Below are 115,343 nucleotides of genomic sequence, written 5' to 3'. Positions count from 1 at the left end.
CATACGATTGTAAAGTAGATGCCAAGGGTAGGTTAATGATGCCAGCTGCTATTAAAAAACAGCTGTCTTCAGTTTTACCCGAAGGATTTGTGTTACGTCGTTCTGTGTTTCAAAAGTGTTTAGAGTTGTATCCAATGAGCGAATGGCAGGTTTTAATGCAGAAGATGAACAAGCTTAATAAGTTTAAAAAGAAAAACAACGATTTTATACGACGGTTTACGGCGGGTGCAAAAATAGTAGAAGTTGACGTTAATGGGCGCTTATTAATCCCAAAAGATTTAACTGTGTTTGCAAATATTTCGAAAAACATTGTTGTAGCCTCGGCTATAAACATTATCGAGATTTGGGATAAAGATTTGTATGAGCAAGCTATTGATGATGCGGCTATTGATTTTGCCGATTTAGCCGAAGAAGTAATGGGACAAGACGATGACGATCATGGAATATCATAACCCAGTATTGTTAAAGGAAACCGTTGATGGTTTAAATGTTAAGGCGGACGGTGTTTATGTAGATGTAACATTTGGAGGCGGAGGTCATAGTAAGGAAATATTAAGCAGGTTGGGAGAAAATGGAAGGTTGTTTGCTTTTGATCAGGATGAAGATGCTCTTGAGAATACAATAGACGATCCGCGATTTACTTTGATTCATGAGAATTTTAGATATCTAAAGCGCTTTTTACGCTTTCATGGAGTAAAGCAGGTTGATGGTGTTTTGGCAGATTTTGGAGTGTCGTCCCATCAATTTGATGTAGCAGAGCGTGGATTCTCAACACGTTTTGAGGCGGATTTGGATATGCGTATGAACCAGCAAAATGAATTGTCTGCTTTTCATGTGGTGAATGAATATGAAGAAGAACGATTAAAGCAAGTGTTTTTGCAATATGGGGAGCTGCGTGCTGCACCAGCTATGGCACGCTTAATTGTTGAGCATAGACAAGCGGAACCGATTGTGACAAGCGAGCAATTGAAAAATGTGTTGAAAAAGTTTTTGCCGCCACGGCATGAAAATAAAGTGTTGGCTCAAATTTATCAGGCTATTCGAATAGAGGTGAATCAGGAGATTGAGGTTTTAAAAGAATTTTTAGAACAAACGCCAGGAGTTCTGGTTAAAGGAGGGCGCTTAAGCTTTATATCCTATCACTCGTTGGAGGATAGGCTGGTGAAGCGTTTTATAAGAAATGGGATGTTTGAAGGGGAGCCGGAACGGGATATGTTTGGAAATTTTGAGGTGCCATTGAAAAAAGTAACAGGTTTAATTGTGCCGTCTAAAGAAGAAATAGCAATTAATAGTAGGGCTAGAAGTGCCAAGCTGCGAATAGCAGAAAAACTTTAAAATTATAATGGTTAAATATCCTCCTTTTGGAGGTGTGTCTCAAAGAGGCAGAGGGAAATGAAAAAAAGCATTTATAACATATTAAAAGGAACTTTTTTAGTTAGTGATGACTCCTTTAAAAATTGGAGGTTCATCATTTTTATTTCTGTTTTGGCTATTGTAATGATAGCGAGTTCGCATAGCGCAGATAAAAAAGTATATGAAATTGCTCGATTAAAAAATGAGGTTAAGGAAATGCGTTCGGCATTTGTAGATGGTCGTTCCCGGCTCATGAAACTTAAAATGGAATCGAGGGTTATCCGAAAAATGAAAGAAAAAGGGATGGCGCCTTCGGTGATTCCGCCCAAAAAGATAAAAGTAAAATCTAAAAAATAAAGTGAGCCCTTGGCAGTAAACGAAAAAGGCATATTAAACCGATTGTATTTTATAGCAGGATGTATGTTCGTCTTCGGGCTTGCTGTAATGTTTAAGTTGCTAAGCATACAGTTTTTGCAAGGTGATCAATATCGCGCTTTAGTAGATAAGAGGGATATTAAAAACGTAACCATACCAGCTAACAGAGGTAATGTGTATGCTGATGATGGGAGTTTATTGGCGACTTCTATTCCAAAATATAATATTGCTATAGATGCAGTAACGTCAGGTAATAAAACATTTGAAGAATTTATAAAACCATTATGCGATTCGCTTTCTGGATATTTGGGTAAGCCATCAAGCTATTACGAAAGAGAGCTGAGGAAAGCAAGGAAGAATAGAAATCAATACTACTTATTAGTCAAAAATATCACTTACACAGATTATGTTCGGTTTAGAAATTTCCCGCTTTTAAAGCTTGGGGCTATTTCTGGTGGATTGATTGTTGAACAAACTACAAAGCGTGAGTTTCCTATGGGAGAGATTGCAAGACGTACGATTGGGTATGAGCGATTCGATGACCAGGGCAATGTAACCAGACCAGGTATTGATGGTGCTTTTGGCGTGAAATACTTAAGAGGTACAGATGGGTTAAGAAAAAAACAAAAAATTGGGAATGGTAAGTGGAAACCCATGACCGATTTTAATCATGTAGAGCCAAAAGATGGTTATGATGTGTACACTACGATAGATGTAAATATACAAGATATTGCGCACCACGCATTAAAAGAGCAGTTAGATAAATATAAGGCAGATCATGGTTGTGTAGTTGTTATGGAAACTAAAACAGGAGAGATTAAAGCCATTTCTAATTTAGGTAGAAACAAAAAAGGGGTGTACTACGAGCGATTAAATTATGCTGTAGGAGAAAGCCATGAGTCGGGTTCTACTTTTAAATTAATGGCGTTAGCTGCTGCTTTAGAAGATAAGGTAGTTGATACCAGTGATGTTGTGGATACAGAAAAAGGGGTGCTTACTTTTTATGGAAAAAAAGTGCGCGATTCTAAATATGGGGGCTATGGGAAAATATCAGTTTCCGAAGCTTTTGAAGTATCATCGAATACAGGAATAGTTAAAGCGATACATCAGGCTTATAAGAAAAAACCAAGCGAATTTGTCGATAGACTCTATGATATGAGTTTAAATCGAAAACTAGGCTTATCTATTATAGGTGAGCCAGAGCCTATAATTCCAGATCCGAGAATTAAAAACGGACGCTGGAGTGGTATTGCGCTGCAGTGGATGGCTTACGGTTATGGCGTGTCGTTTACACCGTTACAAACACTAACATTTTATAATGCAGTCGCCAATAATGGTGAAATGGTAAAGCCTAAATTTTTAAAAGAAGTTAAAGAGTTTGATAATGTGATTGTGCCTTATAAAAAGGAGGTCATTAATAGAAGCATTTGTTCCAAAGAAACAATTACTAAGCTGCAACAATTATTAAAAAATGTAGTAGAGAAAAAACACGGAACGGGTCATAGACTGTATTCTAAGAATTTTTCTATGGCAGGAAAAACAGGTACGTGTCAAAAAGATTATAAAAACAAAGAAAAACTGAATTATATCTCGTCGTTTGCAGGGTATTTTCCCGCAGACAACCCAAAGTATTCATGTATTGTGGTTATACATGAGCCTGATAGAGAGGTAGGGTATTATGGGGCGGATGTGTCTGGTCCGGTTTTTAAAAAAATTGCACAAAAAATATTTATAGATACGCCGCTAATAAATGAGATTAACTCACTTGACGTGAAAATTGCGGCAGTAGAAAAAGAATATGAAACCTTTTACGATACAGCAGGAACCTACAGAACAATCATGCCGAACGTAGTGGGCTTACCTGTTATGGATGCCTTGGCGCTTTTGGAGAATATGGAGGTAGATGTAAAGGTTGAGCTTGATGGTAGCGGTATTGTAGAAGCGCAGTCTGTTAGTAAAAATGTAAAGTTAAAAAAGAATCAAACCATAGTGTTAAAAGCCTCATGATAGCATTAAAAGACATATTGTACAAGGTAACTCTCGATACTGTAGTAGGTAGTACAGGTATCAATATTGGTGCTATCGATTTCGATTCTCGAAACATTGAGAATGGTGATTTATTTGTTGCTATTCGAGGAAGTGTGGTCGATGGTCATGATTTTATTGATAAGGCGATTAAGAACGGAGCTGTGGGAGTTGTTTGTGAAGCCTTGCCAGAAAATTTAGTTGATGGTATTACTTATGTAGAGGTAGATAACTCCAGTAAAGCTTTGGCTTTTATGGGGGCTAATTATTATAATGCGCCTTCCGAAAATTTAAAACTAGTTGGTGTAACAGGTACTAATGGAAAGACTACGGTTGCCAGTTTATTGTATCAATTGTTTAAAAAAGCTGGTTACAAAGTTGGGTTATTATCAACAGTGAGAATAATGGTTGATAATACGGAATATAAAGCTACGCATACAACTCCGGATTCATTAACTATAAACAAGTATTTAAAGGACATGAATGATGTGGGGGTTGAGTTTTGCTTTATGGAGGTAAGCTCTCATGGGATTCACCAGTATAGAACAGAAGGATTGCATTTTGAAGGCGGGATATTTACCAATCTGTCTCACGATCATTTAGACTACCATAAAACATTTGCAGAATACAGAGATGTTAAGAAAAAGTTTTTTGATGGACTTTCAAAAAAAGCTTTTGCGCTGGTCAATATAGATGATAAGAATGGGCTTGTAATGTTGCAAAATACGAAGGCTCGAAAACTTACCTATGCTTTAAAAGACTATGCTGATTATAAAGCTCAGATTCTAGAAAATCAGTTTAGTGGTTTGCTGCTTAAGGTGAATGATAGTGAGGTTTGGACGAGGCTTATTGGGAGTTTTAATGCATATAACGTATTGGCAATTTACGCTACCGCAGAATTGTTAGGCTTAGAAAGAGTTGAAATATTACGCTTAGTAAGCGAACTGGATAATGTAAGCGGCCGATTCCAGTATTTTGTATCAGATGGAGTTACAACGATAATAGATTATGCGCATACCCCGGATGCATTGAAGAATGTGCTTGAGACCATTAATAGTATTCGAACCAAAAACGAAGAATTAATAACGGTAGTAGGTTGTGGAGGTGATAGGGATAAAACCAAGCGGCCAAAAATGGGACATATAGCTTCGGCTTTAAGTACGAAGGTCATTTTTACAAGCGATAACCCGCGTAGTGAAGTTCCAGAAGAGATTCTTAAAGATATTGAGAAAGGCGTTGAGCCTCAAAATTATAAAAAAACACTAACCATTGTCGACAGAAAGCAGGCTATAAAAGCAGCCTGTCAGTTGGCAGAACCTAATGATATCATTCTAATAGCAGGAAAGGGTCATGAAACATATCAGGAGATTAAAGGCGAACGCTTTGATTTTGATGATTATAAAATAGCACAAGAACTTTTAAAGCAAATACAAAAATAGGAGCATGTTGTATTATCTATTCGATTATTTAGAAAAACAGTTTCAGTTTCCTGGGGCAACACTTTTTGGTTTTTTAACCTTTAGGGCTGCTTTGGCGATGATTTTGTCGCTGCTTATTTCGACAATATATGGAAAACGGATTATACGTTTTTTACAAAAACAACAAGTAGGCGAAACTATCAGGGATTTAGGATTAGAAGGACAGCAAGAAAAAGCAGGAACACCAACCATGGGAGGAATTATCATTATCCTCTCTACGTTAATACCGGTGCTGTTATTGGCTGAATTGGAAAATATTTACATCATTTTACTAATAATAACCACGCTTTGGATGGGGACTATTGGTTTTGTTGACGATTATATTAAAAAGTTTAAAAATGATAAAGAAGGATTAAAAGGAAAATTCAAGATTCTAGGGCAAGTAGGGCTTGGTATTATAGTAGGCGCGACTTTGTTTTTTCATTCAGACGTTACCATAAAAGAAAAGCTTCCAGTTGAAGTTCAGCAGGAAATACTGGCAGAAGATGCAAATGCTACACCCTCCAAGCTTTTTAAGGAAGAAGCGAAATCTACCAAAACAACCATTCCTTTTGTAAAAGGAAATGAGTTTGATTATGCTAAACTGGTTACCTGGATAAGTCCAGGTTTAGAGAAATATGCCTGGATCGTTTTCATTATAATAACCATTTTTATTATAACAGCAGTTTCAAATGGAGCAAACCTAACAGATGGTATAGATGGGTTGGCAGCAGGAACTTCGGCAATAATAGCGCTCACTTTAGGCATATTTGCATGGGTTTCTGGTAACATCATTTTTTCAGACTATCTCAATATCATGTATATACCCGATGTAGAAGAAATAACCATATATATCACTGCTTTTGTTGGAGCGTTAATAGGGTTTTTGTGGTACAATACATTTCCGGCACAAGTTTTTATGGGGGATACCGGTAGTTTAACCATTGGAGGTATTATTGCGGTTATAGCTATAGCGGTACGTAAAGAGTGGTTAATTCCAGTGCTATGTGGCATCTTTCTAGCCGAAAATTTGTCGGTGGTTATGCAGGTGAGCTGGTTTAAGTATACTAAGAAAAAATATGGAGAAGGACGTCGCATTTTTAGAATGTCGCCGTTGCATCATCACTATCAAAAAAAAGGATATCACGAAAGTAAAATCGTAACCCGATTTTGGATTATAGGCATTCTGTTAGCGATTCTTTCAATAGTAACATTGAAAATAAGATAGTATGTGATTCCTGCGAAGGCGGGAATCTCATAATTGTGAAAAAAGAAATAGAGCTGAGAAAAGTGATAAAAGAAATTTATATAAAAACAATTGATAAAAACAGAGTGGTAAGTCCTTACCCTTTGGGGAAGGATTTAGGATGGGGCGTTTAGTCATATTAGGAGGAGGAGAAAGTGGCATAGGTACAGCGCTTTTGGGGAAAGAAAAAGGGTATGACGTTTTTGTTTCCGATAAAGGAAAAATAAAAGAGAAATATAAACAAGTTCTTATACATAATGAGATTGAATGGGAAGAAGAAAAGCATTCTGAAGGAAAAATTCTGAATGCCGATGTCGTTATGAAAAGCCCGGGAATTCCAGATAAAGTGCCTTTGGTAAAACAAATTCGTGACAAAGGCATATTAGTAGTGTCAGAAATTGAATTTGCATCAAAGTTTACTCAAGCTACTATAGTAGGAATAACAGGAAGTAATGGAAAAACCACAACCGCCTCCTTAGCGCACCATATTTTAAAACAAGAATTAAATGTGGGCTTAGCGGGTAACATAGGGGATAGTTTTGCCAAACAGGTTTTGGAAGAAGGCTTTGAAAATTACGTGTTGGAGATTAGCAGTTTTCAGTTAGATGATATTGTCGATTTTAAGCCGCATATAGGTGTAATTACAAATATAACGCCCGATCATTTAGATCGGTACGACTATCAATTTGAAAAGTATATCGCTTCAAAATTTAGAATAGCTATGAATCAAACTAAAGATGATTATTTGATTTATGACGCAGATGATGAAGTTATAGTGAATTACCTGGAAAACAACCCAGTTCAATCAACATTACTGCCATTTTCTTTAACAAAACAAGTAGAAAATGGCGCGTATTTAGACGACAATAAAATAATAATAACAATAAACACCAACCAAATAATTATGCCAACAACAAACTTAACACTAGAAGGAAAACACAATGTGAAAAATGCTATGGCTGCTTCAACAGTCTCACATTTGTTAAGGATTAGAAAACAAACTATAAGAGAAAGCTTAGAGAGCTTTCAAGGTGTTGAGCACCGCTTGGAACAGGTTTTAAAGATTAATAAAGTACAATATATAAACGATTCCAAAGCTACTAATGTAAATGCTACATATTACGCTTTAGAAAGTATGGATGCGCCAACGGTTTGGATTGTTGGGGGAGAAGACAAAGGCAATAATTACGAAGAGTTATTCTCTTTTGTAAACGAAAAAGTAAAAGCGATTATTTGCTTGGGAGTCGATAATGATAAGCTCATGAAAACATTTGGTGGTATGGTCGATTTCATTATAGAAACACAGTTTATGAGTGAAGCAGTAAAAATTGCTTATAAGCTTACAGAGGCAGGAGATAATGTATTGTTGTCGCCGGCATGTGCAAGTTTTGATTTATTTGAAAGCTATGAAGATAGAGGGCGTCAATTTAAAGACGCCGTTAGAAACTTATAATAAACTAAAAACTCATTCCCTTGGTTGCTGAGCGTAGTCGAAGGAAAGGCAGGAATTCAATATTAATAAAAAATATAACTAAAAAACTCCTTCCTTTTTTAAAGGAAGGTGGGTTTATTCCGATTGTTATCGGAATAAAGTCGGAAGGATAAATAGAATGCAAACAGTATTTAAAAACATAAAAGGAGATAGGTTGATCTGGGCAATAGTAACGTTGTTGGCCATAGCTTCATTTTTGCCTGTTTATAGCGCTGCTAGCGATTTAGCATACGATAAATACGACGGAAATACATTTATCTCATTTGTAAAGCATTTTGTGCATTTGTTTTTAGGTTTTGCAATAATGTATGGGGTTCATAAAATCCCTTATAGATATTTTAGAGGGTTGTCTTTAGTGGCGATTCCTATAGTTTTAATGTTACTGGTAATTACCATGTTGCAAGGCACTGTAGTAGGAGGAGCCAGTGCTAGTAGATGGATTAAAATACCTATTGTGGGTATGTCTTTTCAAACATCAGCCTTGGCTTCAGTAGTACTCATGGTTTATGTAGCGCGATATATGTCTAAAATTAAGGATGTTAATATCACATTAAAGAAATCTGTTTTGCCGCTTTGGATGCCTGTTTTCTTTGTATTGGCACTAATACTACCATCAAATTTTTCAACAGCAGCCATTATTTTTCTAATGGTAATATTCTTGGTTTTTCTAGGTGGATACCCTGTACGCTATTTGGGCGTTATTTTAGGCTCTGGTTTTTTGGCTTTAATGCTTTTTGTAATGTTCGCCAAATTAACCTCTGGACCAATACATGTTAAGGTAAATACCTGGGAAAATAGAATTAAAAATTACTCGAATAATAAAGATACAGAGGCAGATTATCAAATAGAAAAAGCAAAAATAGCCATAGCATCTGGTAAAGTATTTGGTGTTGGACCAGGTAAGAGTATTCAAAAACATGCTTTGCCACAATCGTCATCAGATTTCATTTTTGCTATTATAATAGAAGAATATGGGTTGATAGGAGGTTTTACAATACTCATTCTTTACTTATGGTTATTGTTTAGAATTGTTATCGTGTCCCAAAAATCCGATACCATATTTGGTAAGCTTTTGGTGCTTGGTGTTGGTATTCCAATAGTGTTTCAAGCACTAATAAATATGGCTGTGGCTGTAGAACTGTTTCCGGTAACAGGACAAACATTACCGTTGATAAGTAGTGGAGGTACATCTATATGGATGACATGTTTAGCACTAGGAATTATTTTGAGTGTAAGCGCCAAACGAGAAGAAATTAAAAATCAAGAAATAAAAGAAAATAATCCGCTGGAAATTCTATCGGAAACCATTTGATTTTGGATGTGAAATTTTTGAATCACAATTTAAGAAGTGAAACAGGTATTAAAAAATATAACAAATAAATATATAGAAGGTAATGAGGCGTCAATAATAGTAGTGGCATCCGTAAAAGTAATGCTTAATCGTAAATCGTAATTAAAAATCGTGAATCAAAAATACAGAATCATATTATCTGGAGGAGGAACAGGAGGACATATCTACCCGGCCATTGCTATTGCGAATGAGCTAAAGTCTCGTTTTCCTGATGCTGAGTTTTTGTTTGTAGGGGCAAAGGATAGAATGGAGATGGAAAAAGTGCCGCAAGCAGGATATGATATTAAAGGGCTCTGGATTTCTGGAATTCAGCGTAAGTTAACTTTAAGAAATCTGGCATTTCCTTTTAAGTTAATAAGTAGTATTTGGAAAGCGAGAAGTATCATACGGTCATTTAAACCAGACGTTGCCATAGGAACCGGTGGATTTGCCAGTGGTCCATTGTTATATGTAGCGGCATCAAAGAGAATTCCAAGTTTAATACAAGAACAAAATTCGTATCCTGGAATTACTAATAAGCTGTTATCTAAAAAAACACAAAAAATATGTGTGGCATATGATGGTTTGGAACGGTTTTTTCCAAAAGAAAAAATTATAAAAACAGGAAACCCGGTGCGTCAGGATTTATTGGATATAGATAGCAAAGCGGTAGATGCTAAAAACTTCTTTAATCTTAAACACGGAAAGTATACACTTTTGGTGTTGGGTGGTAGCCTGGGGGCAAGAAGAATAAACGAGCTGATTGAGGAAGAATTGGATTTTCTAGATACGCAAAACGTTCAGGTGATATGGCAGTGTGGGAAGTTGTATTATCAGCAGTACAAAATATACAATAACACAAATAACGTACAGGTTTACGAGTTTTTAAATAATATGGATTTTGCCTACGCGGCGGCAGATATAATCATATCAAGAGCTGGTGCGAGCTCAGTTTCGGAGTTATGTATTGTAGGTAAGCCAGTTATTTTTATACCATCTCCCAATGTGGCAGAGAACCATCAAACAAAAAATGCGATGGCGATTGTAGATAATGATGCGGCTATGATAATTAAAGAAGCCGATTTAGATGTCGATTTCAAAAATAAGTTCTCTCAGCTTATAGCATCAACCGAAAAACAAAAGGAGTTGGGGACTAACATTAAAAAAATGGCATTGGTAAATGCCACAACAGAAATAGTAGATGAAGTTGAAAAGCTTCTAAAAAAGAAATAAATATAAAGGATTCCTGTATGTACAGGAACAATTAAATGAATTTAAAAAGCATACATAACATTTATTTTATAGGCATCGGCGGTATTGGGATGAGTGCTTTGGCGCGCTATTTTCATGCCAACAATAAATGTGTGGCGGGGTATGATAAAACCCAAACTGAAATAACCGATGGTTTGATGGCTTTGGGTATGGAAGTTCATTTTGAAGATTTGGTGGATAATATTCCTAAATCATTTTTAAATAAAGAAAACACCTTGGTTGTGTATACACCAGCAATCCCCAAAGAACATCAGGAATTAAAGTATTTTAATACTAATGGATATCGGGTGTTAAAACGTTCTCAGATGTTAGGCTTGATAACAGAAAACACATTTTGTTTAGCTGTTGCAGGTACGCATGGAAAAACGACAACAACAAGCATTTTGGGGCACTTAATGTATGAAAGCGGAGTGCCTTTAACAGCTTTTCTGGGAGGAATTAGTGAAAATTACGATTCTAATTTAATACTTAAGGGTACAGAGGTTTCGGTAGTAGAAGCAGATGAATTTGATCGTTCTTTTTTAACATTGTCTCCAGATATGGCTTGCATTACATCAATGGATGCCGACCATTTAGATATTTATGGAGAAGCTTCAGAATTAAAGAAAACGTTTGAAGATTTTTCAAAAAGACTTAAGCCTAACGGAACATTGTTTGTTAGAAATGGATTGCCTTTACAAGGTGTAACTTATGGTATAGAGGACGATTCGGATTATGTTATTCAAAATATAACAATAGAAAATGGTACTTATGTTTTTGACGTAAAAACACCAAAAACGGTGCTAGAAGGTTTACGATTCAATCTACCGGGCAGACACAATTTGTTAAACGCCCTAATAGCTTTAACGATGGCTATTGAGTATGGTTGTTCTCACCAACAATTGGCTAAAGGGTTAGAGTCTTATAAAGGGGTTAAACGCAGATTTACATATCATATAAAAACAAATGATTTGGTTTTTATTGACGATTATGCGCATCACCCAGAAGAAATTAATGCTGTGCATCAGGCTGTTAGGGAGATGTATCCCAAAGAAACCGTGTTGGCCATTTTTCAGCCTCATTTATACAGTAGAACCCGCGATTTTGCAAACGATTTTGCTAAAAGTCTATCGCAGTTCGATGAATTGTTATTGCTAGATATTTACCCAGCGAGAGAGCTGCCAATAGAAGGGGTGACGTCTGCATGGTTGTTAAATAAGATAGAACATGAGAATAAACAGTTGGTAAGTAAAAAAGAGCTACTGCCAGCTATACACCGTAGTAATGCGAAAATAGTATTAACTATTGGAGCAGGAGATATAGGAGAACAAGTAAAATATATTAAAAAAGAATTAACCATTGCGAATTAATTGGAATTACATAAAGATGACCGTTTTATTAGGGTTAGTGATTTTTTTGTTCGCTTTTGCGTCTCAAAGAAATGCTCTTAGAAAGATTTCGGATCCCAAGGTTAAATTTATAGGAGAAAATAGCCTTTACGTTACTAACGAAGCTGTTAGTAAATTGTTAATACAAAATTATGGCGGTGTTAAAAATGTACCTAAAGAAACTTTAGATTTGAATAACCTAGAAAATGCTCTAAAATCTAATCCGATGATAAAAAAGGCAGAAGTGTATCTTGCTGTAAATGGTACACTTAATGCTGAAATAGAACAAAGAACCCCTATTGCGCGCGTGAGTACAAATGCCTCTTATTATATTGATGGCGAAGGTTTATATATGCCTTTGTCTACTAATTATTCAGCTAGAGTACCATTGGTAACTGGGTATGTAGAAAAGAATAAATTAAAAAGTATCTATAAGGTTGCAAAAAAAATTAGAAACGATGAATTCTTAAAAAAGCATGTCATAGAAATTCATCAAAGTAGGAACAAAAGTCTTTATTTAAAATTAAGACAATGCCCTTTTATAGTACAATTAGGCGATGTGAGTTTTTTAGATAAGAAGATTAATAATTTAAAGGCGTTTTATCAAAAAAATCTAAAAGAGAAAACATTTAATAATTATAGCAAAATCAATTTGCAGTTTGACAACCAAGTAATATGTACCAAAAGATAAGCCATGGAGCATAATTTAGCAGTAGGATTAGATATAGGAACCACAAAGATTGTGGCCATGATTGGTCGTAAAAATGAATACGGCAAAGTTGAAATTTTAGGAATAGGCAAATCTAAAAGCTTAGGTGTGCACCGTGGTGTCGTAAATAATATTACACAAACAATTCAGTCTATACAACAAGCCGTTCAAGAAGCAGAAGCATCTGCCGAAATGAAAATAAAAGGTGTAACCGTTGGTATAGCAGGACAGCACATAAGAAGTTTACAACACAGCGATTATATAACAAGACCCAACTCTGAGCATGTTATAGATGATGAGGATATAGATAGATTAATAAATCAGGTACATAAGCTAGTTATGTTGCCTGGTGAAGAAATTATTCATGTATTGCCTCAAGAATATAAAGTAGATGGGCAAGCAGAAATAAAAGAACCTATAGGCATGTATGGCGGCCGTTTAGAGGCCAATTTTCATGTTGTTGTGGGACAGGTATCTTCTATTCGGAATATTGGGCGTTGTGTACAAAGTGCGGGTTTAAACTTAGAAGGTATTACGTTAGAGCCGTTGGCTTCTGCCAATGCAGTTTTAAGTCAAGAAGAAAAAGAAGCAGGTGTAGCGCTTATCGACATAGGAGGTGGTACAACAGACTTGGCCATTTTTAGAGACGGTATTATTCGTCATACCGCTGTAATTCCTTTTGGAGGTAACGTGATTACAGAAGATATAAAAGAAGGCTGTTCCATTATTGAAAAACAAGCCGAATTATTAAAAATAAAATTTGGTTCTGCATGGCCGGGGGAAAATAAGGATAACGAAATAGTGTCCATACCAGGTTTGCGAGGTAGAGAACCAAAAGAAATTACATTAAAAAATCTCTCAAAAATAATTCATGCGCGTGTTGTTGAAATTATTGAACAGGTATATGTTGAAATTAAGAATTACGGACACGAAGAACAAAAGAAAAAATTAATAGCCGGTATTGTATTAACTGGTGGAGGTAGTCAGTTAAAACATTTAAAACAATTAGTAGAATATATAACCGGAATGGATACCAGAATAGGGTATCCAAATGAGCATTTAGCGGGAGATAGTGATGGCGATATAACAAGTCCGTTGTATGCCACTGCTGTAGGATTGGTTTTAGACGGCCTAAAACGACAAGACAGGAAAAAGCTAGAAGAAATCGAGATTGAGAATGAAAAAGAAGAGGATCAATCTGCAGAAGAAGTTCAAGAAAAACCTATAAAAGAACGACGTTCTTTTCTAGATAAATTAACAGAGCGCGTTAAAGATTTTTTAGATAACGCAGAATAAGTAGCTAAAGCATTAAAACTGTTTGCTAACCAGTTTTAATGACCTAGCGAGATAGTATAATAAATCCATTGAATAAAAAAATAAAGTATAAAACCTCAGTAAAATAGAATTTATGAGCAGCAAAGAAGAATTCGAAAGTATTTCATTTGATTTGCCTAAAAATCAATCAAATGTTATTAAAGTTATTGGCGTTGGAGGAGGTGGCAGCAATGCCATTAATCATATGTTCCAACAAGGTATTAAGGGTGTTGATTTTTACATATGTAATACCGATGCGCAAGCACTACAAAATAGTGGTGTTCCTAACAAGATTCAATTAGGGGTTAACCTTACTGAAGGGTTAGGAGCAGGAGCAAATCCAGATATTGGAGAGCAATCTGCAGTTGAAAGTTTTGATGATATTTCGCAAATGTTGGATTGCAATACCAAGATGGTATTTATTACCGCAGGAATGGGCGGTGGTACTGGTACCGGAGCTGCACCGATTATTGCCAAAATGGCTAGAGAAAAAGAAATCCTAACCGTAGGTATTGTAACTATGCCATTTCAGTTTGAAGGTAGAATGCGTATTGAGCAATCCCAAAAAGGGATTGAAAAGTTAAGAGATGTTGTAGATTCTTTAATTGTAATAAATAACAATAAACTTCGTGAGGTTTATGGTAATCTTGGTTTTAAAGCAGGATTCTCTAAAGCCGACGAAGTATTATCAACCGCTGCTCGTGGTATAGCCGAAGTTATTACACATCACTACACACAAAATATTGATTTACGTGACGCTAAAACCGTATTGAGTAATAGTGGAACTGCCATTATGGGATCTGCCCTAGCATCAGGTCAAAACCGTGCTCAAGATGCGATTCGTAAAGCGCTAGATTCTCCGTTACTAAACGATAATAAAATTACTGGGGCAAAGAATGTTTTATTATTAATTGTTTCTGGATCTCATGAAATTACTATTGATGAGATAGGAGAAATTAATGACCATATTCAAACAGAAGCTGGACATGGTGCGAACATTATTATGGGAGTTGGAGAAGATGAAGCCTTAGAAGAATCTATAGCAGTAACTATTATCGCTACGGGTTTTAATCTTGAACAGCAAAACGAGATTTCTAATACAGAAACTAAAAAAGTGGTGCATTCGCTTAGTGAGGAACAAGATGTGAATACTAAAGAAAAAGAGCCAGTAATTATTGCTCCCACAATTGAACTGGAAGAGAAAAAGGAGGAGCCTATTGTACGTCATACTTTAGATTTAGAAACAGAAGAAGCTGAGGAGCCTCAATTTGAAAAGCGACCAATAAATAAACAAAAACCAGTTGAGTCAATTAATGAGAATATAGACTTAATACCAACCACAGAAATTATTAAAAATATTAATGTGGTATATGATGAGGTAGCTGCTAAAATTGAAGAAGATGACGACGATTTTATCATAAAACCAGTTACACGAATGTCTGATGATGTTGAAGATATAACTGATGTGGAGATTATTTCAGATTATATAGAAGAAGAGCAACAAATTACCTTAACCTTCGATTTACCGCTTTCATCGGGTAACAAAGAAAAGGAGGCGGAAGAAGAAAAGAACAAGGAAGATGTCATATCGCATCAATTAATTGACGATGATATAAAAAAGATACCGGTAAATGATTATGTAGAGCTTATTCCTGTTACAGAAACTAATGAAGACGGAGACATTCGTTATGCGCTGGATGACTATGTTGAGGTTGAATCTTCAATGAACAAAAAACAACCAGAGTCTAATGAGGTTTTAGAGGAAATAGACAATGATATTGTATTTGAAAAGAAGGTAACGGAAGAAGAACCTGCTGTAAAAGAAGAAATAACAGAAGAAGTAGATCCATTGAACAGCCCGATTTCGGAGCTGCTTAAAGAACGCGCAGAAGAGCGCAGACGTAAAATGAAGGACTTTAATTATAAATTCAACAATGCTAAAATTGATGATATAGAAAAAGTGCCTGCATACAAACGTCAAGGTGTTAATTTAGATGAGGCTAAACACTCTTCCGAAACTGATATGTCGAGAACCAGTATTGGTTTGGATGATAACGACGACATACAACTAAGAAGTAATAATTCGTTTTTACACGATAACGTGGACTAAAAAGTATACTGGCCTTACTTAGTTATGAACCCGAAAAGCTTCCCTCAAGTTTTCGGGTTTTCTTTTGAAGTATTAGGTCTGTTTTTTTCATTGTAAAATATGTTTTTTTACTGAAAACCTATTACTGAAGACTGCCCACTTTTTCATATCTTCGCATTCAAATAAAATTTACCATGAGTTTACAACAAGATGTTATGTCTGCTTTAAAAGAAGCAATGAAGGCAAAAGATCAAACAGCTTTAACAGCTCTACGTGCCGTAAAGTCTGCTATTTTGTTAGCACAAACAGAAAGTGGTGCTAAAGAAGATTTAACTGAAGAACAAGAGCTTAAAATACTTCAAAAACAAGTAAAACAACGACGAGATAGTGCTGCTGTTTATACGGAACAAGGTCGTGAAGATTTAGCTGCTCCGGAATTAGCAGAAGCAGATATTATTGCTCAGTTTTTACCTGAAGCCCTAAGCGAAGAGGATATTGAGAAAGTTGTTGTTGCAACCATAGATAAAGTAGGAGCAGAAGGTATGAAGGATATGGGTAAGGTTATGGGTATTGTTAGCAAGGAATTAGCTGGTAAAGCAGATGGTAAAACCATTTCTAATATTGTAAAGGCTAAATTGTCTTAAGTTTTATGTAATTGCTTGTTATTCCTGCGGCATGTGCCGAACTTGTTTCGGTAAAAGGCAAGAATTCACTAGATAAAGCAATGTTTTATAATTTAAAATGACAATTTAAAATATAGAGATCCCTGCTTTTGCAGGGATTTATGGCTGCGTAGTTCAATTGGATAGAATATCAGATTTCGGCTCTGAGGGTTGGGGGTTCGAATCCCTCCGCGGTCACAAATAAACAAAAAAGTGTACGTCAAATCAAGCTTGCTTGAATTTGTAAGTATGCTTTTTTTGTTTTCAGTTGAATTCGAAACAATTCACTAGAAATCACTTTTTATTGCGTTATAATTTCGTCAAAAGAAAGAAGTACTGTAGGAAGGATACTAAAGTTTATAGATCACACATTGTAAAAATTCTAGTAAGATGGTCACTATATTCTAATCCCCATAATAGAATACAAAGATATATATTGAGGTAGTTTTAATTCTTAATTGGTTTAAAAGGGTTTCCTGTTAAATCTACATCAACATCTCCATTAGTGAATTTATCTAACTCTTTAGGAAAACTAGTAAACTGATTAAAGCTTAAATTGATAGTTAATAGCGATGATAATTGCTCTATTTCTTGAGGCAGTGTATGTAATTGGTTTCGAGATAAATCTAATGTTTTTAATTGCTTAAGCCGTCCAATTTCTTTTGGTAGTTCAGTAATTTGGTTTCCTGACAATTCCAAAACTTTTAGTGTTTCAATTTCTCCTATTCCTTTTGGTAATTTAGTAATTTGATTTCCTGAAAACTCCAAAACGTCTAGCATTTTAATTTCTCCTATTCCTTCTGGCAGTTCCTTTAATTGATTGTTATTTATACTTACTCTAAAAAGGTTTGAAAAAGGATTAGAAAAAAAAGATTCAGGTATATTGCTCAACTGGTTATTATCCATGCTTAGTAAGTTTAAGTTGACTAGTTTTGATATCGATTCAGGCATACTGCTCAATAGGTTGTTGTCCAAGTCTAGTGATTCCAAATTAACTAATTTTGATATCGATTCGGGTATACTACGCAACTGGTTGTTCTCCAAGTCCAGTGATTCCAAATCAACTAATTTTGATATCGATTCAGGTATACTACTCAATAGGTTATTATCTAAGTATAGTCCTCTTAAATATTTTAGGTTTCCTATAGACTTGGGAATTTCGTTTAACTGATTATTTTCTAAAGAAAGATACTCTAGCTGTGTAAGTTTTCCAATAGTTACAGGGATTTTGTTTAGCTCATTAGCCTCTAAAAATAAATATTTAAGCTTACTTAAGTTACCTATGCCAGGGTCTATTGATTTAATTTTGGTATTTAATAAACTTAAGTTTTCTAAGTTACTTAAACTATAAATAAATTTTGGTATCTCAGTAATTTTAGTGCCTTCTATTTCTAGGCTTTTTAAATTTTGCAGGCTCTTTATTGTTTCTGGAAGCCCTTTTATGTCTATATATGAAAAATGAACCCACTCTAAATTGGTTAAGGAACCTATTTCTTCAGGAATATTACTTATTGAAATTTCTGATAAATCAGATGGCTCAGAAGTACTTGATATAGGATTATTATCTATGATAATAGGAAGACTAAAATCAGGATTTTTTCCAGCTAAAGATAACCCTACCACTTTGCCATCTCTAACTTGTACACCTTGCCAGGAGGAAATACTTTTGGTAATATCCCAATTTAAATTGTTATCAGGATTTGCATTGTATATGGCAATCAGGACTTCTTTATCTGAAAGAGGTATGTTAGCACCAGCATCAATAATTTGATCATCATTATTACAAGCAGTAAAACAAACACAAATTAAAAAAAAGATACTTTTTATGATAATATGTTTTTTGTACATGGCAAATAAACTTTTAATTGAGGCTAATTAATAGGCTTTATTAAATGCAAAAGTAACTTTAAAAAGTTTTTGACAACCGATTTAGTTTATTTTTTTGTATAAACGTATGTGGCACCCTATAAACATTATTACAAAATTAATATTGTGCTTACGTAGGAAAAGTTTTTTGTTTTAAGAGGAGGTACAACAGGTTCTGACCACGCAGCTAGTTAAGGGACACGATCCACCAACGGGTACATGAAAATTAGAAATGGAGAATTAAATACAAATTTTTAATAAATATTGTCATCATTAAGAAGTATATAAGTGAAAATGATGATAATCAATAATTCTTATCTCTTAATTACTATCTTGAAGAAAAGGGTTTCCTGTTAAATCTATATTAATACCTCCATTAGTTAGTTTTACTAACTCTTTAGGAAAACTAGTAAACTGATTGAAGCTTAAATTGATAGTTTCTAGCGATGTTAATAGCTCTATTTCTTGAGGCAGTGTATGTAATCTGTTATAAGATAAATCTAATGTTTCCAATTGCTTAAGCTGTCCGATTCCTTTTGGTAGTTCAGTAATTTTGTTTACTGACAATTCCAAAACTCTTAGTGTTTCAATCTGTCCTATTCCTTCTGGCAGTTCCTTTAATTGATTATAATTTATGCTTACTTTACCAAGGTTTAAAAAAGGAGCAGAAAAAAAAGATTCAGGTATATTACTCAACTGGTTATAATCCAAACTTAGTAAGTTTAAGTTAACTAATTTTGAAATCGATTCAGGCATATTACTTAACTGGTTATAATCCAAGTATAGTAATTCCAAATTAACTAATTTAGATATCGATTCAGGCATACTACGTAACCGGTTGTTTTCCAAGTTTAGTGATTTCAAATTAACTAATCCTGATATCGATTCAGGTATACTACGCAACAGATTATTATCTAAGTATAGTCCTCTTAAATGTTTTAGGTTTTCAATAGACTTGGGAATTTCGCTTAACTGATTATTTCTTAAAAAAAGATATTCTAGCTGTGTAAGTTTTCCAATACTTATTGGGATTTTGCTTAACCCATTAGCCTCTAAAAATAAACCTTTAAGCTTACTTAAATTGCCTATGCCAGGGTCTATTGATTTAATTTTGGTATTTCTTAAACTTAAAAATTCTAAGTTACTTAAACTATAAATAGATTCTGGTATCTCAGTGATTTTAGTGCCCACAATATCTAGACTCTCTAAATTTTGCAGGTCTTTTATTGTTTCTGGAAGCCCTTTTATGTCTATATGTGAAAAACTAAGCCGCTCTAAATTGGTTAAGCAACCTATTTCTTCAGGAATATGACTTATTGAAATTTCAGATGAATCAGAGGTCTCAGAAGTATTATTATCTATGATGATAATAGGAGAACTAAAACGATCTAAATGTAACTCTACTACTCTACCATCTCTAACTTGTACACCTTGCCAGGAGGAAATACTTTTAGTAATATCCCAATTTAAATTGTTATCAGGATTTGCATTATATATGGCAATAAGAACCTCTTTATCTGAAAGAGGTGTCTTAGCACCAGCATCAATAATTTGATCATCATTATTGCAAGCAGTAAAACAAACACAAATTAAAACAAAGATGTTTTTTATGATAACATGCTTTTTTTGCATAGCGAATAATCTTTTAATTGAGGCGAATTAATGGGCTTTATTAAATGTAAAAGTAGCTTTAAAAAAGTTTTTGACAATCGATTTAGTTTGTTTTCTGTATAAACGTATGTGACACTAATCAATAATTTTTATTATCTCTTGATTAAGAATTATTATCTTGAAGAAAAAGGATTTCCTGTTAAATCTACGGGTAACCCTATTGTTTCTTCAGGGAAACTGGTAAATTGATTATGGCTTAAATCAAGTATACGAAGCTTTTCAAGCAATCTGATTTCTACAGGTAACTGAGAAAGCTGATTTCTTGATAATGATAGGATTTGTAAATTTTGAATGCTTCCAATTTCTTTAGGAAGTTCTTTTAATTGATTTTTATCCAAATTAAAAGATCTGATGACGAAATTTTCAATTGAAGCGGGTAATGTAGTCAAACCATTATTTTCTAAATTTAAATCAAAAAATATATTATCTGGTGAAATAGAAGGAAAGCTTGTTAAGCTATTATTACTTAAATCTAAAGAAGATAAATGGTCTAATTTAGAAATAGATTCAGGCATGTTGGTTAAAAGATTGTTTTTCAATAGCAAACTTTCTAATTGACTTAAGTTTTCTAAAGACTCTGGAATTTCAGTTAATAAATTATTATTTAGAGATAAATGACGAAGTTTTTTAATATTAGTTATAGGTTTAGGGAAGTTACTGAAGTTGTTATTTGATAGCCAGAGTACTTTGAGTTCGGTAAGTTTATCCATAGATTCGGGGATATCACTTAATTGATTTTCATCCAAATGTAAAATTTCTAATTTTTTCAAGTTACTTATAGTAGGTTTAATAGATTTAATCTGATTTTTAGAAACGTTAAGGATGTTTAAGTTGCTTAAGTTATAAACTGCTACGGGCAAACTTGTAATTTCACAACCTATTATACTTAATACCTCTAGTTGTTCAAGTTTTCCCATTGCCCCTGGGAAGTTTTTAATTTTTAAATTATTAAATTTAAGGCTTCTAAGGTGTATTAAGCCTTTTATTTCTTCAGGAATATGATTTATTGAAACTGGCTCAGGAGCGTCAATTCTTGGATCGGATTCATTTTCATCTATAATTTGAATACCGGTATCCGAGCCCGATTGCTCATTATCTATACCATCATCAAGTTTTCCCGTGAAAGAAAGACCTACTACTTTTCCATTTTCAATATCTACTCCTTGCCAATTGGATATATCTTTTGTAATATCCCAATTTAAATTGTTATCAGGATTTGCATTGTATATGGCAATCAGGGCTTCTTTTTCTGAAGTTAAATTATTAGTCTCAGATGTTATATCATCATTGCTGCAAGCAACAATATAAAGGCTAATTAAAAAGAAAATAACTTTAAAATGATTTTTTTTTTGAGGCATGGCATATCAAATTATAAGTGTAAGGCACTTTTTATTTTTTAAATAAAAAATGAATACCCTAATTCTTAGTTATATGGCCGCAAGTTAATTTTTTTAATTGGAATATGGAAAAGGGATTCTCAAAGGGTTAAATAAAATATTAAATAGTTATCTTAAGCAAAAAGCCTCATATTTTGTGCAACCAACACAACTACTCCCTAGTTACCATAACCTTTATAAGTATGCTAAATCACTTATATTAACGTATTCGATGTAAGTTATACAGAAAAAAAACTAAATTAAAACATTGAAATACAGTTTTTTGTAATGTCTACACCTACTCGGCTGCTACGGTGTACCCACATCTTTTTAATCAAGCCACGAATTACACAGATTTACACGAATAAAACCTCAATATAATGGATAACTCTCTATACTATTCATAATCACGAATCAGACTTTCGGTCTGTTTTTACAATCCAAACCCGATTTAATTCTATTATATTTTTCGCACTTTAATTTATTAATAAATAAACTTAAATTACTTATTTGTAAATAATTTATATTTAGAGCCATTTGTGATAATTCGTGGAATTAGTGTCTATCTTTCTAAAATTATTGTTTAATATAAAGCCGTATTTGTGGGGACACCGTAGCTGTCGGCTGGCAGGGAGCGAAGCATGAGCGACGAGACATCCCATTATGATGAGATTTCTCCTCGTTCCTCGTCGAAATTGTAAAGGTTTCATCTTTAAAATCTCTCAAAAAACTGATTATCAGTATTCAATATATCGACCTTGACGTTATATTAATGAAAAACAGAAGCAGTTGCGGATGTAAATTATTTATAACTAATTTTTAGTTGTGTAAGTAAAATTATCTTATAATCATAACTGTTATAAAGCATATTGGCTAGGTGAGATTCCATATGTTTTTTTAAAGAGTTTACTAAAAGTCGATAAATTAGGAAAACTTAGCATTATGGCAATATCCGTTAATGTATGTTTTTTTTCTCTTAAATAAGTTTTTGCCATTTGCATTTTTAGAGTTAAAATGTACTGGTGTGGTGTTCTTTTAAAAATAAGCTTAAATGAATTGTACAAATGAAATTCAGAAAGAGAAGAAACTTTCGAAAGCTCATCTATAGAAATGTTTTTATCGTAATTGTCATTAATGTATTCATAAGCCAAAAGCAACCTTTTAAAGGTTTCTATTTTAGCCGTTTTTTTTTGTAACTGAATTTTACTCGCAGACAAATAAGCATAATATTGATCTCTATATAGGCTTTGTAACATTTCAATAGTTAACTCTTTAGCATCTAAAATATTAAAACCTCCCATATTTGTACATTCATATATCGATTTTAATAACTTTCCGGTAGGATATAAATCTGTATTATAGGACCTCTCTATGAATAAAAAATCTTTTAGGTCTTTTTGTAAAGGCGGATCTAATAAACTTTTTGTTTTAGTGTTACAGCAAAATGAAAATTCATTCAAGAAGTTTTCAGATATTACAAAGCACAGTAAATCTAGCTTTTTATTGCCTGCATTTATGTATTCCCAACCAAGGCCATGATTTGCAACCACAACTTTGTTATTATTTATAGCTAAACGTTTTTTTTCTAATAAAAAATTACCTTTGCCCTGCTTTATATAGGCAATAGTTAAACTGTTTTCGTTAAACTGAAAATGGTCTAACATACAATTAAATCGGGTTACATAATTTTTTTTATTGGAATAGGTAGGGGGTGTTTTTGATTTTTTTCTTGAAAAATGTTCATAATAAATATTTTCAAAATTTGTGGGGGCAATTTCAGTCATAATTAAGTAAGTGTTTTAATGTATTTTACATAGGCATGTTCGATTATGTAGACTTCATTTTTTATAAAAGGCTGCGCAAAAAAAAATGTACGCAGCCTTTTATAAAAAGTACAGTCTATAGTATATAGACTGTATTTATTTTTAAATTTTTACGGTAGTTTTAATTATATGAAATTCATGATTTAACAAACAATTGTTTTAAATTTAGTTTTGGTTTTTGAGTATAGAGGATTTAATAAAAAAGTGTCAGGAAAACAATATTAAGGCTCAAAAGGAACTTTATGAGATGTTTGCACCTACACTTATGGGGATATGTATTAAGTATTGTAAGGATCAGGCTTTAGCAGAAGATTTATTTCAGGAATCTTTCATAAAAATATTTAATAAAATACATCAATTTAAAGGGGAAGGTTCTTTTGAAGGCTGGTTAAAAAGGTTAAGTATAAACACAATATTAACGCATTTAAAAAAACAAATTCATTTTTTACCTGTAAGTAAAGATTTTGTTGAAGATTTAACAGAAGAAACGTATGATTTTGAAGCATATTCCATTGATTTTTTGCTGGATAAAATCCAAGAACTACCACAACAATACAGATTGGTCTTTAATATGTATGTGTTGGATGATTTGCCTCATAGAGAAATTGCAGATTTGTTAAATATTGCGGTTAGTACCTCAAAATCAAATTTAACAAGAGCAAAAGCGCTATTAAGAAAAGAGATAAAAACCAAATCAAGTTAAAAGTACTTTAGAGTGATAAATAAGGAGCACAAAAATTTAGAAAATTTAGTTAAAAACAAGTTGAAAGACTTGAAGCTGCCTTATAGTGAAAGTTTATGGGATCGCATTGAGGAAAACCTGCCTCAGAATAAGAAAAAGAAAAAGACTAGAATAATTTGGTTATTACCTATTGGTGTAGCTGCCTCATTAGTATTATTATTAATATTAAAACAAGAGCCTTCACAAAATAACGATATAAATAGAATTACAGTTACCCCTTATCATGAAGAAGAATTATGTCCCGATGATGTTGAAAGTAATTATGTATTAGATACAGAGAATGACACAGAACAATTAGATTCAAGTAGTCAGGTAAACGAATTTAAAGGCATTAGTAATAAAAATAATTTTAATGCAAATCCGATTGTAGTTACACAACAAGATCAAAAATCAAAAACAGAATCTAATTCGGTAATAGCAACAGGAAAAGATATAGCCCCTAAAGAATCTTTAAATCCTACAAAAATAGTACAAGGCATTACCAAAGAATCGTTTTTAGAAGCAGATGAGCTTATTGGGGTTTCCACTAAAGATCAAAAATTAAAAACAGAATCTAATCCGGTAATAGCAACAGTAAAAGAAATAGCCCCTAAAGAATCTTCGAACCCTACAAAAATAGTGCAAGGCATTACCAAAGAATCGTTTTTAGAAGCAGATAAGCTTATTGGGGTTTCTACCAAAGATCAGAAGTCAAAAACAGAATCTAATCCAGTAATAGCAATAGTAAATGAAATAGCCCCTAAAGAATCTTCGAACCCTACAAAAATAGTACAAGGCATTACCAAAGAACCGTTTTTAGAAGCAGATAGGCTTATTGGGTGGGCAACTAAAGATCAAAAATCAAAAATAGGATCTAATCCGGTAATAGCAACAGGAAAAGAAATAGTTACTGAAAAACCTTTAAACCCTATAGAAATAGCACAAGACATTAACAAAGACCCATTTTTAGAAGCCATAGAAGAGGGGGCAGAAGATAACAATAACAACAAAAAGAAAGAAAAAAACAGGTGGACTTTACTGCCCCAAGTAGCCCCTTTGGCATATAATTCTATTTCGAAAGGATCTCAAATAAATTCCAATTTTTCTAACAAGCCTCAATCGTCAAAAAGTGATATAAGCTATGGTATAAAAATAAGCTATAAAATTGCAAATAATATAGAAATCCGTTCAGGTTTAAGTACTGTTAATGTAAATTTATATACAAAAGAGCTGTCTAATAGCGAACTTTTTAAATTAGGTAATGCTATTGCTATAAATATAGAATCTAATCCAGATGGAGGAATAGAAGATCCAGGAGGGGGGATAGGACTAAGCAACCTCCCTATTTTACAAACAGAAGGTCCTAGAAGCTTACAACAGCAAATAAATTATATAGAAATACCAGTTGAGCTGGCATATAAAATTATAGATAAAAAAATAGGTGTTTCTATTATAGGTGGCATCAGCACATTTATTTTAAATGCCGATAAAAATAAAGTATTTATAGCTACAGAATTAGGCAAAAGCCAAATAGGAAGTACAAACAATGTAAATACTGCTAGTTTTTCTGGAAATATAGGTCTTGGAGTTGATTATTATATAACTAAAAGAGTACAAATTAATATAGAACCTATTTTTAAGTATCAACCCAATGCTTTTGAAAATAATACAAGTTTTCAACCTTATATTTTTGGAGTTTATAGTGGTATTAAATTTAAACTTTAAAAATAGGTTTTTGTTTGTAATTGCATAAAATAACAATTCCTATCTATTCCCGCTTTTTTATTTAACTGCTATATCATGTATTCATTGAATTCATGCGATAAAAGAGGCCTGTTTTATTGTTAAACCCCTCAAAAAAAACATCTTAAAAGATTAAAATAAAAGTTTTTTGACAAATGCTTTGCTATGTAATGATATAGTTTTGCTCGTGTAATAAAGTATAAATTATGAAAAGTATGCATGAAATACCCATTCTTTATATCTAAGCAAAGACATTTTAAAAGCTATGAAAACCAAATCTATTTTAATTTTTTACCTACTATTATTAGCATTGTTTTCCTGTAGTTCAGAAAATAATGATGCGGTTGATCCGCCAATCTCTCCTAAAACCAAGAGTTGCTTAACAAAAAGTATTAAATACTCAAACGGTATAGAAAGCAAACATAATTATAATGAAGAAAGCCAACTAATACAAACGGAATGGTTTAATAAAGAAGGAGAAAAAACAAGTACACAAAATTATATTTACAGTGAAGGTAGAGTTGTTTGTAACAATTTTGATAATGATGGTAACAAAACACGAACCTCGTCATATGATATTCTCCAAAACAACCAAATTCAATTTTTCCTTAAACAGGGAGAAGAAACAGTTAGGGAATTTTATAAATATGATGATAACAAATATTTGATTGAAAGAAACACAGAACAGGTTATTAGAATTTTTGATCTACTCTCAGGTACAATTGTAGACTCATTTATTGATAATATAACATATACTTATAAGGATGGTAATTTAATCGAGGTAAAGACTAATCGGTTGCATAGAAGTGAAGTAGACCCAGTTGGACCAGAACCAAATAAAGTTACTTTAGAAGAATCAAAAACCGACTACGTGGAATATGAATATGACACAAGTTTGATAAATAAACAGGTAGAACCAGAAGTACTTGTAGCTTTAGGTTATAATACCCCGAATAAGAACTTACCTATTAAGATTATTTATAAAGACGAAAATAACGTGGTTACTGGAAGTGCAGATATATCATATGAATTGGATGAAAATGGATATATCACTTCTGAAACACATACACAGGACGATTCTAATGGTATTGTGGCCTATAAGTATAATTGTATTACTGCCGAAGACTCTTAAAGATAATAAATAACAGCCTAAAAGAATTTCTCTCATGTTAAACCTTAGGATTTCCCGATTAAAAATCATCATAAACCTGAAAACAAGCACTTTAATTACGGCAGTAGTACGGTATGTTAAATATAAAACCGTTTTACAAGAGTAATAGCCATTGTTTTTAGTGCCCTTTGCAGAAAATATTTCTGTTATAAAATCAAAACCCAACATCAATTTATAAAACCTATTTTATGAAAAAATTTATATTTTCATTAGTCATTGTACTGTCTTCTTTTTGTGTACAAACTAATGCTCAAGCACCTTACGGAACGGCAGGCTCTCACACTGCTGTAAGGTTGGATACTGCCGTAGATAACCCGCCTTATGGATTTTATGAGTACCTGCCTCAAAACTTTAGTACCACCTCAGGAGAAAAATACCCTATAGTTTTCTTTTACCATGGCATTGGCGAAAAAGGAAATGGATCTAGCGATTTGGCAAAAGTCCTTAAAAATGGCCCTCCAAGAAGAATTGAAGCAGGAAGGCATTATCCAGCTATTGTAATATCTCCGCAAGCGACCTATGGTTATTTTAATGGTGCAGACTTCTTAAGGTTGTATAATTATTTTATATCAAAATACCCCGTAGATACAGATAGAGTTTATGTAACAGGATTAAGTGCCGGTGGTGGTGGTACGTGGAGAGCAGCAGAAGCTCATCCTGATAAAATTGCAGCTATAGTGCCTATTTGTGGCGCAAATAGAATAGGAAACCCTTCAGCATTTCTACAAAAAGTACCTGTTTGGGCGCATCATAATTTCTTAGATCGTTCAGTTGGAAAAGGCTTGACCATAGATAATGTAAATAGAATAGCTAATACCTCTGGTAGCGTGATGGATGTATATCCTTTTGGACCTGGTAACACAGTTGCCAATACAGATTATACGATGCAATTCGATATAGAGAACCAAAGCTGGAGCGCTGCTATGGGCGTTATAAAACCAGAGCAAAACATGTGTTTTACGCTTTATAAGAAAGGAAATCATGATGCCTGGACCAAAACCTATGGCAACCAAGCTGTAATGGATTGGCTCTTTGCGCAAAACTTACAGAACCATACTTTAAACATTCCTGATGTTACCGTAACAGAAAATCAAAAAGTTAAAATATCTGTACGTCATACTAACAATGAGTTGATTATTGATGCAGACGAAGCAATAAGTGAAATTGCCTGTTTTGATATTACAGGTAGGCAATTTCTAAAACAAAAAAATAATACCATAAAAACAGAAAGACTTCCTGGACCAATAATTATGATAAAAGTTAAAACGGTACAAGGGAAACAAGGATATAGTAAAGTTATAATCCAATAACCCTAAAAATTTCAATAGTATAAAAACTCATCCATCTTAATGGATACGAATATGCTATTGAAATAAAAAAAAGAATAAAGAAATGAATACAAAAAATACGCCATTATATAAAAGAGTAACCCACTAAACCATAATCTTAAAATTTATACACTATGAATTTTTCATTAAAACAACAGTGGAACTTAATATTACTTGTATTAACAAGTATCACATTGTTATCTTGTTCATCGGATGATAATAATGTAATAGAAAACCCGGAATTTATAACAACCTGGAAAACCACCGAAGCCAATGAGTCTATTCTGATACCAATTTTTTTTGGTGTTGACAATAATGGAGAAACAGAAGAAGTATATAATTACTCTGTAGATTGGGGAGATGGTAGTACAGATACTAACCAAACAGGTAGTGCAACTCATAGCTATGCTACAGCAGGCACCTATACCGTTTCCATAACAGGAGATTTTCCAAGAATATATTTCCCTTCAGATGAACTAGGTCGATTTCGTTTAAAAATACAAAGTGTAGAAAATTGGGGAAGCCAGGTATGGACTTCCATGAACAGTGCTTTTTCTCGTTGTGAAAATTTAGTAGTAAATGCTGTTGATACACCTAATTTATTTAAAGTAACCGATATGGCAAGTATGTTTTTTGGAGCTAAAAATTTTAATCAGGATATAAGTAGGTGGAATGTCTCTAACGTCACAGATATGAGTTCTATGTTTTCTGGAGCTATAAATTTTAATCAGGATTTGAGTACATGGGATGTATCTAGGGTGACTACCATGGTAAGTATGTTTAAGAATGCAACAAATTTTAATCAGGATTTGAGTAAATGGGATGTGTCTAATGTGACTGGCATGGGAAATATGTTTAGGAATGCAATGAATTTTAAACAGGATTTGAGTAAATGGGATGTATCTAAGGTGACTGATATGGAAGATATGTTTGCAAACGTAACGCTATCTACAAAACATTACGATACATTATTAGATGTCTGGAGTAAGCTTACACTACAAAAAGGAGTAAAATTTAGCGGAATTAACAGTACTTATTGTCATGGGGAAACCGCTAGACAAAAACTAATCAATGATTTCGGCTGGACTATTACCGATGGCGGTAAAAACTGTAACTAATTACATTGTAGTTCCTAAATCTTTAAATAAAAAATAGTATGAATATATTTAGAATACCCCTAATTACATTATTATTAATGTTTATTGTTTCTTGTTCAAAAGAAGACGTAAAAAGAAGTAATGCAAAAGAACTTACATCATTTATCATAAATGATGTTAAAGCCACAGTAAATCAACAAAATAAAACACTGGAGATTACATTGTCAGCAGGTACAGACAAAACCTCTCTAAAAGCAGAGGTAGAATTGTCAGACAAAGCCACCATTTCACCAGACCCTGTAGTAGCTAGAGATTACACAAACCCTGTTGAATTTACCGTTACTGCCGAAGATGGCTCAACACAAAAGTATACGGTAATGGTAACTGTTTTAAGTAATGCTAATGCAATTACTAAGTTTATAGTAAATGATGTAGCAGGTAATATCAATGAAAATGATAAAACGATTACTTTGAAGTTGCCTAGCGGAACCAATGTTGCTGCATTATCAGCGACAACAGAAATAGCAGACAAAGCCACCATTATGCCAGACCCTGCAGTAGCTAGAGATTACACAAACCCTGTTGAATTTACCGTTACAGCTGAAGATGACTCAACACAAAAATATACGGTAATGGTAACTGTTTTAAGTAATGCTAACGCAATTACTAAGTTTATAGTAAATGATGTAGCAGGTAATATCAATGAAAATGATAAAACGATTACTTTGAAGTTGCCTAGCGGAACCAATGTTACTGCATTATCAGCGACAACAGAAATAGCAGACAAAGCCACCATTACGCCAGACCCTGCAGTAGCTAGAGATTACACAAACCCTGTAGAGTTTACCGTTACTGCCGAAGATGGTTCAACACAAAAGTATACGGTAACTGTGAAAAATGCTCCCTCTACTGCTTTTATAACCACCTGGAAAACCACAGAAGCCAATGAGTCTATTCTGATACCAATTTTTTCTGGTGTTGATAATAATGGAGAAAGAGAAGAAGTCTATAATTACTCTGTAGACTGGGGAGATGGTAGTACAGATACTAACCAAACAGGTAGTGCAACTCATAGTTATGCTACAGCAGGTACCTATACCGTTTCCATAACAGGAGATTTTCCAAGAATATATTTCCCTTCAGATGAACTAGGTCGATTCCGTTTAAAAATACAAAGTGTAGAAAATTGGGGAAGTCAGGTATGGACTTCCATGAACAGTGCTTTTTCTCGTTGTGAAAATTTAGTAGTAAATGCTGTTGATACACCTAATTTATCCAAAGTAACTGATATGGCAAGTATGTTTTTTGAAGCTACAAGTTTTAATCAGGACATAAGTAGTTGGGATGTATCTAATGTCACTGATATGAGTTTTATGTTTTCTGGAGCTATAAATTTTAATCAGGATTTGAGTAACTGGAATGTGTCTAAGGTGACTGATATGGAAGATATGCTCACAAAGACAAACCTATCTGCACGACATTACGAAAATTTATTAGATGCCTGGAGTAAGCTTACACTACAAAAAGGAGTGAAATTTAATGTAGGTAATACGACCTATTGTCATGGAGAAGCCGCTAAGCAAAAACTAATCAATGATTTCGGCTGGACTATTACCGATGGCGATAAATACTGTGACTAATTACATTATAGTTCCTAAATCTTTAAATAAAAAATATCATGAATATATTTAGAATACCTCTAATTACATTATTATTAATGTTTATTACTTCTTGTTCAAAAGAAGACGTAAAAAGAAGTAATGCAAAAGAGCTTATAGCATTTAGCATAAACGATATTAAAGCCACAGTAAACCAACAAGATAGCGCACTGGAGATTACATTGCCGGCAGGAACAGACAAAACCTCTTTAAAAGCTGAGGTGGAGCTGTCAGACAAAGCCACCATTACGCCAGACCCAGCAGTATCTAGAGATTACACAAACCCTGTAGAGTTTACTGTTACTGCAGAGGATGGTTCAACACAAAAGTATACGGTAACTGTGAAAAATGCTCCTCCTACAGCTTTTATAACAACCTGGAAAACCACAGAAGCCAATGAGTCTATTCTGATACCAATTTTTTCTGGTGTTGATAATAATGGAGAAACAGAAGAAGTCTATAATTATTCTGTAGACTGGGGAGATGGTAGTACAGATACTAACCAAACAGGTAGTGCAACTCATAGTTATGCTACAGCAGGTACCTATACCGTTTCCATAACAGGAGATTTTCCAAGAATATATTTCCCTTCAGATGAACTAGGTCGATTTCGTTTAAAAATACAAAGTGTAGAAAATTGGGGAAGCCAGGTATGGACTTCCATGAACAGTGCTTTTTATAATTGTGAAAATTTAGTGGTAAATGCTGTTGATACACCTAATTTATCCAAAGTAACGGATATGGGAAGTATGTTTTTGGGAGCTGCAAATTTTAATCAGGATATAAGTAAATGGGATGTGTCTAAGGTGACAACTATGTCCTATATGTTTATGAAAGCAGCAAATTTTAATCAGGATTTGAGTAAATGGAATGTGTCTAAGGTGACAACTATGGTCTATATGTTTTCTGAGGCCACCAGTTTTAATCAGGATTTGAGTAACTGGGATGTATCTAACGTCACTAATATGGGAGCTATGTTTTCTGGGGCCATCAGTTTTAATCAGGATTTGAGTAAATGGGATGTATCTGAGGTGACTGATATGAGTGTTATGTTTTATGGGGCAGCAAATTTTAATCAGGATTTGAATAAATGGGATGTGTCTAAGGTGACAAATATGATCTATATGTTTTATGGGGCAGCAAATTTTAATCAGGATTTGAGTAAATGGGATGTATCTAAGGTGGTTTATATGGAATATATGCTCACAAAGACAAACCTATCTGCGCAACATTACGATACGTTGTTAGAGGCCTGGAGTAAGCTTACACTACGAAATGGAGTAAAATTTAGCGCAGCTAACAGTACTTATTGCAATGGAGAAGCCGCCAGACAAAAACTAATCAATGATTTTGGCTGGACCATTACCGATGGTGGTAAAAATTGTAACTAATTACATTGTAGTTCCTAAACCTTTAAATAAAAAATATCATGAATATATTTAGAATACCCCTAATTGCATTATTATTAATGTTTATTGCTTCTTGTTCAAAAGAAGACGTAAAAAGAAGTGAAGCAAAAGAGCTTATAGCATTTACCATAAATGATGTTAAAGCCACAGTAAACCAACAAGATAGCGCACTGGAGATTACATTGCCAGCAGGTACAGACAAAACCTCTCTAAAAGCTGAGGTGGAATTGTCAGACAACGCCACCATTTTACCAGACCCTGCAGTAGCTAGAGATTACACAAACCCTGTAGAGTTTACCGTTACAGCCGAAGATGGCTCAATACAAAAGTATACGGTAACTGTGAAGAGTAACCCTTCTACTGCTTTTATAACAACCTGGAAAACCTTAAGAAATAACGAATTTATTACTATACCTACATATAAGGGAGAAACTTACAACTATACTGTAAACTGGGGAGACGATACTACTAGTATTAACCAAACGGGCGATGCAACCCATGGTTATGCCACGGCAGGTACCTATACCGTTTCTATAACTGGAGATTTTCCAAGAGTTTATAATAATGGATCAAGCAGCATCAGTCGAAGAATACAAAGTGTAGAACAATGGGGCAATCAGGTATGGACCTCTATGCAATTTGCTTTTATGGGATGTAGGGATTTACAAATCAATGCTTCAGATGCACCAGATCTCTCAAAGGTAACAGACATGAGTTCTATGTTTGAAAATGTTACCAGTTTTAATGGTAATAATATTAGTAGCTGGGATGTGTCAGAAGTAACCAATATGTCAAGTATGTTTAGAGATGTTACACTTTCTAGCGAGAATTATGATGAGATCCTGGAAAGCTGGAGTAAACTTACACTGCAAAAAGGAGTAAGACTTAGCGTAGGTAACACTACTTTTTGTAATGGAGAAGCCGGGAGAAATAAATTAATCAATGATTTTGGCTGGACCGTTGCCGATGGTGGTAAAAATTGTAACTAATTACATTGTAGTGTCCAATTTATAAAAATAATATTATGATAGATAAAAGTAGTATAGGCTACAAATTACAACTAAATCTTAAAAAACAAACATTATTTCTATTCACATTGCTAATTAGTTTGTTTTTAGGTTGTAACAATGATGATGGTGTAGATGCAGATGCTGATGCAGATAATAATGATAACCCATCTAATTTACTAGAAAATTTCAAACTCCTTGGTCAAAGTATTAATGGTACAGAAGAGTTTAATCTTGCGCGATCTTACATTAACCTAAGTGGTGATGGAAAAACATTAGTTATTAGCGCACATTCTGCCTCTAATCAAGCAGATAACCGTGTTGGATATGCACGTGTTTATGAATTAATGGGAGAACAATGGGTGCAAAAAGGCACAGATATCACAGAATATAATATAAGTAGTCATAATACTATTAATAAAGATGGTAGTATAATTGCAACAATATCATCAAAAACGACCAGTAAACCAAGTAGCGTACACATATATAAGTTTGAGAAGAATGACTGGGTAAATATTGGTAACATAGATCTTAATTTTAATGGAGCTTCTATAGATTTAAATAGTTCTGGAACTGTAATAGCTATTTCGTCGACAGCAAGTCTTGGCACAAATAACACGGAAAAAATTCAAGTATATCAATTCAATGGGACAAATTGGGATCGTAAAGGAAATCCAATTAATGACAATGATCTAGGGTTTACAGTTAGTTTAGATGATGCTGGTAATACGTTAACCGCAGGTGAAAACAATTTATATTCGATTAACATAGGGCATTTAAGTACGTATACATTTTCTAATAATTCGTGGGTATTAAGAAGTAGTACCCCAGGAATTAAAAATGACTTTGTAAATTCTGTTAGTATAAGTAGTGATGGCAACGTATTGACATCTAACTTATTCGACAAAGAAACATCTGAACTGACCGTGTATACTTATGAAAACCAGAGTTTTATAGAAGAAAAGATAAGTATAGAAGCGTCAGCGTTAATATCTGGTGATATAAGGAATGTCAAACTTAGTAAGAGTGGAAAAGTATTAATAGTAGGGCCACTTTGGGTAAAGGATAGCGCTCAAAATAAAAATAAAGAAATAGTTGCTTACATAAAAAATGATAACAATATCTGGTCGGAAACATGGGATTTAAATGGCACATCGTCATTATTTCCTAATAGCTTTGGTAATCAGGTTGTGGTTAGTGATGATGGATATACCGTTGCTGTTACCTCTGGAGAAGATGGCGAAATAACTCAAAATCTTGGACAAATATCTATATATACTGTTAATAAAGATTTATTAAAGTGAAAATGCTGTTATATAATTTTAAAATTTCCAAGAAAGTACGTTCAAAAACACCCAAAGTGCGTAGGACTAAATGAGTATTAAAACGTTAAAATAAAAGTTTTTTGACAAATGCTTTGCTGCGTAATGATATAGTTTTGTTTATACAATGAACTATAAATTATAATAAACTATGAAAATCAAAAAAATGTTTACCAGAGTTTTAATGGTTTCCTTAATAACTGTTATGTACTCATGTACAACCGAGGATGTAATATTAGATGAAACAATCGATAGTAATGACAGTATTTTAAGTACTGGTGGCGGACCAAATACAGATGATAGTGGTGGTTCAGAAGATGATGATAGTAGCGGTTCAAAAGTCTCAACGTAGTAATTTATATAGACTTTTAAACAGTTAGTATATGACATTTTTAAAACCTTGGTAATTTTATTTTTTGCTTTTAACCTTATGATGCAATAGCGAAGAGCCAAAAGTAAAATCATCATGCTTAACTGGAACCCTGGAGCAAATTTACGCTACAAAATGGAGTAAAATTTAGTGGAGGTAAAGTACCTTTTTGTAATGGAAAAACCGCTAAACAAAAACTAGTTAATGGTTTTTGGTTGAACGATTATAGAAGGGGTGACTGTTTTATGGTAAAATTTAATTTACACATGAAAAAAATACAATCAATTTTAATAACACTATTATTTGGTTCAATCTGTTATTCTCAAATAAGTGTAGAAAAAAGGAGATTTTAAAAAAGGAAGAATCCAGTACACAAGGCTTCTTTGTGAAAAACGGAAAGACTAAAATAAAAGAATTAAAATACGTTTTTTTGGAAAATGGCCAGAAAAAATTACTAATACAGGGCCATGTTATAAATAGAACCAATTAATCCACTAATTTAAGTTATCGGTAAATTAAACTCGTTATTAAATAAGTAAAACAATGATATCAGGAGTAATTTTAATGATTTTAGCGCTTGTATTTTGGTTTGGAATGGCTAAAGATCCAACAGAAGAATCTGCAACTGGATTTGTAAGGGTTTTTAAATCTATATTCGGAATAAAGGGCTATGTAATTATGGCTAAAACCCTTGCCATATTTTGTTTATTGGCATCTTTATCAGAATTCTACAACTATTTTACTAAATAATATAAAATACATGGACATCATATATAGTTTAGAACATAGTGAGAATAGTGATATTGAATCGATTATAGAAAAAAATTCAACCATTTTAATTAATAAAATTGAACAACGATTTCATAATGGTTACGAAATTAAATATAGTGAGCCTAAAGTTCCTGAGAAAGATTGGTCTCACGAAATTAAAATAAGAAAAGGCAATAAAATTGGAGTGCTAATTGGTTTAAAATGGGAAAAAGACACCCCATATACTTTCGGAATAGAGATAACCGAATCTAGCATAACAGGTAATATGCTTACTTATGGCATTATAATTCCAATATCTTTAGTTGGAGCATATATGGGTGTTAATGATATAGAGCCTTTAACTTTTCTTCCAGGCAATCGTAAATTAGCTGCTGGTCTGGGAGGGCTTATAGGGCTTATTCCTGGAGGTATAATGGTTTATGTTATCAAATCAATTTTCATGAAAAAAGAAAAAAAAGAGAGCAGTGAGCTAATTAGAGAAATTATCGAAGTAATTTCCAAATAATTAATACATGAAGATAATCAATTAATAATCATTGTAAAAAGATTAGAAACCTGAAAAAATTCAATAAACAAAAAATGCACAGACTAATATATAATGTATTATTATTTACAATTATAATATCAACTAATAGTAATGCGCAAAGCATAAAACCAAGTAAAGATAGTATCGCTACTTTTTATAATTCTTTATTTTCAAATTTAAAATCTAAGTACTTATATAAAGATGAAATAAAGTGGAATGAAATAGAATTAGAAATAAAAGATACTTTAGGAAAATATAAACGTTTCTCAGCCTCTTTAGAAGTAATTATTCCTCATCTTTTTAGTAAAATAAAGGCAGAGCATTGCAGTGTTTATTTGGGGGAAAATGCTTATTCAATTAATAAGAATTTTACAGCTGAAGATTTTAGCGAACAATGGCTCACTAAATATGCATCAAACCCAGCTTTTGAAGCCAAAGTATTAGACAACAAATATGGTTACATTCTAATACCAGGAATGCTATATGAAGATACCAGTGTTGAAAATGTTCATAATATTGCTCAGCCACTTTATGATAAAATTTGTACGATTAAAAATAATCATAACATTAAAGGTTGGATTATTGACTTAAGATTTAATACTGGAGGAAATGTACATCCAATGCTATTAGCTCTTTATGATTTCTTAGGCGACACCTCTCAGGTTTACGGAACATTAGGTATAGATAAAAACAAACTAATTTCTAAAGCATCACTTTCTAATGGAAAGTATTACGAAAATGACACACTATCTTCATACATAATTCCTAAAGGAAAAGAACTTACTAAAACTCCAGTAGCCATAATTACGGGTATAGTTACTGCTAGTTCGGGAGAAATTGTTGCATTGGCTTTTAAGGGGCGTAATAATACCATCTACATAGGTGAGAAAACCATAGGAAAAACAACTACTAATGATAAAGTGGATTTACCGTTTGGTGCCTACATGGCTTTAACCGTAGGATACGATTGCGATAGAAATAATATCTTTTATAAAAACATTATCCCAGATGTTATGATAACAAAAGAAGATAATTTTGAAAATTTATTGGAAGACAAAAATATTATAGAAGCTATAAAATACATTAATAAATAGTTGTAAACAATATAAATATAAGCGTTTGATAGGTATTAATACTTTTTTACTTGGAACACTGTTTTTTGTAATTACTAATTGGAAAAAACAGAAAAAAGATTCCGGTAATGAAGCCTTTTCAACTTTAGAAAAGGAAAAAAATGGCTTCTGACTTTAATTTCCCGAAAAAGCAACTATAAAACTCTTAAAATAGAAGTTTGAAATTTGAAAAAGTATCTACTTCCGTACTATCCTTTTTACAAGTTAAATTTTCCAACGCCTAAAAATGCATCATCAGAAAACAGAAATGACAAATCCAAACTGAAATTCGTAGAAAAAATAATCTAACAATGATTAATTATAAACGATGAAACCAAGAGATAATAAAAATTATATAAAGATATTAGTAGATTTTATTAATACAATAATGGCCTTGCTTTTTTGTGGAGCAATTTTTTATGCGATTTATATTTTAGCTGTTTGGATTATGGAGGAGAGTTTTATCTTTTGAAAATAACTATTTGATGTTATAAAATGATAGATAAGGTTGGAGAAAGAGTAATAATATAAAGGCAATTCTAAGAAATTAGAATAGCTTAGGCTATAAAAATTTATATAGCTGACAATTAAAATGATTTATGTGCTATTTAAACGAAACCGCTTTATTTTTTAACTTGTGTAGCATCATCCCAGTTGTCGGTTCTAAAAGATGAGGCAGGTAAAAGATTAGCATCGTAAAGGGTACCAACTATCCAATTTTTCCAGGCGTATCTAATCGCTACGGGATTAGGTACTTTGTCGCTAATAGCAAATACATGCTTACGTTTTACAATTTTGGCGACGGCTGGATAAAATATTTTATCATCTCCCGCAATTTCGAATCCCGTTAACTCATTATAAGAATACAATCCCGTCTCAGCATTTTTAAATTTTAGGAGGATGCCTCCGTCTTTTAATTCTAGTGAATCATATATTGGAGCAGCGTAATCTATAGTTTTATAGTCATAGGTTTGGTTAAGTGCATTAAACAATAGCCTATCTGCAACTTCCTTTTTCTTTGGTGGGTGAATGTAGTTTTCTTCTCCAATATCTATGGTAATGGCTATTCCAGAATTTGGAATTAAATCTAGACATTGCAATTGTGCTTCTCGCATAAAAGCAGTATTGTTAACCGTTTGAAATACATCATTATTTCCATAATGAAATGGGGCAATTTGCACATAATAAAATGGAAAATCACCAATGCTCCAACGTGTTCTCCAATCTTTTACCATAGCAGGAAAGAGTGTTTTGTACTTCTCAGGTTCTTTATGATTACTCTCGCCTTGATACCATAATACTCCTTTTATTGTATAAGGAATCAATGGATTAATCATGGAGTTAAACAATGCTGTAGGGATATGATTTGTCCTCTCTGTGATATCTACATCATCTAGATTAATATTTTGATGAGGACCAAGCGCTTCCTTACTCATCCAAGCCTGCACGGTGCTTCCGCCCCAAGAAGTATGTATCATACCCACAGGACAACCTAAAATTTCTTGAAGTTGCTGACCAAAGAAATATGCTACTGCACTAAAGTTTGTAACACTAAGTGGCGATGCTTGTTGCCAACCTTTAAATTTTTCTATATTTCTTAATGGCGTTTTTGAACCAACTCTATCAACACTAAAAAGGCGTAAATTGACATTATTAGATTTTGCTGTTGCCATAGCAGAACCAAATGTTGGTTGCCCGTCATACCCCCTTACAGACTGTTGCATATTCGATTGACCAGAACATAGCCAAACCTCTCCAAATAAAACATTGTCTAATGTAATATTTGAAGTTTTACTATTTATATTAATGGATTGAGGAGCCTTACTGTCGGTCGTTTTTACTTCAATACGCCAACTCCCTTCTTTATCTGCTTCTAGGTTAATTGGTTCACCTAACCAAGAGGCATTGATGGTAATTTTCTCTTTAGCATCAGCCCAACCCCAAAGTACAATGGTGGTATTGCGCTGTAAAACCATATTTGACGATACAATAGCAGGAAGTTTAATCTCTGCCTTGATTGGTTGTATAAATAGTAAGTTAAATGCTGCTATTAAGATAATTAAAGTGACTCTTTTCATTTTTTATTATGTTTTGTTCTTCAATGCTTCTTCTTTCTTTACAGGTTATAACCTATTTGTGTATAGTTAGTTGCGTTGACTCGTTCTAAATATACTACGTCCAAAACCAAAATACTAATTATACACAATTAGTAAATTATAGGTTTTACAAGTGGCTAAAAGATAATAGATTCAAGGGGATATTATACTTTTGGCAGTACCCATCCGTTTTGATAATTTGCTTTTGCGAATTTATTGGCCTCTTTTTCTTTAAATTTTCCTGCTTCAGCATCCCAATAAATCCTATTGCCTGTCTTATAAGCAACATTGCCCATATGACAAACCACAGCGGCATCATATCCTACTTTTATAGGCGCTTTTAAAATAGAACGATCTCTACTTTTTACTGCTTCAATAAAGTTTTTAGTATGTAGCTCTGTGCCATTTACGTTTTGGTTGCCCTGATGCGGAATGCTTTCCATACGAGGAACTTTAGGACCAGACCAACCACTATGTTCATTTTCATGAATAACTTCCCAACCATCACGATTTAATACCAAAGTACCATTATTTCCTATAAAAGCGATACCATGTGTTTTTCCATAAGGTCCTCCATCTATACCTGTAGCTTGTTCCCATAGAATAGAAAAATCATCATATTCATAAACAGCCTGTAGGGAGTCTGGTGTTTCTGCCGCATCATTTGGATAAGCAAATTTGCCTCCTAAGGCCATTACAGATTTAGGATAACCAGCTTTCATACCATATAATGCATAATCCATAAGATGTACGCCCCAGTCTGTCATTAAGCCACCAGCGTAATCCCAATACCATCTAAAATTAAAATGAAATCTATTTTTATTAAAAGGTCTTTGAGTTGCCGGTCCTAACCACATTTTGTAATCTACACCATTTGGAACAGGACTATCTGGAACCACAGGAATGGTCTCCATCCAACCTTGATATGCCCAAACTTTGGCCAAGCGTATTTTTCCTAGTTTACCCGAATGCACATAGTTTATAGCATCAGCAAAATGCGGTAAACTACGTTGCCATTGTCCGACTTGAACTATGTTATCACTAGACTGTACACGATTAAGCATGATATCTGCCTCTTGGATAGAGTTTGCAATAGGCTTTTCGCAATACACATCTTTACCAGCGTCCAAAGCATCAGTTAATTGCAAACAATGCCAATGGTCTGGCGTGCCAATTATTACAACATCTATATCCTTGTTTTCTAATAATTTTCTATAATCGTTATACCATTTTGGTTTTTTAATACCAGCCTTTTCTAAATCTGCAGTTCTCTTTTTTAATATATTCTCATCTACATCACAAAGTGCAATAACACTAATGTTACTCATCTTAAGCATGCAAGTTAGATTCCAAAATCCCATGCCTTTACAACCGATTAAGCCTACGTTTATACGGTCGTTTGGACCTACTGTTTTTCTGATTTTAGCTAATAAATCCATTGGAAATAATAACGCAGCGCTGGTTCCTGCTAAAGCTAATGATGATTTCTTTATAAAATTCCTTCTATTGTTATACATCCTTTTATTTTTTTTAGTCTTAAGTGGTCTTTCTATGAATAGTTGGGGTGTGAAATTCTTCTTTATAAACTCGATTGAGGATTCGAACTAAAAAACTTTTTTATCTGTTTTATCTTTTATTGAACTAGTTCAGTTCAAACTTAAAAACAGTAGCAATATCATCCATTGTTGCATCAGGCACAGTAAGTATAAAGTTACGTTTTGCAAAATGCCATTTTGCTTCAACGTTGCTTCCTAATACTGTTACTTTTTTCACGCCTTGTTCTGGATAAAAAGTATGTCGTGCTAATACTCCAATATCTATTATGCTACCAACCTCAGGTTTACCAAGCATAAAAAGATAAAGGTATTTCCCATCTTTAGATTTTAAAAACCGACCATCATCTTTAGTGTATTCAATGGTTGCCGATTGCCCTCCAAAGTGACCATCTTCTGATTTGGCTTTACCAAATCCGTAAACACCAAAAGGTCTTGTTTCATAAATCGCTTCTTCATGTTTTTTCATCCATTCTCCTATCTTGGCAAGAATACTGCGTTGTTCTTGATTAATTACTCCGTTAGCTTTAGGAGATATATTAAGGAGCACAATACCATTTTTGCTCCAAACATCAATCATATTACGAACGACCAATTCGGCAGGTTTATAGGTTTGACCATCGGTATACGACCATGACCCAGTACTAAGCGTAACATCTGTTAGCCAAACCGACTCAGATAAATCTTTTTTACCACCTTGTTCAATATCTAAAACACCAACAGAGCTAGGGATATCTTGTTGTTTGTAAACAATTACAGCCTCTTGTTTTTTCTTTTTAGCCTCATTTAAATAATATGCGGCAAACTTTTTACGATGCTCTTGTGGAATTAATTTTAGCCATGAATCAAACCAAATAATATCTGGAGAATATTGGTCAATGACCTCTTTTAATTGGTCAAACCAATATTGATTAAATTCCTTTTCTGGAATATTACCGTATAATTTTGAAAGGATAGAATCTGTGGAAGACGTTGGGAAATCTGGTCCATAAGCGAAGTGACTATTGTAGGTGTCCCATTCTTTGGGATCACCATTGTGACGCTGCAAGTTTCTGGCATGATGAAAAGTGGTGATAAACTTCATACCTCTTGATTTGATTGACTTTTCTAGTTTCCCTGTAATGTCCTGTTTTGGACCTTTGTCTGCTGAATTCCATGGGTTTACTTTGCTGTCCCACATGGCAAAGCCATCATGGTGTTGTGCGGAAGGTCCCGCAAATCTTGCTCCAGTATTTTTAAAAAGCTCAGCCCATTCTTCTGGGTCAAATGCTTCCCCTTTAAACATGGGTACAAAATCATGGTAGCCAAATTCAGATAATGGACCATAAGTTTTAATGTGATGCTTTGAGGTGTTAGTATTTCTATACATCTGAAATGGGTACCACTCAGAACCATAGGCAGGTACAGAATATACTCCCCAATGAAAATAAATACCTAGTTTGGCATCGGCTAACCATTCGGGAGATTGATTATGTTTTGAGAGTGATTCCCAATTTGGTTCATATGTTGTTTCAGTTTTACTTACTGTTTCTTCTTCATTAGTTTTACATGCACTAAGAATAATAGACAGACAAAATAGTGTTATGAAAATATTTTTTCTCATTTATTTATGTTAAGATGGTCAAAGAATATAAAGAATATATTGTATTGATTTTATGTTCAATGAACAATTTTTTATATGAATTAAAAGTAGCTCATGTTATTTAACTCGACGTAACCATAATATTATTATACTGAATGCCAGTGATTTAATTTAAGTGTCGGGTTGAGCGCAGTCGAAACCTATTTAAAATTATAGGTTTTAATGACCTTTCGACTGCGCTCAAGGTGACAAGTAACATTTTTAGTGTATTTATCGTTAAAATTAGACTGCTTTTAAATCGAGTTATTTATTGCTTTTTCTTTCTTTAAAACGAATGAAAATAACATCCTCAGCAGGTATTTCAAAAAGTAATTCTGATCCAGTATCTTCAATCATTTGTTTTCCCCAAATATCATATAAACCATAAGACAGCTTGTTGTTTAAACCAAGTTGTTCTTTACTAATCTTAATTAACTCTTTGTACCCATTACGATTAAAAACGCCTATCCATCCTTCATTTTCTTTGGTTTTATTTGGCGTTTTCCAAATATCTAACCTTACTTCGTAAGTTGAGATTCTTGTAACCAATTCGCCGGTTATGCCATTTTGGTTACACGCTAACATATCAGGATTTGTAATTAATTCAAAAACAGCGTTAGGTGAACTTGTTAATTCGCCTCCCATAAACAAGGGGGAAGCTCCCATGGCGCGCTGGGTAATAAACGTCTTTTTTTGTGGATAGCTAAGATTATCCATGCGTTCGTAGCCTCTGGTAGTTTTTAACTTGTTTTTTGTTAAAGGGTGATTTAGTCTAATGTGGCCAAAAGGGAGCATATCCATATCTAACCAATAGCCTTTTCCAGCATGAGGGATAATTTTTTCCCAAGTTTCAAACGTGATATCTATGTCTTCTTTTAAGTCCCATATATCCCGTGTCATTCTAATCATATCGGCTCTGTGATAAACTTCAAAAAACTTAGGGTATTCTTCATCGCCAGGAGAAATACTCAACATAATTTTTCGCCCCGTTTTTTCTATGGCATCAGCAACTCCAACAATTTCGTCTGGCTTGTGCACAATGTCGTCGTATTTTATAAAATCTACTCCCCATTCGGCAAGTAGTTCCAACATGCTGTCATAGTATTCTTGTGATCCTGGCTTATTCATATCAATGCCATAATTTAGAACACTCCAACTACAGCTATCTTCTTTATTTGCAATATCTTTTGCAGAATATTTAGAGTCTTTAATAGGTAGGTCTCTTTCCACTGCTTCTCGTGGAACGCCCCGCATCATATGTAATCCGAATTTTATTCCATGTTTATGTGCATAATCTATTATTGGTTTTAGCCCGTTTGGAAAAAGAACTTTAGAAGGCGTATAACGTCCGTATTTATCAAGAGTTAAATTTGCTTTATCCCCATCTGTAGGCCAACTTTCTCCCGGCTTTAAATCGTAATCTCTGTACCAACCAGCATCGAGGACAAAGTATTCATAGCCATGTGGTTTCAGTTTCTGGATGAATGCATCTAGGTTCGCATAGGTTTGTTGCTCGTTAATATATGAGCCGTATGCATTGTAACTATTCCAACCTAGAAAGGGAGTAGCTGTTCTATAAGCGTTTTGAGCATTTAGGTTACTGTTGATTGTAAGCGAAAAGAGGATTAGTATAATTAAGCTTGAAAGCTGTCTTTGTTGTTTGTTCATTTTACTCTTTTATAGTGTGTTTTTAATTATGATTATGCGAGTTGTTTTATTAATCCTTAGTGTACCTCTTGCAAACGTATATTTCTATAGATTATCTCAGCGCCTTCAGCCTGAAGTGATATAAAACCTTCCTTTAGTTTTTTCCCTTCACGATCAGTCATATTAAGTACCTCATTTACAAGATGACCATTCACATAAAAACGCGCCGATTCAGAGCCTCGAACTTCTACCCGAACATGATTCCAACCTTCAACTTCAAAAAGATCGTATCTTCTGTGTGATTTATAGTTTTCTACCTTAGTGTCTATAACTTTATGATTTCCGTTTTTCTCAACTACTGTTACTTTAGGTCCTTTTATTACCCATAAATCTCCAGTATCTTCTTCTTGAATCTGGCATTCAATACTACTTGGCCATACAACGACTTCGTTATGCACGTGAAAGAGAATACCAGCATCACGTTTCACTTCCTTACGTGGCGCAAATTTGCGTTCTCCCCATTTATATTCCAATTCCATATTAAAAGAACTAAATGTCTTCTTTGTAGAAATCAAGGCGAAAGGAGCTTCCTCTCCAACCCAGTCATACAAGACTTCAATTCTATTATCTACAACTTTAAAGTGTTGTTGTGCATTTGGATCTTTATCTCTACTTGTGGTTACATAATCAATGCCTTCTTTACCTTCTTCAAATAGATTTATCCACTCCAATTTCTTTTTAGACGTATCTTCTTCGGTAACAGCAATATCTCTTACCCATATGTTGCGATACTCAACGGGATCACCATGATACTGGAGGCTTAGTGGTGCTTTTTTAGGATGATTTTCAGGATAAGAGGTCACCTTCTTATATTTTGTTGGCCCCTCAAATTCCTGATTAAATTGCACTATAACGCCATTAAATAGTACAGTAACGGCTGCTTTTTTTACGACTTTACCATTTTTATAAATAGGTGCCTTAAAGAAAATATCATAACTATTCCAGTTTCCTTGTGGTGCAGATGCATTTACTAAAGGAGGGAATTGTCCGTACACAGCACCAGCCTGACCATCGGCATAGGTTTCATTTAAGAAGTTCTCTAAAACTTGCACTTCATAAAGCCCCATTAAAAATATTCCGCTGTTACCACCCATTTGACCGTTTACTTTTAAAGCATCGTTAATGCGCCATTCCACATGCAACTGCATATCGCCAAAAGCTTGTTTGGATTTTAACCCACCTTCTGCAGCCGCCATATGCGTACTATCAATAATGGTAAAATTGCCTTCCCATGCATCGGTGTTAGTACCATCAAATAATATAATTGCATCAGAAGGCGGTGCCATATAGTTTCCACCAGAAGGAATTACATGCAGTGGTCTTGTACGATTATCATCATGAATTTGATCTTTTAAATACTCACGCTTCAAGCCTTGAGCTGAGCTAATTATTGGTAATACTAAAAGGAGAATTGTTAGGAGTCTATTTTTCATTTGTTAAAATTGTTTGTCTTTTTAATATACTAAATGTCGTAGTTATTAATTATTGCAACTGTACCATTACGTACCCCAAGATCTACGAGTTGATCCAGCAAGCCACGGATATCCATTTCAATCAGGTTTGCTTCTTGTACAGTGTCAACCCATTCTTTTGGCCAAATAGACTCACCATAAAGAGCACCCAACCAACTGGCCGCGTTTGAAGCAATACTATCAGAGTCACGCCCACCATTAATTGCAGTGAGAACTGTTTTTTCTGGATCGCCATTGCCATAAAGGAAATAAGCCAAAGCCCATGGTTGTTGTTCAGCAAATTTTACACCTCCATAACCACCTTCTACATATACATCTTTCATCGGTTTGGGCATAGGACCATCAATCTCAGTCGAAACTTCATCCACCATAGCTTTGGCATATAGATTTTTATATAATTCCTGAGGTGAATTCGCTTTTTTAGCAATGTCTAAAGCGCGTTCAAATAATTTTTTAGCTAAGGGGCCAGAATCATCCAATACAGCATTAATAACAGAATCTACTGTAGAACCCTTTTTATAAGCAGCAGCTTGTCCTGCCACTACAGAAGAGAGGATATCTCGTTCTAACGGAGCCTTCCATATACGGCATAGATTGGAAACCTCGTTGGATGCTGCCAAAGGATCGCCCGCATTAAGAATAGACACTGGTTGCCACCAAGCACCACCGCCGCCTTGTTGATGTTTAAAGCCAGCGTCTTCGGCTGAAACTTCACCGCTCTCTACACGACGTAATGCTTTTACTGCTACCGTCCACCAATTAGAAAAATCAGCGTTCTTAAGGAAATAGTGAGCCATTTTATGTGCCGTATAGGGTGGCTTCACATTCAAGTAAAAACGGGTGCAATCAGCTCGAATAAAAGTGTCATCTGTAATAGAACCGGCGCGTGTATGTAAAGCATAGCCAGGACCAATAGTGCCATGTCCGGGTGGTGTTTTGTATTCTAGAAACCCTTTGACCCAACCAAAGTCGCGCTCGCGTCGTTTGTAATGGATAAATTCAGGAGGGCCTCCCATAGCATCAGCAATTGCTGCACCAAAATAACAGCCAGCTGCTCTGTCTTTGTAATACTTAAAGGCATCGCTTGATTTAATTTTATCCAGATCCTTTTTTTCAGTTATGCTGGGCGACATATTCGCGTTTGCATGATTACTTATTAGCGAAGCCCCAACTGTCGCTAAAGCTGAATTTTGTATAAATTTCCTTCTATTCATATTTTAGAGCTATTATAGAGTTAATTAAAGTTTTGGTTTGTAAAATCTAATTAGGAATCACTTAGCCATAAAATAAAGTGCTTTTAACAAAATGTGTTTGTAAGCTTTGGTGTTTTATGGTTAGTGCGATTAATTTTCAACCAAATTTGAAGTAAAACCTCTTTTTTATTAGGGGTAAATGATTCTATTATAGGGGCTTTAGATATGAGAATTAAAATTAAGTTGTTTTATAGTTATGTAGTTGCTTAATAACAAATTAATATGAGTTTGATTTAATGGTTATTGATTTTTAATTAGTTACATTGAAGATACCCCTAAAGTTCCCTCGAGGGAGGATTAAGGAGGGCGTTTCTAATATAAAATATTTATAATACTAATAATCAGTATTTTATAGTGAAATTGAATACTTTAAATTATATTAAAAGAATCGTCTTTCCTTTAGTAAAGAGCCTCTTTTTTAAGATTTATTATTATTTACCTTGATCTCCTTTTGAAGTTACTGTGATATCTTCAGGTTCTGTGATAGTTGCGTTAAAACAAACTTCATAATCGTTTTCTCCTTCAACTGTGATACAAACTTTATAGGAGCCAGCCTCAAGATTTTCAAAAGATACGTTATTGGTAAAGTTTTTAGACGCTGTAGTTCCTCCAGATAATGTAGCTGTATAGTTTAAATTTTGAATAGCTTCAATAGATATTGATCCATTATTACTAGAGTGGCATGACTCACTAATATGTAATACCTTAAAGTTGTTACTAGGCAATGAGAACACTTCGCATCCCTTAACATCGACTACTGCTCCTGAAGGCGTATTAGGGCAAGTGTCGTTAATATCAAATACGCCATCTTTATCGGTGTCAGGAAAGTCGATTATTTTAGCATCCTCTAAATTGGTAGCAAATCTAATTTCGTCAAAATACATTTTATTATTACCAGTTACTCTTCCCCTGTACATTCCAATTTTGTTTTGACTAACTTGCTGAGGCGCTTCAGAGTAACCAAGTTTAATGTTTTCTATACTGTATCTTACATAGTTAGTTTGATCTTTTGTTTTTATCCAGAGAGATAGCCATCCATCTGTAGTATTCGGACTGTATTTCCAGCCAATTATAGCGTCATACCAAATTCCTTTTGTTAGTGTAATGAGTTCTTTATGTGTAAATTTTAGACCGCTGTCACCGTTTTTTCCAGAGCCTGCTCTAATGTCAAGTACATTGCCACTTTTTATCTCCAAAGACACAAAAGGGTTATTGTTTACTTGACCTGTAGATTTTTTTTGTTGCGTTTGCTGAATTGAAAACCATGAAGTAGGGCTATCCCATATATCATTATCTAATTGAAAGCTAAAACCAGTATACCAAGTGTCACCACTTTTTACTGCTGGCTCAGATGTTGACCAACAAGCATTCAAACAATATTCAGATCGTTGACTTGTACTACCAGAGCTTGCACCGTCAATTTGGAAAGCTACACTATGAGAACCAGCTCTTTTTTTACTTGATTCTATTTTTGGTAAGTTTTGTCCATCGCCTTGATTTTGCCACCTTAATGTTCGACCATTGTCTGTGATATATCCATCTGAAGGACGTACAGATGCATCTTCGCCATCAATAAAAACTTGTGACGACAAAGAAGTCGACACCAATAATAGTATCAGTAGAGAGAAAAATAGTCTTGTTTTTTTCATAATAGTGAGGTTTTATAAAACCGCATTAGGATTGGTAAATGATTAATTTTTAATCAAATTTAGGATAAAACCCCTTTTTTATTAGGGAGAAATGATTTTATTATAGGGGATATGTGTTAAGCATTAGAATTTATTTTTGGTTTTTAAAAGCCTATTAGTTTAAGAGTAAATAGCTCTTACATTAAGATTTAATCACATTATAAAATAGATAATAAATTTATTATAGAGACAAAAAAAGAGGTTATAACATTTAGTTACAACCTCTTCGTGTAAAGTTTAAAATACTTATTTTTTAATTATTTTTTGCCTATAAGTATTACTTCCATTCACAACTTCTAAAATATAAATTCCTGAAGATAATCCATTAAGCTTAAGTGATTGATCATCGCTTTCAAGAGGTTCTGTTTTAATAAGGCTACCAATATTATTGTATAAATAAATTTTGGCATTCGTATTAGGGTTTGAATTTATTCTAATCGTAATCGCATCATTAACAGGGTTAGGGAAAATCATGAATTTTTCCTGATCAATTGACTCAGGCTCCGGCTCGGTAGATATTGATGGGTCAGCAATTTCAGTCTTATCATTTAAACTTTTTGAGCTATTAGTGGCTATCAGTCTCCAATTTTGGTTGCTGTTACCTGATTGAGATACCCATAAGTGCATAGGATTATTCCCATTGCCATTCCTATCTATTACTTTATTACAGTGTAAGGGTTTAAAGAAATAATCAGAACCACTTTTTGTAATATTCCAGCGTTGATGATTGCTACCTGATGAAGTCCAAGTCCCTAAATTAACATTCTTGTTCTGTGGTTTTTGATTTATGTTGCACGCAGCATATGGCACTTCTAAATACTCACCATTTCTCAGGTTTTTAATTGTATAATAACTTCCAACTTTAGTAATTTGCCACTTAGCACTTTTGGTATTTGATTTTGCTTTGTCAATAATTCTACCACTAGGGCTGTTAATTCGTATATTTCCAGCAGGGTCTTGAATATAGTAAATACCATTAGTTACAGTTTGACTGCCGCCTGTGTTACTTGCACCACTACTGCCTGGGATTTTAGCACCACTTAAAGTTTTTGAAAATCTTATCTCATCCAAATACAATTTGTTCGCTCCAGGTACCGAGTTTCTGTACATTCCAATCTTGTTTTGTTGTATTCGTTGAGGGGCATTAGTATAACCTACCTTAATGTTATCCATACCATATCTGGTATAGTTACTTTGATTTTTAGTCTTTATCCAACAAGCCATCCATCCATTGGTGCTATTTGGACTAAATTTAAAACCTATTACGACATCATACCAAACACCTTTTTGAACTGTGATGATTTCTTTGTGTTTAAAACTTAAACCAGTGGCTCCATCTATCCCTGAACCAGCTCTAAGATCCAGTTTATTGCCGCTTTTGATATCAAAAGATACAAACGGGTTGTTGTTTCCTTGGCCGGCTGATTTACTTTGTTGAGTTTGTTGAAGTACAAACCATGAAGTTGGATTGGCCCATGTATTAGAATCTAACTGAAAACTAAAACCAGTATACCAAGTCTCACCGTTATTTATAGCAGGTTCACTTTGGTAACAAGCGTTTAAACAGTATTCTGAACGTTGAGGTCCTGTTCCCGAGGTACCATTAATTAGCATACCTATACCTTTAGAGCCTGCTCTATTATAGCCTGTTATCCATGGAGTAACCTGTCCATTACCTTGATTTTGCCATCTTAAAGTACGGCCATTGTCGGTAATATACCCATCTGACTGGCGTATTGAAGCGTTTTCGCCATCGATATAAACTTGTGCAGATAAAGACGTTGATACTAATAATAGTATCAGGAATGAGAAAAGTAATTTTGTTTTTTTCATAATTGAAGATGTTTTGTTTGTTTAGTTTAATTAAAAAATTACAAAACATTTTGCCGAAAGTAATTTGTTTTTTGAGGCTTAATGTTTTTTATAAATGTAAGAGAAGCCCTTTGTTTTTTTAGGGGCAAATGATTCGTTCGTAAGGAGTTATGTGCTTTATGTTTGAAGCTTAATTTGGGTTTTAATGTAAATAACAGAAGGTCGTTTATCGTTTGTTGAAGCCTTATGCTTTAAAATTTTGTTTACAGCATGTTTTAAAAACAAACTATTTAATAAACCACAATCATTTGGTAAGAATGCACGCTACAACCACCTGCTTAATAATAGAGATTAAAAAGGAAGCGCTTACGATATTTCTGTTTTGCTTACCTAAAGGAAAACCTTTAAAAGGAAAAGGTTGTATTGTTTTATTTGGTTATTTCACCCCCCTAATAGGAAACATAAGACCTTCTTGGTAATGTAAATTAATTAGAACTTGTGACTACACATTATACTTATGGTCTTGGAAGTTAAGATTTTGATAATATAGATTTTAATATAAGAATTTTGAAATGCTAAAAAGTGTCGCTCAAAAATATTATAAAATTTATATTGGCCAGTATTTGTTTGTTATTAACGCGTAAGGCTTTTTATAAAACAGGCTTTCATTTAAAAGTTAATGTTTTATAAAATTCAAATATATTTTCTTAAAACCTTGAAAAAGTAATTTTGTGTAAATTTGAATCATACTAACCACATATAAAGACAGATAGCTTGAAACCTTTAAAATTATTTTTACTGTTTTTTATTATATTTTTATCTCAAAGAGGAAATTGTCAAGATAATTTTTCCATTGACGGAGATTTGAAATTTAAAAATTACACGATTTTTGATGGTCTTCCCAGTATTTCAATTCCTTGTATTACTCAAGATTCTAAAGGGTTCATGTGGTTTGGTACCAGGAATGGTATAAGTCGTTTTGATGGTTTTGACTTCACCAATTTCTTTCATGACTCAGAAGATGATATGAGTCTAAGTCATAATCAAATACAGTCAGTTTTCACAGATAGTAAGGGGGAATTATGGATAGGTACCAAAAAAGGACTCAATAGGTACATTGAGGGGGTTGGTTTTGAAAAATATTACAGTGATGATAGTGATTTCTCAAGTTTAGCAGGTAATGTGGTATTATCTATTTGCGAAGATAAAGACCATGTACTTTGGATAGGAACAGATAATGGACTTCATAAGTATAATAGAGAGCTAAAGAATTTTAAAAGATATGTTCATAATGATCGGATAGAGAATAGTTTAAGGGGTAATTTTATAAAAGAGATCTATGCAGATTCTAAGGGTATTTTGTGGATGATAACCGATCAAGGTGTTGAAAAGTATAATACTAAAGAAAATTCATTTAAATATTATCCTTTAGGTAACAATAACGTAGTAAATATATCAGGTGCTATAAAAGAAGATTCCAAGGGGCGTATTTGGGTAGGAGATACGGAAGGGTTATGGCATTATAACGATGCTGAGGATAAATTTGTAAGCTATTTTGGGTTCAATAATATATTAGAAAATGTATCTATAAGAGCACTTTGGGAAGATGAAGAAGGGAATTTATTAATAGGATCCTATACAGGACTTTATATAGATAATATAGATAAAAAAACCACACATCATATTAGACATGATAAATATGATCCCTATAGTATTAGTAAAAATTCAATCCATGCCATTTTTGAAGATCGTATTGGGAATTTATGGATTGGAACATGGGCTGGTGGTGTAAATTATTTAGATAAAAGTTTTGATTCCTTTAATCATTATAGCGAACCTTCTGGGCTTAGTTATCCAGTAGTAAGTGCTTTTGTAGAAGACCATAATAAAAATTTATGGATTGGTACCGAAGGTGGTGGATTGGATTATTTTAATAGATCTGAAGGAACATTTATAAACTTTAAACATGATGAAAATAATAAGAACAGTTTAAGTGAGGATAATGTTCATGATGTTATTCAAGACGATGAAGGGAACTTATGGATAGCGACTTTTGGAGGTGGTGTAAACTATTTTAATCCAAACAAAAGCCCTGCCAAATTCGAACATTATAAAAATAATGTTTCTGATAGTTTAAGTATTGGTTCCAATTATGTATTTACACTTTTAGAAGATAGTAACCAAAACATTTGGATGGGTACCTATACAGGTATCAATATGTTTGATCCAAAATTAAAACAGTTTGTTAGATTTCCTGAAAAGAAAGAAGGTTATGTTTGGATCACTACCATTTTTGAGAATTATAAAAAAGAAATTTTAGTAGGATCGTCTAATGGGCTAGGGCTTGTTGATATTGAAAAAAGAGAGATTTTATATGACCATTTTAATAAAATTAATGCGTCTATAAATGAAAATGTGCTTTGTATTTATCAAGATAATAAAAGTAATTATTGGTTGGGTACAGAAGGAGAGGGGTTAGTATATGTAGAAAATGATCTCTCAACCATTATTAAATATAGAAAAAATGAGGGGCTACCTAGTGATGTGGTTTATGGCATTCTTCCCGATAATTATGGGAATTTATGGTTAAGTACACATGGCGGTTTATCAAAATTTAATATGGATCTTAAAACGTTTGATAATTATGATATCCATGATGGACTTCAAAGTAATGAATTTAATTATGATGCCTATGCCATAAGCAGTGATGGGGAGCTTATCTTTGGAGGGGTTAACGGGTTTAATATATTTAACCCTCAAGAAATAAAGAAAAATAATAACCCGCCACCTGTAATACTTACCGAATTTAAAATCGACGAAAAGACGGTGAAAATAGGAGATGAAAATGCACCTCTTACCAAACCTTTGTCGCAAACACAGGAAATAATCTTAAGTTATGATCAGTCATTATTCAGCTTTGAGTTTATAGGTTTTAATTATTCTCAACCAGAAAAAAATGAATATGCTTATATGCTTGAAGGGTTTAATGACGATTGGTTACATATTGGTAATAGGCGCCAAGTCACCTTTACAAATATTGAATCTGGAGATTATGTATTTAAGGTAAAAGCGTCAAATAATAGTCACACGTGGAACGAGGCAGGAACTTCTATCAAGATTAAAATATTGCCACCGCCATGGAGTACCTGGTGGGCTTTTTTATTGTACTTTATTCTTTGTGTTTTTATCGGGTATCTTTTATGGAGATATGCGCGTCTTAGAATTAATGATAGAAATGCATTGCAAAATGAAATAAAGGAAAGAGAAAAAGACGAAGAAATATACGAATTAAAACTTAGGTTTTTTACAAATATCTCTCATGAGCTTAGAACTCCATTAACCTTAATATTGGGGCCTTTAGATAATATTTTGCAAAAAAAAGGAGATTTAATTGAAGGGATTAAAGAAGAAATTTCACTAGTACGTTCCAATGCTCAAAAATTATTGCGCCATGTTAATAATATTATGGATTTCCGAAAGGATGAAATAGGGCAGTTAAAACTAAGAGCTGCGAAAGGGGACATTGTAAAGTTTTGTAATGAGACCTTTATTTCCTTTCGTCAATTAGCAGAATCTAGAGGTATTACTTATAACTTTAGTAATAAAACAGAGTTGGATCATGTATATTTTGATAGAGATAAGATGGAAATTGTACTCTATAACCTTTTATCAAATGCTTTTAAATTCACGCCAGATGGAGGTGAAATCTCTTTTACAATTTCTCAGATTTCACCAAAAAATGATGACATTGATCGTGTTTGCCTTTCAATAAAGGATAATGGATACGGCATGGAACCCAAACATACTAATCTTATTTTTGAACGTTTTTTTCAAATAGAAACAAGTCAAAATTTTAGTAACGGAAGTGGGATAGGGCTCACTTTAACTAAAAGGTTAGTCGAGTTACATCATGGTAATATAAAAGTAGAGTCAGAACTTGGTATGGGGAGTTTATTTACCGTGGAATTACCATTAGGGAAAAAACATCTAAATAGCAATGAGATCTTTAAAGCATTTAAGCATGGTGAGGATGTTGCTAATTATAGTGAGAGAAAATGGAAGAAGCCAGATGTTATTAACAAACCAGATAAAGAAGTAACTAATAAAAATCTTCCATTGTTACTTATTATCGAAGACAACCTTGATGTAAGAAAATTTATTGTAAGCTGTTTCAGCGAAGAATATAATATTCAAGAAGCATCGAATGGCGGAATTGGTTATGAATTAGCTACAGAGCTTATCCCAGATTTAATAATTAGTGATGTTATGATGCCAGAAATGGATGGGATATCACTTTGTAGTAAATTAAAAAAAGATATAAATACCTGCCATATTCCAATTATCTTATTAACAGCCAGAACATCATTGATCTTTAAGAAAGACGGTTTACAAACGGGAGCAGACGACTATATTAATAAACCATTTAAGCCAAGTATATTACGATTAAAAGTGAAGAACCTCATGGAGTCTAGAAAAAAACTCCATGAATATTTTATTCGTAATTATCGTATCAACCCAAAAGAAGTCGTATTAAACTCTAAAGATGATGAATTTTTGGAAAAGGCCATCAATTGTATAGAGAGGCATTTATCCAATTCAGATTTTAACGTAAGTACTTTTATAGAAGAGATAGGAATGAGTAGATCTGTTCTTTTTAGGAAAATTAAAAGTTTAACAGGGCAGTCTACTACAGAGTTTATTCGTGTTATTCGTATTAAAAGAGCCGCTCAACTTTTAGTTCAAAATCAAATGTCAATTTCCGAAATAGCTTATGAGGTAGGATTTAATGATTTAAAGTATTTCAGAACTTGTTTTAGAAGACAGTTTAAATGTTCCCCTTCAGAATATATTACCAATAATTCCAACGCTTAAATTAATGTATAGTCTACTATTTACAAGGTATATTATAGATTGATGTTGTTATTGTTTTAATTTACTGACAATGATAGTTTTAAAGCTGATTTGTTAATTATCTACCCCCTTATTTTACAACATTTACCCCTAAAATAGTTATTGAAATATCTAATATTTGGTACAACTAAAATACTATTTAGTTAAAAATTATTATAAAAACTCAAAACTAATAACTAAAACTAAAACTAAATGAAAAAGACATTCCTTTTTAATTTAAAAACTTTAACACAAGGACAATTATGAAAAAGTATTATGATGTATTATTAAGAAAACGTACTATGCTATGTATGTTTTTACTGTTTTTTTGTTTCTCATTTTCTAACGCCCAAACTAAAGTCGAGGGACTTGTTTCAGACTTCTTTGGAGCTCCATTACCCGGAGCTAGTATTATTGAAAAGGGAACCACTAATGGAACTCAAACAGATTTTGATGGAAAATACACTATTCAAATAAGTAGTTCTAATGCCATTTTAGTAGTCTCATATCTGGGGTACTTGGATACTGAGGTACCAGTTGATAACCAAAGAGTTGTTAATATTACCCTACAGGAAAACGTATCTACGTTAGATGAAGTTGTATTAGTAGGATATGGTAGAGTAAAGAAAAGTGATGCTACTGGAGCAGTAACAGGAATTAAAGCAAAAGACTTAAATAAAGGAGCTGCTTTAACAACACAACAATTATTATCAGGAAAGGCTGCAGGTGTTAATGTGTCCTTAGGAAGTGGTCGTCCTGGATCTAAATCGACCGTACGAATTAGAGGAACGAATTCTCTTAATTTTAATAATGAGCCGCTTTATGTAATAGATGGTGTGCCAGTTTCTTTTCAGGATAACAGTTTTGCAGGCACAACAGGCTCTGATGATAGATCTAGTACAGCAGCTAATAACCCATTAAGTCTTATTAATCCTGCAGATATTGAAAGGATTGATGTTTTAAAAGATGCCTCAGCAAAAGCTATTTATGGAGCACGAGCTGCAAATGGTGTTGTAATTGTAACAACAAAAAAAGGTAAAGAAGGTAAGAATGTTTTAACCTTAGATACGTATGTTGGTTTTGCATCTGTATCTCGTACATTGCCCGTTTTAAGTGCTGCTCAAGTTAGAGAGTATGCTGCTAATAATAATGTATCTAATTTTGATGATAGAGGCGCTAATACAGATTGGCAAGATGAATTATTTAGATCTGCTTTAAATAGAGGTTATACAATAAGTATGTCTGGAGGTTCTAATAACACACATTATTCAGGTTCTTTAGGATATCAAGAGCAAGAAGGTGTTATTATTAATTCTGCAAATGAGAATATTACCGGTAGATTGAATCTTACTTCTAAGTTTATGGGTGATAAATTAACTTTAAATCTGAATGTGCTTTATGCCAATGAAAAAGCAAATAATGTACCGTCTGTAGGAGGTATTGGTGGCGATGGAGGAGGAGATGTTATTAGAGATGTGCTAAGAGCAAATCCTACAATACCTGTTAGAGATGAGAATAGTCCGTATTCAGGAGGTTTTTCTTACGTGTCTATTTTTACACAAAACCCTATTGAGCAAGCTTTATTGTTTAGAAATCTTACTACTTCAAGAAGGTTACTAACTAATATTTCATTAAACTATGAGATCGTTGAAGATTTGAATTTCAAAACGAGTATTGGTTATACTCAAGAGGATATTGAACGTAAGTCTTATGTGCCATTATCAACAAGAATTGGCTCCGAAAATGGAGGATTTGGAAATTTAGAAGCTAGAAATAATAACAACCGTTTAATAGAGACTACATTAAATTATAATAAACAGCTTAGTAAAAATCATAGAGTTAATCTTTTGGCAGGATACTCTTGGCAAGAATTTACAAATGCTTCAAATAGACTTCGTACCTCTCAATTTGTAGAGGATGTTTTAGGATTCAATAATCTTGCTGCAGGAGGCGTTGTTAATTTCGCGAACAATGGAATCTCTAAGAGTAGAATTATTTCTTTCTTTGGTAGAGTAAACTATGATTTATTTGATAAGTATCTTATAACTGCAACATTAAGAAGAGATGGTTCTACAAGATTTGGTAAGGATACTAAATGGGGGCTTTTCCCCTCAGCAGCTTTAGCCTGGAAAGTTTCTGATGAAGATTTCTTAAAAGACAGTTCTGTAATCTCTCAATTAAAACTTAGAGCTAGTTATGGTATAACTGGTAATCAGGAAATTTCTAATTTTGGTTCATTATCATTATTAAGTTTAGGTCTAAATGTGAATCCGGAAATTGGTTTATTTGCTAAACCAACTACGCTTGCAAACCCTAACCTAAAATGGGAAACAACTAGTGAGACAAATATTGGATTAGATTTTGGTTTTTTTAATAATAGGTTTACTGGTACCGTAGAGGTTTACGAAAAAGTAACTGATGACTTGATCTTAAGATTTAATGTGCCTGCTCCAACGGCAGTTAGTACTAGGTTGGAAAATGTAGGAGAAGTAAGTAATAAAGGTATTGAATTTAGTTTTAACTATGATGTTGTTAGACATCAAGATTGGAATTTTAATTTCTATGGAAATATAGCTACAAATAAAAATGAGATTGTATCCTTGTCTAAAGGTGCCTTAATAACCCCAGCATTTGGTCTTACTAGTTTTACAGCACCATCTCCACAACAACAATCACCAATTCGAATTCAAAGAGTGGGTGAATCATTAAATTCATTGTGGGGCTTAGATTTTATAGGTTTTGATAAAAATGGTAGAGAGCAATTTAGAGATATAGATAATAATGGTGTAATCAATACTGATGATAGAACTATTATAGGACAAACCCAACCAGATTACACTTATGGATTTGGTTTTAACTTAGGGTATAAAAGGCTTAGTTTAAGCACGTCTTTTAGAGGTGTACAAGGTGTTGAGGTCTTAAACTCTTTAAGAAATGATTTAGAAAACCTTACTGTGGTTCCAGAAAATAATGCTTTAGATGTTATTTTAACAAACGGTGCTACTGTAGCTCCAAGTGGTCAAGTAAGTGACAGGTTTGTGGAAGATGGCTCATTTTTACGTATGGAGAATGCTACACTAAATTATAATGTGAATACTGCTAAGCTTGGTTTTTTACAGAGTTTAAATCTTTCTTTAACTGGTCAAAACTTGTTTGTATTAACAGATTTTACAGGGTATGATCCAGAGGTTAGTATTGTAGCCTACACAAATTATCCTAGAGCTAGAACAATTCTAATGGGATTAAAAGCACAATTTTAAATAAATATACTATGAAAAATACAATTGAAATAAAAATACCAATTGCTAAGTACATTACTGCTTTATTAGTATTGGGAGTAATGTTAAGCGCATGTACCGATTTAGAGGAAGTACCATTATCTACCTTGTCAGCTACAGAGTTTAATAATACAGAAGATCAGGTAAATGCCACTGTTAGAGGAGTAGCTAGTTTATTAGGCTCAGGTTTTACATGGACAAATCTTTTTGTTATGGATGTAATAACTACTGATGAAGGCGTAATCCCAACAAGGGCTGGTGGTTGGAATTCTAATGGAGAGCGAGATTTACATGAGCACCAATGGAGTCCGACAACTGAGAACATTAGACGTCGATATGCCGAGTATAGTAATATTATTGGTAGAGCAAATGTTGCTTTAGAGTCTGTTGATCAAACTAGATTCCCATCTCAATATGCCGAAATACGCTTTTTTAGAGCGCTAGCTTATTATAAGTTATTAGATTATTTTAGAAATGTACCTATTGTAACAGTATCGGTTCAAGATCCCAATAACTTGGCGGGTAATATGCCAATTGAAGATCAGGCGCAAAAAGTATTCGATTTTGTTGAGCAAGAATGGTTAGAGATTCAAGATGATTTATTAACTAAAGCTGAGGTTGGTGATGATCATTACCCTAGACCAATAAAGTCTACGGCAAGTGCTTTTTTAGTGAAATTATATTTAAATGCAGAAGTATATATAGGAGTGTCTCATTGGAATGAGTGTATTGAGCAATGTAATATTGTAATAAACTCAAATGATTATAGCTTAACAGATGATTTACAAGAGAGTTTCATTCCAGAAAATCAAAATTCACCAGAAATAATTTATGCACAACCTAGAACTTCGTTAGGAGAGGGTATTATCTTTCAACAAGTGCAATTTCAACCAGAGTTAGCTTGGAAGTTTAAATTGCCAGTTAATGGTTGGGGCGGGTTCGCTGTTACGAACGAACATTTTGCTCATTATGATGATGATGATAAGCGTAAAACATACATCTTACATGGTCCTCAGTGGGTTGATGATGCTCAAACAGAGCCTTTATATAAAGGAGCTAGTGCTGATGGTAATGGAGATCCAGCTGACGGACAATTTGAGATACTTCCTCTTGATCAGATCCTAGACGCTCCTGTAGAGCGAGGTTATAAAAGTACTAAATATGTACCGGATGTAAATGCAGTTGCACAGCATTCTAATAATGATGTTGTAGTACTAAGATATGCAGATATACTGCTAAGTAAGGCAGAAGCTATTTTATGGGGTGGAACTGACCCTATGGGAGCATCACCTGATGATTTGGTAAATAGTGTAAGAGCCAGAAGTTTCGATCCTGATAAACCGCTTTCTGGGGTTACTTTAGATGATATTTTAAATGAAAGAGAGTTTGAATTCTCTTTTGAAGGCCATAGAAGACCCGATTTAATCCGTCATGGTAAATTCATTAGTACTGCAACAGAATTTAGGATAAACTTTGATGCTCATAGAATTATATTTCCAATTCCTGAAGAGCAAATAGATAGAAATAATAATTTACAGCAAAATCCTGGTTATTAGTATTATGAATAATAGTCTGTTTAATGAAATTAAAAAATAAAAAAATGGAAACAAAAAGAATTACACACATGTTTTTTACAATATTGTGCTTTACGTTACTTACTGTGTCTTGTGATAAAGAGATCAGTTATGATGAATATAGTGAGGCACCAATTATTGAAAATGCAACATTAGAGATTACTATAGATGATCACATATCGAGAGCCGTATCTATTGTAGCTACAGCAGAAGGGAATGATTATTTTGAAATTTCTTGGGGAGATGGTATAACAACGCAGTCAACTACAGGTATAGAAAGCTATAATTATGTCGACGCTGGTAATTATACCATTAAATCTGTAGCAAGAAAAGATGGATTAGTTAATCAAGCTGTAAACAAGTCAGTTAGCGTTGGCTTAATTTCTAATCTAACAATAAATTCAAATGTAGACCCTAATGATACAGATACAGTTACTTTAACTTTATCAGCACTTAATGCTACTAATTATGATATAGATTGGGGTGATGGAACAGCAGTTGAAAATACGACTACATCTACTGCAGTACATACTTATGCAGAAAATGGTGATTATATTGTTATTGTAACGGCAAAAGCTACAGGTTTTGCTGATATTAGCGCTCAAACGCAAGTTTCAATTGTAGGGACATTTGTTGTGGTATTAAATCAAGATTTTGAAACAGGAGACCTTTCTGATTGGACAGAATCATATCCTGGTGCACTAAGTATTATTGAAGATCCAACAAACCCAGCTAACAAAGTACTGAAATATGATAGTACTGTTTCTGCTGGATGGGATTCTAATAATAGAAATTTCCCTGAGACACCAGATAATGTAGTCGTAACTTTTGAATTTAATTATTTTACAGATAACCCTACTGGTTGGAGTGATTATATCGTTCTTGATTCAGAAGCTGGTAAGGATGTAACTGGATCTACAGCTTTTCAACATTCAGGTACTGTAGGGAGTTATAGAATGAGAGTAGAAGGTGGTGGAGTTGGTGAAGCATTTGCACCTTTATCCTTAAATGAATGGCATGCTATTAAAGTCGTTATAGATCCGATTGCAGAAACTACTACCTATACATTTGATGGAAATCCTGGTAGTGCTGTTGTTCTAAATAATTTAGCTACTGCACCTTATCATAATTTTGATAGAATACGTTTTGGCCATAATGGTAACAATGATTATTATTTGGATAATATTAAAGTATCATACGTAGAATAGTATTGTTTTTGATTAATAGTTAATTAAGTTAAAATCTAAAAATTGAGATGATTTATCAATTTTTAGATTTTTAAACCCCTGGAGTTAATTAATTTCAGGGGTTTTTATTTATAAAGTTTTACTATTCTGATAAATGTAGAAAGCCTGTTAAAAAGGAGTTACCTATTCTAGATTATATTAAATAAGGAAAAAATAGGTGTTAAAATTAGCTGCTATTAATGTGAATCTTGGATAAGAGAATTTATGTCGGTGTGTGTCCCAGACATGTTTCAGAACTATTTTTTTACAGTCACAGTGCTCTCCTCTTTAAATTAAAGCCGAGAAATGAATTTCGATTTTGATAAAAATAGGAAGAAAGAGGCGTTTTATTAAAAATAACAAACAAATATAACTCTCCGAATCCTGATCTCATCGGGATCCACCTCCCTTTTTAAAAGGTAGGAACACCTTGAATTCTTAAACAAGATTCACGTTGCTATTACTAATTTTTGATTTCATTGTATAATTCTAATTTATAATACAATAGCTTGTTTTCTAATGTTAAAATAAAAATCCATACTAATTTGCATAAATAGTATATTATTATAATATTTGTATTAAATACATTATTATGTATAAAAAATCTTCGCCTTTATATTTAGAAGTAAAAAAATATTTATCAGATAAAATTTCCAAAGATTTTAATTCTGGAGATATCATTCCTACACAATCTGAAATAGCAAAAATTACAAAAACCAGTCTTATAACAGTAAAGCGCGCTATTAATGAATTAGTTTCAGAAGGACTCCTTGAAACCATTGCAGGTAAAGGAACATTTGTAAAAGACACGCCGCTTATTGATAACCATGTTGGTATTTCAAGCTGGACAGATAGTATCGTTGGAATTGGAAAAACACCAAAAACCTTCCAAACATCTATTCAAAAAAGAATTCCAACAACAGAAGTTGCAAACATTTTACAATTAAAAGCGCGTAAACATACGGTTCTTATAAAAAGATTAAGGGGGGTTAATCAAAAACCTATTTGTATTATGTATAATGAAATCCCATTAGATTTAGCACCTGATCTTGATAAAAAACCTTTTGATGCAGAATCCTTTTACAGTTGGTTAAAAGATCATTACAATTTGGTGCCATCATTTGCCAATGAAGAAGTATATGCTAGAGAAGCTACAGAGAAAGAAAAAGAAATCCTTAGTATGACCGAGAACATCGTTCTAATTATAAAAAGAGTTTCCTATTTACCAAATAATATACCTTTTGAAATTTCAAAAATTATTGCACCAGCAAATGCGTATAGATATAAATCAAGGCAAATAAATTCTTCAATTTCAGAAATAGATACAATTAAAAATAAATTCTAAAAATATGAATTCAATAAAAGAAGCAATATTTTCTTTTCCAGAGCAATTGGAGATTGTAAAGCATGGCTTGTTAAGTCAAGAAGCTATTTTAAAAGAGGTGGCCAAGTTATATGCAGATGCCATTATGGATGGAGGCGTAATATATGTTTATGCCAATGGTCATTCACGTATTTCGGTAGAAGAAGTGAGTATCAGAATGGGAGCTTTAACAGGGTTTCATGGTATCATTCAAGTAGGGTTAACGTCATTTACAGATGTAGTAGGGTCTAACGGAATTCGTGTAAATCAGGGTATAGAAAGGTACGAAGGTATTTCAGCAAATATTTTAGACGAATATGATATAGGACCAAAAGATGTTATGGCTGTAATTACTGCAACAGGTACGACCCCTGCCGCAGTAGACATGGCAATTGAATTCAACAAACGATATCCCAACAATCCTATTGTAGGTATAGCGTCAAAAGTTCAATCTATTGAATCTGCAACGAAACACAGTTCTAATAAGAACTTAATTCATGTTATAAAAGAGGCAAGTAAAGGCATTTTTATAGATAATGCTATGCCTTATGGTGATTTATCCGTTACTGTTAATGGTCAAACAGATACTTATCAAGTTTGCCCATTATCTTCAATTGGAGCATTATCTGTAGTCCAGTCGTTAAATGAGTTAACGATTAGGGAGTTAGATCGTAGAAATTATCAGCATCATGTACTACGTAATATGCATATTAGCAATACTGCAGATAATTATAATGAATGGTTGCAAGATCAACGTAAACGTTATGCAAGAGCCATGTATAACCCCAATAAATTAGTCCCTCAAAAAGAATAGTTTAATGAAAAACAAAGTTTTTATCATAACAGGGTCTTCAGGAATTGCCGCAGAAACTATCAAATTAGTGTTAGCTAAAGGCGCAAAGGTTTTTTACATAGGAAGAGATGAGCAACGTTGTAAACGCTTTCAAGAAGCCTTAAAAGAAGATAATTTACACGCAGATTATATTGTTGGTGACTTGGTTAATCCATCTGTAGCGATTGAATTAGTAAATGCTTGTATTAAAAAATACGGGCGAATAGATGGGCTATATAACGTAGCAGGAATTAGCGGACGTAGATTTGGTGATGGACCAATCCACGAATGTACAGAAGCAGGCTGGGAAACAACGATGACTACCAATGTAACCACACAATATAGAATGTGTAGAGAAGTGATAAGCCAAATGTTAAAACAAGAGCCAGATAACGATGGCTTGCGCGGCACTATTTTAAATATGGCTAGTATTTTGGGTATATCACCAGAGCCAAAGTTTTTTAGCACCATAGCTTATGCAGCAGCGAAAGGGGCAATTATTAGTATGAGTACTTCAATGGCATCAAAATATGCCTTAGATAAAATAAGAGTTAATGTAATAGCGCCAGGATTAGCATTAACCCGTATGAGCGAAAGAGCTTCGCAAGACAAAACCATTATCAATTTTATGAAGCAAAAACAACCATTAACAGAACGTGTTATGGATGCAAAAGACATTGCAGAAGCTTCTGTCTTTTTGTTAAGTAATCAAAGTAAAGTAATCACAGGAGAAGTTTTAAAAGTAGATGCGGGATGGAGCATATCAGGTTAAAAAAAATAAAATGAATACATATAAAACAGAATTAATCGAAGCAGGAAGCTTTGATGTTATTGTAGTAGGAGCAGGGTCAGCCGGAGCCACTGCAGCAATTTCTGCCGGAAGGCAAGGTGCAAAAACATTATTATTAGAAAGATTACCTTTTTTAGGTGGTACAAGTACAGCCGTTTTAGATACTTTTTATGGGTACTATACGCCAGGGACACAATCTATAAAAGTTGTGGGCGGCATTGCTGATGATGTCGTAAACGAATTGGCTAAATACAATGCTAGTTTTGAACGCCCTAATACATTTGGTGCAGGAACAGGAGTCACTTACCATCCAGAATACTTAAAAGTAGTTTGGGAAAAAATGGTAATAGAAGCAGGTTGTAACGTACTACTAAATGCCTGGGTGCAAGATGTTATTTTAGAAAAAGGAAAAGTAACCGGTTTAGTAGTTGCAACCAAAGATGGATTAAAGGTTTTTAGATGCAAACAAGTTATTGATACTTCTGGAGATGCAGATATTTGTCATCAAGCAGGTTTACCCTACGAACTAGCAGGAGAAATTGATCCGGCGCAAACCATGACGACTACATTCAAAATGGTAAATGTTGATTTGGCTAAACGCAAAACAGTTACTAAACAAGAAGTAAATACCTTAATGGAGAAAGCGGCAGCTACAGGTAATTATAATTTGCCTCGTAAGGAAGGCAGTGACCATATAACCCCTGTTGATCATATGACAGCAACAATAATGACACGTATTACGTCATTTAAAAAAGACGAAGAAGGCCAAGTAATCAATGCGGCAGATGCGCAATTATTAAGCGAAGCAGAAATTGAAGGACGTTTACAGGCTATAGAATACATTCGATTTTTAAAAGATTATGTACCAGGCTATGAAAAATCAGCACTTTCAACATTTGGAGTTCAAATTGGCATTCGTGAAACGAGAAGAGTTGAAGGTGAATATAGACTAACTGCCGAAGATGTATTGTCAGCAAAAAAGTTTGAAGACCAAATAGGATTATGTGGTGCGCCTATGGAGGATCATCATGATGGAGAAGGTGTGAAGTGGCAATATTTACCAGATGGAAAAACAGTTGGAATTCCCTATAGAACCTTAGTGCCACAAAACAGTGAAAATGTATTTGTAGCAGGGCGTTGTTTTTCTGCAAACCATGTCGCGCATAGTAGTGTTAGATCTATGGCACAGTGTATGGTAATGGGAGAAGCCGTTGGTGTTGCAGCTGTATTAGCCATAAAAAATAATGTAAAGCCTAAAGATGTTGATGTTCAGGAATTACGCAAAATTTTAAGAGCAAATAATGCTTTAGTAGATTAAATTATGAAATCATATATAATTTCATTTGATGTAGGTGGCACCCGATTAAAAACGGGGTTGCTAGGTATTGGTGGAGACTTAATTGAAAGTAATGTCATAGCTGGAAGTGCTAATGATGGTGCAGATGTTTTGTATGAAAATTTAAAAAGTTTCATTTCAAAAACGATCAAAAAAAGAGGAAACCCAATAGGAATTGGACTAAGTTTAAGTGGAGGCGTAGATCCAGAAAAGGGAGTAGTGTTACTTCCCGGGAAGTATAAAAATTTAGAAAACTATCCATTAGTTCCAAAGCTAAGAACTGAATTTAACGTACCCGTTTTTGCAAATAATGACGGGAGATTAGCCATGTATGCTGCACGCTATTTTGGAAAGGCAAAAGATGTGGATTGGGCAGTAGTATTAACTATTGGAACAGGGATTGGTTCGGGAGTATTGTTAGATGGACATATTTTAGAAGATTCGCATTTGCAATTTGGAACTCAAATTGGACATATCATTATGGATAAATCCGCTGACAATTTTTGTTTAACAGGAAATTATGGAACTGGTGAAACGGAATGTTCTGCTACAGCTTTAACACTTCAAGTAAGAGCAGCAATACAACGAGGAATTCCATCTATATTATCTGATAAATACTTTCAAAACCCATTCGATATTGATTTCGAAAAAATAATCGACGCCTGTAAGCAAGGGGATGAATTATGTTTAAGAGAATTAAATACTTGGATAAAGAATCTAGCAATTCTTCTAATTAATACCGTTCATAGCTACGCCCCCAAACGCATTATCTTAAGTGGGGGAGCAACATTAGCTGCGGAAATGTATCTAGAAAAGTTAAAAGAATTGGTAAACAAGCAAGTATTTTATTATTCAAAAGGGATGCCTATTGAAATAGTAATTGCAGAAGATCAGGAATTTACAGGCGTAAAAGGAGCTGCTGCCTATTTATTAAAACGATTAAAAATGATTTAAAATGAAAGAGTGGTTAAAATTAACGTCTGATGAAATAAGGGATTTAGATAAAAACCTACCAGTCATAATTCCTGTAGGTTTGGTAGAAGCTCATGGGCCTCATTTACCAACAAGTGTAGATATAGATTCTTGTAAATATTTTGCTAGAAAGGTAGCTGAAAATACAGGAGCTATTTTAGCTCCAGTTTTACCTTACGGGTTTTCTGATGAAATGAGGGAATACCCAGGAAGTTTAGGTTTAACTGTAGATGTGTTTTTAAAAGTAATTGTAGACTTATGTCATAATTTATGTGCGCAAGGGTTTAATAAAGTTATTTTCTTTACTGGACATGGTGCCAATAAAGGGCCGATAGAATTGGCTTTTTACAAAGTTTGGGAAAAATATCCAGATTTTAAAGGTGTTTGTTGGAATTGGTGGTCAGATTGTGGCATTACTGGAATTCATCATGCGGATAAAGGCGAGACAGAGGTCGCTGTTGCTTGTGGAACGCCAGTTTACATGGATAGGGTCATAGATTTTAATATTAAGAAACCTTGGTATAAAATACGTTCTCGTTATGCTTTAAATAAAGATTCTGGGGGAATTAACGGAAACCCAAGTGAAGCTGATTTTGAGAATGGCGAACGATTAAGAGATAAGGCTGTAGCTGTTTTAACAGAAAAAGTAATGCAAGCAATTAACGATTAATTATGGAAGAGTATTTTGAAAAAAAGATTTTACCAGCCATTACGTTTCATGATGCAGATAAAGCAGTAAAAGTTGCAGAAGCTGTTACAGAGGGCGGGCTAGATATTATGGAAGTCCCTTTTCGTACACCCGTAGCTCAAGAGGCTATTAGTAACATTATTTCAACATTTCCGAGCATTTATATAGGAGCAGGAACAATCATTACAACAAAGCAGGTTGAAGAAGCAAAAAAAGCCGGAGCTAAATTTGGATTAGCACCAGGATTTAACCCTAAGGTCGTAGAAGCTGCAATTGCAAATGAATTGCCTTTTATTCCCGGGGTAATGTCTCCATCTGAAGTTGAATTGGCTTTGGAAATGGGATGTAACGTTCAAAAGTTATTTCCAGCAACACAAGTTGGTGGTCTTGCTATGTTAAAAGCATTATCGGGGCCTTATGTACATACCGGGCTTAAACTTATACCCATGGGAGGGGTCTCATTACAAAATATGAATGACTTTTTAAATGTGCCGATAGTTTTAGCTGTTGGTGGCTCTTGGCTCGCTACCCCTCAATTAATTGATAGTTCAAATTATTCTCAAATAAAAATGAATGTTATAGAAGCTTTAAAGAGCATATAATAATTTACAGACCTTTAATATAAGGGCACCTATATCTTTATTTCTTTCTGTTAAGGCACACTATGGGATTATTATAAGGTCATCTTAAAGTGAATAGGATACTTTTTATAACAAAAAAGAGGTCTAAAAAGTAACTTATTTTGTCATTCAGAGCATAGCGAAGAATCTCATCGTATTGTAAATTAGAATATTATGATTAAAAAAGATTCTTCGCTATGCTCTGAATGACACTTTTTAGACACCCTCTTTTAAAAAACCTAACAACCTATTGATTTATAACAATTCAATAGGTTGTTAGTGGCTATAGTTAGAGTGATTTAATTTATTTTAAATTCAAAAATTTCAGATTCAGAAGAGTTGTCTGCATCATCATGAGTTGCTACTTGCCAGTAATAAGTGTTAGCAGTAACGTCAGTATTCATAAAAGTCTCACCCGTTTTTCCGATAGAAGCTAAAGAAGCTTTGTCTGTCCCGATGAAAATTTCGTACTCTTTAATATCATTATCAACATCGCTTCCTTCCCATTCTAATCTAACAGTGGAAACTCCAGTGATACTAGCACCTCTTTCTGGGATAACAACATCTGCAGGGAAAGGTGCATAATTTTTAACCCCTTCTCCTTGATTATAAAATTTTGCGATAGGACTCCTGGCTTTTATGTTACTCGATTCAGATGATGAGATCACAAACCATTGATATGGAGTGCCTCTATCAATAACAATATCCGCTTGGTTTGTATCAGATATTACCTTTGTTGAGGTATTTGTGTTTAAATTTTTGATATTTACCTCATAGCTATCTGTGTTTTCAGCATCGCTCCATTTAAACGTTACCCTACTAGTGGTTTCAGAAACCGTAACACCTTCATTACATTCCGTATTGTTCTCTGGGAAGACCAGATCAGCGGCTTGAGGGGTAAGATTCGTATTATCTGGTCCTGGATCAATATCACTATCGCTTCCACCTCCGCATGAACTGATAATAAAAAATAGACCTATTATTAATGATGACTTATATATTAATTTCATTTTTTTATAATTTTATAGGTTTGTACTTCGCTTTTTGTTTTTATACTAATAAAATATAGCCCCTTTGTTAAATCATCTATATTGATTTTTATGTCTTTTTTATTAGTCGCTTTAAGGTTTAATAGTTGTTTACCACTTATACTATTTACAACAACCTCAACATTTTGGGGATCTTTAGTGCTTTTATCATTTAGTGCAATAGTTAGATCACCACTAGTAATAGGGTTAGGGTGAATACCACTAACCATTTGATTCGTTATTAGAACTTTTTGATTGTGAATACCTTGACAATCTTTACCAGTTTTAACAACTATATTGTTAACACCATTACTAAGAGGTATAGAAATTTTATTTTTAGAGGTCTGATATACGATGTCATTAACAGTAATAACATAATCAGTACTACCAGAAAGTGTCAGATCAATTTGTTTTTTACCTTGATCTACTTTTGTTGTTACTCCTAGATCCTCTGGTTCTGTAATGGTAATGTTAAAGCAAGTTTCATAATCGCTTTCTCCTTCAACAGTTATACAAACCGTATAGGCATTTGCTTCAAGATTCTCAAAAGAAATAGTATTTGTGAAATTCTTAGAATCTGTACTTCCTCCAGATAATGTAGCTGTGTAGTTTAAATTTTGAACAGCTTCAATAGATATGGTTCCATTATTACTAGTACGACATGATTCGCTAGTATGTAATATTTTAAAATTGTCTTTAGGTAATGAGAACACTTCACATCCATTAACATCTACGGTTACACCAGAAGGAGTACCAGGACAAGTATCATCTGCATCAGATACGCCATCCTCATCTGCATCGGCGACTGTTTGTGTCGCAATTTCTTTTATCCAAACAGGATCTACACCAAGTCTAAGCTCAAGTTGTGCATCGTACAAAAAAGGTGTTTTAACATGCGTTCCATGGGATTCGTGATGTGCCAAAGTGGCCTCAACAAAAGAGCTATTACCTTCATAACCAACAACAATTGGAGTTAAAATTTTCTTTTTTTCATTCCAAAAGTCATGTACTCTTGCCTCTGTATCAATTTCATTATAATTCCAAAAAACTAACTCACGACCGTGATGAGGAAGAAAACCTGTTATATCACCTCCAGGAGTACCTGCCATCCCGCCTTCAGAATTATCTACAAGATTACAATAAGGATGACCTGAGTGCACATCTACAGGCGTCCATGATCTCCATTTACAATCTCTAACAACTGCACCACTTGATAAATGTGATACTTCAATACCATGCCAGGTACTAGCTTCATCTGTTACTCTACTAAATAAAAGATTATTAGATTTAAATGATTGAACAGAATTATGACCTGTGTTACCTGTAATCAATACATCTGTAACTGTTGACGTGGTTGAGTACCCAAAACCAATGGCATTAGACCAACTTTCTAGAACTACATTTCTAACCCAAGAATTTTGATAACGATTTATTGAGATAGCTTTAAAACCTCCATCATGGAATTCATAATCACTAAGTGCAGTATCAGGATTTATAACATCTCTTTGATCTGCGTTTTTATGATGTTCAAAATCGGGAGTAGCATTACCAACCATCCTTAAGAATTCGATACCGAATCCTGTTTTTCTGGTAATTGATTTTATGACCCATTTATAAGTAATATCGACATTATATCTTAAGGGGTCTTTAAAAGTTATTATATTACCATTTATAGCCGTTATTTCATGTGCTTCTTGAACAAAATTACCGCCTTTTAATAAAGTAGCAGTGTCTTTATAGGTATCAAAGTCCGCTTGGTAAGGCGCTAAAAACTCAGCATTAAATGCTGTAGGATCTGTTAATTCCAGCATCACAAGATCTCCAACGTTCATACCCGCTGTAGTAGACACTGTTAATTCAAATTTTCCTCTTTCATTTCCTCCTGTAACATCTGCCAATTCTGTACGAGAGAATCCACCACCATCAGCTTGAATGTTAGCGACAAGCCATTTGGTTCTATTGTAACGGCAGTATAAAACAGTTCCGTCTTCTCCAGACCCAGATCCTCTAAGTACTATATTGTCTCCAGTAATTGTAATTGGAGCTCTAGGTGCATCTCCAACAACTGGTTTTCGTTCATTAATTAAAAACCGTCCTTTTGGAAAAAAGACAACACCCCCACCTGCATCTTGTGCGGCGTTTATGGCGGCTTGTATACCGTCGTAATCTTCTAGATCGTCATCAGGTAATGCTCCATAAACATTTACGTTAAAAACGGGACCCGTGATATATGGAATGGGTTCTTCTCCGTTCTTATAGCCTGCATAGGAAAAATCGGGTAAAATAGATTGGTCTCCAGTTGTTTTAGAGGCTACAAATTGTTTATACAAATCACTTTCTGGTTGTTGCGCTATTAAAGGTAAACAGAGCAATGAAAGGGTTGGAAATATAATGTATTTAAATAGTAGTTTTTTATTCAACATAATTATTGGGTTTTAATTTTACATAACTATTTTTCATAATTATTTAGGGGTTAGTAAAAGGTTAATTTTTTTTAACAAATTTGTAATAAAACTTCTTTTTTGTTAGGGGGAAATGATTCTATTTGGGGGGGCGGAGTGTTAGATGTTTTTTGATTTATTGTTTAAATAGAGTTTAAGGCTAGTCTTACAAAAATTAAGAAATAAGAGTTTGATATCTTGTTAGTTTTGGGAAAAATAGCATGTTTATTGTACATTTTTTAGTGAATCGGAGAATTTATAATTATGAGAAATTAATTAAGGTATTTATGGTAGAGATTTAACCTACAAGTGCTGTATTATCCAATATAGAACATATACCCCTTTGTTAGCAACGTTACACCTTATTTATTGTTTGTTGAAAATCTATTTTCGTAGTACAATAACAGATGAATACAGCAAACAATAAAATTAGGAAACCATGAATAATAATTTAATAGAATTAAAGACATTATTGGTTTTTGTACTAATAATCTTTAATCATGCCGTTGCCCAACAAGATGTTTTTATAGAAACTGAAAGTTTCAAAGAAAAAGGAGGTTGGGTTGTCGATCCGCAGTTTGTTGAACAAATGGGCTCTCCTTATTTAATGGCTCATGGTATGGGAAATCCGGTTTCGAATGCTATGACTTCGGTAAAGTTTAAAAAGAAAGGTAATTACCATGTTTGGGCAAGAACTAAAAATTGGGTTCCAGGGAACTGGCAAGCACCCGGACGGTTTAAAATAATCGTAAATGGAAAGACTTTAGAAACAACCTTTGGTTTAACTTCTGGTTGGTCTTGGGAATATGCAGGTGTCGTTAATATAGAATCAAAAAAAGTGTCCATAGAATTAAAAGATCTTACAGGGTTTAATGGTCGATGCGATGCTATTTACTTTAGTGAATCTAAGCAGAAGCCACCATCTGATATTGAGAAATTAAAAGCATGGAGAGCTGAGAAATTATCTGAAAATACAAGCCCTTCAAAGGAGAAGACTTACGATCTAGTTATAACTGGAGGAGGTATAGCTGGTTGTGCAGCTGCAATTGCTGCATCAGAAAGAGGTTTACATGTTGCATTAATTCACGATAGACCACTTTTAGGAGGAAATGCAAGTAGTGAGATTAGAGTGCATACGGAGGGCATTTATGGGAAATATGAACGGATCTTAAAAGAGATCGATACAAAACATTATCCAAACGGTTCGTATAAATCAAAAATTGATCAAAAGAGACGTGATATTTATGTGAAGAGTTTTAAAAATATTGATTTGTTTTTAAATTGGAGAGCCTATGATGCAAAAGCTATAAATAACACCATACAATATGTTGATGCAAAGCATACGTCTACTGGTGAAAAAATTAGATTTAAAGCCCCTCGTTTTGTGGATTCTACAGGAGATGGTTGGATTGGTTTTTGGGCTGGGGCTGAGTTTTCATATGGTAGAGAAAGTAAAGATACGTATGGAGAAGGTATTGATGAATGGGGGGAACTTTGGAGTCCTGAAGAAAGCGATAATTTCGTAATGGGATCATCAGTATTATGGCAGAACGAAATATCTAAGAAGGAGGAATTTTTCCCTGTATTGCCTTGGGCAGTAGATGTTGCTAAAGATCACAAAGCGAGAGCAGGAGAATGGTTTTGGGAATATTCAAGAGAAGATCTAAATCAGATTGAAGACGCCGAAGATATAAGAGATCATATGTTAAGAGCCATATACGGGTCTTTTGCAAATGCAAAAAAACTAGAAAAGAATAAGTTTTATAAGCTAAAATGGGTTTCTTATCTCGTGGGAAAACGTGAATCTAGACGATTGGTAGGAGATCATATTTTTACACATAACGATGTGGTTAATTTAACAAAATTTAAAGACTCAGTTGTTATGGAAAAAAGAAGCGTTGATGTGCATTATCAAAGAAATTTAAAAGATGCATCTCAACCAGATTTTCTTTCATCTGCTCTTTTTTACAAAACAAAAAAATATTATATCCCTTATAGAAGCTTGTATTCAAAAAATATAACAAACCTTTTTATGGCCGGGCGTAATTTTAGTTGTTCGCATATTGGGCTTGGTGGACCGCGAGTTATGCTAACATGTGGACAAATGGGTGCAGCAGTTGGTTTTGCTGCATCTATATGCAAAAAGTATAATGTAACCCCAAGAGACGTATATACTAAGCATCTTAAGGAGTATATGGATTTAATTGAAGATAAGAAATGATCAAAAGTTTAGGTTTAATTATTGTAATCATGCTATTCACGTTAGGTTTTAATTTACAATTAAAATCTAACACTGATCCCTTGTTTTTTACCATGCCAGAAGAATGGAAAGACCTTGCCAAGGATAGTCTTATTTTTAATTTTTCCTGGAACGTTGATACCATTCATAACCCTCAAGTATTCCATAACGTAAGGTTATTATCTAGTACTAAAGGAGAACCAAAACTGTTTTTTTCAGATATAGAAACACCAGTATGTGCAGATGGTGAGTGTAGAATTGCCAGCATTAAAATGTATTGGAACTTGCTTGGGAATTATGTAGGCTACGGCATATATCCCGATAACCCTCTTACCAAATATGATCATGATCCTTTTGAATATGAAGATTATGCCAAACTTCATCAATTATTATTAGACGATAATTCAGTTTTAAAAAGAAAGGAAATAACCGATTTGGTTGATGAAAAACCAGTTTTATTACCTAATGAAGCCAGTTCTGTCGATATTGATGCTGTATCTGGAGCAACCAAAAAAGAAATAAAAGCATCTGTAGTGCAAGGCGGATTGTATTCCTGTTATACATTTTGGCATATCGTACATGGAGAGGTTAAAGAAAAGATGAATTCGTATTTACGATCCATATATACAGATTCCCTTAATAATTACTTTTTATATTCTAATTACGAAGACTATCAAAGTTATGCTTTAAAGCAATTAACAAAAGAAGCCTATAAAACACATTCAGATCAAATTGTTAAAATCTTTGAAAAAGGGCAACCATTACTCAGAATTTATATTTTGAAAAAGATCCCAAGATCAGAGTTTGAGAAAGAACACATTTCAGAACAATTTTATAATTTGTTTTCTAAGATAGATGTGAACTCTAGAACATATTTGATTAAACGAATAGGCCTCGCTCATCCATCAGTCCTAGAAATACTATCGGATCATGTATCGGTAATGACTAAAAATCAGTTAAAAATTTATTTGAAATATTTGGAAGCAGATCACAAGCATATGAGTAGTAAGATTAAATCGAATTTAATTGAGGTAAGTCGTTCTAAAAGTTATGCTTATAACTATTTGTTGAAGGCGTTTTTAGAAGATATGGAATGAACCTAAGTGAAGAAAGAAAACATTTGACCCTGTTGTAACAACATTGTACCCTGTCTTCACAGCGGTAAAAAGGTAGTTTTGTAAAGCTCGGTATTTTAATCGAAAAGAATTGAGATTGTCTAAAAAGGTAAATAAAAATGAATATCTGGTTGAGCCTTTCGACTCCGCTCAAGACAAGCTAAAGTCGAAACCTTCATGTTTAATGTTGTGTTTTAATTCACTACTGAGCTTGAATGGAAAAAATAGAACTTTTTGGATATTCTCTTTTCATTAATACTGTAATTTTTATAATAAAGAAAGTATGCTTATAACAAAATTATGTTTTAGACTAATAATCTTAACGACCATAGTAAACCTGTGTGTTTCATGTCATAATAATGCTGAAAAAAAGATACCAAAACAAGAAATTGTAAGTGAAGAAGGTACACATTGGTGGGCAGGTATTACAGCAGATGGTCATTTAATGCCAATGGATTCTACGTATTCTCATAATCTTATTGGTGACAATAAAGGAAATCAAATTCAACCCTTGTTATTATCTTCAAAAGGAGATCTTATATGGTCTGAAGCACCTTTTAATTTTACTTTTAAAAATGGCACCATAGTATTAGATTCTGTAACTGGTGATATTGTAAATCTAAAAGCGGGTAACACTTTAAAAGAAGCCTATTTGCATGCCAGTGATTCGTTTTTTAAACCTTCAGGAAAATTACCAGATGAATTGCTTTTCTCTGCACCGCAATACAACACATGGATCGAACTTGTTTATGATCAAAATCAAGAAGATATTTTAAAATATGCACATGCTATTATAGACAATGGTTTTCCTCCAGGCGTGTTAATGATTGATGATAATTGGCAAGAAGACTACGGAAAGTGGGATTTTCACCCAGGTAGATTTTCAAACCCAAAAGCCATGATGGATGAGTTACATGATCTGGGGTTTAAAGTGATGCTTTGGGTGTGTCCGTTTGTGAGTCCGGATTGCGATGTGTATCGTGATCTAGTTTCAAAAAAAGCTTTTCTGGTTACAGAAGCTAGAGAGTCTATAAAAAGTGCTTTACCTCAAAAAGATTTTAGAGGAAATCCAAAGCCAGAGATGGTCACTTGGTGGAATGGTATTAGTGCTGTATTGGATTTGTCTAACCCAGTAGCAGTAGATTGGTTTAAAAGTAATCTGGAAAACTTAAAAGAGAAATATGGTGTTGATGGTTTTAAATTTGATGCAGGGGATACAGATTTCTACAGACAAGGAATAAGCGATAAAAATGTAACAGCAAACGATCAAACATTGCTTTTTGGAGCGATTGGATTGGATTACCCGTTGAATGAATATAGAGCGATGTGGAAAATGGGTGGACAACCACTTGTAGAAAGACTTAGGGATAAAAACCATAGTTGGGAAGATTTACAAAAATTGATCCCACAGATGGCACTTGAAGGCATTATGGGATATTATTTTAGTTGCCCAGATATGATTGGTGGAGGCGATTTTACGTCTTTTATTAACGATGCAAAATTAGACCAAGAACTCATAGTACGTTCTGCGCAATGCCATGCTTTAATGCCTATGATGCAATTTTCTGTATCACCATGGCGCGTATTAGATGAAAAACATTTTAACGCTGTTAAAAAATCGGTAGAACTACGCTCAAAATATTCTAGTACCATATTAAAATTAGCAAAAGAAGCTTCTCTTACAGGCGAACCGATTTTAAGATCTATGGAGTATGAATACCCTAATCAAGGTTATGCGACTATAAAAGACCAATTTTTAATGGGTAAAGATTTACTAATAGCACCCGCATTAGTAAAAGGCCAAAAGGAAAAAGACATTATAATTCCTAAAGGAAATTGGAAAGATCAATCAGGAAATGTCGTTGTGGGACCTAAAAAAATCACTGTAAAAGTGGATCTGAATGACTTACCAATTTATGTAAGACAAAATTGAAATACATTACTTGACCACGATATTTAAGGCATTATAAATAGAGAAAATCACCAGTTTTCCTAGAGAAAACTTAGGATGAGTTATTTAGTTTAAACATTAAACTTGATCATAAATGAAGCATTTAGAAATATTAGATTATGCAGTTTTTGGGTTGTACTTTTTTTTAGTGATCGGGGTCGCTATATATGTTTCTCATAAACCCAAAGGTCATGAAAGAAGTGCAGAAGACTATTTCTTGGCAGGAAGATCATTACCATGGTGGATTATCGGAGCTTCTTTAATAGCCTCAAATATTTCTACAGAACAAATAATAGGGATGAATGGGACTGCTTTTGAAAGTGGTATCGCCGTTATTTCATATGCGCTTATTGGAGCTGCAGTTTCCATATTGATCGTGGGTAAATTCTTTTTGCCAAAGTTCTTAGAAGGCAAAATTTATAGTATGCCGGAGTTTTTAAAAAAGCGTTTCAATAAAAAAGTGAGCACCTTAATGAGTGTTTTTTGGATATTGGTATATGTTTTTGTAAACCTTACAAGTGTACTTTCTTTAGGTGCTATAACATTGGAAGCCGTACTAGGAATTCCTATTTTTTATAGTGTGGTTTGTTTAGCATTTGTATCGGCTATTTATACTATTTATGGCGGGCTTTCTGCAGTTGCATGGACCGATTTTATTCAGGTTGGGGTATTGATTTTAGGAGGACTAGCCGTTGTATGGCTTGGTTTAGATGAAGTGGCGTTAAAATATTCAGGAAAAGGATTTGTTAAAGGCGTGTCTACTTTACTTGAAGTACAGGCGGATAAGTTTCATACGGTTTTACCTCGAACGCATGAAGAACTGCCTTGGACAGGTGTATTTTTAGGAGGACTATGGATCGCAGCTTTGAGCTATTGGGGGTGTAACCAATATATTATTCAGCGCGCATTAGCGGCAAAAAATTTAAAAGAAGCCCAACACGGACTTTTATTCGCAGCGATTTTATCAGTAATAGTTGCTGTTATTATTGTAATCCCTGGTGTTATTGCAAGCGAACTCTTTTCCGAACAAATAACATCTAGAGATCAAGCTTTTCCAGTACTTATTAGAGAGCTTCTGCCAGTTGGGTATTCTGGTTTGGTTATCGCAGCTCTTATTGCTGCTATTATTTCATCGCTTAATTCTATGTGTAATAGTGTGGCAACCATTTTTACTATGGATATTTATAAGGGGATGATCGATAAAAAAGCAAGTGAATATAGTTTAGTAAAAACAGGAAGAATAGCAACAGCAATAGCATTAGTATTAGCCATTGCGGTAACACCAGCGGTGGCATCAATGGGCAAATTGTTTTCATTTATTCAAGAATACACTGGATTTGTAACACCAGGAGTTTTATGTATTTTCTTAACCGGATTATTTTGGAAACGAACGACTAGTAAAGCGGCACTCTGGGTTGTTATGCTAACCATTCCAATTTCAATTATTTTTAAGGTCTTTTTACCCGAGTTGGCCTTTTTGGATAGAATGATGTTAACATTTCTAATACTGCTTTTAATCACCGTACTGATAAGTGTTTTTAGTTCTAAAACCTCGGAAACCATATTAGATAATTTTAAAACAACAGAAAAAGCTTCCGCTTTATATAACATAGGCGCTTTGATTCTCACCTCATTAATTGCAGTTTTTTATATCGTTTTTCAATAAAGAGAATAGAATATATAGACGATAAACACCCAGAATTAAATAATCATTATATATGAAAAACACCCTTTTCTTGTTTTTAGGTTTTGCAATTAATTTAATGGCACAAACAAATTTACATGCTCCCGAATTTTCTCAAGCGGGTTTTTGGAAGATTGAAAACAGTGGGCGAGATGTTTTTAACTTTAATATAGGGTGGCGGTTTTTAAAAGGAGATGCCAACAATGCTGAAAAATTTGATTTTGATGATTCTAAATGGAATGTTGTAAATACGCCACACGGATTAGAGTATGTTTCATCCGAAGCCAGTGGAAGTAATAATTATCAAGGACCAGCATGGTATAGAAAACATTTTACCGTGGACAAATCAAGCATCGGAAAAGTGATTAAAATTCACTTTGAAGGTGTTATGGGAAAATGCAAAATATGGTTAAATGGAGAAAAGATCACAGAACACTATGGGGGGTACCTTCCCTTTGAGGCAGATCTTACCGATAAATTAAAAGCTGATGAAGATAATGTTTTAGCCGTTTGGGTAGATAATAGTGACGACCCTATGTACCCTCCAGGAAAGCCTCAAACAGAATTGGATTTCTCTTATTTTGGAGGGGTATATAGAGATGTTTGGATGGTTGTTAAAAATAAAATCTATATAACCAATCCAAATGCTGTAAATAAAGTTGCTGGTGGTGGTGTGTTTACACATGTAGAATCGGTTTCAGAAACTCAAGCTAAAGTTTTGGTCATGGTTGATATTCAAAACGATTTAAGAAAAAAAGCTACAGTTACCGCAACATTAAATTTACGCGATCCAAATGGGAAAATAGTTGCTGGTTATGATAAAATGGTTTCGCTATCAGCTGGTAAATCTAAACAGATAAAAAATACGTTCAATATAACTAAGCCTAAATTATGGGCGCCATGGTCTCCAGATTTATACCGTTTAGAAGTTCGATTAACGAATAAAAAACAAGATAATATTGATGGTGTGGCAATTCGCCTAGGCATACGTAAAATTGAATTTAAGGGCATTGATGGCTTGTTTTTAAATAACAAACCCTATCCAGGAAAATTAATGGGAGCAAACCGCCATCAAGATCATGGGTATGTGGGGAATGCAATTCCCAATAATGGACAATGGCGTGATGCAAAAATATTGAAAAATGCGGGCTGTGATATTATTAGAGCAGCACATTATCCTGCAGATCCAGCCTTTATGGATGCTTGTGATGCATTGGGGCTTTTTTATATAGTTGCAACACCTGGATGGCAATTCTGGAATAAAGACCCCATTTTTGAAGCACGGGTTTATCAAGATATTCGAAACATGGTTCGGCGAGACAGAAATTATGCTTGTGTGATTATGTGGGAGCCCATTCTTAATGAAACCGATTATCCAGAAAGATTTGCTAAAACAGCTCATGAAACTGTACATGAAGAGTACCCGTTTCAAGGAGCCTATACCGTTTGTGATTATTTTATGGACGGACAAGAACATTATGATGTATTATATGCCCACCCTTGGCAAATTAAAAGTGAAACGGAAAAACGTTCTAGTTTTACAAGGGAATGGGGGGATAATGTTGATGATTTTTTTGCTCATAATTCCCCCAGTCGTGTAGCACGTGGTTGGGGAGAACATGCACAATTAGTACAAGCAAAACATTATGCAGCACCAGATTACCCTTTCACAACATGGAATTCGCTTGCAGATACACCACCACAAAAAGTAGGAGGTACCTTATGGCATGCTTTCGATCATCAAAGAGGCTACCATCCAGATCCTTTTTATGGCGGGTTGACAGATGTTTTTCGCCAGCCAAAATATTCATATCATATGTTTGCCAGTCAAAGAGATGTTTCTGAAAAAAACGACCCTATGATATTTATAGCTCATGAGATGACGCCATTTTCAGAACCTGATGTGCAGGTTTATACTAATTGTGATGAAGTGAGACTTATAGTGATGGAAAGAGACACATTGTATCAAAAAGCGTCAGATTTAAAAATGGCAATGAAGCATCCTATTATTACCTTTAAAAAGGTATTTGATTTTATGGAGATGAAAAAATTATTTAGATCTTTTAAAATTGATCAAGTAAGCATTGTTGCAGAAGGTATAATTGATGGTGAAGTTGTAGCGAGAGCGGTTAAAAAACCATCAAAACGTCCTTCGGGAATCGTACTTAGTCTTCAAAACGATGGTGTACCATTTACAGCGAATGGTTCTGATTTTGTTCGTGTTATTGCTTCAGTAGTAGATGAGGATGGTATTGTTAAAAGGTTGAATAATTCAGATTTGAAATTTGAAGTGCGTGGAGAAGGGGGCATCATTGGAGATGCTTCTATACTGGCAAATCCTAGAAAATTGGAATGGGGTACTGCTCCTATTTTAGTGAGGTCAACATTAAAACCTGGTAAAGTTATTATCAAAGCGTCTGTTGTTGATGAAGGCGCTCAAACTCCACTTAGTGGTGAATTGGAGATAGAAAGTATTTCTAGTACAGATCGATTTATTTATAGTGAATTAGGAGTTGAAAACGTGAATTCAAAAGGAATTAGTTCGCAAAAAGACTCACAAGATGTATTGCTTGAAAAAATAAAGAAAATTGAAAGAGAACTTAATACTTACAGATTGAAGGAAGTAGAGATTCAACAAAAGAATTTTGATGAAGGGAAAAAGAAAAATTAAGATGTTTTAATAAGAATTAGTAGGATTTGTAAATCTTGTATTTGTAGAAGGTAAATTGTTGATTTTGTTTCTAATAGAATAATGTAATTCATAATATTATTAGAGAATGAGGTCGTTTTACCCTTTATTCAGAAACATATCCCCCTATAGTTCGTGTTCTAAAAATAGAAATTCGTGATATAATTTATAAAACTATATTATCATGAGAAAAAAATTACAATTTGTTAAAGGTGCTTTTTTAGCACTGACTTTGGTTACTGCAAGCAGTTTTGCACAAACAACTATTTTGGATTATGATTACGAAACAGCTGCACATGGAACTTGGACATCACAAGACCCAGAAGTTACTACAACAATAGTTGCTGATCCTACATCTGGAACTAATAATGTATTACATTTTACTTCTACGGGTAATTGGAAAAAATCAACATTGGTTTTACCTACTCCAACTACAGCTGATTATGTTACAACTTTCACTTATAGGTTTTATTCTTCAGCATTAGTTAATACTAGTACCAGCCAAGAATGGTTTGATATACTGGGGAAAAATGGCGATAATGATAATTTCAAGATTTCTATAGTAAGAGTAAATTCCGATGTATTAAAAAGAGAAATTAAGATTGCTGGTCATCCAGATATCATAAATACAGGTGCAACTCCTTCTCGCGAGGCATGGCATACTATGCAAATTATTATTGATCCTAACGGAGGTACAAATGCCGGAACAGGTAAAATAACATTTACAATTGATGGAGGTGATCTTCTTACTGAAGATAACCTTGATATAGATCAATTAGTAATTGATACAATTGTTATAGGAACAATGATGGGAACTAATGGAACAAATCATCAAGATCATTATATGGATGATTTAAAGATTACAGAATCTGCAACCTTATCAAATAATGATGTTTTTAATAAAGAAGTTTCTTTTTCTCCAAACCCAGCGAAAAATGATTTAAAAATAGCATTAAAAGAAAGTGCTAATTTTAACCTTAGTTTGTACAACATTATTGGAGCACAAGTTTTAAGTGCAGATTATGTTAGTAAAGATGCGGCTAACGTTTCAATTTCCAATTTAAGAGCAGGCGTGTATTTGGCAAGAATTACAACTAGTAACGGACAGGTTGCCGTGAAAAAAATTGTTAAAAATTAAATTCATTTTAAGTTAAAGTGAAACAATCATTTCCGTGTTTAAATTAAGTGTAATACTTTGTTTTTATTAGTATTAAAGGTGTGTTATTTCAATAATTTGTTGACAATAATACACCTTTAATGGTTTATAAAACACAACGATATATCCTAGGGCTTAGTGAATAAATTTGCTGTAAGGTTATTTAGTATTAAAAAAACTAATTTATTTATACTATTATCTAATCATATTTACGAGTATTTTTATAACAAAAGCAGGTGTTTTTAAAATAAATTAATCGCAATGATAAAATTAAAATATTCAAAACTACTATTTCTTTTTTTCGTGCCTCTCTGGATATTGTATTCATGCGAATCAACGAGTTTAGAGCCAGAAAATGAGCATCCTCGTGTGTTGGCAAAAAAATCAGACAAAAAAAGAATTCTTAAAAATATTCAGGATCATGAATGGATGCAGCGTAGTTTTGATGATATAAAAGCCAAAATAGATCCTTTAGCGGATCAACACCTTAAGGACCCTCAATGGATCTTAAGTCGTATGCTGATGCATTGGGGGCCTTATTATAGTGGGTTTACTTTAGAGCCTTCCGAAAATAAATACGATCATAATATCAACCTAGAAACTCGTGAAGCGTTATCGCCTGTACCTACTGTTAGAACAAGTGCTTATGGTGGGCATTCACATATGTCTGACCACAGTCAACCAAAATTTCCGGAGTTGAAAGACTATCCGATATATTGGAAAGATGATAAGTACACGGTCACTTCTCGCTCAAATCCAAATTTAACAGAGAATATTTTATTAGGAAATTTAATACATGACTGGAATAGAAAAATTTCAGATATCGGTGCAGAGGCTGGCACTTTGTATTATTTAACAGGAGAAAAGAAATATGCAAAACTTGCAGCAGATATTTTTATGCAATGGGTTTTAGGGATTTATTTTCAAAATGCACCAAAGCTTGGTGATGACCTCGATAGACCCTATGGCTTTTTAGGCGGACATGATTTAAATGATCCGAATTACAAAACCATGGTAGTGAGTTATGATTTTGCGCATGACTATATTGTGAAAAATCAAAAGGACTATTTAAAAAAATTAAAAGATGATGGGTATCTAAAAGGCGAGGACATTACTTCTATAGTGGATAGTGCTTTTTATAAATTTTTAAAAGATGGTACGTTTAAAGGTGGATGGGCGCAACATGCTTGGTCTCCAAATAACCATACCATGAAAGCAAGCGAGCTTATTTGGATGGCTTTAGCAATAGATGATAAGGCAAAGCGTGATGAATGTATGGAGGTATTTTTAAATGAAAACCCACAGCTAAGACAGCCAGGAGGTATCTGGGAAGATATTTGGCTTGGTCAAGTACCATGGAAATTATTTCATGAAAATTCTGTTGATGAAGAAACAGGACTTTGGAAAGAGCCGCCAGCGTATCATGCCTATCCAATGAGAGCAGCTTGTAGAGCAGCCATGGCATTAGATGTTAATGGATACAACCCTTGGCAGGAATTCCCCCGTTTCTTAAAAGCACAATACGCCCAATTTAGATTTACCTTTCCCGATGGTACTTTAGTTTCTTTTGGAGATTGTTCGCCATCTACTTATCCAGATGCTGTAGATCTTGAATTTGCTATTGCAGGTGCACATAGGGCAGGTTTAGTAAAACAAGAAAAGTTGTTAAGTAGTTATTTGCAGTCTATGATTGATAGGGGACACTATAAACGCAAAGCAGATTATAAACAGCTACTTTATTTTGTGCCTCAACTTTTAAGCAATCATAAAATAAACGATTATATGTACCGTACAGATCATGTGAGTTTTTCAGGTTTGTATTTACAACGTTTAAGAAGTTCAGACTCAGAGAATGGTCTTATGTTACAGGTAAACGCAGGTAATTATGTTCATAGCCAAAGTAAAGGAATAGATATGGAGTTTTTTGGGCCAGGAAGAATCATATCGTCTCACAGTGGAACACGGTATCCTTATGGAAGCAAATTAATGACAGAGTACTATGTGCGTTCTGCGGCAGCAAATACGGTTATTCCTAATTTAGAAGAATTGGATAAAGAGCATTCAAATTTAACTTTAAATGTTATGGAACCCAAGATAAAAGAAGAAGGCGTTTCATCACTTTGTTCTTTTACCGATGTTTCTTTTAAATTTAATGAGACTAATCAAAGAAGAATTTCTGGTATTATAGGACAGCCGGATTCTGGAGGCTTTTATATTGATATTTTTCATTCAGACCATCCAAAACGAAATGATTATTTGTTTCATGCCAATGGTAACGAATTGAAGGTGTTGTCACAAGAAAACGAAACATTGCAAGGTAAGAGTACCAATCTATTCACAGAAGAAGGTTCCGGGTTTCAGTATTACTCTGATAAGTTGTCTTATACAAGTAAAAATTCTATGAAATTTCAGTTTTTATCACAAGATCTTAAAGGGAAAGACGTAATGTTAAATGCTTTTTATCCAGAAACGAAAGGTAATGTGTATGTAACCGCAACAAGTCCTTTAAACTTTAAAAATAAATTGCATAAAAACATTAGTGAAGATACTAGAAAAACAGTTGCTATTCATCGAAACAAAGAAGCATGGTCTCAACCATTTATTGGTGTTTATGAAGCCTATAGGCCAAACAAACAAAACATTAAAGAGGTTGAACAAGTATGGTCATCGCCAAAAGGAGATGTTATTGTTTCTGTTAAGACCTTAACGGGCAGTTATTTGGTAATCTCATCGATTTCTGATGAAAAAATAACATATAAAGATATTGAGTTTGAAGGTGGATATGCAGTTATATCATTGACAAAAAATAATGAGATCGATTATATTTATTTAGGGAATAAGACATCTATAAAAACAAAAGGAATTACTGTTTCTTCTGTGGGACCTTTAAATCTTATTGTAAGAGATGGAAATATTAGCTATAGAAGCGAAAAAATACCAGAAATAAGTTTCTCTGATAAATATATATTAAAGAAATAAATAAGAGCTTCATTTTTGAAGGTGTATTTATATGTCATGAAAGGAGCATATTTAACTCTAATGATCATTAATATATAATGAATGTTTTTCACCTATCTATTTAGATAGGTGAAAAACATTAAAAAAACATATTCTAAATATGTAAACTTCAATTTAGAACCATAAAATCCTTATGGTGGTTTTAAGACAGATTTAAAACTGTAATATAAATGTTTTCAGTGGTTTATGTCATTGTTAATGAGCTCATTCTAAAACACACACATCCTATCATTTTATATTGAGATATAGTTTAATTTCCTGTATAGCTCGATATATCCCTTTTTTGGGCACATTATACCCTGTCCTTTCCTCTTAAATATTCAAATTTTGTGTTTAGATGTTCTATTGTTTAAAAATAGATAAAGTAAAGCTATCAATTTTTTAAAATCAAATAATCAAATAAGAGTTAAAATGAGTTTAAGTATTAGAGTAATTATCCTGTTATTTACATTAACAGTAAGTTGTGTTCCTGCAAAAGAAAAAAAAGACAAATCAATTTACAGTGATAATATTAGTGTAGCAGAAACTCAATATAACCATATTTTGAGTGAGGTAAACACGCTTGATAAACTTCCAAATACAAGAAACGCAGACGGAACCCTCCATTTAGACCCCAAAGAAGGGTGGGTTAGTGGTTTTTTTCCAGGTTCGTTGTGGTATTTATATGAGCTTTCGGGTGAAGAAAAATGGAAAAAAGAAGCTATTCGTTGGACCGAAACATTAGATACCATTCAATGGTATAAAGGAACACACGATATTGGTTTTATGATTAATTGCAGTTATGGAAATGCGTTGCGTTTAACAAAAGATAAAAAATATGAAACCGTTCTTATAAATGCTGCAAAAACCCTATCTGAGCGTTTTAATGAAAAAACAAAAACCATATTATCATGGGATAAGTTTACGCCTTGGGGAGAGGATGAAGAATATGATTTTACAGTGATTATAGATAATATGATGAATTTAGAATTGCTATACAAAGCCGAAAAACTTTCGGGCGATACATCTTTTAAAAAGATAGCAAACGTACATGCTAATTCTACCATTAAACATCATTACAGGCCAGATTATTCAAGTTACCATTCCATAGTTTTTAATCCAGAGACAGGAGATCTTATCAAAAAGAAAACGTCTCAGGGCTATTCAGATAATAGTAGTTGGTCTCGCGGACAAGCATGGGGATTGTATGGTTTTACTATGTGTTATCGCGAAACTAAAAATATGGAGTATTTAGAAATGGCAAAAAACATTGCTGCATACATTATGAATTCTAAGTTTATTCCGGAAGACAAAGTGCCTTTATGGGACTACCATGTAGGCCAGGAAAACTATAATCCAGATATAGAGATTCCTGTTGAGAAATTCGGTAAAATGAGAGATGTATCTGCTGCTGCAATTACAGCTTCTGCCTTTTTTGAATTGAGTACATTGGTTGAAATAAATGCAGAGCATTATTATAATTATGCTAATGATATTGTAAACGTGCTATCTACAGATAAGTATAGAGCAGCAAAAGAGGAAAAAAACTATTTCATTTTAAAACATAGTGTTGGAAGTATTCCGCATCACGTATACTATAATGAGCCAAATGCTGGACAGGTAGATCAACCTATAAATTATGCAGATTATTATTTTCTGGAAGCCTTGGTACGTAAGAAGGAAATTGATAATATGACTTCTGTTGATAAATAATTTAAATGATTAAACATAGTATGCCTTAATAGTTTAAACAGCATGAACCTTAATTTTTGTTATTCGTTTGATAAATAAAAAGAATAAATGCATTGTTCAAAAAATACGAGTTTTAAAAGCATGAGATCGTTAGTGATCTTTATACTTGTATTATTTCAATTTAGTTCATGTGTAACAAAACAAAAGGAAAAAGCTGAAAGTTTTAAAATAAGTTTAGGTAAGGTTCCTTTAAGCGCAAAATTCGAAAATGATTCAATTAGTATTTGGGGAGGCTCATTGATAAAAGGAGGGGATAACCTTTACCATATGTATTATTCCCGTTGGAAAAAAGGGAAAACTTCAACTTGGGTTGTGGATTCTGAAATAGCACATGCGGTTTCTAAAAGCCCTTTTGGTCCTTTTAAGTTTATGGATGTTGCTTTACCAATTAGAGGCGCAGAGCTTTGGGATGGATTGTGTACACATAATCCAACAATTCATAAATTTGGAGATAGATATTACCTTTATTATATGGGTAATACGGGGGACGGTAAGCCAGTAATAACTAAGGAAGGGAAGACGAAACTAAATATGGTGCACCGGAACAATCAGCGTATTGGAGTAGCGATCGCAGATAACCCTAATGGGCCATGGGAGCGTTTTGATACGCCTCTTATTGATGTAAGTCCAAACGAAGATGCTTTGGATGCCTTATTAGCAAATAATCCTTCTGTTGCTCAAAAACCAGATGGAACATATTTAATGGTTTATAAAGCTGTAGGTAAAAAAACATCTGGTGTTTTTGGAGGTCCAGTGGTGCATTGTGTAGCAACTTCTAATAGCCCAACAGGTCCTTTTGTAAAATACGATAAGCCAGTTTTTCAAGCTAAAGGGAATGAGTTTCCAGCAGAAGATCCTTTTATTTGGTATCAAGATGGAAAATTTAGAGCGATTGTAAAAGATATGAATGGTGCTTTTACAGATGCCGGACGTGCATTGGTACTATTTGATTCTGAGGATGGTTTTGATTGGCATTTAGCAAAAGATCCATTACTATCGACCTTACAAATTGAATGGGAAGATGGCACTACCCAAAAAGTCACACATTTAGAAAGACCTCAACTTTATTTGGAGGATGGAATGCCTGTAGCATTGTTATGTGCAGCAAATATGCATGATGAGAATGGTTCGGTTTATTCATGTAATGTTCAAATTCCTATAAAAAATAATAAAGATTAGCAATGTGCTAAATGATAATGAATAAAAAATAAACATGAAGAAACTAGATTTACTTCTATTAGCTTTTATAATAGTGTTTGGGTTTTCCGGCCATGGTCAAATTGAAAAAAGAGAAGAAATAAAAGTATTTTTTTTAGGAGGTCAGTCGAATATGGATGGTTTTGGTTATAATAAAGATTTGCCAAAGTCCTTGAAAAAAGAATTTAACAACGTGTGGATTTTTGATGGAAGACGATCTAATGATGAAGACGGTAGTGGTGGCATAGGTATTTGGGAAAAATTAAGGCCAGGACATGGAACAGGTTTTTCTTCTACTAATAAAGAGAATAAACTATCAGAACGTTTTGGAGTTGAATTAACTTTTGCTAAAAAAATGCAAGAACATTACCCAAATGAGAAAATAGCAATAATTAAATATTCCAAAGGCGGAACATCTATTCATAAAGATGCAGCTGACCGATTTGGTTCATGGGACCCCACTTTTAAAGGAAGCGAAGGTATAAATCAATATGATCATTTTTTGAAGACTTTAGAATTGGCAAGTGAAACCATAGACATAGATAATAATGGGATTCCTGACAGATTAGTGCCGTCAGGTATACTATGGATGCAAGGCGAAAGTGATGCTCATGATGAAGACATTGCAAATCAGTACTACGATAACTTAAAATTGTTAATGACATTGATACGAGGCGCATTCAGAAAAGGAGACTTACCAATTGTTATAGGTAAAATTTCAGATTCATGGAATAAAGAATCAGGGAAGGTTTGGAAATATGGAGAGATCGTCCAAGCAGCACAAGAAAAACTAGCTATAGAAGATAGTAATGTGAGTATTATAAGAAGTACGCGCTATTATAAATATTCAGACCCATATCATTATGATAGCAATAGTTACTTAGATTTAGGAGAAAAATTTGCCTGTAGTTTATTGAATTTGATAAATAAAAATTCGACGAAGTCTAAGTGCGAGTGAAAATTCTTTTATTAAACTAATTATTGATTGAGGTTCTATTATCATTTCAATCTCACTCATGACTTAAAGTACCACATGCCCATAAAAAATACTCCAGTAAAAGTTGAAAACATTCGTTTTAAACTTAGCATTTTTTAAGAGAGTGTCCCAAACAAACAGTGTAAATAAAAAAGGGAAGTCTGGAAAATTAAATGAGTATAGTTTTCAGACAATCCCTTTTTTTAATTGATCCCTCAATATTTATTTTGTGAAGATGGGGCAAAATACCTTAAACAGAAACAAATTATCAACATCATATTTTTTCAGAAACAGTTTACTTAAACTGTTCAGGTATTTCGGTAATTTCTTTAATATAAATATCTTTATAATAGAGTTCGGCGCCTTCCGATTGCAGAATAATTCTTCCGGAAGTAAGGGGCTTTATATTTTCTATAGTTTTTGATAACGGTTTCTGGTTACTACCAACTCTTGAATTATATAGTCGCATTACAACCTTCCCGTTAACAATATGAATGCTTTGATCTCCCAAAGTAATCAATTCAATATCATTCCATTCTCCATGTGATTTTTCGGCGTTTAAAGCTTTAAATACTCTTCTTTTAGCAAGGCTATCTTCGGCTGTAGCATGTCTTACGACTTCGGCAAAATAATAAGTTCTTAAATCTGCTCCTTCTTTGTAAATATGGTATATATCCTTGTGTGGCACACTTGGGACATCGATTTCCACATCTCCAATAGCCCAATAATCCCCCATGTCTCCTTCTTGGATTTGTAATTCTTGAGAGCTCATCCAATCGTAGGCAGATCCTGGCGCTCCAAAACCATGATATAGTAAACCACTATCCCGTGGGGCATTATCTCTTGGGCGGAACTTTTGTTTCCCCCATTTTACTTTTAGCTTTAAATGATAGTTTTTATAATCCTTTTTGGTGAAAATCATTCCAAAAGCTTCACCTGTTATTTTAATAACATTTTCATTATCATGCTCAACAACTGTGATAACTTCTAAAGGATCGTTATTGAGTCCGTAAGGTTCAATAGGGTTTCCTAAGCTGTCTTCTTTTTCATTGAATCGATTGCCCAAATAGATATTCCAGCCCGCAAAATCTTTTCCGTTCCAAAGGGCATTCCATGTAGGTTTTGTTTCTTTAGTAGCTTCAAGGGTTTTTTTCTTATTATTCGTATTGCAAGAAATTATCGAAATTAAAAAAACGAGATATAATAATTTTTTCATTTTATATTTTTTAAGTGCTAGTATGATTTTATTTAACTTTTGCTATACAAAATCAAATTAATACTAAAGTCAACGAGGTCTTTATAAGCAAGTTTTTAAGGTCGGTTTAAAGTTTCAAACTTAAAGATTCACCAGTGTATGTCACTTGTTTGTTATAGCCGTTTTCATCTTTAAAAGAGACCTTTTTACCATTTACTATTTTAAATATTTTAAAAGTATACGTTTCGTTCATTTGAGGGAATTGGCCTTGTCGGTCGCCAATAGTTAAAGTGTTTTCACTATTATTCCATTCAAAACCGATGGTTGAAAATGCCCCGTTTTCATAGTTGTAATTGGTGTTTTCATCTTCATACAATTCAAATTTACCATCGGCACCTTCGTAAATAAAAATGCTTAACGTATCTGTTTTTTGATTGGCATGTTTCAGGTTATTTGCAATGGGTAATATGGTACCGGCCTTGATGTAAAGCGGTATTTTAGATATTGGAGCTTTAGCCGTTATGGTTTTGCCGCCTTCGTATTCTTTATTGGTCCATAAATCATACCAGCTGTCGTTTTTAGGAAGATAAACAGAGCGTTTTTCTGTACCAGGTTTTGATATTGGAGCTACTAAAATAGACGATCCGAATAAATACTCATCCTTAATGTCGGCAGCTTTTTCATCATCCATATAATTGATGAATAAACCACGCATAAATGGCATGTTGGTTTTGGTTACATTCCAGGCATTTGAATAGATGTAAGGCATTAAATTGTAACGTAGTTCTATGTAATCAGATAAAATATCTTCAGCCTCTTTTCCATACGACCATACTTCATTTTCAGAACGTGTGCCGTGTGCACGGAATGTTGGACAAAAAGTACCATATTGGAACCAGCGTACGTACATTTCAGGATAATCAACATACATGTCTTCTGGGCCTTTATCAGATTTAAGTAATAACGAAGCTGTTGGAGCTTTACGTTCTTTTTCAAACCCTTGCCATCCACCAATATCTGATGACCAATATGGCATGCCAGAAGCACAAAAGTTAGCCCCACAAGCAATTTGACGCTCTAATACATCCCATTCTGGATGAATATCTGAAGACCAAAAAGTGGTTCCGAATTGATTGGCTCCTAGCCAGGAACTACGCGTTAATACAAACACACGATCATCTAAATCTCTTCGATGGCCTTCGTACATACCTTTGGCATGTAAATAAGGATATATGTTGTAAATACGAGCCCCCAGGCCTTGACTTAAATAAAAGTTATGAGGAACAATATCTGGCTCACTTTCATCCAGCCAAAAAGAATCGAAACCTTTTGAAACATAGTTGTTTCTTATCGTGTTCCAATACCATTCGCTTGCCTTGGGATTGGTTACATCTATAAGACCTCCACGTAAGTCCCAGGCGGTACTATTCATTGAAGCTCCGTTTTTTTGTTTCATTAACCAGCCATTTTTATTAAGAATATCAAAGTTTTTACTTTCACTTACAAAACGAGGCCAACAGGATATCATGCAGTTAATGTCCATGCTTTTTAGCTCCTCGTTCATGGCTTTTGGGTTTGGCCAACGTTCCTTGTTCATATCTAAATCACCTAATTGATCCCAGTGAAACCAGTCTACCACCATATAATCTATAGGATAGCCTTTTTCTTTGTGTGTCTTTGCTATGGTTAAGACTTCTTCTTGTGTGTTATATTTTTGTTTACATTGAATGTACCCTAAGGCTTTTTTGGGAGGTAGGGGCGTATAGCCACATAAATCGCCATAGCTTTTATAAATATCTTCAATAGTTTCTCCGTAAATAACATAGTAAGAAACAGCTTCTCCTATTTCTGACGACCATGTTGTTTTACCGTCTACACCACATATTACTTCAGATCGTGAAGGATTTGGATATATAATAGCATAATTTTTATTAGTAAGCATAAAGGGTACGGAAATGATTTCTCCATCTTTAGCTTTATAATCGTGCCACATAGGAACGGTTTTACCTTTGTGGTCCATCCAGCCACTTTGGTGCTGACCCAAACCATAATAATGCTCATCTGGAGGAGCTATAAATGATGCCGCGGTGTGATAGGTTTTTTCACCTTGAACCGTAGTAGGCTTCATCATCACTTCATCGGTTTCCAAAAACAAATTTCCTTTTTTATCAAAATATTTAAACTTACTGGTTAAAGCATTAAATTTAATTTCAACAGACGGTGAACTAAATTTATAGTGTTCCCACCAAAGGTCCAGTTCTGTATCTACAAGGCCTTTACTGGATTTAATTCCCCAGTTTTGGGTAGCCAAATTGGTATATTCAGGATAGAAGCTAAAGTGTATTATTTTGTCTGAATGAAAGGTTAAATCCATATAACCTTCATCACATGTCATGTGAAGTTTATCGGCTTCTTTTTCAACTTTTAATATACGTTGAGGTTTTATTGCTTCGTTACTCCATTGTGCATAAACTGTTAGCACGCCCATAATTTGTAGTAGTAAAAAAAGAACTGTTTTTTTCATGTGTAATATGTTGTTAAATAATTAGTATTAGGGTTGTATGGTTTCTTTTTGTGTTTTTATGAAATAATGCTTGGTATTGTACGGGGTACATGGGGGATATCAAATTTCTAGAAAAAGCCTTCTTTTGTTAGGGGGAAATGATTCTGTTGTAGGGTGAGAATGATTGTTTGTAAAATAGAGATGGAAAGTTGTACCGTTTTTTTATTAAATGCACAATAAAAATACAGTTAAGGGATATTTTTAATAATTAGGTATTTACTTAGTTTTCGTAATTGTCTACTTAGCTTTTTGACTCTTAAAAAGGAACAGTATTATGTGTATGGTATGCGTGTCAACAAAAGTGAAAACTTATCTCTCCACATTTATTATATTTAACAGCAATTAAAATGAGTTTTCAGGAATACATACCGCCACCATTATTAAACCCGTATATCGATACTTTTTGGGTGTCTGCAAATGATGGAATTACAGCATCTAAAATCCTGCCCGATGGATGTGTAGATATTGTTTTTGATTGTGGTGATGATTCAAACAGTTTTTCAGATGATAGTATTAGGATTTCTGGAATGATGACCAAATACAAACAAGTTGTTTCCAAACAAGATTCAGAAACATTTGGTATTCGCTTTAAAACAGGACTGTTTAGTTCTATTTCAAATTTTCCGCTTTCTGAAATAAAAAATAAAACAATCCATGCTTCAGAAGTATTACCAGATCTAAATGCTTTGTTTTTGGATGAGCTATTAAACAAAAAAAATAGAATTGATAAAATTCGGTTTCTTGAGGAGTTTTTAAAAAACCAATTGTATTTTGCGAATAACCATAAGAACGACCTAATTCTTTCTGTTTGTGCTTCAATAAGGTCGTCTTTTCAAGCCATTAACCTGGTTCAAATAGCTCAACAACATCATATTAGTTTACGACAGTTAGAACGAGGTTTTAAAATGATTGTTGGGGTTACTATGAAAGAGTATCATACCATCGTTAGGTTTACTAAAACAATGGAAAGTATTTCCAAATACCCAGAAAAAAGTTTGCTTCATACCGCTTTTGATAATGGCTATTTCGACCATGCGCATCTTACAAAAAACGTGCGCAAAATGGCGGGTATAAACCCTTCTCAAATTTAATATTGTCGTTTTTTTACAAAACGAGACCCTCACTGCTCTGTTACTTTTGTTGAAAAATAACAGAATGAGAAAATTTACTTTGTGTTTGATGCTTATCGTTTTTTCTTGGTCTGTTGCGATATCACAAACAAAAAATAACACTACTATTATGAAATTAGAATCATTATCGCCAAATATTATGGTGGCGAATGTTAACGAAACATTAGATTATTACACGAACGTTCTTGGTTTTAAGTTAATTGATACCAATCCGGAGTCTGGGAAATTCGAATGGGGGTATGTTATGTTGGATAACGTTGGCATGATGTTTCAAGAAGAAACATCGTTAAAAAATGAATATCCAGAGTTAAAAGATTTAAACATTGGGGGTGCATTAACCTTTTATATACGAATCGGAAAAATTAATGAGTTGTATGAAAAGCTAGATGGTAAAGTAAACATCATCAAGCCGATGAATAGAACTTTTTACGGTACCAATGAGTTCGCCATAATGGATCTTAATGGATATATCTTAACATTTTCTGAAACACCGGAGGAATAGTACTATGGATTTTGAAAAAGTGGCAAAGCAACTTGCACACCCTGTTGGTTCTTTTGGTATTGAGGTGGCATTGGGGATGAATCATTTAAACCAATTTATTAGCAAGAACACATACGATTTATTACAATTGGGTGATTCTGATAAGGTATTGGAAGTTGGAATGGGTAATGGAAAATTCATTAAGGATATTCTAAGTTATGGCGATAATATTTCTTATACGGGCATTGATATTTCTGAAACCATGATAGTTGAAGCAAAAAAACTAAATGAAAAACCAATCGATTCCAGGCGTGTGGATATCATTCATGCGAGTATAGAAAAAATGCCATTTTGGGAAGAACAGTTTAATAAGGTATGTACAATTAATACGGTTTACTTTTGGAAAGCTCCGTTAATAGCACTTTCTGAGGTTTATAGAATATTAACGGAAGATGGGGTGTTTGTACTTTCTTTTAGGCCCTATATTGAGGGGCAATCTTTAGATTTTTCGCAATATGGTTTTACAGAATACAAAGCAGAAGATATTATGGCTTTGGTAAATAAAACAAATTTCAAGATTGTAGATACAATAAACATAACGGAACCTCCGGTTGTGTTTAACGGACAAACCCACAATTTGATGTCGCAGTATTATATATTACGAAAAACACGATAGTAACTGCTCATAAAAAAAGAAACGTTTACCACCTTAGTAACGTCCACAGGTTTGCATTTTCATGTAGCAAAATTTAGAAACGATTTCGCTGTTGAGCTGTTTTTATCGAATCAGGAATAGTTTGTTTATCATGTCTGATATTTGGATAATAAAGCTAGGAAGGTTTTTAAAAAAAACTGAAACACTAAAGGTGTAAATAAACTTCAAAAAGCACAAAAAATGTTTAACAGGTGCAGAAAAAAAGTTTAAACTTTTTTTCTGCACCTGTTAAAGACAAAAAACTCAGTTTTACTACAAATTATAATTTTACAATTAAAATAGTTAAGAGATGTAAATGTTTAGAGGTTAGATGGTTTTAGAATTTTCAATAAAATTATATATAGTGGAATCTAGAAAAAGATTTCTTAAGCACTGACACTGTGTTATAAATAATCTGGTACAATATTATAAGTAAATAGAACTATTTTACTATTAAAGTCATGTTGAATGTACGAAATTTAACATTGTAAAAATAAGTAAACATAGCGCATACTAAATTTTGAAATTTAAATTTAAAACACAATCAGCCTTTTTTCTTTTCTTTTTAATTGCCCTGTTACTTGTATTACCACAGGTCAATATAATAGCATATCCTAATTCAACAATAACTAGTAAATTTATAGTTTTTGCCTATAGCTGTTTTGCAATAATAAGTGCCTATTCTTTATCAATTATATTTTCCAAAAAAGTAACTGTCCACATTTCTAAATTAGATATCTCTCTTTTTGTTGTTCTAAGTTATATGACCCTAAATAGATATGTGATTCAGGAAAATTTTGGGTTTTCAGTTCCCTTCATGGAACTAATAGGCTTAAGTGTTTTATATATAATATTAAGAACCCTGCCTCAAAAAAAATACGTTTGGTTATTATTAGCGGCTATTATTTCTGGCTTTGTTCAAGCATGTTATGGGAACCTTCAATTGTTTGAATATTTTCCATCAAACCACTCTAAATTTAAATTAACAGGGAGCTTTTTTAACCCAGGGCCTTATGCCGGATTTTTAGCTGCAGTCTGGCCTATTGGATTGGGCATGTACCTATTTAATAAAAGTATTATAGCCGAGGTACAGAAACAAATTAAAACTAAATCGAAAACAATCAAAAGGTTAATAGGAATTGTTTTCGAGTATATTCCATTCTTAACAATCGTCTATATCCTAGTAGTTCTTCCTTCAACACAGTCTAGAGCGGCATGGGTAGCGGTATTAATAAGCACCCTATTATTAATTGAATGTAAATACCATCTGCTACATAAATTTATAACTCTAAAATCTAAAACAAGGAAATCAATTTTAGTTATTGGAACAACATTGATTATATGTGTTGGAGTGTTTGGTCTCTATACTTTAAAAAAAGGCTCTTCCGACGGACGTTTGTTTATTTGGAAAGTTTCTTTAGAAATGATTCAGGATTACCCAGTTTTTGGAGTTGGTTATGATCGTTTTAAAGCACACTACATGAATTATCAAGCAAATTACTTTGCCAAACATGGGGAAACTACCGAATCGCTAGTTGCAGATAATACCTATTATGCTTTTAATGAATGGTTGCAATTTATAGTAGAAAATGGATTATTGGGGCTATTGTTGCTTGTTCTATTTTTGTATATCTTATTTAAAATCAACGTAGAAAAAGAGAATAAGAATGTCTTTTTTATTATAATAGGAGGGATATTGGCAACAAGTGCTTTCGCTTTCTTCTCTTATCCAATGCAAATACTTCCAATTAAACTAATTCTAGTAGTATTATTTGCATTATTAGCAAGTTTGGATGTTAAAAAGTATCAGATTTTAAGGAGACATGGTAAGCCCTTGAATTTTAGGTTTTTTGTTTTCGTTTTGAGTGTTATTAGTGTTACTAATGGTTTGGCGTACACAAGAACTTTAGATAAGAGTTTTAAAACATGGAAAGATGCTTTGTATATATATCAATACAGAGATTATGAAGAAGCCATAGAAGTATATGCAGACGCTTACCCCGATTTGAAAAAAGAAGGTGATTTTTTGATGAATTACGGAAAAGCACTCTCGCTGGCTAAACAAGATAAAGAAGCCGCACAAATGCTAGAGCGCGCTAAAAAATATTTAAATACTACCATTATAGAAACTGCTTTGGGAGATAGTTATAAAACGTTAAAAGTGTATGATAAATCTGAAGAAGCTTACTACCGTGCAGCCAATATGATTCCTTCAAGATTTTACCCTATGTATTTATTAGCTAAGCTATATGATGAAAATGGCGATAAAAAAAAAGCGGAAGCTATGGCAAAAAAGATACTTGAAAAAGAGGTGAAAATACCATCTACAGCGATTAAAGAAATACGGATGGAAATGAAAAAAGTATTAAGTAAAAGCGATAAAGATCTTTAAATAATAAATATGCCATTAATTGAAAAACAATATCATCAATGTAAAATGAGATATGTCTTTTTAATATTAGTGATGTTAAATTTTATTAACTGTGCTAAAGCAAAAAAGTCCCCCGAGGTTCTCATAAATAAAAAAGAATACCTCCCTGAAAAAAATGAAGTAGATGTTATTGTTTTAAAAAGTAGTGTTTTTAAAAAAGAAATAGTAAGTAATGGTAAACTGGTAGCCTTACAAAAGAATACTTTAAGGTTTGAAGTTAGCGAAACTCTGGAAAAGTTATATGTAAAGAATGGCGATTATGTGAAAAAGGGACAAACACTAGCTGTTTTAAATGATTTTAATTATCAACAAGCTTTAACAAAAGCGAATATAAACTTAAAGAAAACAGAATTAGAGTTTCAAGACAAATTGGTAGGAAGAGGTTATATCGCTTTTAATAAAGATAGTATTCCGGAAAATGAATATGAAATGGTCGCCATACGTTCTGGCTATAAAAACGCTTTACACGAACTAAAAAATGCACAATTTGAGTTAAACGCAACCCGGTTAAAAGCGCCTTTTAATGGTAAGGTTGCTAATATAGAAAGTAAACAATACGAGCAAATAGATGCAGGAAAAATCATTATGACACTAATTAATGATACTGTTTTTGAAGTGGATTTTTATTTGATTGAATCTGAAGTAGGCGAGGTTGCAGTAAATAATAAAATACAGATACAACCTTTTGCATTAAATAAATCGTATGAAGGACATATTGTTACTATTAACCCTTTGGTAGAAGAAGATGGAACTATTCTTATAAAAGCCAAGATAAAGAACGATGGCTATTTATTAGAAGGCATGAATGTAAAAGTATTTATTCAAAAAGATGTTCCAGATCGATTTGTAGTACCAAAATCAGCAGTAATATTAAGACAAAATCAAGAAGTATTATTTGCTTTAAAATCTGGTAAGACGTATTGGACTTATGTACAAACTACAAATGAAAATAGTAGCCAATATACAGTGATACCACACCCCGATAAAAGTAGTGCTTCTTTAAAACCAGGAGATACCATTATTGTTTCAGGTAATTTGAATTTAGCACATGATGCAGAGGTTTCAATAAAAAAATAAATACTACTTATGAAGTCATTTATAGCAAAAATTAAATTCTTTATTCATGTAAAACGTACCAAACTCTACTGTTTGTTTCTCTTTGCTCTATTCTATTCATGTAGCGACATACCAAGTAAGGTTAAGGATAATTTAAATCTGGCCCGAGATAACAAAAAAGAGTTAGAAACCGTCATCAATCATTATAAGGCACCAAAGGATAGCTTGAAATTAAAGGCTGCATATTTTTTAATTGAGAACATGCTTTATAATTATAGTTTAGATGGACCGCGATTACAAAGTTTCAATAACATTTTTTCCATAATTGAAGAAGCTGAAAAAGAAACGCCTTTTAAAAAAGATCTTAGTACAGGAAAATTTATTCGGGTAGATAGTATTTGGAATGATTTTATTAAGAAAGAAGGCTTTTTAAGTAAGTATGATCTGGACGTAAAACCAGATTTGTATTATATAAAAAGCGAGTTTTTAATCGAAAACATAGAATACGCATTTAAAGCCTGGGGTTTACCATGGAGTAAACATTTAAGCTTTCATGAGTTTTGCGAATACATTCTTCCTTATCGCTATAGGGATGAAGCAATATCTTCTTGGAGACCCTTGTTTTTTGATAAATACCAGTCATTGGTTGATTCTTTAGTTGCATCTGGGGTAAATGACCCTCTTATAGCATGTAAAGCAATAAAAAGGAAGTTAGCTCCAACCAGGTACTGTTTGTTGGATTATCCAACAACGATGTCTGCAGCTAACATGCTTAAAACGAAAATGGGAAATTGCGTTCAAGAAGCAGGTCTTGCTGTATTTGGATTGAGGGCTCTTGGGGTTCCGGCAACCCATGAACAAATCCCCCATCATGGAAGTAGAAGTTTAGGTCATGATTTTAATGGCGTCTTGGATAAAGAAGGAACCTTTGTAGACCTTATTTTAAATTGGGATCGCATAGGAGCATATACTCCCGATAAATCTAGAAGAATACCTAAAATTTATAGGAAAACATTTTCTTATAATAAAAATTCTCTGGCTTCTTTAAATACTTTTAACGAAGAAGTCCCCGTCTATTTTAAGAACCCTAATATTGTTGATGCAACTGGACAATACCTCGAAAATGTTGATGTTGACGTTAAACTCACCATGCCTATTCCAAATAATAACAAATTTGTTTACCTCTGTGTGTTTAACAACAAAGATTGGGTCGCTGTAGATTGGGCAAGAATAAATGAAAACAAAGTTGTTTTCGAAAATGTTGGGGTTGGAGTAGCTTACTCCCCTATGTATTTTCATAATAATACACTAATTCCTGCAGCTCCTCCTGTTCTTATTGATTCAAATGGGAATATTAAAAAAAATGATCCCATTCAGAAAGAACAATCGATGGTTTTAAAAAGAAAATATACTCCAGACAAGTCGTACGCTCCTCTTATTCATGGCAAGTTTCAAGCAGCTAATAATAAAAGTTTTAATAACCCTGTAGACCTACATCAAATAAGAGACACGTTGGATTTAATATATTACGATGTATCAGTCGAAAACCCAAAACAATATAGATATGTACGTTACTTGTTTCCAGAGGGGAGTAATGGTCTAATTGCAGAAATCGCTTTTTTCTCTGAAAAAGACACCAAACTTACGGGCAACATAATAGCTGCCGAAAATATTAAGAATGATGTTAGCATAAAAAAGGCTTTTGACGAAAATGTTCTAAGCTTTGTTAGTACCGTAGAAAAGGAAAAAAATCAATGGATAGGTCTGGACTTTGGCAGAAAACAGACGGTGTCAAAAATTTCTTTTTGCCCAAGATCTGATAAAAATGATGTATGGCCTGGCTTAAACTATGAGTTGTTTTATTGGGAAAACGGATGGGAATCACTTGGAATAAAAGAAGCAATTAACTATCAACTTGAGTATAAATCACCCATTTCCGGGGGGCTTTATTTGCTTAAGTGTTTAGATGAAGGTAAAGAAGAACGAATATTTACTTACGAAAACGGGAAACAAATCTGGTGGTAACCCCATTTATTAGACGGCACAGCGTAATATGGTAAAATTCCTTATACATAAACCCATAGCAGTTTTAATGACTTCCTTAGGAGTCCTTATTTTAGGGGTATGTGCATTTGGGTTTATTCCTGTTTCACTTATGCCAGATATTGATATTCCAGAAATCACGGTACAGGTTTCTGCAGAAAATATGTCTGCAAGACAATTAGAAGATGCTATTGTTAAGCCCTTGCGTAGAAACCTGATGCAATTAAGCCATTTAAAGGATATTAAAAGTGAAACGAGCAATGAAAAAGGAGTTATAAAGCTAAGCTTTACACACGATACTAAAATAGATTATTCGTTTATCGAGGTTAATGAAAAGATAGACAGGGCCATGGGAAGCTTTCCTAAAACAATAAAGCGCCCAAAAGTTATTAAAGCTAGTGCCACAGATATTCCTGTCCTTTATTTAAGCATGACTTTAAAGGAAGGTGAAAAACAAGCGAATTCAAACAAAGCATTATATCCTGTTTCCCAGTCTTTTGTAGACTTTAATCGCTTTGTAAATCAGGTGATTCGAAAGCGTATTGAGCAAGTCAATGAGGTGGCCATGGTAGATGTAAGTGGTTTAGTATCTCCAGAGATATTAATCATTCCAGATAATAACAAACTAAGAGCTTTGGGCATTGGTTTAGACGAACTGGAGTCAGCCATTAAAAAATATGACTTAGAAATAGGAAGCTTATTAATCAAAGATAGCCAATACCAATACGATGTACGTTTAGGAACCTCTTTAAATAACATTCAGGAAATTGAGAATATATACATTAATAAAAACAATAGGCTTTTTCAGCTTAAAGAATTAGCTCAAGTATTGGAACACCCTCAAAAGCGTGTAGGATTAGTATTGTCTAAAGGGGAAGAAGCCGTTACTATGGCTATTATAAAACAAAGTGATGCACGCATGGGCGATCTTAAAGCATCGCTTAATGAGCTTTTGGAGCATTTAAAGGTTGATTATCCTAACATTGATTTTTCGATTACAAGAGATCAAACAAAATTATTAAACTACGCTATAAACAATTTGTTCCAGAGTTTGTTATGGGGTGTGTTATTAGCTTTTGGTGTCATGTTTTTATTTTTAAAAAATGTAAAATCACCTTTACTTATAGGTATTACCGTACCTACATCCATCATTGTTTGTTTGTTGTTTTTTCAATTGTTGGGTATTTCAATTAATATTATTTCATTATCAGGTTTAGTATTGGGGATTGGGCTTATGATAGATAATTCTATTATTGTTATTGACAATATTACGCAATTTAGAGAGCAAGGCTATACACTTTCTAAAGCTTGTGTGTTAGGAACCAATGAAGTACTAAAACCTTTGTTGAGCTCAGCTCTTACAACCTGTGCAGTGTTTCTGCCTTTAATATTCTTAAGTGGTATTAGCGGTGCTTTGTTTTACGACCAGGCAATGGCAATAACCGTTGGTTTATTTTCATCCTTGTTAGTATCTGTAACATTACTACCAGTACTGTACCGCTTGTTACATGTTAAGGATAATAATAAGGAAGGTCGTATAAGTCATTTTTTAACAAAAATAAACACATTAGATTACGCTACTTTATATGAAAAAGGGTTTCGATGGGTAATGCGTAAACAAAATGCCTCTTGGGGTATTAGTCTATTCTTGTTATTGCTAACTGTTGGCTTATTTGTCTCTTTGCCAAAAACGAAGATGCCTGATTTTTCGGCCACAGAAACACTTTTAAAAATTGATTGGAACGATCAAATAAATGTAGAAGAAAATAAACGGCGTGTTTTAGAATTATTAAAACCTGTAAAAGAGGATTTAATAAATAATACAGCTCTTGTAGGCAATCAACAATTTGTTTTAGGAAAAGAAACTAATGCAAAAACATCAGAAACCAGTATATACATACAATGTGAGACAACAGAATCGTTATTTAAAACGCAAAATGTATTAGGTGATGTTATAGCAAAAAACTACCCTACATCACTTTATGAGTATACCGAAGTTGATAATATTTTCAACCTTATTTTTTCTGATGAAAAAGCCCCGTTAGTAGCCCATTTAAGACATGTAGAAAATTTAGGCAGTCAACAGAATGCAGAACTAAAAAATGTTTGGTATCAAGTAAAACAACAATTAAATGGTTTAGAATTAAAACCTATTGTTTGGCAAGATTATATGACTTTAATAGCCGATCAAGAAAAACTAATGACGTACAACGTAAATGCCAATACGTTGTTTAATGCATTAAAAAGTGCTTTTAACGAAAGGGAAATTTTATCTGTAGTAGATAACCAAAATTTCGTGCCAGTTATACTGGGCGGAGAAATAAAACAGATTCAAAATGTTTTAAGCGAAACGATGGTTATTTCTCAAGATAGTGCTGCATTTCATATAAATGATTTTATAAAAGTTGTTAAATCCAGAGATTTAAAAACAATTAATGGAGGACTAGAAGGTGAATATTTTCCGGTGTCGTTACAAGTAGAAGACGATCGTGTTGAAACGACTATGAATACGGTAAAAGAAGTGGTACTTAATAATAAATGGTACGATGTTAGTTTTACAGGTAGCTTTTTTTCCAATCAAGAATTGATGAGTGAATTAATAGTTGTACTGCTCATTTCTTTGGTATTGCTCTATTTTATCTTGGCATCTCAATTCGAATCTTTTCTTCTTCCACTCATTATACTTTTGGAAGTTCCTCTGGATCTGGCAGGAGCCTTTTTATTTCTAAAGTTGTTTGGGATGAGTATTAACCTAATGTCCATGATAGGGATAGTGGTTATGAGTGGTATTATAATTAATGATTCTATTTTAAAAGTAGATACCATTATACAATTGCAACGTAAGGGGTATAATTTAATGAGAGCTTTATTAATAGCTGGACAACGACGATTAAAACCCATTTTAATGACGAGTATAACAACCATACTAGCGTTATTGCCATTATTGTTTTCTAATGGTTTAGGTGCAGAGCTTCAAGCTCCGTTAGCCATAGCATTAATAGGAGGGATGTTATTGGGGACCTTGGTGAGTCTTTATTTTATACCACTTTGTTATTATTATTTAGCCAAAAACAAATCGTATGCTACACATTAAATTAAGAAATATAGTTTTTGTGATATGCTGTGTGGTTTGTACACATAACAATACCGCTCAACAAACTAATGCTTCAATACAACCTAGGCAAAGTATAACGCTTAATGATGTTTTAAATTTAGCAAGCAAAAACTCTTTAGATGCTTTTAAGGCCAAGCGAAAGTATGGCGTTAGCTATTGGGAGTTCAGATCGTTTAAATCAAGTTTGTTGCCTAAAGTTGATTTAAGTCTTCGTCCATTAACCTATAACAGATCTGTAATACAACGTTACGATTCCGAACAAAATATAGATGTTTATAGATCGCAACAAAATTTAAATAGCTACGCGAATCTTACTGCTACCCAAAATATTAGAGCTACAGGAACCAACTTGTTTATTAATTCAGAGTTTAATAGGTTAGAAAATTTTGGAGAGTTAGATATAGAAAATTACAATGCAACACCCTTTAGAATAGGTTTGATGCAGCCTTTAATGGCTTTTAATGAATTTAAATGGGAACAAAAAACGGAGCCTCTTAAATACGAAAAGGCAAAGCAAGAGTTTATCTACGAATTACAGACTATTAATTTAAAAACAGTTAATCTGTTTTTTAATTGGGCTTTAGCGAGTAAAAAACTAGAGATTGCTAATGAAAATAAAACATCGGCAGAAAAACTATTCAGAATAGGAAAAAGGCGCTACGATTTAGGCTCTATCGAAAAGGACGATGTTCTTAATTTAGAACTAGATGTATATAATGCCAATACTAATGCTACACAAAGTAGGCAGACTTTGGAAAAGGCAGAAGCCGAATTAAAGTTGTTTTTAAGAGACGACCTTCCTTCAAATACAATCCCCGAATTACCTGAATTAATTTCCAATTTACAAATAGATGTAAGTGAGGCCATCAACCTAGCTAATAGCAATAATCCAGATATAATAAATTTAAAATTGCGAAAAGTAGAGGCTTTACGAGATTTGGATAAAGCTATTAAAGATAACCGCTTCGATTTGTCCTTAACAGCCAGTTATGGTTTAAACCAACAGTCCAACACTTTTAGCAATGCTTACAGGGGCTTCTTGGATCAACAAATGGTAGCGATTCAATTAAACGTTCCTATTCTGGATTGGGGAGAACGTAAAGGAAATATTAAAACGGCTAAAATGAATAAAGAAGTTTTAGATATAGAGTTACAACAAGATGAGGATGCTTACAAACAGCAAGTTACTCTAAAAGTTATAGATTTTAACCTTCAAAAAGAATTGGTTGAAGGCGCATTACGAACCAGTGAAATTGCAAGAGAATCTTATAAGATTACTGAAAAACGTTTTTTATCTGGACGTATAGATTTATTAAACCTGAGTAGCTCACGACAAGCTTGGCAATTGGCAACCGAACAATATATATTAAGTCTACAAAATTATTGGACGTTTTATTACGAAGTACAACAATTAACGCTATATAATTTTATTAATGGTAATACGATAAAACAAGACTTTAATGCAATAATAAAAAACTAACAGAACTGTCCCTCACAAATGACTTATACTGAAAGAAAAATAAAAGAGAAACACCTTTTGTATTTGATTGAAAATAAAATGTTGGTTTCAATAGAGAAAACCGCTAATGATTTTGACTGTAGTAAAAAAACAGTAAGAAGAATGCTTGCTAGCCTAAGAGAAGAAGGTTATAACATTGTTTACTGTAGAGCAATTCATAATTATATTATTAGAAAATAACAAATGGACAAAATTTGTCCATTCGACTTGTTTATTTTGTTATAAGTGGTTTAAAAAAAGTAGTTAGTGCGGTTTTTGAGAAATTATAATAGAATAGTAATTATGATTGAAGAAGTCTAAAAACCAAGGATTCAGCGATTGATCATAAATAAACTTATGTTGGATTCTCGCCCAAGAAACTAAAAATAGTGTAAATGATTACCTAAATGCTAATTGAAAAAGTAATACATACCATATTGTTAAATACAAAAAAACTCTGAGTATTTGAAATAGAATAATTAAAAATATAATCACACATTGTTTAACTATAAAAAGTAAAGCTTATGGAATGTAAACCTTAAATCAATACCCAGAGGAAGATTTTACATTGTACTATTTCACAATGTTTGTCTTATAACTGCTTATCATATCTATAAGTGGTTGTCATTTTTTAAAAGTAGGATGCCTCAATATTAGACTTTGCAAAAGTAAAAATAAAAAGAGATAATTCAGTATCTCGATTAATATTAAAATACAATAAAATGAAAAAAATAATAGGAGTTATAGGAGTAACTATGATGGTTGCTGCTATGTTTTTTAGTACAAATACATCTATTGGTGACGATCCTATAAACTTAAGTAACTTGTTAGCTATGAGTGAAGCAAACGCAGAAGGCTGCAATACGGTTCCAGGTAGTAATAATGGTGATTGCAATGTAACTGTAAGTGGAGGCCATGCTTGTATAGATGATTGGTGGTGGTCAAATCCATGTAAAGGCTGATAATTGAGGTGTCTAAAAAAATTTTAAATGGTGTTTTAAACCATTGTTCTTTTTGGAAATAAGAATACTAAAATAAATTTAGACACCTTTTATAATTATTAACAAACAATACTATTAACCAAAGAGTATAAGTATAATGAAAGTAATACATACATTGATCAGCACATGTTTTTTAATTGTTTTAACGGCATGTAGTACAAAAGAACGTGAAAAAAATATTAATAATTGTGACTCCTTCAATAAGAAATATACACTAAAAAAAGAAAAAACAATAACATTTAAGTTAGACTCTGTAACTGCTCCCCTAATTGATTATGTTAAGTATGTAAAAATTAAAGATTCTACATATTTCACCTTTTTAAATCAATACAATAATACTGTTTATTGTTATGAATATAATAGTAAAAAACTCAATAGAAAAATAAAACTAACCGATCCTAAAAAAATAACAGGTTTTGAAATTATATCTTGGAATAAGATTTTAACTTATGAATATTGGTCAAAAAGGTTAACGCTTCAAGATAGTTTGGGGACTATAATTAAAAAAATTACGATACCATTAAAAAAAGAAAATAACGGCTTTTACGCAATGCCTACATCACATTCACCTATTACATATAATAATGGATCAATCTATCTTGTAGGTGGACGGAAAGATAGGGAAAAAGCAAAATTATCTTATAATTGTGTTGCCAAAATTGATTCTTCTTTTTCTAATATTAAATATTTGTATCGTTTTCCAGAAATATATTCTAAACTTTTTTTTGGGGGATACAATTATAGAATGGCAGTAACCTATACATATAATCCAGTTAAAAATGCATTTATTTTTAATTTTCCGGCTTCACACAAGCTATTTTCCACCAAAGATTTCAAAAATGACGAAAAATATTGCGCTGGGAGTGAGTATATTAAATCAATAAATAACTTTGATGATTTTAAAAACAAGAATAATTTTCAATTTGTAGTTGAAAACGGGTTTTATTTTTGTGTTTTATATGATGAATATAACAAAGTATATTATAGGGTATCATTACTACCTTCTAAATATGTTGAAGGTGAAGAATACACTCGAGATATGTCTGTAATTATTTTAGATGAAAAATTAAATATTGTTGGAGAAAAAGTATTTAAGAATAAGATAGATTTTTCCTTAAAAGATATTAATTCTTTGCATGTTTCTTCTGATGGATTTATGATTCAAAATAGAAAGAGTTTTTCCGACGAAGATATATTGAGTTTTGATGTTTATAAACTTTTAAAATCATGAATAATAAAATTTATAATTTATACATAATCCTATATATAATCTTATTTATTAGTTGTAAGTCAGATAAAAAAAAGGAAAATAATGATCAATTAATTATTCAAACAAATGAATTATTGTCGAATATGGATACGTGCTATGAAAAAATAATAATATTACCTGGTACAGGCTGCGCTGGTTGCATCACAGTAGCCGAAAATTTTTTCAAAGAAAACTATAAAAATCCTAAATATTTGTTTTTGTTAACTAATGTTCAATCTATAAAGATGCTAAAAAATAAGACTAAAATTGATGTAGAAAATCATTCTAATATATTTATAGATTATGACAATAAATATTCTAATTATAAAAATTCAATATATCCTACAGTAATTTTTAATAATTGTACTTTAAACAAGGTAGAATCGATTTTTTTTCAAAAACCAGGGCTAGATGCGTTTAGTAATTTATAGTTTTTTTTTGGCGCTTTGCTTTTTTTCTTTTGTTCAATGCAATTCAAAAAATAAAAATTCAATTCCGGTATTAGAAATTAACCCAAAAAAATCTTCTATAAATTGCTTTTTATCTAAAATAGCAAATGACACTGAGATTGTATTATTAGAAACGAATATGCATTCTATAATTGGACCTATGCCAGATTTGATTCATATAGACGAAAAGAATATCATTTTTAGATCAAAGAAAACAATTCTAATATTTGATAGAAAAGGAAATTTCTCTAATAAAATTAATGCCGTTGGTAATGGACCTCATGAATACAATGCTATTATGAGTATTCACGTTGACCCTGTAAATGAATATTTATATATCTCCGATTATGAATCTATAAAGGTATTTAATTATAAAGGTAAGTTTATTGAAAAAATAAATCTAACATTTCCTCCCGCTGGAATTTGTAAAAATAACGAAGGATATTTTTTTGTGCCTCAAAAACAAATGTATGAAGAAGAAAATAGAACTATGTTAGCTGTTTTCGACTCAACATTTACTAAAGTTAAATCATTTAAATCTAGAAATAATGTAAGCTATTCAAATTTAAAGCAAGCTTTGTTTTATGTAGGAAAACCGTATCTAATGAATAATAAAGTATTTTATAAAGAACCGTTTATTGACACTATTTATCAAGTTACTAAAAATGAATTAATTCCACACTGGAATATTAGTTTAGGTGATTATGAAATGAGTACTAAAGATGCCGTAAGTATAATTGGAGGCAATAAATTAAGAACGAAAATTAGACCAATTGGTATTAGTGAAACTTCTAATTATTTTTTCATTAGTTATGATTATGATAATGCCATGTATAAAGGTTTATTTACTAAAGATGAAAATAAATTTATATACCATCAAAAATTTACTGAAGATGACTATCTTAATAATAAAAAAAATAGTTTTGGAATTAAAAATGATTTGATTAATGAGTTTCCTAGTTTTTGGCCCAAATATATTGATAAAGAGTGTATTGTTGATTTTGTTTCTCCCATTGATTTAACCGAAAACAAAAGAAATGAACTTAAATGCAAGGAAGATGACAATCCTATTTTAATTATTGCAAAACTAAGATAACGTTACTATGATTCTTTACCTTGAACTATTAAATATTTAATTAGATGAATTAAATATTGTTTTGCGATGAGCCTTTTCTTTAGCACATATATTTTTTAGGTATAAAAGATCAATATAATGTTTTGCTATAAGCAATTATCATTGGAGCACAAATTGGGTAAAACTAAACAATTTTAGATGGCCTTAATTAAGAAATTATTGTTAACACTTATGTCATAATCTTCTAACTTACATAAAGTTCAACATAATTAATGAAAAATAAATATTCTTTTAAGCTATTAACATTTTTAATTATTAGTTTATTATTATTCTTAAATTTAATATGGCTAAGTTTTCTGATTATAATTATAGTCATAATACATTACAGTATAAACAAATTCTTAAAATTAGTTAAGCCCCAATTCTTAAAAAAAAGTCTTAGAGCAAGTTTTTTAATCCTGTTTATTTTCTCTATAGCCATAAGCATAAAACTATTTACCTTCGATATCTACAAAATCCCAAGTTCTTCTATGGAAGATACATTGTTCCCAGGAGATGTTATAGTCGTTAATAAATTAAAATACGGACCTATTTTACCCAGATCCCCTTTTGAAATTCCTTTAGTAAATATTGCTTTTTATTTCAATAAAAAAGCAAGAGATTCCATGAAAGTCAATTGGTGGGATTATAAACGCTTATCTGGTACATCAACAATAAAAAATGGAGATGTTTTAGTATACAAAAACTTTAGATCTAATAACTCTTTTGCAAAACGATGTATAGGTATTGCTGGAGATACATTAATTATTGAAGAAGGACGTATTTATATAAATGATATAAAGCAGGAATATGCTGGAACCATACGTAATACATATCGTTTTATAGCAAGAGACAGTAAGGCGCTATACAGAAAAATAGACTCTTTAAAAATTAATAGAGTTTTTAGTAGAGATACAGAAAATGCTTCTTTTTTTATGATACAACTTACCTATGATGAGTTAAATAAAATAAAGCATTTAAAATGTATTGATTCATTACATCCAGTTGAAAAAACATTTAAAAAAGAAGATAAACTTTTTGTAAAACCTAATCATCATCACTGGACGCCCGATAGCTTAGGACCAGTTGTCGTTCCTAAAAAAGGAATGAAAATAAATTTAAATGAAGAAACATTTGCTCTTTACAACACAACCATAAATTTGCACGAAGGCGTAAGCATAAAAAAAAGAGCATTTTCTTATTTTATTAATGGAAAAGAACAACACACCTATACTTTTAAACAGAATTATTATTTTATGATGGGGGATAATAGAAAAGGATCTTTCGATTCCAGATTTATCGGATTTATACCAGAAGAGTCTATCATTAGTAAGGTACAATGTGTTTTATTTTCCAATTACAGAGATGAATTTAGATGGGATCGGTTGTTTAAAAGTGTAAATTAGTATAGATCATTATCTAAGCTAAAAAATATTAAATGAGTAGTTATTGTAAATAAACATGAGGTCTAAACTAACATCCTTCTCCATTCTTACTATCTTTCTGTGTTTGGCTATAATAGGAGCTAGTTTAATCCCATTATTAAGTGTTCAATTAACCCCAACAAAAGCGAATCCGTCTTTACATGTAGATTTTAATTGGCAGGATGTTTCTTCAAAAGTGATAGAGCAAGAGGTAACTTCTAAATTAGAAGGCGTATTTAACACAATAAAAGGAGTAAAAAAAATAAGCTCTAAATCTAACAAAGGAAGCGGTACTATTTCTATAGATTTTAAGAAAAATGCAGACATGGATGCTACGCGTTTTGAAGTAGCAAGTTTAATCCGCCAGAGTTATTCCGAATTACCAGAAGGTGTTAGCTATCCACAATTATCATTAAGTGGTGCTAATGAAAACAAAAAACCGATTTTGTCTTATAGCATCAATGCCAACGAAAGTGCTTATTATATAAAAAAGTTTACAGAAAATAACATAACACCCAAACTTGCAACTATAAAAGGTGTTAATCAAATTAATGTTTACGGAGCAGCACCATTTGAGTGGGTTATAGAATACGACTCAAAAAAATTAGCACAGCTAAGTATATCTGTAAACGATATTCAATCTGGGATTAATCAATACCTTCAAAAACATGAATTAGGGCATGGGGCTTTAGTTTCTCAACATAGCGATGCTGTTCATGAAATATCTTTAGTTTTAGTACAAAAGCCAGAAGGCGATATAGTATGGGGAAAGATTCCTATAAAGAAAATAAAAAGCAGAATAATCTATCTTGATGATTTAGCAAGCGTAAGGTATAAAGAGGGGGCTGTAAGAGCTTATTATAGAGTTAATGGACTCAATACAGTTAATATGGTGGTTTATGCAGAAAAGGGAGTTAATACTATTGAATTAGTAAAAAGGGTTAAGCGTATTGTTGAAACTATAAAAAAAGATATTTCTAGCGGATATGCTATAAAATTAACACAAGATACTACAGAATATATAGTTGAGGAATTACAGAAAATAAAAACCAGAACCCTTTTTTCCTTTTTAATTTTATTGGTCTTAATTGTATTGATTAACAGGAGTTTTAAATACTCTGCTATATTATTTTTAAGTATTGTAACCAATCTGCTAATAGCTGTTATTTTTTACTATATATTTAAAATTGAGCTTCAACTATATTCTTTTGCAGGCATTACGATTTCCTTTGGAATCATCATAGATAATAGTATTATTATGATTGACCATTTAAGGAACAAAGGCAATAAAAAAGCTTTTTTAGCTATTTTGGCTGCAACTTTAACTACGATTGGTGCCTTAGTAGTCATTTTTCTATTAGAAGAAAAGCAACGTATTAATTTATGGGATTTTGCTTTAGTTATTGCTATTAATATTGGTGTGTCTCTATTTATTTCTTTGTATTATATACCTGCTTTATTGGAAAAAATGAAGTTAAGAAATAAGCGGATTAAGTTTTCCAGAAAGCGTAAGCGACGTATTTATAAATTTACCAAACATTACGCTAATACGATAATGTGGATGCGCAAACCTCAATTTAAATGGGGATTTATACTTCTTTTTATTTTAGGGTTTGGGTTACCAATACATTTATTGCCAAGAGAGATGGAAGGTGATGGTTTCTTTACCAAAACATATAATGATACTTTGGGAACAGAATGGTTTTATAATGAAATAAAACCTACTTTAGAAAAGGTTCTTGGAGGTTCTTTACGACTATTTACCGAAGACGTTTTTGAAAACTCATACTATAATGAACCAGAACGTACTACGCTAAGAGTAACAGGACGTATGCCAGACGGTTGTACCATTAAACAGCTTAATGAGGTTATTCAAAAAATGGAAAACTATATAGGGCGGTTTAAAGAAGTGGCACTTTATGAAACTCGAATTAATAGTTATAAAAACTCAAATATCTCTATTTATTTTAAAGATGAGTTCGAGTTCAGCTCTTTTCCTTATACATTAAAAAGTATGCTGGAATCTAAAGCAATTAGTCTTGGCGGTCTGGATTGGTCTGTTACTGGCGTTGGGCGTGGTTTTTCTAATGCTTTAGGAACAGGTTATAAAAGCAATAGAATAGAATTAGAAGGCTATAATTACGATAATCTATATAGCTATGCAGAGTTGCTAAAGGAACAACTTATAAACGAATCATCGTCAAGAGTTAAGGACGTAGAGATAACCAGTGGGGGATGGGGTAATACTACATTAAATGAATATTACCTTGATTTTGATGAGCAACGACTGGCGATGACAGGTGTTTCTCAAAATCAATTATATGGTTATTTAAAAAATCAAGTACATTCAGGAACACTAACCTCAATTGTTAAAGATCACGAATTACAGCAAGTAAAATTGGTTTCAAATAATTATCAGAAGTTTAATGTTTGGGATTTAAGACATACACCAATTAGTATTCATGGCAATCAGTATAAATTAAACCAATTAGCATCTATCGAAAAAAAGAAAACGGGTAATGTTATTAAAAAAATTAATCAGCAGTATCGATTAGCGGTTGCTTACAATTTTTTGGGAACGCCACCCTTGGCAAAAAAAGTAAGAGAACGCCATGTGGAAAAACTAGAGACAAAGCTTCCAATAGGATATCGTGTACTAGAAGCGTCCTATAATCGATGGAATAAGAAGGATAAACAACAATACTACTATTTATTTGTGGTCATCTTTATTATCTTCTTTATATGTGCCATACTGCTAGAGTCATTAAGACAACCTTTAGTTATTATAAGTATGATTCCCATATCATTTATAGGTGTGTTTTTAACCTTTTACCTTTTTGATTTTAATTTTGACCAAGGAGGTTATGCCGCATTTATTCTACTATGCGGAATTAGTGTAAACTCTGCATTGTATATAATTAACGATTACAATAACTTAAAAAAACAATATCCAAGAAGAAACACGCAATCATTATATTTTAAAGCTTTTAACTATAAAATCATTCCAGTTATATTAACCATAGTTTCTACTATGGTCGGTTTAATTCCCTTTATTTGGGGAGGTCAGAACGAAGTATTTTGGTTTTCTTTTGCGGTTGGATCCATAGGCGGATTGCTATTTTCATTAATAGGAATATTTTTCTATTTACCTGTGCTTCATTTAAAAAAGAAGTCCGCATTAAATAAAGCTTAAGTTTTTAGCAAGTAAAAAAAACTGACTCAAAAATCATTGTACTTATTGTGAAACGACCTTCTTAATTTTGTTTTCAAGACCTATCAGGTTTTAAAACCTGACAGGTCTTATTAAATGAATAATATTTGTTAATTAATCATTAGTTAGGAGCATCAGGTAGTATTAATTGAGCATCTAAATAATAAGGCCCATCCCATGTTTCTGGTAATGAATTTACATTTTGACCTGTTACCGTTTTATACTCTCCAGAACTTGAATTTCCTCTTTCGGTAAGGTTACGTCCCCCTAAAATAGTTTCAACTAAAAAGTCGGACTTGAAAATATTATTTTCTACAATAACATCATGTACTCCTTCTGCACTCGAAGAGTTTTGAGGATCGAATGTAACAGACCATGGGTTTTTTTGAACAGTGCCGTCACCAAAGGTGTTATTAGCAACAACAATCCAACGACTTGCACCTTCCAAACCATTTTTGGCCAATGTTTCATCTTCATTTAGTATTACACCATCACTGTGCAGTTTAATATTATGATGAGTAGGCCCAGCATTGTAAAAATAATTATGACCAATAAAAGTGTTAACAGTATATTTTGGTCTTATATTATGTTGTGAAGGATTAGCCAATTCTGTACCCATCATACTAAAACCTTTCGATAATACATAGGAGTTAAAACCTGTTGTAGGCGAAGTATTGGTTGCTTCATACATAAATATATTCTTTGGAAAGCGCATGCTATCAGATTCATTTGCAGAACCACTCTTAACATAATGCTCAATCGTATTACCTACATAAAAGCTGGTATTTGTTCCTCTAATAATATAAATATCCTCTGAGGTATTAGGGATATTTATGGCTTTAGAGTTTAAATCTGAAACAACCACACGAGAAGCCCAATTAGTAGTAGAAGGTCTTCCTCTTTCAATATTAATTTCATCCACGATAGGATTAGAACCAGTACCGTTTTTACCAACCTGTACATCTTGAACCTTTTTTAGGTTTATTGGTCCAAATGAAGTAAAATCTTGACCAGACATTAGTAAATAACGT

General features: G+C 33.2%; 80 protein-coding genes and 1 tRNA gene (2 of these 81 cut by a window edge). 64 read left to right on the top strand and 17 right to left on the bottom strand.

What is annotated here, in order from left to right; genetic code table 11:
* The 15 genes from mraZ to C1H87_RS07455 all read left to right on the top strand — a co-directional run.
* Positions 1 to 452, top strand: partial view of a division/cell wall cluster transcriptional repressor MraZ gene (mraZ, locus tag C1H87_RS07525; protein ID WP_102755224.1) — the 3' portion only. It extends 19 nt beyond the left edge of the window; the window shows 452 of its 471 coding nt (coding positions 20-471); its start codon lies off the left edge, out of view; its stop codon occupies positions 450 to 452.
* On the top strand, positions 439 to 1,335 hold the full coding sequence (rsmH, locus tag C1H87_RS07520) for a 16S rRNA (cytosine(1402)-N(4))-methyltransferase RsmH (RefSeq protein WP_102755223.1): 897 nt from the start codon (positions 439 to 441) through the stop codon (positions 1,333 to 1,335). Before mraZ ends, rsmH begins: the two co-directional genes overlap by 14 nt.
* Before the next feature lie 57 nt (positions 1,336 to 1,392).
* On the top strand, positions 1,393 to 1,710 hold the full coding sequence (locus tag C1H87_RS07515) for an FtsL-like putative cell division protein (RefSeq protein ID WP_102755222.1): 318 nt from the start codon (positions 1,393 to 1,395) through the stop codon (positions 1,708 to 1,710).
* A 63-nt stretch (positions 1,711 to 1,773) separates the two neighbouring features.
* Positions 1,774 to 3,735, top strand: a complete 1,962-nt coding sequence (locus tag C1H87_RS07510) for a penicillin-binding protein (protein WP_102755221.1) — start codon at positions 1,774 to 1,776, stop codon at positions 3,733 to 3,735.
* A complete protein-coding gene (locus tag C1H87_RS07505; RefSeq protein ID WP_102755220.1) occupies positions 3,732 to 5,192 on the top strand; it encodes a UDP-N-acetylmuramoyl-L-alanyl-D-glutamate--2,6-diaminopimelate ligase in 1,461 nt (486 codons plus the stop codon). The genes C1H87_RS07510 and C1H87_RS07505 overlap by 4 nt, the downstream gene beginning before the upstream one ends.
* 4 nt (positions 5,193 to 5,196) lie before the next feature.
* Positions 5,197 to 6,438 carry a phospho-N-acetylmuramoyl-pentapeptide-transferase gene (mraY, locus tag C1H87_RS07500; RefSeq protein WP_102755219.1) on the top strand — a complete coding sequence of 414 codons (1,242 nt, stop codon included), beginning with the start codon at positions 5,197 to 5,199 and terminating at the stop codon, positions 6,436 to 6,438.
* Positions 6,439 to 6,577: 139 nt separating this feature from the next.
* The gene (murD, locus tag C1H87_RS07495) at positions 6,578 to 7,909 is read left to right on the top strand and encodes a UDP-N-acetylmuramoyl-L-alanine--D-glutamate ligase (RefSeq protein WP_102755218.1); all 1,332 of its coding nucleotides are present in this window, start codon (positions 6,578 to 6,580) and stop codon (positions 7,907 to 7,909) included.
* Positions 7,910 to 8,066: 157 nt separating this feature from the next.
* Positions 8,067 to 9,260, top strand: a complete 1,194-nt coding sequence (locus tag C1H87_RS07490; protein WP_102755217.1) for an FtsW/RodA/SpoVE family cell cycle protein — start codon at positions 8,067 to 8,069, stop codon at positions 9,258 to 9,260.
* A gap of 147 nt (positions 9,261 to 9,407) precedes the next feature.
* Positions 9,408 to 10,511 (top strand): undecaprenyldiphospho-muramoylpentapeptide beta-N-acetylglucosaminyltransferase, encoded by a 1,104-nt coding sequence (gene murG / locus C1H87_RS07485; protein ID WP_102755216.1) that lies wholly within the window; start codon positions 9,408 to 9,410, stop codon positions 10,509 to 10,511.
* A gap of 35 nt (positions 10,512 to 10,546) precedes the next feature.
* Complete coding sequence (murC, locus tag C1H87_RS07480; protein ID WP_102755215.1) at positions 10,547 to 11,899, top strand: UDP-N-acetylmuramate--L-alanine ligase; 1,353 nt, start codon at positions 10,547 to 10,549, stop codon at positions 11,897 to 11,899.
* A gap of 16 nt (positions 11,900 to 11,915) precedes the next feature.
* Positions 11,916 to 12,608, top strand: a complete 693-nt coding sequence (locus C1H87_RS07475) for a cell division protein FtsQ/DivIB (RefSeq protein ID WP_317048192.1) — start codon at positions 11,916 to 11,918, stop codon at positions 12,606 to 12,608.
* 3 nt (positions 12,609 to 12,611) lie between these two features.
* Positions 12,612 to 13,922: a cell division protein FtsA gene (gene ftsA / locus C1H87_RS07470; RefSeq protein WP_102755213.1), complete on the top strand. Its 1,311-nt coding sequence runs from the start codon at positions 12,612 to 12,614 to the stop codon at positions 13,920 to 13,922.
* Positions 13,923 to 14,034: 112 nt separating this feature from the next.
* Positions 14,035 to 16,050, top strand: a complete 2,016-nt coding sequence (gene ftsZ, locus C1H87_RS07465; RefSeq protein WP_102755212.1) for a cell division protein FtsZ — start codon at positions 14,035 to 14,037, stop codon at positions 16,048 to 16,050.
* A 173-nt stretch (positions 16,051 to 16,223) separates the two neighbouring features.
* Positions 16,224 to 16,673 carry a GatB/YqeY domain-containing protein gene (locus C1H87_RS07460; RefSeq protein WP_102755211.1) on the top strand — a complete coding sequence of 150 codons (450 nt, stop codon included), beginning with the start codon at positions 16,224 to 16,226 and terminating at the stop codon, positions 16,671 to 16,673.
* 142 nt (positions 16,674 to 16,815) lie between these two features.
* A tRNA-Arg gene (locus tag C1H87_RS07455) sits at positions 16,816 to 16,889 on the top strand.
* 249 nt (positions 16,890 to 17,138) lie between these two features.
* Here the strand turns inward: C1H87_RS07455 and C1H87_RS07450 are convergent.
* From C1H87_RS07450 to C1H87_RS07435, 4 genes are all read right to left on the bottom strand, one after another.
* Positions 17,139 to 18,539 carry a leucine-rich repeat domain-containing protein gene (locus C1H87_RS07450; RefSeq protein ID WP_102755210.1) on the bottom strand — a complete coding sequence of 467 codons (1,401 nt, stop codon included), beginning with the start codon at positions 18,537 to 18,539 and terminating at the stop codon, positions 17,139 to 17,141.
* Between the two features lie 339 nt (positions 18,540 to 18,878).
* Positions 18,879 to 20,189, bottom strand: coding sequence for a leucine-rich repeat domain-containing protein (locus tag C1H87_RS07445; RefSeq protein WP_102755209.1), 1,311 nt, complete (start codon positions 20,187 to 20,189; stop codon positions 18,879 to 18,881).
* Positions 20,190 to 20,341: 152 nt separating this feature from the next.
* Positions 20,342 to 21,586: a leucine-rich repeat domain-containing protein gene (locus C1H87_RS07440; protein ID WP_102755208.1), complete on the bottom strand. Its 1,245-nt coding sequence runs from the start codon at positions 21,584 to 21,586 to the stop codon at positions 20,342 to 20,344.
* Between the two features lie 875 nt (positions 21,587 to 22,461).
* Positions 22,462 to 23,388, bottom strand: coding sequence for a helix-turn-helix transcriptional regulator (locus tag C1H87_RS07435; protein WP_102755207.1), 927 nt, complete (start codon positions 23,386 to 23,388; stop codon positions 22,462 to 22,464).
* Positions 23,389 to 23,605: 217 nt separating this feature from the next.
* Between C1H87_RS07435 and C1H87_RS07430 the strand changes: the two genes are divergently transcribed.
* The 13 genes from C1H87_RS07430 (at position 23,606) to C1H87_RS07370 (ending at position 37,644) form a co-directional block, all read left to right on the top strand.
* Positions 23,606 to 24,130 (top strand): RNA polymerase sigma factor, encoded by a 525-nt coding sequence (locus C1H87_RS07430; RefSeq protein ID WP_102755206.1) that lies wholly within the window; start codon positions 23,606 to 23,608, stop codon positions 24,128 to 24,130.
* 60 nt (positions 24,131 to 24,190) lie between these two features.
* Entirely contained in the window at positions 24,191 to 25,873 is a 1,683-nt protein-coding gene (locus C1H87_RS07425; RefSeq protein ID WP_158655153.1) for a porin family protein, read from the top strand.
* Between the two features lie 283 nt (positions 25,874 to 26,156).
* Entirely contained in the window at positions 26,157 to 27,023 is an 867-nt protein-coding gene (locus C1H87_RS07420; protein WP_102755204.1) for a hypothetical protein, read from the top strand.
* Positions 27,024 to 27,250: 227 nt separating this feature from the next.
* On the top strand, positions 27,251 to 28,372 hold the full coding sequence (locus C1H87_RS07415) for a carboxylesterase family protein (RefSeq protein ID WP_102755203.1): 1,122 nt from the start codon (positions 27,251 to 27,253) through the stop codon (positions 28,370 to 28,372).
* Positions 28,373 to 28,524: 152 nt separating this feature from the next.
* Complete coding sequence (locus tag C1H87_RS07410) at positions 28,525 to 29,508, top strand: BspA family leucine-rich repeat surface protein (protein ID WP_102755202.1); 984 nt, start codon at positions 28,525 to 28,527, stop codon at positions 29,506 to 29,508.
* A gap of 38 nt (positions 29,509 to 29,546) precedes the next feature.
* Positions 29,547 to 31,127, top strand: coding sequence for a DUF5018 domain-containing protein (locus tag C1H87_RS07405; protein ID WP_102755201.1), 1,581 nt, complete (start codon positions 29,547 to 29,549; stop codon positions 31,125 to 31,127).
* Between the two features lie 38 nt (positions 31,128 to 31,165).
* On the top strand, positions 31,166 to 32,536 hold the full coding sequence (locus tag C1H87_RS07400) for a BspA family leucine-rich repeat surface protein (RefSeq protein ID WP_102755200.1): 1,371 nt from the start codon (positions 31,166 to 31,168) through the stop codon (positions 32,534 to 32,536).
* 38 nt (positions 32,537 to 32,574) lie between these two features.
* Complete coding sequence (locus C1H87_RS07395) at positions 32,575 to 33,543, top strand: BspA family leucine-rich repeat surface protein (RefSeq protein WP_102755199.1); 969 nt, start codon at positions 32,575 to 32,577, stop codon at positions 33,541 to 33,543.
* A gap of 35 nt (positions 33,544 to 33,578) precedes the next feature.
* Positions 33,579 to 34,865, top strand: coding sequence for a hypothetical protein (locus tag C1H87_RS07390; protein ID WP_102755198.1), 1,287 nt, complete (start codon positions 33,579 to 33,581; stop codon positions 34,863 to 34,865).
* Positions 34,866 to 35,034: 169 nt separating this feature from the next.
* Positions 35,035 to 35,235: a hypothetical protein gene (locus C1H87_RS07385; protein WP_102755197.1), complete on the top strand. Its 201-nt coding sequence runs from the start codon at positions 35,035 to 35,037 to the stop codon at positions 35,233 to 35,235.
* A gap of 561 nt (positions 35,236 to 35,796) precedes the next feature.
* On the top strand, positions 35,797 to 36,003 hold the full coding sequence (locus C1H87_RS07380) for a hypothetical protein (RefSeq protein WP_102755196.1): 207 nt from the start codon (positions 35,797 to 35,799) through the stop codon (positions 36,001 to 36,003).
* Between the two features lie 10 nt (positions 36,004 to 36,013).
* Positions 36,014 to 36,529: a hypothetical protein gene (locus tag C1H87_RS07375; RefSeq protein ID WP_102755195.1), complete on the top strand. Its 516-nt coding sequence runs from the start codon at positions 36,014 to 36,016 to the stop codon at positions 36,527 to 36,529.
* Between the two features lie 74 nt (positions 36,530 to 36,603).
* Positions 36,604 to 37,644, top strand: coding sequence for a S41 family peptidase (locus C1H87_RS07370; protein WP_102755194.1), 1,041 nt, complete (start codon positions 36,604 to 36,606; stop codon positions 37,642 to 37,644).
* A gap of 641 nt (positions 37,645 to 38,285) precedes the next feature.
* Here C1H87_RS07370 and C1H87_RS07365 read toward each other — a convergent pair.
* The 8 genes from C1H87_RS07365 to C1H87_RS07330 form a co-directional block, all read right to left on the bottom strand.
* Positions 38,286 to 39,740: a sialate O-acetylesterase gene (locus C1H87_RS07365; protein ID WP_102755193.1), complete on the bottom strand. Its 1,455-nt coding sequence runs from the start codon at positions 39,738 to 39,740 to the stop codon at positions 38,286 to 38,288.
* 182 nt (positions 39,741 to 39,922) lie between these two features.
* Complete coding sequence (locus C1H87_RS07360) at positions 39,923 to 41,275, bottom strand: Gfo/Idh/MocA family protein (protein ID WP_102755192.1); 1,353 nt, start codon at positions 41,273 to 41,275, stop codon at positions 39,923 to 39,925.
* A gap of 124 nt (positions 41,276 to 41,399) precedes the next feature.
* Positions 41,400 to 42,914, bottom strand: a complete 1,515-nt coding sequence (locus C1H87_RS07355; protein WP_102755191.1) for an alpha-L-fucosidase — start codon at positions 42,912 to 42,914, stop codon at positions 41,400 to 41,402.
* Between the two features lie 282 nt (positions 42,915 to 43,196).
* Positions 43,197 to 44,600 (bottom strand): glycoside hydrolase family 27 protein, encoded by a 1,404-nt coding sequence (locus C1H87_RS07350; protein WP_102755190.1) that lies wholly within the window; start codon positions 44,598 to 44,600, stop codon positions 43,197 to 43,199.
* A 56-nt stretch (positions 44,601 to 44,656) separates the two neighbouring features.
* The gene (locus tag C1H87_RS07345) at positions 44,657 to 46,072 is read right to left on the bottom strand and encodes a 3-keto-disaccharide hydrolase (protein WP_102755189.1); all 1,416 of its coding nucleotides are present in this window, start codon (positions 46,070 to 46,072) and stop codon (positions 44,657 to 44,659) included.
* Positions 46,073 to 46,101: 29 nt separating this feature from the next.
* Complete coding sequence (locus tag C1H87_RS07340; protein WP_158655152.1) at positions 46,102 to 47,244, bottom strand: ADP-ribosylglycohydrolase family protein; 1,143 nt, start codon at positions 47,242 to 47,244, stop codon at positions 46,102 to 46,104.
* A gap of 551 nt (positions 47,245 to 47,795) precedes the next feature.
* Positions 47,796 to 49,013, bottom strand: coding sequence for a heparin lyase I family protein (locus C1H87_RS07335; protein ID WP_102755187.1), 1,218 nt, complete (start codon positions 49,011 to 49,013; stop codon positions 47,796 to 47,798).
* Positions 49,014 to 49,298: 285 nt separating this feature from the next.
* Positions 49,299 to 50,885, bottom strand: a complete 1,587-nt coding sequence (locus C1H87_RS07330; RefSeq protein ID WP_102755186.1) for a heparin lyase I family protein — start codon at positions 50,883 to 50,885, stop codon at positions 49,299 to 49,301.
* Positions 50,886 to 51,638: 753 nt separating this feature from the next.
* Here C1H87_RS07330 and C1H87_RS07320 point away from each other — a divergent pair.
* The 11 genes from C1H87_RS07320 (at position 51,639) to C1H87_RS07270 (ending at position 68,415) form a co-directional block, all read left to right on the top strand.
* Positions 51,639 to 55,736: a hybrid sensor histidine kinase/response regulator transcription factor gene (locus C1H87_RS07320; protein ID WP_102755184.1), complete on the top strand. Its 4,098-nt coding sequence runs from the start codon at positions 51,639 to 51,641 to the stop codon at positions 55,734 to 55,736.
* 281 nt (positions 55,737 to 56,017) lie between these two features.
* Complete coding sequence (locus C1H87_RS07315; RefSeq protein WP_102755183.1) at positions 56,018 to 59,014, top strand: SusC/RagA family TonB-linked outer membrane protein; 2,997 nt, start codon at positions 56,018 to 56,020, stop codon at positions 59,012 to 59,014.
* Between the two features lie 11 nt (positions 59,015 to 59,025).
* Positions 59,026 to 60,588: a RagB/SusD family nutrient uptake outer membrane protein gene (locus C1H87_RS07310; RefSeq protein WP_102755182.1), complete on the top strand. Its 1,563-nt coding sequence runs from the start codon at positions 59,026 to 59,028 to the stop codon at positions 60,586 to 60,588.
* A 44-nt stretch (positions 60,589 to 60,632) separates the two neighbouring features.
* Entirely contained in the window at positions 60,633 to 61,814 is a 1,182-nt protein-coding gene (locus tag C1H87_RS07305) for a PKD domain-containing protein (RefSeq protein ID WP_158655151.1), read from the top strand.
* A 610-nt stretch (positions 61,815 to 62,424) separates the two neighbouring features.
* A complete protein-coding gene (locus tag C1H87_RS07300) occupies positions 62,425 to 63,177 on the top strand; it encodes a GntR family transcriptional regulator (RefSeq protein WP_102755180.1) in 753 nt (250 codons plus the stop codon).
* Positions 63,178 to 63,181: 4 nt separating this feature from the next.
* Entirely contained in the window at positions 63,182 to 64,009 is an 828-nt protein-coding gene (locus C1H87_RS07295; protein WP_102755179.1) for a sugar isomerase domain-containing protein, read from the top strand.
* Between the two features lie 4 nt (positions 64,010 to 64,013).
* Entirely contained in the window at positions 64,014 to 64,799 is a 786-nt protein-coding gene (locus C1H87_RS07290) for an SDR family NAD(P)-dependent oxidoreductase (protein WP_102755178.1), read from the top strand.
* 10 nt (positions 64,800 to 64,809) lie between these two features.
* On the top strand, positions 64,810 to 66,135 hold the full coding sequence (locus C1H87_RS07285) for an FAD-dependent oxidoreductase (protein ID WP_102758203.1): 1,326 nt from the start codon (positions 64,810 to 64,812) through the stop codon (positions 66,133 to 66,135).
* A 3-nt stretch (positions 66,136 to 66,138) separates the two neighbouring features.
* Entirely contained in the window at positions 66,139 to 67,107 is a 969-nt protein-coding gene (locus C1H87_RS07280; RefSeq protein WP_102755177.1) for an ROK family protein, read from the top strand.
* Position 67,108: 1 nt separating this feature from the next.
* Positions 67,109 to 67,795 carry a creatininase family protein gene (locus C1H87_RS07275; RefSeq protein ID WP_102755176.1) on the top strand — a complete coding sequence of 229 codons (687 nt, stop codon included), beginning with the start codon at positions 67,109 to 67,111 and terminating at the stop codon, positions 67,793 to 67,795.
* 2 nt (positions 67,796 to 67,797) lie between these two features.
* On the top strand, positions 67,798 to 68,415 hold the full coding sequence (locus C1H87_RS07270; protein ID WP_102755175.1) for a bifunctional 4-hydroxy-2-oxoglutarate aldolase/2-dehydro-3-deoxy-phosphogluconate aldolase: 618 nt from the start codon (positions 67,798 to 67,800) through the stop codon (positions 68,413 to 68,415).
* Positions 68,416 to 68,732: 317 nt separating this feature from the next.
* Here the strand turns inward: C1H87_RS07270 and C1H87_RS07265 are convergent, their stop codons facing one another.
* On the bottom strand, positions 68,733 to 69,443 hold the full coding sequence (locus tag C1H87_RS07265) for a fibronectin type III domain-containing protein (RefSeq protein ID WP_102755174.1): 711 nt from the start codon (positions 69,441 to 69,443) through the stop codon (positions 68,733 to 68,735).
* On the bottom strand, positions 69,440 to 71,884 hold the full coding sequence (locus C1H87_RS07260; RefSeq protein ID WP_102755173.1) for a DUF4955 domain-containing protein: 2,445 nt from the start codon (positions 71,882 to 71,884) through the stop codon (positions 69,440 to 69,442). Before C1H87_RS07260 ends, C1H87_RS07265 begins: the two co-directional genes overlap by 4 nt.
* Positions 71,885 to 72,341: 457 nt before the next feature.
* Between C1H87_RS07260 and C1H87_RS07255 the strand changes: the two genes are divergently transcribed.
* From C1H87_RS07255 to C1H87_RS07210, 10 genes are all read left to right on the top strand, one after another.
* Positions 72,342 to 74,123 carry an FAD-dependent oxidoreductase gene (locus C1H87_RS07255; RefSeq protein WP_102755172.1) on the top strand — a complete coding sequence of 594 codons (1,782 nt, stop codon included), beginning with the start codon at positions 72,342 to 72,344 and terminating at the stop codon, positions 74,121 to 74,123.
* The gene (locus C1H87_RS07250) at positions 74,120 to 75,238 is read left to right on the top strand and encodes a hypothetical protein (RefSeq protein ID WP_102755171.1); all 1,119 of its coding nucleotides are present in this window, start codon (positions 74,120 to 74,122) and stop codon (positions 75,236 to 75,238) included. Before C1H87_RS07255 ends, C1H87_RS07250 begins: the two co-directional genes overlap by 4 nt.
* Before the next feature lie 301 nt (positions 75,239 to 75,539).
* Positions 75,540 to 77,189, top strand: coding sequence for a glycoside hydrolase family 31 protein (locus C1H87_RS07245; RefSeq protein ID WP_102755170.1), 1,650 nt, complete (start codon positions 75,540 to 75,542; stop codon positions 77,187 to 77,189).
* A 112-nt stretch (positions 77,190 to 77,301) separates the two neighbouring features.
* A complete protein-coding gene (locus C1H87_RS07240; RefSeq protein WP_102755169.1) occupies positions 77,302 to 78,873 on the top strand; it encodes a sodium:solute symporter family transporter in 1,572 nt (523 codons plus the stop codon).
* A gap of 52 nt (positions 78,874 to 78,925) precedes the next feature.
* Complete coding sequence (locus C1H87_RS07235) at positions 78,926 to 81,562, top strand: glycoside hydrolase family 2 protein (protein WP_102755168.1); 2,637 nt, start codon at positions 78,926 to 78,928, stop codon at positions 81,560 to 81,562.
* A gap of 202 nt (positions 81,563 to 81,764) precedes the next feature.
* On the top strand, positions 81,765 to 82,718 hold the full coding sequence (locus C1H87_RS07230; protein ID WP_102755167.1) for a T9SS type A sorting domain-containing protein: 954 nt from the start codon (positions 81,765 to 81,767) through the stop codon (positions 82,716 to 82,718).
* Positions 82,719 to 82,997: 279 nt separating this feature from the next.
* Positions 82,998 to 85,715 carry an alginate lyase family protein gene (locus C1H87_RS07225; protein ID WP_102755166.1) on the top strand — a complete coding sequence of 906 codons (2,718 nt, stop codon included), beginning with the start codon at positions 82,998 to 83,000 and terminating at the stop codon, positions 85,713 to 85,715.
* Between the two features lie 450 nt (positions 85,716 to 86,165).
* Positions 86,166 to 87,446, top strand: a complete 1,281-nt coding sequence (locus tag C1H87_RS07220; protein WP_102755165.1) for a glycoside hydrolase family protein — start codon at positions 86,166 to 86,168, stop codon at positions 87,444 to 87,446.
* 120 nt (positions 87,447 to 87,566) lie between these two features.
* Positions 87,567 to 88,664, top strand: coding sequence for a glycoside hydrolase family protein (locus C1H87_RS07215; RefSeq protein ID WP_158655150.1), 1,098 nt, complete (start codon positions 87,567 to 87,569; stop codon positions 88,662 to 88,664).
* Between the two features lie 34 nt (positions 88,665 to 88,698).
* Entirely contained in the window at positions 88,699 to 89,640 is a 942-nt protein-coding gene (locus C1H87_RS07210) for a sialate O-acetylesterase (protein WP_102755164.1), read from the top strand.
* A 313-nt stretch (positions 89,641 to 89,953) separates the two neighbouring features.
* Here C1H87_RS07210 and C1H87_RS07205 read toward each other — a convergent pair whose 3' ends face one another.
* The gene (locus C1H87_RS07205; RefSeq protein WP_102755163.1) at positions 89,954 to 90,874 is read right to left on the bottom strand and encodes a 3-keto-disaccharide hydrolase; all 921 of its coding nucleotides are present in this window, start codon (positions 90,872 to 90,874) and stop codon (positions 89,954 to 89,956) included.
* A 106-nt stretch (positions 90,875 to 90,980) separates the two neighbouring features.
* Complete coding sequence (locus C1H87_RS07200) at positions 90,981 to 93,377, bottom strand: glycoside hydrolase family 31 protein (protein ID WP_102755162.1); 2,397 nt, start codon at positions 93,375 to 93,377, stop codon at positions 90,981 to 90,983.
* A gap of 386 nt (positions 93,378 to 93,763) precedes the next feature.
* On the opposite strand from C1H87_RS07200, the gene C1H87_RS07195 reads away from it, so the two are divergent.
* From C1H87_RS07195 to C1H87_RS07125, 15 genes are all read left to right on the top strand, one after another.
* A complete protein-coding gene (locus C1H87_RS07195) occupies positions 93,764 to 94,507 on the top strand; it encodes an AraC family transcriptional regulator (protein WP_102755161.1) in 744 nt (247 codons plus the stop codon).
* A gap of 148 nt (positions 94,508 to 94,655) precedes the next feature.
* The gene (locus C1H87_RS07190; RefSeq protein WP_102758201.1) at positions 94,656 to 95,048 is read left to right on the top strand and encodes a VOC family protein; all 393 of its coding nucleotides are present in this window, start codon (positions 94,656 to 94,658) and stop codon (positions 95,046 to 95,048) included.
* Between the two features lie 19 nt (positions 95,049 to 95,067).
* A complete protein-coding gene (locus C1H87_RS07185; RefSeq protein WP_158655149.1) occupies positions 95,068 to 95,703 on the top strand; it encodes a class I SAM-dependent methyltransferase in 636 nt (211 codons plus the stop codon).
* A 781-nt stretch (positions 95,704 to 96,484) separates the two neighbouring features.
* Positions 96,485 to 98,113, top strand: coding sequence for an O-antigen ligase family protein (locus C1H87_RS07180; RefSeq protein WP_158655148.1), 1,629 nt, complete (start codon positions 96,485 to 96,487; stop codon positions 98,111 to 98,113).
* A gap of 9 nt (positions 98,114 to 98,122) precedes the next feature.
* Positions 98,123 to 99,229 carry an efflux RND transporter periplasmic adaptor subunit gene (locus C1H87_RS07175; RefSeq protein ID WP_102755158.1) on the top strand — a complete coding sequence of 369 codons (1,107 nt, stop codon included), beginning with the start codon at positions 98,123 to 98,125 and terminating at the stop codon, positions 99,227 to 99,229.
* A 9-nt stretch (positions 99,230 to 99,238) separates the two neighbouring features.
* Positions 99,239 to 101,233, top strand: coding sequence for a hypothetical protein (locus C1H87_RS07170; protein WP_102755157.1), 1,995 nt, complete (start codon positions 99,239 to 99,241; stop codon positions 101,231 to 101,233).
* Positions 101,234 to 101,261: 28 nt separating this feature from the next.
* Positions 101,262 to 104,345 carry an efflux RND transporter permease subunit gene (locus C1H87_RS07165; RefSeq protein ID WP_102755156.1) on the top strand — a complete coding sequence of 1,028 codons (3,084 nt, stop codon included), beginning with the start codon at positions 101,262 to 101,264 and terminating at the stop codon, positions 104,343 to 104,345.
* Positions 104,332 to 105,846, top strand: a complete 1,515-nt coding sequence (locus C1H87_RS07160; RefSeq protein WP_102755155.1) for a TolC family protein — start codon at positions 104,332 to 104,334, stop codon at positions 105,844 to 105,846. Before C1H87_RS07165 ends, C1H87_RS07160 begins: the two co-directional genes overlap by 14 nt.
* 18 nt (positions 105,847 to 105,864) lie before the next feature.
* Entirely contained in the window at positions 105,865 to 106,065 is a 201-nt protein-coding gene (locus C1H87_RS23730) for an HTH domain-containing protein (RefSeq protein WP_102755154.1), read from the top strand.
* Positions 106,066 to 106,586: 521 nt separating this feature from the next.
* On the top strand, positions 106,587 to 106,826 hold the full coding sequence (locus C1H87_RS07150; RefSeq protein ID WP_102755153.1) for a hypothetical protein: 240 nt from the start codon (positions 106,587 to 106,589) through the stop codon (positions 106,824 to 106,826).
* A 136-nt stretch (positions 106,827 to 106,962) separates the two neighbouring features.
* Entirely contained in the window at positions 106,963 to 108,096 is a 1,134-nt protein-coding gene (locus tag C1H87_RS07145) for a DUF4221 family protein (RefSeq protein WP_102755152.1), read from the top strand.
* Complete coding sequence (locus C1H87_RS07140; RefSeq protein WP_102755151.1) at positions 108,093 to 108,545, top strand: hypothetical protein; 453 nt, start codon at positions 108,093 to 108,095, stop codon at positions 108,543 to 108,545. The genes C1H87_RS07145 and C1H87_RS07140 overlap by 4 nt, the downstream gene beginning before the upstream one ends.
* Positions 108,526 to 109,659 carry a 6-bladed beta-propeller gene (locus tag C1H87_RS07135; protein ID WP_102755150.1) on the top strand — a complete coding sequence of 378 codons (1,134 nt, stop codon included), beginning with the start codon at positions 108,526 to 108,528 and terminating at the stop codon, positions 109,657 to 109,659. The genes C1H87_RS07140 and C1H87_RS07135 overlap by 20 nt, the downstream gene beginning before the upstream one ends.
* Positions 109,660 to 109,910: 251 nt before the next feature.
* The gene (gene lepB / locus C1H87_RS07130; protein WP_102755149.1) at positions 109,911 to 111,083 is read left to right on the top strand and encodes a signal peptidase I; all 1,173 of its coding nucleotides are present in this window, start codon (positions 109,911 to 109,913) and stop codon (positions 111,081 to 111,083) included.
* A gap of 55 nt (positions 111,084 to 111,138) precedes the next feature.
* Positions 111,139 to 114,294, top strand: coding sequence for an efflux RND transporter permease subunit (locus C1H87_RS07125; RefSeq protein WP_102755148.1), 3,156 nt, complete (start codon positions 111,139 to 111,141; stop codon positions 114,292 to 114,294).
* A gap of 139 nt (positions 114,295 to 114,433) precedes the next feature.
* On the opposite strand, the gene C1H87_RS07120 is transcribed toward C1H87_RS07125, so the two are convergent.
* Positions 114,434 to 115,343: the 3' portion of a PKD domain-containing protein gene (locus C1H87_RS07120; protein WP_158655147.1), read on the bottom strand. 572 nt of this gene lie beyond the right edge of the window; 910 of the gene's 1,482 nt are visible here — the last part of the coding sequence; its start codon lies off the right edge, out of view — the gene reads right to left on this strand; the stop codon is at positions 114,434 to 114,436.

The organism is Flavivirga eckloniae (assembly GCF_002886045.1).
GTDB classification, from domain to species: Bacteria; Bacteroidota; Bacteroidia; order Flavobacteriales; family Flavobacteriaceae; genus Flavivirga; species Flavivirga eckloniae.
The sequence above is the reverse complement of the archived record's forward strand: the minus strand, read 5'-3'. Positions and strand labels throughout refer to the sequence as shown.

What these genes read in the sequence shown, in the direction of transcription:
- C1H87_RS07235 (WP_102755168.1), top strand. Translation starts at nt 78,926, where the DNA reads ATGAAAAACACCCTTTTCTTGTTTTTAGGTTTTGCAATTAATTTAATG.
- C1H87_RS07515 (WP_102755222.1), top strand. Translation starts at nt 1,393, where the DNA reads ATGAAAAAAAGCATTTATAACATATTAAAAGGAACTTTTTTAGTTAGT.
- C1H87_RS07280 (WP_102755177.1), top strand. Translation starts at nt 66,139, where the DNA reads ATGAAATCATATATAATTTCATTTGATGTAGGTGGCACCCGATTAAAA.
- C1H87_RS07380 (WP_102755196.1), top strand. Translation starts at nt 35,797, where the DNA reads ATGATATCAGGAGTAATTTTAATGATTTTAGCGCTTGTATTTTGGTTT.
- ftsZ (WP_102755212.1), top strand. Translation starts at nt 14,035, where the DNA reads ATGAGCAGCAAAGAAGAATTCGAAAGTATTTCATTTGATTTGCCTAAA.
- C1H87_RS07475 (WP_317048192.1), top strand. Translation starts at nt 11,916, where the DNA reads ATGACCGTTTTATTAGGGTTAGTGATTTTTTTGTTCGCTTTTGCGTCT.
- lepB (WP_102755149.1), top strand. Translation starts at nt 109,911, where the DNA reads ATGAAAAATAAATATTCTTTTAAGCTATTAACATTTTTAATTATTAGT.
- C1H87_RS07260 (WP_102755173.1), bottom strand. Translation starts at nt 71,884, where the DNA reads ATGTTGAATAAAAAACTACTATTTAAATACATTATATTTCCAACCCTT.
- ftsA (WP_102755213.1), top strand. Translation starts at nt 12,612, where the DNA reads ATGGAGCATAATTTAGCAGTAGGATTAGATATAGGAACCACAAAGATT.
- C1H87_RS07440 (WP_102755208.1), bottom strand. Translation starts at nt 21,586, where the DNA reads ATGCCTCAAAAAAAAAATCATTTTAAAGTTATTTTCTTTTTAATTAGC.
- C1H87_RS07255 (WP_102755172.1), top strand. Translation starts at nt 72,342, where the DNA reads ATGAATAATAATTTAATAGAATTAAAGACATTATTGGTTTTTGTACTA.
- C1H87_RS07240 (WP_102755169.1), top strand. Translation starts at nt 77,302, where the DNA reads ATGAAGCATTTAGAAATATTAGATTATGCAGTTTTTGGGTTGTACTTT.
- murC (WP_102755215.1), top strand. Translation starts at nt 10,547, where the DNA reads ATGAATTTAAAAAGCATACATAACATTTATTTTATAGGCATCGGCGGT.
- C1H87_RS07355 (WP_102755191.1), bottom strand. Translation starts at nt 42,914, where the DNA reads ATGAGAAAAAATATTTTCATAACACTATTTTGTCTGTCTATTATTCTT.
- C1H87_RS07435 (WP_102755207.1), bottom strand. Translation starts at nt 23,388, where the DNA reads ATGACTGAAATTGCCCCCACAAATTTTGAAAATATTTATTATGAACAT.
- C1H87_RS07345 (WP_102755189.1), bottom strand. Translation starts at nt 46,072, where the DNA reads ATGAAAAATAGACTCCTAACAATTCTCCTTTTAGTATTACCAATAATT.
- C1H87_RS07365 (WP_102755193.1), bottom strand. Translation starts at nt 39,740, where the DNA reads ATGAAAAGAGTCACTTTAATTATCTTAATAGCAGCATTTAACTTACTA.
- C1H87_RS07195 (WP_102755161.1), top strand. Translation starts at nt 93,764, where the DNA reads ATGAGTTTTCAGGAATACATACCGCCACCATTATTAAACCCGTATATC.
- C1H87_RS07510 (WP_102755221.1), top strand. Translation starts at nt 1,774, where the DNA reads ATGTTCGTCTTCGGGCTTGCTGTAATGTTTAAGTTGCTAAGCATACAG.
- C1H87_RS07445 (WP_102755209.1), bottom strand. Translation starts at nt 20,189, where the DNA reads ATGCAAAAAAAGCATGTTATCATAAAAAACATCTTTGTTTTAATTTGT.
- C1H87_RS07215 (WP_158655150.1), top strand. Translation starts at nt 87,567, where the DNA reads ATGAGATCGTTAGTGATCTTTATACTTGTATTATTTCAATTTAGTTCA.
- C1H87_RS07375 (WP_102755195.1), top strand. Translation starts at nt 36,014, where the DNA reads ATGGACATCATATATAGTTTAGAACATAGTGAGAATAGTGATATTGAA.
- C1H87_RS07225 (WP_102755166.1), top strand. Translation starts at nt 82,998, where the DNA reads ATGATAAAATTAAAATATTCAAAACTACTATTTCTTTTTTTCGTGCCT.
- C1H87_RS07135 (WP_102755150.1), top strand. Translation starts at nt 108,526, where the DNA reads ATGCGTTTAGTAATTTATAGTTTTTTTTTGGCGCTTTGCTTTTTTTCT.
- C1H87_RS07140 (WP_102755151.1), top strand. Translation starts at nt 108,093, where the DNA reads ATGAATAATAAAATTTATAATTTATACATAATCCTATATATAATCTTA.
- rsmH (WP_102755223.1), top strand. Translation starts at nt 439, where the DNA reads ATGGAATATCATAACCCAGTATTGTTAAAGGAAACCGTTGATGGTTTA.
- C1H87_RS07285 (WP_102758203.1), top strand. Translation starts at nt 64,810, where the DNA reads ATGAATACATATAAAACAGAATTAATCGAAGCAGGAAGCTTTGATGTT.
- C1H87_RS07340 (WP_158655152.1), bottom strand. Translation starts at nt 47,244, where the DNA reads ATGTCGCCCAGCATAACTGAAAAAAAGGATCTGGATAAAATTAAATCA.
- C1H87_RS07145 (WP_102755152.1), top strand. Translation starts at nt 106,963, where the DNA reads ATGAAAGTAATACATACATTGATCAGCACATGTTTTTTAATTGTTTTA.
- C1H87_RS07295 (WP_102755179.1), top strand. Translation starts at nt 63,182, where the DNA reads ATGAATTCAATAAAAGAAGCAATATTTTCTTTTCCAGAGCAATTGGAG.
- C1H87_RS07310 (WP_102755182.1), top strand. Translation starts at nt 59,026, where the DNA reads ATGAAAAATACAATTGAAATAAAAATACCAATTGCTAAGTACATTACT.
- C1H87_RS07505 (WP_102755220.1), top strand. Translation starts at nt 3,732, where the DNA reads ATGATAGCATTAAAAGACATATTGTACAAGGTAACTCTCGATACTGTA.
- C1H87_RS07245 (WP_102755170.1), top strand. Translation starts at nt 75,540, where the DNA reads ATGCTTATAACAAAATTATGTTTTAGACTAATAATCTTAACGACCATA.
- C1H87_RS07420 (WP_102755204.1), top strand. Translation starts at nt 26,157, where the DNA reads ATGAAAACCAAATCTATTTTAATTTTTTACCTACTATTATTAGCATTG.
- C1H87_RS07400 (WP_102755200.1), top strand. Translation starts at nt 31,166, where the DNA reads ATGAATATATTTAGAATACCTCTAATTACATTATTATTAATGTTTATT.
- C1H87_RS07450 (WP_102755210.1), bottom strand. Translation starts at nt 18,539, where the DNA reads ATGTACAAAAAACATATTATCATAAAAAGTATCTTTTTTTTAATTTGT.
- murD (WP_102755218.1), top strand. Translation starts at nt 6,578, where the DNA reads ATGGGGCGTTTAGTCATATTAGGAGGAGGAGAAAGTGGCATAGGTACA.
- C1H87_RS07265 (WP_102755174.1), bottom strand. Translation starts at nt 69,443, where the DNA reads ATGAAATTAATATATAAGTCATCATTAATAATAGGTCTATTTTTTATT.
- C1H87_RS07230 (WP_102755167.1), top strand. Translation starts at nt 81,765, where the DNA reads ATGAGAAAAAAATTACAATTTGTTAAAGGTGCTTTTTTAGCACTGACT.
- C1H87_RS07275 (WP_102755176.1), top strand. Translation starts at nt 67,109, where the DNA reads ATGAAAGAGTGGTTAAAATTAACGTCTGATGAAATAAGGGATTTAGAT.
- C1H87_RS07165 (WP_102755156.1), top strand. Translation starts at nt 101,262, where the DNA reads ATGGTAAAATTCCTTATACATAAACCCATAGCAGTTTTAATGACTTCC.
- C1H87_RS07335 (WP_102755187.1), bottom strand. Translation starts at nt 49,013, where the DNA reads ATGAAAAAAACAAGACTATTTTTCTCTCTACTGATACTATTATTGGTG.
- C1H87_RS07415 (WP_102755203.1), top strand. Translation starts at nt 27,251, where the DNA reads ATGAAAAAATTTATATTTTCATTAGTCATTGTACTGTCTTCTTTTTGT.
- C1H87_RS07200 (WP_102755162.1), bottom strand. Translation starts at nt 93,377, where the DNA reads ATGAAAAAAACAGTTCTTTTTTTACTACTACAAATTATGGGCGTGCTA.
- C1H87_RS07460 (WP_102755211.1), top strand. Translation starts at nt 16,224, where the DNA reads ATGAGTTTACAACAAGATGTTATGTCTGCTTTAAAAGAAGCAATGAAG.
- C1H87_RS07490 (WP_102755217.1), top strand. Translation starts at nt 8,067, where the DNA reads ATGCAAACAGTATTTAAAAACATAAAAGGAGATAGGTTGATCTGGGCA.
- C1H87_RS07370 (WP_102755194.1), top strand. Translation starts at nt 36,604, where the DNA reads ATGCACAGACTAATATATAATGTATTATTATTTACAATTATAATATCA.
- C1H87_RS07210 (WP_102755164.1), top strand. Translation starts at nt 88,699, where the DNA reads ATGAAGAAACTAGATTTACTTCTATTAGCTTTTATAATAGTGTTTGGG.
- C1H87_RS07175 (WP_102755158.1), top strand. Translation starts at nt 98,123, where the DNA reads ATGCCATTAATTGAAAAACAATATCATCAATGTAAAATGAGATATGTC.
- C1H87_RS07205 (WP_102755163.1), bottom strand. Translation starts at nt 90,874, where the DNA reads ATGAAAAAATTATTATATCTCGTTTTTTTAATTTCGATAATTTCTTGC.
- C1H87_RS07305 (WP_158655151.1), top strand. Translation starts at nt 60,633, where the DNA reads ATGGAAACAAAAAGAATTACACACATGTTTTTTACAATATTGTGCTTT.
- C1H87_RS07290 (WP_102755178.1), top strand. Translation starts at nt 64,014, where the DNA reads ATGAAAAACAAAGTTTTTATCATAACAGGGTCTTCAGGAATTGCCGCA.
- C1H87_RS07170 (WP_102755157.1), top strand. Translation starts at nt 99,239, where the DNA reads ATGAAGTCATTTATAGCAAAAATTAAATTCTTTATTCATGTAAAACGT.
- C1H87_RS07410 (WP_102755202.1), top strand. Translation starts at nt 28,525, where the DNA reads ATGAATTTTTCATTAAAACAACAGTGGAACTTAATATTACTTGTATTA.
- C1H87_RS07300 (WP_102755180.1), top strand. Translation starts at nt 62,425, where the DNA reads ATGTATAAAAAATCTTCGCCTTTATATTTAGAAGTAAAAAAATATTTA.
- mraY (WP_102755219.1), top strand. Translation starts at nt 5,197, where the DNA reads ATGTTGTATTATCTATTCGATTATTTAGAAAAACAGTTTCAGTTTCCT.
- C1H87_RS07190 (WP_102758201.1), top strand. Translation starts at nt 94,656, where the DNA reads ATGAAATTAGAATCATTATCGCCAAATATTATGGTGGCGAATGTTAAC.
- C1H87_RS07270 (WP_102755175.1), top strand. Translation starts at nt 67,798, where the DNA reads ATGGAAGAGTATTTTGAAAAAAAGATTTTACCAGCCATTACGTTTCAT.
- C1H87_RS07220 (WP_102755165.1), top strand. Translation starts at nt 86,166, where the DNA reads ATGAGTTTAAGTATTAGAGTAATTATCCTGTTATTTACATTAACAGTA.
- C1H87_RS07330 (WP_102755186.1), bottom strand. Translation starts at nt 50,885, where the DNA reads ATGAAAAAAACAAAATTACTTTTCTCATTCCTGATACTATTATTAGTA.
- C1H87_RS07405 (WP_102755201.1), top strand. Translation starts at nt 29,547, where the DNA reads ATGAATATATTTAGAATACCCCTAATTACATTATTATTAATGTTTATT.
- C1H87_RS07160 (WP_102755155.1), top strand. Translation starts at nt 104,332, where the DNA reads ATGCTACACATTAAATTAAGAAATATAGTTTTTGTGATATGCTGTGTG.
- C1H87_RS07385 (WP_102755197.1), top strand. Translation starts at nt 35,035, where the DNA reads ATGAAAATCAAAAAAATGTTTACCAGAGTTTTAATGGTTTCCTTAATA.
- C1H87_RS07350 (WP_102755190.1), bottom strand. Translation starts at nt 44,600, where the DNA reads ATGAACAAACAACAAAGACAGCTTTCAAGCTTAATTATACTAATCCTC.
- C1H87_RS23730 (WP_102755154.1), top strand. Translation starts at nt 105,865, where the DNA reads ATGACTTATACTGAAAGAAAAATAAAAGAGAAACACCTTTTGTATTTG.
- C1H87_RS07125 (WP_102755148.1), top strand. Translation starts at nt 111,139, where the DNA reads ATGAGGTCTAAACTAACATCCTTCTCCATTCTTACTATCTTTCTGTGT.
- C1H87_RS07150 (WP_102755153.1), top strand. Translation starts at nt 106,587, where the DNA reads ATGAAAAAAATAATAGGAGTTATAGGAGTAACTATGATGGTTGCTGCT.
- C1H87_RS07315 (WP_102755183.1), top strand. Translation starts at nt 56,018, where the DNA reads ATGAAAAAGTATTATGATGTATTATTAAGAAAACGTACTATGCTATGT.
- C1H87_RS07390 (WP_102755198.1), top strand. Translation starts at nt 33,579, where the DNA reads ATGATAGATAAAAGTAGTATAGGCTACAAATTACAACTAAATCTTAAA.
- C1H87_RS07395 (WP_102755199.1), top strand. Translation starts at nt 32,575, where the DNA reads ATGAATATATTTAGAATACCCCTAATTGCATTATTATTAATGTTTATT.
- C1H87_RS07250 (WP_102755171.1), top strand. Translation starts at nt 74,120, where the DNA reads ATGATCAAAAGTTTAGGTTTAATTATTGTAATCATGCTATTCACGTTA.
- C1H87_RS07360 (WP_102755192.1), bottom strand. Translation starts at nt 41,275, where the DNA reads ATGTATAACAATAGAAGGAATTTTATAAAGAAATCATCATTAGCTTTA.
- C1H87_RS07180 (WP_158655148.1), top strand. Translation starts at nt 96,485, where the DNA reads ATGACCCTAAATAGATATGTGATTCAGGAAAATTTTGGGTTTTCAGTT.